The sequence below is a fragment of the Mycolicibacterium komossense genome (assembly GCF_025822605.1).
Lineage (GTDB): Bacteria > Actinomycetota > Actinomycetes > Mycobacteriales > Mycobacteriaceae > Mycobacterium > Mycobacterium komossense.
Genome location: NZ_JACKTY010000020.1, coordinates 338,220 through 424,215, shown reverse-complemented (window position 1 = coordinate 424,215; position 85,996 = coordinate 338,220). Strand labels below are relative to the sequence as shown.

At 65.0% G+C, this 85,996-nt stretch carries 79 protein-coding genes and 7 pseudogenes (1 of these 86 running past the window's edge); 55 read left to right on the top strand and 31 right to left on the bottom strand.

What is annotated here, in order from left to right:
• Positions 1 to 164: 164 nt before the first annotated feature.
• Together istA and istB are read left to right on the top strand one after the other, a co-directional pair.
• On the top strand, positions 165 to 1,682 hold the full coding sequence (gene istA, locus H7J73_RS09670; protein ID WP_264067089.1) for an IS21 family transposase: 1,518 nt from the start codon (positions 165 to 167) through the stop codon (positions 1,680 to 1,682).
• Entirely contained in the window at positions 1,679 to 2,491 is an 813-nt protein-coding gene (gene istB / locus H7J73_RS09665; protein WP_264067088.1) for an IS21-like element helper ATPase IstB, read from the top strand. The genes istA and istB overlap by 4 nt, the downstream gene beginning before the upstream one ends.
• 165 nt (positions 2,492 to 2,656) lie before the next feature.
• Here the strand turns inward: istB and H7J73_RS09660 are convergent.
• Positions 2,657 to 2,842, bottom strand: a pseudogene (locus tag H7J73_RS09660) (integrase core domain-containing protein); the annotation flags it as partial.
• A 45-nt stretch (positions 2,843 to 2,887) separates the two neighbouring features.
• Between H7J73_RS09660 and H7J73_RS09655 the strand changes: the two are divergent.
• The 3 genes and pseudogenes from H7J73_RS09655 to H7J73_RS33975 all read left to right on the top strand — a co-directional run.
• On the top strand, positions 2,888 to 3,235 hold the full coding sequence (locus tag H7J73_RS09655; protein WP_264067087.1) for a hypothetical protein: 348 nt from the start codon (positions 2,888 to 2,890) through the stop codon (positions 3,233 to 3,235).
• A 184-nt stretch (positions 3,236 to 3,419) separates the two neighbouring features.
• A pseudogene (locus H7J73_RS33845) lies at positions 3,420 to 3,941 on the top strand (transposase); the annotation flags it as partial.
• Between the two features lie 196 nt (positions 3,942 to 4,137).
• Positions 4,138 to 4,531: pseudogene (locus tag H7J73_RS33975) on the top strand (transposase); the annotation flags it as partial.
• 196 nt (positions 4,532 to 4,727) lie between these two features.
• Here H7J73_RS33975 and H7J73_RS09640 read toward each other — a convergent pair.
• The 4 genes from H7J73_RS09640 to H7J73_RS09625 are packed head-to-tail and all read right to left on the bottom strand — an operon-like array spanning position 4,728 to position 6,904.
• Entirely contained in the window at positions 4,728 to 4,955 is a 228-nt protein-coding gene (locus H7J73_RS09640; protein WP_264067085.1) for a DUF4926 domain-containing protein, read from the bottom strand.
• Between the two features lie 13 nt (positions 4,956 to 4,968).
• On the bottom strand, positions 4,969 to 6,315 hold the full coding sequence (locus H7J73_RS09635; protein ID WP_264067084.1) for a DUF6883 domain-containing protein: 1,347 nt from the start codon (positions 6,313 to 6,315) through the stop codon (positions 4,969 to 4,971).
• Positions 6,312 to 6,599 carry a WXG100 family type VII secretion target gene (locus H7J73_RS09630; RefSeq protein WP_264067083.1) on the bottom strand — a complete coding sequence of 96 codons (288 nt, stop codon included), beginning with the start codon at positions 6,597 to 6,599 and terminating at the stop codon, positions 6,312 to 6,314. Before H7J73_RS09630 ends, H7J73_RS09635 begins: the two co-directional genes overlap by 4 nt.
• Entirely contained in the window at positions 6,596 to 6,904 is a 309-nt protein-coding gene (locus tag H7J73_RS09625) for a WXG100 family type VII secretion target (RefSeq protein WP_264067082.1), read from the bottom strand. The genes H7J73_RS09630 and H7J73_RS09625 overlap by 4 nt, the downstream gene beginning before the upstream one ends.
• A 205-nt stretch (positions 6,905 to 7,109) precedes the next feature.
• Here H7J73_RS09625 and H7J73_RS09620 point away from each other — a divergent pair, with 205 nt between their 5' ends.
• From H7J73_RS09620 to H7J73_RS09580, 10 genes and pseudogenes are all read left to right on the top strand, one after another.
• Positions 7,110 to 7,238: a hypothetical protein gene (locus H7J73_RS09620; RefSeq protein WP_264067081.1), complete on the top strand. Its 129-nt coding sequence runs from the start codon at positions 7,110 to 7,112 to the stop codon at positions 7,236 to 7,238.
• A gap of 149 nt (positions 7,239 to 7,387) precedes the next feature.
• Positions 7,388 to 8,017 (top strand): TetR/AcrR family transcriptional regulator, encoded by a 630-nt coding sequence (locus H7J73_RS09615; protein ID WP_264067127.1) that lies wholly within the window; start codon positions 7,388 to 7,390, stop codon positions 8,015 to 8,017.
• Between the two features lie 231 nt (positions 8,018 to 8,248).
• Complete coding sequence (locus H7J73_RS09610) at positions 8,249 to 9,451, top strand: FAD-dependent monooxygenase (RefSeq protein WP_264067080.1); 1,203 nt, start codon at positions 8,249 to 8,251, stop codon at positions 9,449 to 9,451.
• A 748-nt stretch (positions 9,452 to 10,199) separates the two neighbouring features.
• On the top strand, positions 10,200 to 10,559 hold the full coding sequence (locus H7J73_RS09605; RefSeq protein ID WP_264067079.1) for a DUF3887 domain-containing protein: 360 nt from the start codon (positions 10,200 to 10,202) through the stop codon (positions 10,557 to 10,559).
• Positions 10,560 to 10,644: 85 nt separating this feature from the next.
• The gene (locus tag H7J73_RS09600) at positions 10,645 to 10,782 is read left to right on the top strand and encodes a hypothetical protein (RefSeq protein WP_264067078.1); all 138 of its coding nucleotides are present in this window, start codon (positions 10,645 to 10,647) and stop codon (positions 10,780 to 10,782) included.
• A gap of 13 nt (positions 10,783 to 10,795) precedes the next feature.
• A pseudogene (locus H7J73_RS09595) lies at positions 10,796 to 11,512 on the top strand (serine hydrolase).
• Positions 11,491 to 11,643: a hypothetical protein gene (locus tag H7J73_RS09590; RefSeq protein WP_264067077.1), complete on the top strand. Its 153-nt coding sequence runs from the start codon at positions 11,491 to 11,493 to the stop codon at positions 11,641 to 11,643. The pseudogene H7J73_RS09595 and the gene H7J73_RS09590 overlap by 22 nt, the downstream one beginning before the upstream one ends.
• Before the next feature lie 235 nt (positions 11,644 to 11,878).
• Positions 11,879 to 12,001, top strand: a complete 123-nt coding sequence (locus tag H7J73_RS09585; RefSeq protein ID WP_264067076.1) for a hypothetical protein — start codon at positions 11,879 to 11,881, stop codon at positions 11,999 to 12,001.
• Between the two features lie 120 nt (positions 12,002 to 12,121).
• Entirely contained in the window at positions 12,122 to 12,772 is a 651-nt protein-coding gene (locus H7J73_RS33835; RefSeq protein ID WP_353961992.1) for a maleylpyruvate isomerase family mycothiol-dependent enzyme, read from the top strand.
• Positions 12,773 to 13,010: 238 nt separating this feature from the next.
• A complete protein-coding gene (locus H7J73_RS09580; RefSeq protein WP_264067126.1) occupies positions 13,011 to 13,739 on the top strand; it encodes a lysophospholipid acyltransferase family protein in 729 nt (242 codons plus the stop codon).
• A 96-nt stretch (positions 13,740 to 13,835) separates the two neighbouring features.
• Here H7J73_RS09580 and H7J73_RS09575 read toward each other — a convergent pair whose 3' ends face one another.
• Positions 13,836 to 14,978 (bottom strand): PucR family transcriptional regulator, encoded by a 1,143-nt coding sequence (locus H7J73_RS09575; RefSeq protein ID WP_264067075.1) that lies wholly within the window; start codon positions 14,976 to 14,978, stop codon positions 13,836 to 13,838.
• Between the two features lie 305 nt (positions 14,979 to 15,283).
• Between H7J73_RS09575 and H7J73_RS09570 the strand changes: the two genes are divergently transcribed.
• Complete coding sequence (locus H7J73_RS09570) at positions 15,284 to 17,824, top strand: hypothetical protein (protein ID WP_264067074.1); 2,541 nt, start codon at positions 15,284 to 15,286, stop codon at positions 17,822 to 17,824.
• Positions 17,825 to 18,005: 181 nt separating this feature from the next.
• On the opposite strand, the pseudogene H7J73_RS09565 reads toward H7J73_RS09570, so the two are convergent.
• Positions 18,006 to 18,387 (bottom strand): annotated as a pseudogene (locus H7J73_RS09565) (amidohydrolase); the annotation flags it as partial.
• Between H7J73_RS09565 and H7J73_RS33970 the strand changes: the two are divergent.
• The 4 genes from H7J73_RS33970 (at position 18,362) to H7J73_RS09550 (ending at position 21,667) form a co-directional block, all read left to right on the top strand.
• A complete protein-coding gene (locus H7J73_RS33970) occupies positions 18,362 to 18,673 on the top strand; it encodes a hypothetical protein (protein WP_435405455.1) in 312 nt (103 codons plus the stop codon). The pseudogene H7J73_RS09565 and the gene H7J73_RS33970 sit on opposite strands and share 26 nt — an antisense overlap.
• Positions 18,674 to 18,846: 173 nt before the next feature.
• Positions 18,847 to 20,136, top strand: coding sequence for a sensor histidine kinase (locus H7J73_RS09560; RefSeq protein WP_264067073.1), 1,290 nt, complete (start codon positions 18,847 to 18,849; stop codon positions 20,134 to 20,136).
• Positions 20,124 to 20,768 carry a response regulator transcription factor gene (locus tag H7J73_RS09555; RefSeq protein ID WP_264067072.1) on the top strand — a complete coding sequence of 215 codons (645 nt, stop codon included), beginning with the start codon at positions 20,124 to 20,126 and terminating at the stop codon, positions 20,766 to 20,768. The genes H7J73_RS09560 and H7J73_RS09555 overlap by 13 nt, the downstream gene beginning before the upstream one ends.
• A 20-nt stretch (positions 20,769 to 20,788) precedes the next feature.
• Positions 20,789 to 21,667: a DUF4097 family beta strand repeat-containing protein gene (locus tag H7J73_RS09550; protein WP_264067071.1), complete on the top strand. Its 879-nt coding sequence runs from the start codon at positions 20,789 to 20,791 to the stop codon at positions 21,665 to 21,667.
• A 117-nt stretch (positions 21,668 to 21,784) separates the two neighbouring features.
• Here H7J73_RS09550 and H7J73_RS09545 read toward each other — a convergent pair whose 3' ends face one another.
• Positions 21,785 to 22,210, bottom strand: coding sequence for a MarR family winged helix-turn-helix transcriptional regulator (locus H7J73_RS09545; RefSeq protein ID WP_264067070.1), 426 nt, complete (start codon positions 22,208 to 22,210; stop codon positions 21,785 to 21,787).
• 81 nt (positions 22,211 to 22,291) lie between these two features.
• Here H7J73_RS09545 and H7J73_RS09540 point away from each other — a divergent pair, with 81 nt between their 5' ends.
• A complete protein-coding gene (locus H7J73_RS09540; protein WP_264067069.1) occupies positions 22,292 to 23,104 on the top strand; it encodes an SDR family NAD(P)-dependent oxidoreductase in 813 nt (270 codons plus the stop codon).
• Positions 23,105 to 23,279: 175 nt separating this feature from the next.
• Positions 23,280 to 23,969 carry a DUF3291 domain-containing protein gene (locus H7J73_RS33830; protein ID WP_353961991.1) on the top strand — a complete coding sequence of 230 codons (690 nt, stop codon included), beginning with the start codon at positions 23,280 to 23,282 and terminating at the stop codon, positions 23,967 to 23,969.
• A gap of 131 nt (positions 23,970 to 24,100) precedes the next feature.
• Here H7J73_RS33830 and H7J73_RS09535 read toward each other — a convergent pair whose 3' ends face one another.
• Entirely contained in the window at positions 24,101 to 24,616 is a 516-nt protein-coding gene (locus H7J73_RS09535) for a nuclear transport factor 2 family protein (protein ID WP_264067068.1), read from the bottom strand.
• A gap of 64 nt (positions 24,617 to 24,680) precedes the next feature.
• A complete protein-coding gene (locus tag H7J73_RS09530) occupies positions 24,681 to 25,592 on the bottom strand; it encodes an alpha/beta fold hydrolase (protein WP_264067067.1) in 912 nt (303 codons plus the stop codon).
• A 91-nt stretch (positions 25,593 to 25,683) separates the two neighbouring features.
• Between H7J73_RS09530 and H7J73_RS09525 the strand changes: the two genes are divergently transcribed.
• On the top strand, positions 25,684 to 26,415 hold the full coding sequence (locus H7J73_RS09525; protein WP_264067125.1) for a hypothetical protein: 732 nt from the start codon (positions 25,684 to 25,686) through the stop codon (positions 26,413 to 26,415).
• Complete coding sequence (locus H7J73_RS09520) at positions 26,412 to 27,041, top strand: winged helix-turn-helix transcriptional regulator (RefSeq protein ID WP_264067066.1); 630 nt, start codon at positions 26,412 to 26,414, stop codon at positions 27,039 to 27,041. Before H7J73_RS09525 ends, H7J73_RS09520 begins: the two co-directional genes overlap by 4 nt.
• Positions 27,042 to 27,123: 82 nt before the next feature.
• Here H7J73_RS09520 and H7J73_RS09515 read toward each other — a convergent pair whose 3' ends face one another.
• Positions 27,124 to 30,348, bottom strand: coding sequence for an arabinosyltransferase domain-containing protein (locus H7J73_RS09515; RefSeq protein ID WP_264067065.1), 3,225 nt, complete (start codon positions 30,346 to 30,348; stop codon positions 27,124 to 27,126).
• Positions 30,349 to 30,388: 40 nt separating this feature from the next.
• Between H7J73_RS09515 and H7J73_RS09510 the strand changes: the two genes are divergently transcribed.
• Entirely contained in the window at positions 30,389 to 31,063 is a 675-nt protein-coding gene (locus tag H7J73_RS09510; RefSeq protein ID WP_264067064.1) for a TetR family transcriptional regulator, read from the top strand.
• Positions 31,064 to 31,092: 29 nt separating this feature from the next.
• Here the strand turns inward: H7J73_RS09510 and H7J73_RS09505 are convergent, their stop codons facing one another.
• Positions 31,093 to 32,532 carry a PE-PPE domain-containing protein gene (locus H7J73_RS09505; protein WP_264067063.1) on the bottom strand — a complete coding sequence of 480 codons (1,440 nt, stop codon included), beginning with the start codon at positions 32,530 to 32,532 and terminating at the stop codon, positions 31,093 to 31,095.
• A gap of 125 nt (positions 32,533 to 32,657) precedes the next feature.
• Positions 32,658 to 32,909, bottom strand: a complete 252-nt coding sequence (locus H7J73_RS09500) for a hypothetical protein (RefSeq protein WP_264067062.1) — start codon at positions 32,907 to 32,909, stop codon at positions 32,658 to 32,660.
• 144 nt (positions 32,910 to 33,053) lie between these two features.
• Between H7J73_RS09500 and H7J73_RS09495 the strand changes: the two genes are divergently transcribed.
• Positions 33,054 to 35,471: an AAA family ATPase gene (locus H7J73_RS09495; RefSeq protein WP_264067061.1), complete on the top strand. Its 2,418-nt coding sequence runs from the start codon at positions 33,054 to 33,056 to the stop codon at positions 35,469 to 35,471.
• An 8-nt stretch (positions 35,472 to 35,479) separates the two neighbouring features.
• On the opposite strand, the gene H7J73_RS09490 is transcribed toward H7J73_RS09495, so the two are convergent.
• Positions 35,480 to 37,141: a peptide chain release factor 3 gene (locus H7J73_RS09490; RefSeq protein WP_264067060.1), complete on the bottom strand. Its 1,662-nt coding sequence runs from the start codon at positions 37,139 to 37,141 to the stop codon at positions 35,480 to 35,482.
• 92 nt (positions 37,142 to 37,233) lie between these two features.
• Between H7J73_RS09490 and H7J73_RS09485 the strand changes: the two genes are divergently transcribed.
• Positions 37,234 to 38,514, top strand: coding sequence for an alpha/beta hydrolase family protein (locus H7J73_RS09485; RefSeq protein ID WP_264067059.1), 1,281 nt, complete (start codon positions 37,234 to 37,236; stop codon positions 38,512 to 38,514).
• An 81-nt stretch (positions 38,515 to 38,595) separates the two neighbouring features.
• Here H7J73_RS09485 and H7J73_RS09480 read toward each other — a convergent pair whose 3' ends face one another.
• The 6 genes from H7J73_RS09480 to H7J73_RS09455 form a co-directional block, all read right to left on the bottom strand.
• Entirely contained in the window at positions 38,596 to 39,435 is an 840-nt protein-coding gene (locus tag H7J73_RS09480; RefSeq protein ID WP_276031105.1) for a glycoside hydrolase family 16 protein, read from the bottom strand.
• A gap of 116 nt (positions 39,436 to 39,551) precedes the next feature.
• Positions 39,552 to 39,884, bottom strand: a complete 333-nt coding sequence (locus tag H7J73_RS09475; protein WP_264067058.1) for a hypothetical protein — start codon at positions 39,882 to 39,884, stop codon at positions 39,552 to 39,554.
• Positions 39,885 to 39,993: 109 nt separating this feature from the next.
• Complete coding sequence (locus H7J73_RS09470) at positions 39,994 to 40,314, bottom strand: putative quinol monooxygenase (protein ID WP_264067057.1); 321 nt, start codon at positions 40,312 to 40,314, stop codon at positions 39,994 to 39,996.
• Positions 40,315 to 40,327: 13 nt separating this feature from the next.
• Positions 40,328 to 41,353, bottom strand: coding sequence for an NAD(P)-dependent alcohol dehydrogenase (locus H7J73_RS09465; protein ID WP_264067122.1), 1,026 nt, complete (start codon positions 41,351 to 41,353; stop codon positions 40,328 to 40,330).
• A gap of 28 nt (positions 41,354 to 41,381) precedes the next feature.
• Positions 41,382 to 42,098, bottom strand: coding sequence for an iron-sulfur cluster assembly protein (locus H7J73_RS09460; RefSeq protein WP_264067121.1), 717 nt, complete (start codon positions 42,096 to 42,098; stop codon positions 41,382 to 41,384).
• A 31-nt stretch (positions 42,099 to 42,129) separates the two neighbouring features.
• Positions 42,130 to 43,191 carry an amidohydrolase family protein gene (locus tag H7J73_RS09455; RefSeq protein WP_264067056.1) on the bottom strand — a complete coding sequence of 354 codons (1,062 nt, stop codon included), beginning with the start codon at positions 43,189 to 43,191 and terminating at the stop codon, positions 42,130 to 42,132.
• Between the two features lie 164 nt (positions 43,192 to 43,355).
• On the opposite strand from H7J73_RS09455, the gene H7J73_RS09450 reads away from it, so the two are divergent.
• Positions 43,356 to 44,855 carry an AAA-type ATPase lid domain-containing protein gene (locus H7J73_RS09450; protein WP_264067055.1) on the top strand — a complete coding sequence of 500 codons (1,500 nt, stop codon included), beginning with the start codon at positions 43,356 to 43,358 and terminating at the stop codon, positions 44,853 to 44,855.
• A 7-nt stretch (positions 44,856 to 44,862) separates the two neighbouring features.
• On the opposite strand, the gene H7J73_RS09445 is transcribed toward H7J73_RS09450, so the two are convergent.
• The 6 genes and pseudogenes from H7J73_RS09445 to H7J73_RS09420 form a co-directional block, all read right to left on the bottom strand.
• On the bottom strand, positions 44,863 to 45,660 hold the full coding sequence (locus H7J73_RS09445) for an N-acyl homoserine lactonase family protein (protein WP_264067054.1): 798 nt from the start codon (positions 45,658 to 45,660) through the stop codon (positions 44,863 to 44,865).
• A gap of 132 nt (positions 45,661 to 45,792) precedes the next feature.
• Positions 45,793 to 46,638, bottom strand: coding sequence for a sulfurtransferase (locus tag H7J73_RS09440; RefSeq protein ID WP_264067053.1), 846 nt, complete (start codon positions 46,636 to 46,638; stop codon positions 45,793 to 45,795).
• Entirely contained in the window at positions 46,638 to 47,459 is an 822-nt protein-coding gene (locus tag H7J73_RS09435) for an acyl-CoA thioesterase domain-containing protein (protein ID WP_264067052.1), read from the bottom strand. Before H7J73_RS09435 ends, H7J73_RS09440 begins: the two co-directional genes overlap by 1 nt.
• Positions 47,460 to 47,474: 15 nt before the next feature.
• The gene (locus tag H7J73_RS09430) at positions 47,475 to 47,816 is read right to left on the bottom strand and encodes a GNAT family N-acetyltransferase (protein ID WP_264067051.1); all 342 of its coding nucleotides are present in this window, start codon (positions 47,814 to 47,816) and stop codon (positions 47,475 to 47,477) included.
• 28 nt (positions 47,817 to 47,844) lie between these two features.
• Positions 47,845 to 48,825 (bottom strand): annotated as a pseudogene (locus H7J73_RS09425) (pirin family protein); the annotation flags it as partial.
• A 7-nt stretch (positions 48,826 to 48,832) separates the two neighbouring features.
• Complete coding sequence (locus tag H7J73_RS09420; RefSeq protein ID WP_264067050.1) at positions 48,833 to 49,276, bottom strand: EVE domain-containing protein; 444 nt, start codon at positions 49,274 to 49,276, stop codon at positions 48,833 to 48,835.
• Positions 49,277 to 49,366: 90 nt separating this feature from the next.
• Here H7J73_RS09420 and H7J73_RS09415 point away from each other — a divergent pair, with 90 nt between their 5' ends.
• The gene (locus H7J73_RS09415; RefSeq protein ID WP_264067049.1) at positions 49,367 to 50,437 is read left to right on the top strand and encodes a phosphotransferase family protein; all 1,071 of its coding nucleotides are present in this window, start codon (positions 49,367 to 49,369) and stop codon (positions 50,435 to 50,437) included.
• Between the two features lie 37 nt (positions 50,438 to 50,474).
• Here the strand turns inward: H7J73_RS09415 and H7J73_RS09410 are convergent, their stop codons facing one another.
• Positions 50,475 to 50,891, bottom strand: coding sequence for a WhiB family transcriptional regulator (locus H7J73_RS09410; RefSeq protein ID WP_264067120.1), 417 nt, complete (start codon positions 50,889 to 50,891; stop codon positions 50,475 to 50,477).
• A gap of 149 nt (positions 50,892 to 51,040) precedes the next feature.
• Here H7J73_RS09410 and H7J73_RS09405 point away from each other — a divergent pair, with 149 nt between their 5' ends.
• The 7 genes and pseudogenes from H7J73_RS09405 to H7J73_RS33680 form a co-directional block, all read left to right on the top strand.
• Entirely contained in the window at positions 51,041 to 51,808 is a 768-nt protein-coding gene (locus H7J73_RS09405) for a helix-turn-helix domain-containing protein (protein WP_264067119.1), read from the top strand.
• Positions 51,809 to 51,818: 10 nt separating this feature from the next.
• Complete coding sequence (locus H7J73_RS09400) at positions 51,819 to 52,661, top strand: C40 family peptidase (RefSeq protein ID WP_264067048.1); 843 nt, start codon at positions 51,819 to 51,821, stop codon at positions 52,659 to 52,661.
• A 55-nt stretch (positions 52,662 to 52,716) separates the two neighbouring features.
• Entirely contained in the window at positions 52,717 to 53,091 is a 375-nt protein-coding gene (locus H7J73_RS09395) for a DUF4226 domain-containing protein (RefSeq protein ID WP_264067047.1), read from the top strand.
• A 64-nt stretch (positions 53,092 to 53,155) separates the two neighbouring features.
• Positions 53,156 to 54,676, top strand: coding sequence for a DUF4226 domain-containing protein (locus tag H7J73_RS09390; protein WP_264067046.1), 1,521 nt, complete (start codon positions 53,156 to 53,158; stop codon positions 54,674 to 54,676).
• A gap of 9 nt (positions 54,677 to 54,685) precedes the next feature.
• The gene (locus tag H7J73_RS09385; protein ID WP_264067045.1) at positions 54,686 to 54,994 is read left to right on the top strand and encodes an ESX-1 secretion-associated protein; all 309 of its coding nucleotides are present in this window, start codon (positions 54,686 to 54,688) and stop codon (positions 54,992 to 54,994) included.
• A gap of 17 nt (positions 54,995 to 55,011) precedes the next feature.
• A complete protein-coding gene (locus H7J73_RS09380; RefSeq protein WP_264067044.1) occupies positions 55,012 to 55,326 on the top strand; it encodes a DUF2694 family protein in 315 nt (104 codons plus the stop codon).
• 131 nt (positions 55,327 to 55,457) lie between these two features.
• Positions 55,458 to 55,820 (top strand): annotated as a pseudogene (locus H7J73_RS33680) (PIN domain-containing protein); the annotation flags it as partial.
• On the opposite strand, the gene H7J73_RS09370 reads toward H7J73_RS33680, so the two are convergent.
• Complete coding sequence (locus tag H7J73_RS09370; RefSeq protein ID WP_264067043.1) at positions 55,818 to 55,958, bottom strand: hypothetical protein; 141 nt, start codon at positions 55,956 to 55,958, stop codon at positions 55,818 to 55,820. The pseudogene H7J73_RS33680 and the gene H7J73_RS09370 overlap by 3 nt on opposite strands.
• A 37-nt stretch (positions 55,959 to 55,995) precedes the next feature.
• Positions 55,996 to 56,139 carry a hypothetical protein gene (locus H7J73_RS09365; protein ID WP_264067042.1) on the bottom strand — a complete coding sequence of 48 codons (144 nt, stop codon included), beginning with the start codon at positions 56,137 to 56,139 and terminating at the stop codon, positions 55,996 to 55,998.
• Between the two features lie 145 nt (positions 56,140 to 56,284).
• Here H7J73_RS09365 and H7J73_RS09360 point away from each other — a divergent pair, with 145 nt between their 5' ends.
• From H7J73_RS09360 to eccA, 14 genes are all read left to right on the top strand, one after another.
• Positions 56,285 to 57,676, top strand: a complete 1,392-nt coding sequence (locus tag H7J73_RS09360; protein ID WP_276031040.1) for a DUF5631 domain-containing protein — start codon at positions 56,285 to 56,287, stop codon at positions 57,674 to 57,676.
• 90 nt (positions 57,677 to 57,766) lie between these two features.
• Positions 57,767 to 58,087 (top strand): DUF2710 family protein, encoded by a 321-nt coding sequence (locus H7J73_RS09355; RefSeq protein ID WP_264067118.1) that lies wholly within the window; start codon positions 57,767 to 57,769, stop codon positions 58,085 to 58,087.
• A gap of 244 nt (positions 58,088 to 58,331) precedes the next feature.
• Complete coding sequence (gene eccB / locus H7J73_RS09350; protein ID WP_264067040.1) at positions 58,332 to 59,828, top strand: type VII secretion protein EccB; 1,497 nt, start codon at positions 58,332 to 58,334, stop codon at positions 59,826 to 59,828.
• Between the two features lies 1 nt (position 59,829).
• Complete coding sequence (gene eccCa / locus H7J73_RS09345; RefSeq protein ID WP_435405454.1) at positions 59,830 to 63,909, top strand: type VII secretion protein EccCa; 4,080 nt, start codon at positions 59,830 to 59,832, stop codon at positions 63,907 to 63,909.
• Between the two features lie 116 nt (positions 63,910 to 64,025).
• Positions 64,026 to 64,322, top strand: a complete 297-nt coding sequence (locus H7J73_RS09340; protein WP_264067039.1) for a PE domain-containing protein — start codon at positions 64,026 to 64,028, stop codon at positions 64,320 to 64,322.
• A 24-nt stretch (positions 64,323 to 64,346) separates the two neighbouring features.
• Positions 64,347 to 65,579: a PPE domain-containing protein gene (locus H7J73_RS09335; RefSeq protein WP_264067038.1), complete on the top strand. Its 1,233-nt coding sequence runs from the start codon at positions 64,347 to 64,349 to the stop codon at positions 65,577 to 65,579.
• A 153-nt stretch (positions 65,580 to 65,732) separates the two neighbouring features.
• Positions 65,733 to 66,038: a WXG100 family type VII secretion target gene (locus H7J73_RS09330; protein ID WP_264067037.1), complete on the top strand. Its 306-nt coding sequence runs from the start codon at positions 65,733 to 65,735 to the stop codon at positions 66,036 to 66,038.
• Positions 66,039 to 66,089: 51 nt separating this feature from the next.
• Positions 66,090 to 66,377, top strand: a complete 288-nt coding sequence (locus H7J73_RS09325) for a WXG100 family type VII secretion target (RefSeq protein WP_264067036.1) — start codon at positions 66,090 to 66,092, stop codon at positions 66,375 to 66,377.
• Between the two features lie 87 nt (positions 66,378 to 66,464).
• Positions 66,465 to 67,304, top strand: coding sequence for an ESX secretion-associated protein EspG (locus tag H7J73_RS09320; protein WP_264067035.1), 840 nt, complete (start codon positions 66,465 to 66,467; stop codon positions 67,302 to 67,304).
• A 24-nt stretch (positions 67,305 to 67,328) separates the two neighbouring features.
• On the top strand, positions 67,329 to 68,357 hold the full coding sequence (locus H7J73_RS09315) for a MinD/ParA family ATP-binding protein (protein ID WP_264067034.1): 1,029 nt from the start codon (positions 67,329 to 67,331) through the stop codon (positions 68,355 to 68,357).
• Complete coding sequence (eccD, locus tag H7J73_RS09310; RefSeq protein WP_264067032.1) at positions 68,357 to 69,850, top strand: type VII secretion integral membrane protein EccD; 1,494 nt, start codon at positions 68,357 to 68,359, stop codon at positions 69,848 to 69,850. Before H7J73_RS09315 ends, eccD begins: the two co-directional genes overlap by 1 nt.
• Positions 69,847 to 71,505 (top strand): type VII secretion-associated serine protease mycosin, encoded by a 1,659-nt coding sequence (gene mycP, locus H7J73_RS09305; protein WP_264067031.1) that lies wholly within the window; start codon positions 69,847 to 69,849, stop codon positions 71,503 to 71,505. The genes eccD and mycP overlap by 4 nt, the downstream gene beginning before the upstream one ends.
• Entirely contained in the window at positions 71,502 to 73,040 is a 1,539-nt protein-coding gene (eccE, locus tag H7J73_RS09300) for a type VII secretion protein EccE (protein WP_264067030.1), read from the top strand. The genes mycP and eccE overlap by 4 nt, the downstream gene beginning before the upstream one ends.
• A gap of 25 nt (positions 73,041 to 73,065) precedes the next feature.
• A complete protein-coding gene (gene eccA / locus H7J73_RS09295) occupies positions 73,066 to 74,922 on the top strand; it encodes a type VII secretion AAA-ATPase EccA (protein ID WP_435405453.1) in 1,857 nt (618 codons plus the stop codon).
• A gap of 15 nt (positions 74,923 to 74,937) precedes the next feature.
• Here the strand turns inward: eccA and H7J73_RS09290 are convergent, their stop codons facing one another.
• Positions 74,938 to 76,137 carry a MinD/ParA family ATP-binding protein gene (locus tag H7J73_RS09290; RefSeq protein WP_264067029.1) on the bottom strand — a complete coding sequence of 400 codons (1,200 nt, stop codon included), beginning with the start codon at positions 76,135 to 76,137 and terminating at the stop codon, positions 74,938 to 74,940.
• Between the two features lie 146 nt (positions 76,138 to 76,283).
• On the opposite strand from H7J73_RS09290, the gene H7J73_RS09285 reads away from it, so the two are divergent.
• The 3 genes from H7J73_RS09285 (at position 76,284) to H7J73_RS09275 (ending at position 83,318) form a co-directional block, all read left to right on the top strand.
• Complete coding sequence (locus H7J73_RS09285; RefSeq protein WP_264067028.1) at positions 76,284 to 76,628, top strand: WhiB family transcriptional regulator; 345 nt, start codon at positions 76,284 to 76,286, stop codon at positions 76,626 to 76,628.
• Between the two features lie 647 nt (positions 76,629 to 77,275).
• Positions 77,276 to 81,859, top strand: coding sequence for a glutamate synthase large subunit (gltB, locus tag H7J73_RS09280; protein ID WP_264067027.1), 4,584 nt, complete (start codon positions 77,276 to 77,278; stop codon positions 81,857 to 81,859).
• Entirely contained in the window at positions 81,852 to 83,318 is a 1,467-nt protein-coding gene (locus H7J73_RS09275) for a glutamate synthase subunit beta (protein WP_264067026.1), read from the top strand. The genes gltB and H7J73_RS09275 overlap by 8 nt, the downstream gene beginning before the upstream one ends.
• 593 nt (positions 83,319 to 83,911) lie before the next feature.
• Here H7J73_RS09275 and H7J73_RS09270 read toward each other — a convergent pair.
• A complete protein-coding gene (locus H7J73_RS09270; RefSeq protein WP_264067025.1) occupies positions 83,912 to 84,769 on the bottom strand; it encodes an LLM class F420-dependent oxidoreductase in 858 nt (285 codons plus the stop codon).
• A gap of 132 nt (positions 84,770 to 84,901) precedes the next feature.
• Between H7J73_RS09270 and H7J73_RS09265 the strand changes: the two genes are divergently transcribed.
• Both H7J73_RS09265 and H7J73_RS09260 read left to right on the top strand, forming a co-directional pair.
• Entirely contained in the window at positions 84,902 to 85,912 is a 1,011-nt protein-coding gene (locus tag H7J73_RS09265) for a PHP domain-containing protein (protein WP_264067024.1), read from the top strand.
• Positions 85,891 to 85,996, top strand: the start of a protein-coding gene (locus tag H7J73_RS09260) for a hypothetical protein (protein WP_264067023.1). 341 nt of this gene lie beyond the right edge of the window; 106 of the gene's 447 nt are visible here — the first part of the coding sequence; the start codon lies at positions 85,891 to 85,893; the stop codon falls past the right edge of the window. Before H7J73_RS09265 ends, H7J73_RS09260 begins: the two co-directional genes overlap by 22 nt.

Genomic DNA, 85,996 nt, shown 5'->3' with positions numbered 1-85,996 from the left:
TGTCCGTGGCCATGAAAAGGTATCCACTGGTGGCCAAGTCGAGGTATCCAGTTTTGGCCAGATAAAAGTATCCACCCCGTGTTCGTCGTGTCGATCAGGAACTGCGGGCCCCGATGGTGACGGTGAAGGCGCCAACCAATCGCCATCACCATCGGGGAGTTCCATTGAAATCTGCGAAGGACCGCATGGACATCATTTCCGCCTACTACGAGCTCGGGTCCTACCGGGCCGCCGCCGCGGCGTGCGGCACCACCCACCCGACCGTCAAGAAGATCGTGGACAAGTTCGAAGCCGACCAGGCCGGGGTCGCGCCGCCACCTCGAGCAGAACGTGCTCACAATTACGACGCGGTCGTCGATCTGGTCGCCGAACGCGTCGAGAAGTCGCAGGCCCGGATCTCGGCCAAACGGCTGTTGCCGATCGCCCGCGCCGCGGGGTACGAGGGTTCCGGACGCAACTTCCGCCGTCTAGTCGCTGATGCGAAAGCGTTGTGGCGCAGTGAGAATCATTCCGGGCGCCGCCCAGCGGTGTGGTCACCGGGTGAGTACCTGGTCATCGACTGGGCCCAGGCCGCGCCGGGGCTGTTCCTGTTCTGCGCGGTGCTGGCGTTCTCGCGGTGGCGATTCGTCCGCTTCGCGACCGATCAACGCGCGTCCACGACGCTGGCGATGATCGCCGAAGCCTTGGGCGCGGTCGGTGGTGTTCCTGTTCGGGTACTGGCCGACCGGATGGCCTGCCTCAAGGGCGGGGTGGTCGCCAACGTGGTGGTCCCGACCCCGGACTACGTCCGGTTGGCGGGGCACTACGGTTTCGCACCGGACTTCTGCCACGCGAACGATCCCCGATCCAAGGGCATCGTGGAGAACCTGTGCGGCTACGCCCAGCGCGATCTGGCCGTGCCGCTGCTGACCCAGGCCGCCGTCGATGGCACCGCGGTCGACCTGCGGTCGGCCAACGCCGCTGCGGTGGTGTGGTGCGCCGAAGTCAACGCCGTGACCCATACCGAGATCCAAGCGATTCCCGACAATCGACTCATCATCGAACATGAACTGCTGCAACCACTCCCATCACTACGACTGCAGATCGGGGCGCCGTCGGTGCTGCGCAAGGTCGACCGGCTCTCCTGCGTCCGTTACGGGTCGGCACGCTACTCGGTACCAACCCGGCTCATCGGCACCACCGTGACCGTCGTCGTGGATCACGGTGCGCTCTGTCTGATCGAACCGGCCACCGGGGTGATGGTGGCCGAACACGAACTCGCCGCGCCGGGCAGCGCCTCGATCCTCGACGCGCACTACGACGGACCACGACCGGCACCGAACCGCGGACCACGCCCCAAAACCAGCGTGGAGAAGCAGTTCTGCGACCTCGGCGCCGACGCGCAGGCGTTCCTGGTCGGCGCAGCCGCAATCGGCAACACCCGGCTCGGATCGGAGTTGGAGATCCTGCTCGCCCTGGGCGCCGCCCACGGCGAGCAGGCATTGGTGGCCGCGCTGCACCGGGCGGTGGCGTTCCGACGGTTCCGCGCCGCTGACGTCCGTTCCATCCTGGCCGCCGGCACCGGGACGCCACAACCCCGCCCAGCCGGGGACGCGTTGATCCTGGACCTGCCGGTCGCCCCGACCCGCTCCCTGGACGCCTACAAGATCACCCCCGCCAAAGACGGTGAGGCAACGCCATGACCAAGACGTCGCCGGTGACCGCCATCGAACCTGTTGCCCCACAATCGGTCCCACCACTGGCCGCTGATCTGGATGCCGGGTTGCGCCGGTTGAAGTTGGCCGCCGTTCGGCGCACCGCACCCGAAGTACTGATCACCGCCAAGACCCAACGCTGGACCCCCGAGGAAGTACTGCGCACACTGGTCGAGACCGAGCTAGCCGCCCGCGATGCCTCCAACGTCGTCAACCGGCTCAAGGCCGCGGCGTTCCCCGTGCCCAAGACGTTGGAGTCCTTCGACGTGCCCGCCTCCACGATCCAGCCGAAGGTATTCGACTACCTGTCGACTCTGGAATGGATACGGACACAACAGAACCTGGCAATCATCGGACCCGCCGGCACCGGCAAGAGCCACACCCTCATCGCGCTGGGAACCGCAGCCATCCACGCCGGACACAAGGTGCGCTACTTCACCGCCGCCGACCTAGTGGAAACGCTCTACCGCGGCCTGGCCGACAACACCGTCGGCAAGATCATCGAATCCCTACTGCGGGTCGACCTGATCATCCTCGACGAGCTCGGCTTCGCCCCGCTCGACGACACCGGCACCCAGCTGCTCTTCCGGCTCGTCGCCAGCGCCTACGAACGCCGATCCCTGGCCATCGGATCACACTGGCCATTCGAACAATGGGGCCGGTTCCTGCCCGAGCAGACCACCGCCGTCAGCATCCTCGACCGCCTGCTGCACCACGCCACCGTCGTCATCACCGACGGCGACTCCTACCGCATGAAAGACGCCCAACACCGGAAGGACAAACCCACACCGACCTAAGAATCACCGCACGGGGTGGATACATTTATCCGGCCACCAACGGATACTTCAACTTGGCCATTGACACCAACACCGGAAGGACAAACCCACACCGACCTAAGAATCACCGCACGGGGTGGATACATTTATCCGGCCACCAACGGATACTTCAACTTGGCCATTGACATGGCGGCGTTCGACGTTGTAGAAGTTATCGATGTAATCGGCCATGGCGGCGGCTAATTCGATGGTGGTGGCCCACTTGCGGGTGTTGAGTAGCTCAACCTGCATCCGGGCCCAGAACGACTCCATGGCGGAGTTGTCGAAGCAGTCGCCCACCGTGCCGAATGAGCCGAGCAGGCCCCATCGCCGCATGTTCTCCCCAAAGCGCCAGGCATGACAGGAGACAATGAGCACATGGCAATAGGTCAGCCGACAAAGCGTTTGCTCCCGTCGATCGGGCTCATCGCAGCGGGCTTGATAACTGGCCTCGGTCTATACCTGTGCGTGATGTTCGCCATGGCGGCAGCGGGGTTCTACACGCTGTCGTTCGGAACCGGCAGTTTCGTGGCACTGCTCATCTGCCTCCTGATTGCCGGCGCTGCTGCGATCACAGCGAGACGAGATGCGGCTGACGAAGATACGGCCGACTTCCACCGGAAGATTCGGACTTTCGTGTTCGCGATGACCGCGCTGCAGGTGGTCCTGTGCATCTTCTTCGTCGCGTTCATGCCGAAGACGGTGCTGTTCCTGCCTCACAGCTGAGATCGCAAACCTGTGCGGCCGTTCCGTTGCGTATCCAAGCTCCGCCAGTGGACATTTGGACTGAGAATTGGACATGAGACTTGAGGAGCTGACCGGACCCCGTGAATTGGTCCACGTGATGTGTACCCGTGTTGTTGGTCCACGGTTGTGAGAGTCGAGGGCACAGTGATCATTAGGAGGTCACATGCCCCGTCAGTACTCGTCATCGGTGCTCCGGCAAATAGTTTCCCGGCTGCGGGCAGGTGAACCGGTGGCCGCCGTGGCGGTCGAAACCGGGATCTGTGAAGCGACCCTGTTCCGCTGGAAACGCCAAGCACTCATTGACGCCGGAATCATCGAAGGCACCCCAAGCGTGGAAGCCGACGAACTCGCGGCCGCCCACAAGCGCATCGCCCAACTCGAGGCCGAGCTGGTCCTGACCCGGGATGCGTGCGAGCTGTTCGACGAGCAGGCGGTGGTGCCCCCAAAACGCCGACGCGCGATCACTGAAGGGCTGATCGCGCGAGGACACTCGGCCCGGTCTGCCTGTCGGATAACGGGATTGGCGCGAACATTGCTGCAATACCACCGGCGATGTCCTGTTCCGGACCGCGAGGTGCGTCGACTGATCGTCGCCGACACGATCACTGAGATCTATCAGCGATCGCGCGGTACCTACGGTCGCAAGCGGGTCCGCGCTGCACTGCTGGCCGACTACGAGAGGAACGTCAACCACAAGCTGGTCAACTCGATCATGTCCGAGCACGGCCTCTACGGGCTGCCGCGCCCCGGGCGGCGAAAACCCAACCTGATCGATGTCTACACTCCCGTTGACCTGGTCAACCGGCGGTTCACTGCCACCAGGCCCAACGAACTATGGTGCACCGACATCACCGAACACCCCGCGCGTGATGGCAAAGGTCTACTGTTGCGCGATCCTGGACTGCTTCTCGCGGATGATCGTGGCCCGCACCTTCTCCACCACTCCCGACACTGTCCTGGTCAACAATGCCGTCAACATGGCTGGGGACAACCGAACGCGAAGTGGCCCAACGATTCTGCATGCCGACCACGGTAGTCAGGGCGGATTCAATCGGTTGTCGCAACACCGGCTTGTTGGAGCAAGAGCACCTGGCCCTCGAAGGCATACTGCCGTCAATCGGCACCGTCGGGGATAGTTTCGATAATGCTCTGGCCGAATCGGTGAACAGTAGCTACAAGACTGAACTCATCGACCATCAACCGCTCTATCCCGGCGCTACCGAGCTGTCCCTGGCAACGGCCGAATGGGTCGCTTTCTACAACCGTCAGCGACCCGGCGCTACCGAGCTGTCCCTGGCAACGGCCGAATGGGTCGCTTTCTACAACCGTCAGCGACCCAATGGCTATTGCCAGGACCTGACACCAGACCGGGCCGAAGCGCTCTACTACCATCGCCTCCAGCACCCTCAAACCGAGGAGGCACTCAAGTAACAGAGCCCCCGGACACACCGGGGCGGATCAAGTGGTTGGACTAGGTCTTTCCGCCACGGTTGACCACCTGCAGATCCTCTGCACGCACGGTGACGACCGCCAGGGTCTCGCCGTCGGGATCCGTGAACTCGACTTCATATGAAGCAGGCGCGTCCTGCGGCGGGTACTGCGTATAGTCCATCACGACGGCGCCCTCGGCTCCGGCGGGCAAGCCGTGCTCCGGCAGGGGTCGCAGCAGTCGGACGATATCGAGTTCTTCGGGTTTCATTGCGCAAACGCTTTCATCTCTTGGTGGGGATAGCGGTAACCAGTCGCACGACGCCGTCATTGTTGCGGATCCACGCAAACGTCACTTCGATGGTCTTGCCATTGGCTCCCATTATCGGGATCACCTGGTTGTACTTCTGGCCGAATTCGGTGACTCCCATTGGCACCGCCTTAGTCGAGTCGAACACGATCTGCGACTCAAGGGCGGCGGAGTTCTCCCTGGTGAAGCCAAGTGCCTGCTCGAACCACTTCGCCTTCGGGCCACCAACTGCGTGGTCCGGGTTGAGCAGGTAGGTTTCCAGCTTCCGCTTAATGCTCTCTCGCGAGAGGTTGGCGACTTCGGACGCCGACAGCCCCGCACCCGCGCCCCCGATTTCGGCCTTGAAAATCGTCGGCCGCGCCGACAGAAGGCCGCGTAGTTCGGTCACCGATCGGCCGGCGGCGCCCGCGGCACTCACCGCGGGCAACCCGGCAAGTTCTGCCGCGGCCCGGAACTCCCTGATGATGCGGGCGATCCGCGAGCCAGTCACCGTGAGTCGTGCCACGTCGACGACCTTCGAGACGGCTTCGCTCGCACCGGCTGTGAACGGTATGAGAACGGCGGCAAGGATTTCGGTGACAGCGATAGTCGCGCCGAGTTCGAGCATCTCGCTGAGGATCTTCGAGTGCGCATCATCGATGGTTTGCGCATAACTCGAGCATGCCTCGGCCGCGGCATCGTAACCGTCGGCGACGGCCTTGATTTGGTCCCGTTCCAGGATCATGTTTTTGATCAGGTTGGGAAACTCGGGCGACTGCTGGTCCATCAGCGGAGCGATCGCCCCCATTGAACTGGTTCCGCCGTTGACAAGGGTTGCCGCCGAGCGTAATTCGCGAGCTGCGGCATTCCAGGCGTCCTGGGCCGCCCGCAGCTGATCCTGATGCCCGTTGGGCCACAATTCGCCCTCGACGTACGCCGAAATCGTGTGCCACCACTCAGGCACGTCGCCGTGCCCACCTTCAGCAGACGGGACGCTCGGCTTTGCGAACGGGGGTGCGCCCATCGGTGGCATGGAAAGCACGGTCTCGTTGTTGATGGCCGACTCCCCATCGGCATTAATATGATTGATTCCCGTCGCGTACAACAGATCCGAGCACTGGCCCGCACCCTGCACGACCCCTTGCGACGCCTCCATCAAGTTGGTCACCAACGGGTCGTACTTGCTCGCCCAGGCCTGCGCGCCGTTATCGGTGCCTGCCATACCGGCCTTACCGCCTAGGGCGGTCGCAAGGGTGTTCACCGCCGATCCGGCCGCCGAACGAACGCCCATGTAGACGTGCGCCGCTTCCAGGACGACATCGGAATCGACGGCCTGCGTCACGGCCACATCTTGCTGTTGTGTTCAGCAACGCCGATGTAGTCGCGGTGGGCCCTGGCCGCGCTCTCCCGCAGGAAGTCGGCGCTCTCACGCATCTCCTGCGAAAGCCCCATCCATGTCTGGTGATACTCCTGCTGGCTTTCGGCGCCGACGCCAAGCCAGGTGCCGTGCAGCTCCGCGATCTGCCGATCCACCGCGGCGGCAGTCTCCTCAGCACGGGCATTGAACCGCTGCAGCCGTTCGGTGAAGGCCAGCAACTGCTCGAGGTTGACGGAATAGCGGTTCATCCCCTCGTTCCGTTCTGCCCCAGCGAGCCGAGTGCCGACGCCGCCTGATTCTCGTGCTCGACCAGCATCGACACCGACTGAACAAGCAGATCTGCGTGCTGCTCCAGGATGGCTGTAACAGCCTTGGCATCTTGGTGCCACTCGTCCCACGCCGGCTCGTAGGCCGATCCGGCCTTACCGATCCAATTCGGCGACAGGTCACTCCAGGTGCGGGCGATATCAGCGAGCTCTGCGCCCAGGTCGTCCGCCTGACCTGAAAGGAACTTTGCGGTGGTCGCCATCGCCTCGAGCTGTGCCTGCAGCACTCCGGACACATTCGCCTCTCAGGATCGCTTGCACATCGTCGGGGGTAGTCAAGGTGAGCAGCCGCGCTCGTGCAACTCACCCAGCGGTGAAGACGGCAGGACTGCGGGCACCGTGACAGACGTCGAGGGCCCCCCGGCGCCCCGGTGGCTGCACGTCTGCAAGGCCTTGTCAATCTCCACGCCCTATCGCCGGCGGTGTTCACTGATGGCGCGATTCAAGAAGATGATGATCGCCCGCGCCGCACCCGCGGCCGCCGATCACGAGGCCGGTGATGCCGCCGCGGCGGGCGCCTCGGCGAAGGCTGTTTTTTGCGGTGGCTCGGGCGGCGGTTAAGGAGTTACCGGCGCTGCCGCCGTCGGAGAGTGACCGGTTGGCTCGACTGCTCATAAACCCACCGTTTCCCAATGACTTGACATGCCAACTCCCTGAGGCGCGATAAAATGCGACGAACTGGTCGCGTCCTTTGGGAGTGATTGCAAGCCATGACCGCTCGCCGAGCACCGCAGATCTCCGCACGGAAACAACCCAGGCAGACCCGTTCAACTGAACTCGTCGCAACGATCCTCGAAGCCGCTGCTCAGGTTCTGGCCAACGAGGGAGCGCAGCGCTTCACCACAGCACGAGTTGCCGAATGGGCCGGGGTCAGCGTCGGATCGCTCTACCAGTACTTCCCGAACAAGGCGGCACTCCTGTTCAAGCTGCAGGCCGACGAGTGGGTGCAGACAGGGGAAATGCTGCGGGGCATCCTGATCGAGGACGGCCGCAAGATGCCAACCACACGGCTGCGCGCTCTCGTTCACGCCTTTGTTCGTTCAGAGTGTGACGAGTCCGCACTGCGGAAAGCACTCAGCGATGCCGCGCCGCTTTATCGCGACGCGCCCGAAATGCAGGAGGCCCGAGCTGCGGCGGTCGGCATCTTTCAGGCGTTCATGCAGGAGTTGTTGCCTAACGTGCGCACGCAAACTCGCGTGCTAGCCGGCGACCTGATCGCCACCACACTCACTGCCGGGGCGAAGGAGTTCTCCGAACGGCCCCACACCCCCGCGGAGATCACCGCCTACGCAGAGGCAATGGCGGACATGTTCTGTGCCTACATCACTGAACTGGCCTAACGAAGACCACCGTAAAACCTGACGAACGTCGGCCGTCTCACCGCGGGCCCGAACGGTTGCGTCCCGCCGACCAGGGTAATTCCATCCGTTCCAGCACACCGGCCGCATTCCCCAAACGCGAATACCGAATGCGAATGAATCGTCGTATTCTTGCGGTACGCACGAACTTGGTAAAGCCCAGGTTGACTACCGATGTGCCCGCCGAATGCAAGAGCACGGTCGAGGAGACTCATGAATGCTGAAAAGAAAGTCTTGATCTGCGGCGGCGGTATCGCCGGACCGGCATGTGCGTACTGGCTGCAGAAGTACGGCTACATCGTCGTCATCGCCGAGAAGGCGGCGAGTTTGAGGGACGGCGGTCAGAACGTTGACGTCAAAGGAGCGGGTCAACGTGTCATCGAAGAAATGGGACTCGCTGAGATTATCGAGGCGAAGAACACCATGGAGGAAGGCCACAAGTACCTCGGCGCGGATGGTCGTGTGATCGGGGTCTTCCCGAAGGGTGCGCTCGGGACTCTCACCCGCGATTTCGAGATCCTCCGCGGTGATTTGGCTCAGATTTTCTATGACGCCACCCATGACCGGTGCGAGTACCGATTCAACACCGCTGTGGCGCATCTTGAAGACAAAGAGGACTGCGTCTCAGTGACTTTCGATGACGGTGCCGTTGAAGAATTCGAATTTGTGGTGTGCGCCGAGGGCATCGGATCCTCGACCAGGCAGATGGTCATGGCCGAACACGTTCGTTTTCGCTACCTCGGCGCTTACATGGCCTACTTCAACATCCCGAAACATCCTGGCGATGATCACTGGGCTCGTGTGGTCCACGCACTGGGCGGGACGTTCCTGGCGCTGAGACCGGGTACCGACACAGAGACGACGGCGTTGGTCACCTTCCTCGCCGACGATGTTGGTGTCACCCCCAATGACCCCACCTCTCGAAAAGAACTGTTAGAGAAGGCACTTACAGGGCGGGGGGCCATCGCCGATCGAGTGCGCGCAGATCTCGACGCTGTTGGTGACTTGTACTTTGGACCGATGAGTCAGGTCGAGGCATCACGTTGGTCGAGGGGTCGGGTCGTGCTCCTGGGTGACGCCGCGTACTGCCCCACGCCCTTCACTGGCTCCGGTACCGGGTTGGCCCTCGTCGGCGCTTACATACTCGCCGGTGAGGTCAAGGATCGGCGCAATCTAGCTGAAGCGTTTGCCGCCTACGAGAGAATCGTCCGCCCCTACGTAGAGACCGCGCAGAAGCAGTTGAACCCCAGAATAATCCGCTTCTTGCACGTCAAGACTCGACTGGGAGTAGCAATCATGCACACCATCTTCAGAGTCCTCGCGCTCGACGCTACGCAGCGGCTGGCCAAGCTCGCCGCTACGAAGCGTGACAAAAAGAAGCCTGCCGATGATTTCCTCCTGCCCGTCTACACATAGATTCCGAGACCGCCCACCCAACCACTCATCACGCGGTCGTCAACTGAGACAAGATCCGATCGATCTCGAATCTTTAGTAATGGGACAGCGAGGCCATCGTGCTGCCTGTTGCGGATCTTGGATCGCTCTGGGCGCGATGATGCGGGGTGTGCCAAGTTGATTCCGCCGGCGATGGGTGCCGGGGTCGTCGTTTCGGACGCCTAACCGTCGGTGCCCGCGGGAACGTCAGCCGTGCTGTGGCCGTGGCTGTCTGACGCCGAGGCTGTTGTGCAGGCTTTCGATGACCCAGAGATCCAACGTTGACATGTGCGGCGCTTCGATTCCGTGGATGAGGCACGCAAGTGGATCACTGGCTGGACGGCCGGCTGGGCAGACGAGTCGGTCCCCCACATATGAATGGGGAAGCGGCCGGGTGGTGGCGTGCGTCAAGTTCCTATTGACAAACTTGGCTTTGTCAACTCACTATTGACATGTGTCGGGCTCACTCACCGTGATTGGTCAGCAGCTTCATCGCCAGCTCGGCCAGATCCTCGCTGCCCCGGTTCTGAATAGCGAGAACCAACCGCTCGAGTTGGTGCGCGCAGCGCGTGACATTCAGGACGGAGCTGAGGTCTTGATGGCTGCTGCTGTGCAGCAGGCACGAGAGGCGGGCCGGACATGGCAGGAGATCGGCGAAGTGCTCGGTGTCTCGCGTCAGGCCGCTTTCCAGCGATACGGCAAGCCTATTGATCCTCGGACAGGAGAAGTCATGAATACCAGCCCACTTCCTGGTGCGGCCGAGTTGGCCAGGGCGGTCATCGATGATCATGCTCATAGCCGGTGGGCTGATGTCAGCGCGCGGTTCGATGACACGATGCGCGCCGGGCTCACCGAAGAGGGGCTTGCCGAGGCGTGGGCTTACTTTGTGGGGCTGGCCGGGGCATACGAGGGCCACGGAGACACCGACACCGTGCGTGCTGGCGACTTCACCATCACCAATACACCATTGGTCTTCGAGGCCGGTGATTTCGTCGCTCGCATCACCTTCCGTGACGATCGGACGATTGCCGGCTTGTACATCCTCAATCCCGATGTGGCCGACGGCGCGGGTGGGCCGGCCGCCTCGTGAATTGTTAACCGCCTAAACCAGTCTGGGTGAAGCGGCACCGCAAGTGCGGATCATGTGCCGGCGTCATCGAATGGTGTTGACTGGTGTGGATGAGCAAGCTGGCGAATGGCTCACCGCGGGACGCAAGCCGTTTCGGCTCTTCCCGGTTCCCAATCCCCTACTGCAGGTGCTGGAGTCACTACGTCAGCCGTTGTCGCGGGTGTGCTGTCGAGCCCAGGAGTGATCGTCGCGCACATATGATGCGATACCCAGCAAGGACTTTCGAGTGGGGGAAGAGACGCCAGTTGAGGATCGTCGCCAAAGCGGCTGCAGCGCTAATCGCCGTCATCGTCTTTTTCTCTACGCTGGCCACCACGACTGCCGTCGGACAGTCTGATGCTCTCACCGCTTCCGTTGACCGTGCGTTTCGACCGCTGTTGGCCCAGTACGACATACCGGGTATGGCGGTAGCGGTGACGGTCAACGGCCAGCGGCACTACTTCAATTATGGGGCTGCCTCCAAACAAAGCGCCGCCCCCGTGACACCGGACACCATCTTCGAGCACGGTTCGATCAGTAAGACGTTCACCGCAACGCCGGCGTCCTACGCTCAAGCGCTGGGCCGAATCTCGTTGAACGATCATCCCGGCGCCTACATGCCCTAACTGGTGGGCAGCGCCATCGACAAGGCCACCTTGCTCAACTTGGCCACCTACACGGCAGGCGGTCTGCCCCTGCAATTTCCGCCCGATGTCACTGACGACGCCCAGATGCAAACATACTTTCAGCAATGGACACCTGCTGCGGCCCCCGGACAACAACGGGAATACTCCAATCCCAGCATCGTCCTACTCGGCCACCTCACCGCTCTTGCACCGAACAGCGACTTCAGCGGCCTGATCCAAAGCCGAATCTTCCAGCTCCTGGGACTATGTATCCGCAATATTTGGCAATGCAGTACCTCACCGATCTGAACATGCTGGTCAACGTCGGAGGCCGCGAGCGCACACTCGACGACTTCGCGCGGTTGTGCGGGGCGGCGAGCTTCCGCCTCGACAGCGTCACACCGCTACTTCCACCCCCCCCGCTGCCTTCTCGCTTCTAGAAGTGTCTCCGAACACTGACGAATAGATGGTCTAGGGGAACGGACGACGTCGCAGGGGAAGGTGGCGGCCGGTGAGAGTACTTGTTGCCAAGCGGCCACCACCACCGCGCCAGGAACGCAATGTCTGGTCAGCAATGAACGGCGAGATCGTCGTCGCCCGTTTGTATGCCAGCACAGCGGCGACGCTCACATACACCAAGGCATCGTCTCGCATGGGTACTCAACCGAGGTCGAGGTGGCCGCCGACCTCATCGACGGCATGAGCATGACCGCCGAGCGTTACCCCGCGGAAACCCTGCTGCACGTGACCACCGGGCTGCGCAATGTCGATACGAGGCCGTATAGGCACCGATGGTGAGCCAAATAATGATCCACTCCCGTTTCCATAGGCGAACGACATCAAACTTAAGGTAAATAAGAGAAATGTAAGGTAACGGTAAGGGTAGATTCGGTCGGGCACGCAACAGGGAGGTGCGTCGTGACGGTTGCAGCGGACGTGGAGGCCGAAAAAGCAATGCTGGCTGACACTTTGGAGGCTGTCGGCCCTCACGCTTCGGCGGGATGCGGCGATTGGACATCATTCGACCTTGCAGCGCACATTGCCGCCGCCGACCGGGCGGCTGGAACGATCGCATTCTGCATCCGAGTGCTAGCCGCGAGAGGCGTCCAATTCCACCCAAAACCCCAGGTAATCGCGCATGCGATCAATAGGGAACGTCGTGAGGGGTATCCCGCGCTCCTCGCTCGACTGCGCCAGCGCTCTCCGCGCTTGCTACTAGCTCCGGCGGTAGCAGCCTCAACGCTGTTTGAGGTGTGGACGCACCACGACGACCTCGCCACCGCTAACAACCTCGTCCACGGCGCCCCAGACCACCTCGCTTTTGCGATCCCGCCGCTGATGCGATATCACGCCACACATCTGCCCTCTGCTCGGTTTGTCGTCCGCACGACCAACGGGCACCAGTGGACGTTCGGCCCTGACGTTAGTGACCTCGGCGTCGTCGTATTATCCGGTCCCACAGCCGATCTCATACGTTGGCTGGCCGGCCGAGGCTCTCTAACGGCACTTAACGTAGAAGCTGCACCAGCCGTAGTCGATCAGCTGCACGCCTTCGCCGGCACCATCTAATTTCGCCCCACGAAGTACCATTGGAATCAAGAGATTCGAGACAGGATCTGATCGCCAACTGCGCCAGCTGATACAACCAGCAGCGCCCTCATGCACGGCTTGGGACGCGTTACGCCCGTCGAAGCAGAAGCCCACTATTACGATCAATTGGACGCCAGCCAACCGGCCGGCTCACAGAACCTGAGGGTGCACGAAAGTGCATGAAACCGAGATGGTTCATGCTGGGGATTGGGGATCTATGTGGTTCTGGCTGTTCAAGTACATTCTCATGGGCCCGCTGTTGGCGCTGCTCGGTCGCCCGAAAATCGAAGGGCTAGAAAACGTTCCGCGTTCAGGGCCCGCCATTCTGGCTAGTAACCACTTGGCGGTCGCGGACAGCTTCTATTTGTCGCTGGCGGTGCGCCGTCGCATCGCATATCTCGCGAAGGCGGAATATTTCACCGGCACCGGACTGAAGGGACGGTTCCTTCGGTGGTTCTACACCGTCACCGGCAACGTGCCGATCGACCGCACAGATGCTGATACTGCCCAGGCAGCGTTGAACACCGCCGAGCGATTACTCGGTGAAGGCAGGTTGATCGGCATATACCCAGAGGGCACCCGCTCGCCCGACGGCCGACTTCACAAAGGTAAGACCGGTCTGGGCCGGTTGGCCGTGCGCACCGGAGCGTCGGTGATACCGGTAGCGATGATCGGCACAGACATCGTCAATCCGCCCGGCAGTAAGATGTGGCGATTCGGCAAGGTCACTGTGCGGTTCGGCAAGGCGATCGACTTCGCTCGTTATGAGGGTCTCGCCGGCACCCCCTTCATCGACCGGGCCGTCACAGACGAAGTGATGTACGAACTGATGGGGCTGTCCGGTCAGGAGTACATCGATATTTACGCAGCTACCGTCAAGGCCGGCGGCAAGAGCGCCGGCTCGACGGGTGAAACCACGCGAATCCCCCCGACCTCGGCTGCCTAGCTGTGACGGCGCCTCGCTGCGGCCGCTTCCGTGGACGAGCACGGCTCCGTAAACCCGACGTGCGCGCTCAACACCTGGCGAGGTGGCATCACCCACTCACCGGTGCTGGCTCGCAGGCTGCCCCCTGGAGTCTCGCCACTGCAGCGCCTCCAATGCCAGTGCAACGTGCACAGTGGCCCCTTCCAGTGGTCGTGGCAGCAGCGCCTGGGCTTGAACAAGCCTGCGCATCAAAGTGTTTCGATGGGTGAACAGGCGTGCAGCCGCTTGCGAGGCGTTGCACTGCTCGTGGATGTACGCAAGCACAGTCAGCTGAAGCTCGGGGTCGGCGAATTCGAAATCGCCGAGCGTGTGTCTGATGAAACGGTTCGCCTGTTCGGGGTCGGCGGTAAGCAGTGTGACGATTTGAACGTCGGCGAAGCTCGCGATCTGTTGGGTCGATCCAGCCTTCGTCATCACCCGCTGGGTTTCGATCGCATCCAGATGGCTGCGCCGGAAGCCTTCGATTCCCGCGGCTGTCGAACCGACGGCGATCCGCACACCAGGCAGTTGGCCGAGCCCAGTGGTGACGCCGGAGAAGTCTGGATTGGTGGCGCCCGGTAGCCACAGCCAGCGGGTGTCGGCACTGGCCAGCACCGACAGTGCGCGACTCCCGTGGACGGTGTGTATCAGCAACTCAGCGGCCTGGTCGAGGTCGGCGAGGTTGGTGGTCGATTCGTTGCCCCAGATGATGGCTGCGGTGTGCCCCTGATCCAGCTGGTACCCGAGTCGGCTCTCGGCATGGTCGCGAGCTAGTGGAGCGCCATCGAGAATGAGCATGACCGTTGCCCGACGTTCGGGGTGGGCTCCGCTGGTGAGATTGTCACGCTCGATCCGCATTTGGCGGTGCACCGCCGAGATCGTCTCACCCAAGAACTTGGTGATCGATTTTTCGGACACGTCGAACAGCTCTCGCATGTCCTCGGGGTCCGATGTCAGCTGATATACGACCTTCATCCAGGACTGTAATGAAATGCTCTGCGCGAGCCGGTAGGTTTCCACGACTGCGGCTTCACTGATGCCGCGTCGAACGAGGTACCGCGCGATCGCCAGGGTTTCTGTATCGGTGTTGGCCGCAACTGGTTCACCGGGATGACTGATGTTCGCGGCCGCCCAGTGCAGCTGGTTCGATCGATTGCTACGGGTGATCGCCTCCGCGGCGATCGGATCGTCGGCCAAGGGATTCCCGGACACACTCGCCATGAGGGTTGAGGTCAGCGACAGCCTGCTCACCTCGTCGTACCAGGCTGGGCGAGTGTTGATTACGGTCTTGGCGGCCCTGCGCATCAGCTCCCGCACACGCTGAGAGGGCGGGTCCCAACTACTGGCAGGCAGAGAATATTCAGACGAGTGCACCATGCACCATGTTAACCGATGGAAGTGTGCAGGGTGCCTATTGACGTGTACGAAGATTACCAACAAGCTAGGAACGCTCACCGGCCGTTCCGTGCAACGCGTTCCTATCCGAGCACCGCAATAAACGTCAGCATTCATCAGAGGAGGACCGCGTGTCATATGTTGGATTCATCGGGCAACAGTTCAGCGCAGCTAGTCAGGAATGCCCATCCGCTGAGCGCCGTCTGAATCGAGCACAAACACGGCGACGTCGTAAAGCTGGCGGAATCGCGACGGCGGCAATGACCGGTGCCATGTCGATGGTGTTGACCGTCGCGCATTCGACCCCTGATGAAGCAGTCGTGTCACGTTCCGTCTTGCTTGCGTCGAATAGCTACCAGTCAACTACAGATCAAATTATCGCTACGCAACAACAAATTGTAGCCAACAATAGTGGCTACACATTTATCACCCCATCCGACCTCGCATCACTGCCCACCTATACGCAGTCCCTCGCGTCGAGCGGGCTCGCCGCCGCATTTAGTCAGTTGTCCTTGACCAATCCTTACGATCCGAATATGGCTTACCAGGCCTTTCCCTGGAATGCTCCGTCGGCCGAGCCGCTACAATTTCTCAACGACCCAAATGCGGACAACAAGTACATCGTTGCAGCAATCGACTCCCGGACCTACACCATCACCATTCACCCAGAACCCGGAACGAAAGATGTAACCTTCGTGCCGATGTCAGGGACCGGATTGAATGGAAATTTTCTTTCTACCGGATTTAGTTACGATTTATCACAATTCACACCCAATGCCGACGGCTCGTACACCATCACGATGAGCCCCACCCAACAGCCGGGTAACTGGGTGAATAGCACAGGCGCCCAAACGCTGCTCCTACGCGATACCGTGAGCAACTGGGGCCTACTGCACGACAACATCACTTTCCAGCAACAGGGCGTGCCGTCGACGTTCACCCTCCCGGTGCTATCGAAGGGCCAGATCTCATCGATACTGAACGACATCGCCGCTAATCTGTCTGGCTCGAATTCCAGTGTCACCAATCTTGGAATCCAAAAGATGTTCGCGTCGATACCGGCTAATACGTTCAAGCCGATCGGGCCGACGACCTCCGCTGTCGGAGGACCGATCTTGCCGGGCCAGTTATCGAGCCTGGGGCATTACAGTCTTCAACCCGATCAAGCGCTCATCGTCAAGGTGCCCGATGTCGCGGCCGGATATACCGGTGCGCAGCTCTCCAATGCCTGGCAACTAGACCTCCCGTACGCGACCGCGACCGGCAGCATCAATAACAGCGAGGTCTTCAAGTCAAGTGACGGCTACACGTATTACGTGATCAGCGCACAGAATCCAGGTGTTGCGAACTGGCTTAACACTTCCGGCACGACGGACGGATCGATCTCGCTCCGGTTCCAGGAACTCACGGGCTCCGTGTCGAATACTGAGGTAACCGCTCAAGTCGTGTCCATCGCCGATGTCCGCCAGAACCTGCCCGCTGATACCCCCACGGTCACCCCGGCGGAATACGCGGCCAACCTCAAAAAGCGCCTATTCGAATACAACTACTTTCACGACCAGAACAACACTCCAGTGGGTTGGGTGACGGCGAATCTGGAAAACGATCAAATAAAGGCCGCCATCGGAGCCAGCACCTACAACCAGATCTTCGGCAGCCAAAACTCGGTGCCCTCGGTCCTGGACCGCTTACTGAACCCTGCGCTCACGCCTGACTATCTGCCCCTTGTCGGCGCCATTTTGGCCGACCCCAGCCGCAGCCTGTCAGCGATTATCCGAAACTTGCCTCTTGCCGCCCAAGACATCATGGCACCGGCAGTCTTGGCAGTCTTACGCCTGGGCATGCTGGTCGGCAACACCACTGCGGCGGTACTCCACGAAGTCATAACCGGCCAACTAGTCGGGGCGTTGCAGGCAGTGGGCGACGGCTTTCAAGGGCTCGGCACGCTCGTCAACCAAACATTTGTCGACCCGGCCACGAGCATCACCGCCGGATTCCTCAACGCACGCGACGACCTGGCGGTGGCGGTAGCGAATTCGAAGAGCTATTCCCCAGTTTCACTCGGGACCGTCCAGATCGCGATGGGGCAGATCGGTCAACTCAATCAATCGGCGGCAAACATGCTGATCGGTGGACTGGCGGGCGTACTGCAGCTGCTCAGCCCGGCCAACATTGCAAGTGCTGCGGCAACTCCCGCGTCGGCTGCTACGCCGCCAGCCACCACGGCTACGTCTGCAGTCGTGCCGGCAGCGAAGACGACCACGACAGCAGCCCCGGCCATCACCGCAACTGAGGTAACTGCCGAGGCGCCGGCGACGACCGGAGCGACCACGGCTCCCGCAACGCCGGTGACCGCGGCCGGAGCAACGCCTGCTGGCGTGAAGACAGAAACAGCGCCGGCAGCGTCAAACCTCGCCCCGACGGCGACCCCGGCAGCAGATACCGGGTCCACTGGCTCCTCGTCGACAACCGGTCAACATTCCACCGAGAGCAAGGGCGCAGCCTCCACAGGCGGCGGTACATCGACGAACGGCGCCAACTCCTCGTCGACAACCGGCCAACATTCCACCGGGACCAAGAGCGCAGCCTCCAGTGGGGGCGGCACGTCGACGCATGGCGCCAGCTCCACGTCGGCAAGCGGCCAGCATTCCACCGCGGCCAAGAAGCAGTAAGGGGTCGTACCCGGCCTGTGCCCGCACGATGAGGGCACAGGCGGGGTACACGCAAATGCTGAGAACATTGGGCATGCCGGCGTCTGATCCAGGTCACATCGCGAAAGCGCCTATGCAAGCAGCGATCCGGCGTTCTGGCCGTTGCAACGGTAACCCCAGTACGTCAGCGCCTTGGCTCGAGCTACAGCCAGGCCAGCGCCGCCACCACCAGCGCCTCGGTACCGGTGTCGAGCGTCGGCTGAATCACCGGGCCGAACGTCGGCGAGTGGTTCACCGGAATGTCCTGGCTGATCCGTCCGGCCTCGGCGGCTTTGGGGAAGGTGTCCGCGTCGATACCGCCGAAACCCCAGTAGGTCGACGGCGCCCCCGAGCGCTTTCGGGATATCGCCGACGGTGAGCACCACGGTCTCGGTGGGCGCGACCTCACGCGAGACGATGGTCTGCAAGCGGATGACGATCATCGCGGCGAGCACCACCGGGTCGATGCAGGCATACGGCATCGACCCGTGGCCGCCGCGCCCGTAGACCGTGACGCGGATGCTGTCCGCAGCGGCGAGCATCGGCACGCATCAGTACCGAGGGGCCCTCGCCGTTACGCAGGATGCCGACGACGCCGGTGCCGCCGATAGTGTCGTGCACCTGATAGCCGAACTCATTGAGTCTGTCGGACACCAGTTTTGCGGTGCGGCGTTCCTGATTCGACAGCTCAGGGTGCTGGTGTCGATCGCGGTACAGATCTTCCTGCCACTTCCGAACGTCTGGCAATCAGGCCAATACATCACCAGCGCGGGTCATATCGCAGCCTCTCCGTTGAAGTCTCTGACCACGTCCGCAACGCTCCTTAGCTGATCGATATCCGAGCTGGTGGGAATGGCATCGTCATCCCGATTCGCAGACAAGTGATTCTGGCACGTCCAGATATCCGGACATTCGGGGTTCACAAAGCGGGTGGGGGTTTACCCCCACAAGACTCGCGGGAAAACGCCGTGTCCTGCAGTACCGATGGTCCCTAGGTTGGAGGCATGGTTGCAATAGCTTCAGCCCCCGCATCGCCGACACGGCCGTCTACCCAGTACCTGGGCGTGGTACCGACCGCGTCGATGATCATCGGCGCAGCAGTGGGCATGGTTTGGTTCTGGATTCCGCTCGCACTGCTGATCATCGCCGTCAGCTCGATCCCGTCGGTGATCGGTTTCGTGGTGGCCGCGGTGTTGTTCGTCTACTCCGGCCGCGGTACGGACCGCATCGAACGGAGCCGCAGCGAGGCGGTGTTCGGTTTCGGCATCACAGCACCTGCCCGAAAGCTATCCCAGTACAACGGTTTTCAGTGCTGGGCCCACCAATTATGGCTGGACGTCAGTAGCTCGGAGTTCTGGAAGGCGCTGGCGCACAGCTACCTGCGCATGATGTTCGACATCTTCGCGGTCGGATTGGCATTTGTGCTGGTGGTCCTTGCACTGCTGGGCCCTGCTACCGCCACCGCGATAAGCAACAGCGACGCCGCGGCCGGACTTTCGTTCATCTCACCCGCGCTGGCCTGGTTCATCGCCGTCTTCGCGCTGCTCGCCGCGGCCGCCATCCTGGTTTTCGGCCCCAAGGTGGACGCGGCCATCGACCGCTGGCTGTTGCTGGCCTCCCCCACCGAGGCCCTGCAGCGCGAGGTCAGCGTATTGACCCAGGCCCGCCAAGGCGCCGTGTCCTCGGCGCAGACCGAACGGCAACGCATCGAACGCGACCTGCACGACAGCGTGCAGCCCCGCCTGGTATCGCTGGCCATGACCATCGGACTGGCCAACACCAAGCTGGACTCCGACCTGCCCGAGGCGCGCAAGCTCATCGCCGAGGCTCACGGTGACGCCAAAGCGGCACTGCTGGAGCTGCGCAACGTGGTGCGCGGTATCGCGCCGACCATCCTGGCCGACCGCGGCCTGGATGCCGCACTGTCGTCGGTAGTACAGCGCGCCGAGACATCCGGAGTGCCGGTGACATTGGAGGTGCAGCTGCCCAAGCGCCTGCCCGACGAGGTGGAATCATGCGCGTACTTCGTGGTCGCCGAATCACTGACCAATGTCGCCAAGCACGCCAACGCAACTCGTGCCGTGGTCACGGTGCGCTACCACGAGACCGCCGGTGAGTTGCGGATCTCGGTGTTCGACGACGGAGTCGGTGGTGCTCATAGCGGCGCCCGCGACGACGCGACCGGACTGCGCGGACTCGGTGAGCGGGTGCGCGCCGCGCGGGGCGCGTTCGCGGTGTCCAGTCCGCAGACCGGAACCACGACAGTGACGGCGGTGCTGCCATGCGCATTGTGATCGCCGAGGATTCGGCCCTGCTGCGCGCGGGCATCGAGCGCATCCTGATCGATGCCGACCACGACGTGGTAGCGGGGGTGGCTGACGCCACCGCCCTGCTGCACGCAGTCAATCAGCACAAGCCCGACCTGGTCATAGTGGACGTGCGTATGCCGCCCACGTTCACCGACGAAGGTATCCGCGCCGCGGCCCTGCTGCGCAGTCAGAACCCCGAGTCGCCGGTGCTGGTGCTGTCGCATTATGTCGAGGAGCGGTATGCGGCCGACCTGATCACCTCCGACACCAGAGGTTTCGGCTACCTGCTCAAGGACCGGGTGGCCGACGTGCCGGCCTTCCTGGACGCCGTTGCCACCGTGGGCGCCGGCGGCACAGTGCTCGATCCCGAGGTGGTGTCGCAAATCCTGGTACGCACCCACCGGCGGTCCACTTTGACCGTCCTGACCGAGCGCGAACACACCGTGCTGCGGCTAATGGCAGAGGGCAAGACGAACTCGGCCATCGCCACCACCCTGCACATCTCGGTGGGTTCAGCCGAGAAGCACATCGCGTCCATCTTCACCAAGCTCAACCTCGTCCCAGACGAAAGCGAGAACCGCCGCGTCCTGGCTGTGCTGCGCTATCTCGAATCCTGAAGAACTGAAAGGACTTTTCCGTGACTTCCGCCTTCGTCACCAATCCGACCGACACGTCCGCCCCACGATCGCTGACCCCAAGCGGACGCAAAGCCATCCGCACCCTGCTGGTGGTCGCCGCCGTTGCGGTGACGCTGTCCGCCGTCGTCGGCGTAGGCGGAGTCGCCTGGGGTATCGCCTCATTACGGGTCGCAGCCGACACCCAGACACTGCCCGCAAGCATGGAGTCACTGACCATCGACACGGGCCAGGCGCCCACTGCGATTCGAATCACCAGTGACCGCAACCTACGCGAGCCCAAGGTCCGAATGCGTCTGCTCAACGCGTCGAGCACCGACGCCGGGGCGCTGACCGTCGCCCGCAACGGCAACACTATTGGTCTGACAATCGCCGGCACGCCGTCGCAACTGATGAATTTCGGACCTCCCGGTGAAATCACCGTGACCTTGCCGCCTGATGTCGCCCGCCGGCTTTCCGTCACCACCAGACAACGGACCGGGCTGTTGTTCAGCCAATCGGAGCTGAGTCAGTTGACCGTCCACAACACCGATGGCGTCGTGGTGCTCGACGGTGACGCCCGCCGTATCGAGATCGACACGCAGAGCGGCGAAATCCGCACCCGCGATGCGATCTCGGTAACCGAAGCATTCACCGCCGACACCGACGACGGCCATATCGCCGTGGACTTCCGGGACGCCGCGCCACGAACCGTACAGGTGACCGGACGCGACGCGGACATCGAAATCGCCCTACCCCCAGTCGGACCCTACCTGGTGCGCGCGCAGGCCGGCAACGAACTGAAAGTCTTTGTGCCGCAGACCGATGACGCGTCCCGCGCCGCAGCAGAGGTCACCGCTCAGGCCCAGGACGGCAGCGTGACCATCACCACCCGACGTTAGGCGCCGGGTCAGCGTGTCCGATGATCAGCGGATCGGGCTGATTGGGCTCCCTGTCCACGACCGGGGCACCCCGTCCTCCGTCGCGTGAAGATCCCAGGTGCGCACGGTCCGGCTGGGTCAGTCGGGCGGGGTCGGCACGGCTCGGTGCAGCAGGGTAAGCAGTTGCCGCAATTCGTCGTCGCCGAGCACCCCCAGCGGAGTGTTCTCCGTCGCCGCGCGCACGAGGTCCTTCCGAGCTCGCCGACCCTTGTCGGTCAAGAGGAGGACGCGCGAGCGGCGGTCGGCGGGATCGACGGACCGCTCGACAAAACCCCGCGCGGCAAGCTGATTGGTGATGAACGACAGATTGGGGGCGTTGCAGTAGATGCGTTCGGCCATCACCTTCATCGACGGCGGCGGAGCGTCGGGGTCCAGCGCCCACAGCGCCTGAAAGGTCGCGGTCGTGAGGCCGTGCTCGGCCAGTGCCTCGCTGAGTAGGTGATTGGTGCGCATCCAGATGAGGTGGATTGCCGCGACCACCGCCGGGAGTTCGGATGCGACCATTCCGTCAGCCTATCGATCTCTCGAGAGTCGAAGTATCTGTTACGGTCGATACTTCAAGTCTCGAATCAAATGGAGGACCGGATGGCATCCGACTACCGCGGCGTCACCGCACTCGTCACGGGCGCATCCAAGGGTCTGGGCAAGGCGCTCGCGCTGGAGCTGGCGCGGCGCGGAGCCCGACTGATCCTGGTGTCCCGATCGGCGGCCCAGTTGGGAGAGGTCGCGACGGAGATTCGTCAGCGGTACGGCAACCAGGACACCGAGGTGATCGTCGGTGACCTGATCGCTCCAGGGGGTCCGCAACGGATCCTCGAAGAGCTCCACGACCGCGGGCTGACCGTCGACCTGTTGGTCAACAACGCCGGGGCCGGTGGGGCGGGTGCGTTCCTGCGCCGACCACTCGATGGCCAACTCCGCAGTGTCGAACTCAACGTCAACGGTCTGCTTTCGCTCACCCACGCGATCGGTGGCGAACTGGTCGCCCGCGGCTCCGGCGGCATCATCAACGTCTCGTCGGTCGCGGCGTTTCAGCCGATGCCCTTCCAGGCGACCTACGCGGCGAGCAAGGCGTTCGTGTTGTCCTTCAGCGAATCGTTGGCCGAGGAGTTGCGGGGCAGCGGCGTGCGCGTCATGGCCAGCCACCCCGGCCCGATCGACACCGGCTTCTTCGACGGCACCACAGCCAGCATGCAAGCCAATGCCGATGCACCACAGCGGATTGCGGCGCGAACGCTGGACGACTTCGCCAAGGGCCGGGCGGCGTCCTACCCCGGCGGTCGCCAGTACCGGGCCGTCACGTGGCTTGGGCGTCTGCTGCCGCGCGTCGCCGCGGCGCGGTTCACCGGCACCGTCAACCGGCGACAGCACTTCGACGAAGTGGTCGACGTCGTATAGCCGGCCGCCGTCGCGCGATCGGGGGGTCGGGCGAGTATCCCGGGCAGTTCACAGTCAACCGCGTCGGAGGTTAGGCAGAAGAAGGGATCAATACACGACTACGTGCCCGTGTAACTGGCCAAGGCATTCCGCGCTGCGCAACTCGACGAGAACTTCCAAGCGTGGCTGGAGATGCATGAGGCCATCATGGGCATCGAATTCCCCATCTATGAAATACCCGAACTCCGCATCCAACGCCTCACGCGCTTTGCCGGTCGAGTTCCCCTGCCGAGGTGAATGGTCTCATCCGCCAGTTTGTGATCGAACACCGTTAGTCGGCGCGATCTCCGCAAGGAGTGCTCGGGTCACGATCCCGAATCTCCGGAGAAGGGACACTCTTCGATACTCCACTATTGACATGTCAGTACTGGCCTGTGATGGTGGAATGACCACAACCGGGGAGACCGAACCGACTATGCCGACCCTTCCATGGACTGCACCGAAAAGGTCCAGACCGCCCGCGGGCGAGTTGACCGTGATGGCCTCTCGATTCCAGTTGCGGCAACGGCGCGACGTAACACCGTTTCTCTTGGCAGCGGTGAGGATTCGTCGGCAGATGCTGCGATCGCCGGGCGTTGTCGGCGTCTCGTTGATAGCAAAACCACTCGCAAAGACGTTCTACACACTGTCCGCTTGGGAGGATCGTGACTCACTCAATTCGGCAGTGGCGCAGCAGCCCCACCTCAGGGTGATGGAGCGCTTCCGCTCGCGTACCGAGGGATCGCTGTTTGTATTTTGGTCAGTCCCCGCATCCCAATCCCGACCCGATTGGGATGACGCGCATCGTCGACTGGAAGACGAAGCAAGCAAAGCACCCCACTACTGAGCCAAGATGTGATCGACCTCGTTTCTCTACACCAGGGGCCGGTGTGGTTATGAGGTCGGAGGATCGAACATCTCGTTTGCATCGAAACACACTGCGTCGCCTCAATTCCATCCCACGAGCTTCCCTCGTGGCTAGATGAGTCTGGGTACGAGGACGTCCGCCGTCCGCAGGGCGAGCCCCAGCGGCGTGGCGAGGGCGGCTACCAGAGCGCCCTTCGCACGTCCACGCCGCCGAGCGGTGACCCGCGGTGGCAGCGTCGCGAAAAGTGTTGCCAACGCAGGCAACGGCCGAGCGAAGATCGTGAATTCGACGATCTTGCCGTGATCGTTGACGCGGACCAGATTCATGGCCTCGAGTTTCAGGCCGCGCACGTGCCCGCTGAAGGTGAATACTCCGGTATCGCCGCGCGTCAACGGTTCAGTAGTGGATAGGCCTTCGATGACCGCGAAGATGTCGCGGTGCAGTGCGGTGACTTCCTCGCGGCCCTCGAAGCGGATGCGCGAGGTCAATGGGGTGTGAAAGATGACGTCGGATGCCACAATCCCGGCCAGTGCTTCTCCGTCGGCGTTCTCCGCAGCGGTACGCAGGGCGGTGATCGCCGACAACAAACCCGGTGCGGCTGGTTCGTCGGAACTGGAGAAGGACATCGGAACTCCTGGTGTGAGACGGGTTTCCGCGGGTAAGTGCACGTGATCGATGCTCGGTGGGAGGCTATGGCGCTGCGGTGTCCTGGGTTCCCTGTTGGGTCCACCACGTGGCGATGGCGTCGCTGAATTCCGTCGGCGCATCCGATTGCAGAAAATGGCCGACGCCATGCAGGACCGTCGTGGCGTGGTCGGGGAACGTCGCTTCCAGTCGGGTGCGGTACTTGTCGGTGAAAATGGGATCCGCGTCTGCCCACAAGATCAGTGTGGGCAAGCTGTGCAGTGGACTGAGGCCCTCGGCGAGATCGGTGAAGAACTCGCGTGCGCCGACGAGTTCGCCTGGGAGTACCGCGCAGGGGTGGCGGCTCTGCGGCGTGGGCATCACTTGGCGGTAGTGGGCCATTTCGGCTGCGGTGAGCTTTCGGCGTTTATGCGCCGAGGGGATGAAGAAGTTGACCAGTAGGTTGAACTGTTTGTTCAATGCGCGTCCGATGGGTCCCCCCATACCGCGGGAAAACACTTCACTGCTCAGGTCGCCGTTCAACGGCCACGCCCACGTGTTCGTCAGCACGAGGCGATCGAACAGGCGCGGCCGTCGCAGGCCTGCGTAGAGGCCTAGCGGACCGCCCCAGTTGTGGCCGACCAGTGTCACGTGTGAGAGGTCAAGGTGGTCGACGAACGACACGAGCAGCTCGGCGTGGTCTCTGGCCAGGTACTGATATCCGGGGGCGGCGGTGGACAGGCCGAACCCGGGGAAGTCCACCGCGATGCAACGGAATCGGTCCTTGAGGATGGCGATCACATCGCGATAGACGAACGACCACACCGGATTACCGTGCAACAACAGCAGTGTCGGCCCCGACCCCTCGTCGATGTAGTGCACGACGTTGCCGTCCACTTCTACGAAGTGACTCTCGAAAGGGAACAATTCGTCGTCCACCCAGGCCGGACGTTGCCCTACAGGTTGCACAGTGTTCATATCGGATCCCTCCGGCGAAGCGGTACTTTATATTTACAAGTAGACGGGAAATTATCAAGGGATTGTGTCCGAGCGATGGGAGCGCGGCTCTATGGGCGGATTGCTCGACGACGTCATCGCTGCCCACGGCGGCGCCCAGCGCTGGCAATCCGTTTCGTCGATCACCGCGCGCGGACGCTTAGGCGGTCTGCTGCCCAGACGGTTTCCCGGCAACAAACTGGCGACCTTCGCCGTCGAGGTCCGCCTCGACGAGCCGCATACCGTCCTTCAAGGCTTCCCACGGAAGGGAGAGCGCGCGGTGTTCGACCGCGGAGAGGTCCGGATCGAAAATCACGCTGGTGCGCCACTCGACACCCGAACCGACCCGCGTGCGACGTTCTTCGGGCTGCGCGGGTTGCGCCGCAACCTACGGTGGGACCCACTCGATGTCGCCTATTTCGCGGGATACGCCTTCTGGAACTATCTGACTGCGCCGCTGTTGCTCACCCGTAACGACGTCACCGTCACCGAAGGTGAGCCTTGGCGGGAATCAGGCCAGCACTGGCGACGACTTCTCGCAACATTCCCCGCACGGATCGATACCCACTGCCGGCAGCAGACCTTTTACATCGACGCCGCCGGCTTGATCCGACGCCACGACTTCCTCGCCGAACCCGTAGGCGGATGGGCCACCGCCGCGCTCTACTGCAGCCGGCACCGCAACGTCGACGGCCTCATTTTCCCTACCCAACGGCGGGTGCTACCCCGCGGTCCCGGCGCGCGAGTCCTGCCTCGGCCCACCCTGTTGGCGCTCGACTTCGACGAGATTGAGATCAACCGATGAGTACGCGTTCCTATGGCCAGTACTGCGGCTTGGCGCGGGCACTCGACGTCGTCGGCAACCGCTGGAATCTGCTCATCGTGCGCGAGCTACTCGTGGGGCCAGCCCGCTACGGACAGCTTCAGGCCGGGCTGCCCGGGATCGCCACCAACCTGCTGGCCGAGCGTCTGCGCGAGCTAGAGGACGCCGCCGTGATCGAGCGCCAACTCGACGCCGACAGCAACGGTGTCGCCTACGCACTCACCCCATGGGGCCACGAACTCCGTGGGGCCGTCGCCGCACTGGTCAACTGGAGCAAACCGCTCATGATCTCCGGTCCGCAAGACGACAGCTTTCAACCGCATTGGCTGGTGGTCGCGCTCGAATCACTGCTGCAGCACAAGCGAAGCCACACTCCGTCGACCATCGGTATCGAGGTCGACGCCGTCACCTTCGCGGTGAGTATCGACCAGACGGGTCCCCACGTCACGCGCGTTGACGCTAACGGGCTCCCAGAGAACATGTTTCACGCAGAACCCATGGTGGTGCTGGGCTTGGCGGCAGGCCTGCTGACCATTGATCAAGCGATCGCCGCTGGCGACCTTCGCGGCGACAAGCATGATCTCGCCGCCGTATTCGGCCCTGCCTGACCACGCTTCACCGCCCCCACCGTAGCCGCGCAGCCGGCTACGGCATCTGAGCAGCAGCTGGCGAGTGCCAGGGCAAGTGGAGCTAGGGGGCGATCCGGATCGGCCCGGGATTCCAGAGTCCGCTGCGCACAGCTCTATCGAGGGTGATGTCGGCTGCTGAGGCGTTGCCGATGGTGTCGAATTTACGCAGAGATCCCCAATCACGGCCCCAGTCGTGGGAGAGGTAAGTGGGTATGACGTGTGCGCGCAGCAGCAGATCGGTGATGCCGAGCAGGCCGCCGTTTCGGCCCTCTTGCCAGGTGTCGGGGTTCTGTAGTTTGGCGGGGTAGTCGGGCGAGATCCGGTAGTTGGGCACTTCGGTGACACCGTTGGCGTGCAGCATCGGGTGTTGGCAGGGGAACACCAGGCCAACCATCCAGTCCATCAGCACCGGCTGGGTGGATCCCAGATACTCTTGCAGGGAACGTAATTCGGGAACTCGAGGTGGTGTGACAGCTACCCACGCGCCAGGATCGAGCGAGCGGTCGTCGGCCACGATCCGCACGTAGTCGGCGTCGGCAGGGATTTGCGTGCGCGGGAAACGCAGTGTGCGCCAGGCAGGTTGGGGTCCGATGTCGTAGGGGGTGAGCCTGCCGGCGGGTCGCGGGGTCCCGTCGGGTCCGAGCGCGCCGTATTCGAGGGCGACGGTCTGGGCGTCGGTCCGGCCGGATACGACGCTGTCGCCGGTGATGGTGCCTGCGGCGGTGACCACTACCAGCGGGCGGCCCGGATCTGCCGGTGTAAGTCGGTACCAGGCCGACGTCATGGTGCTGGGTTGTTGGGGGCCGCCGGTGAAGCTGCCTGCTACCGGCACCCGTTGCGGGTCCAACCCGAAGGGCAGCGGGACGCTGGACCCGTTGATACCAGGGCTGTCCAGAGCTGTAGGTGCGTCCCAGTCGGTGCCGGGTTGGGAGTTGCTCTGCCAGATCGCTTCGGCCAGAATGTGTTCGGGTACTCCGTTCGGAGTGAACCCAATGGGGCTGTCACCGCCGAGCGGTCCCAGCGGTCCGTAGTCACCGGGCAGCGGGGTGAGGAAGCCGGCGTTCGGGTCGGGTTCAACGAGCACGTCGTCGGCCAGGCCGCAGCCGCCGGCGAGTTCACGCAGGTTGGCCCAGCCATTGGAATAGGTCGGGTATTCGCGGACCGCGCCGATCAGCAGCGACGCGACGCACACGACGACCAACACTGCCGCGGCGACCGGGACCGGTGCTGCGGTCAGTACCCGGACCAGCCGAGGTTCGGGCCGACCGGTTGCGCTGATATGCCGCCATCCCGCATAAGCCAGTGACACCAGACACAGTGCGAAGAAGACACCGCTGAGGGTGATCGGGCCAAGCCGGGGGGTGCCGTCGTTGAAGTACACGCCGTAACTCGAGACGTACCACCAGCCATTGGTGGAGGAGAAACACAGTGCAAGAACGAACAATACGATCGCGGCGAAGACGATTCGATTTCGCGCGGACCGCAGTACCGCCCGGCTCATCAGGACGGTGGCCAGCGCGGCCATCGCCGCGCCGACCGCGGCGAACAGTCCGAAATGGTGGATCCACTTGGTGGGGGCGAAGGTCAAAAAGAACACTGTGCCCAAGATCGTGCCCATCAGCCGCCACGCCGGACCGATGGCGACGCCGGGGATTCGCTTGCGCCGCAACAGCAGTAGCAGTGCCGGGAACAGGGATGCGAGGGTGATCAAGATGCCGAACCGGCGGGCGAGTGCCCCGTCGGTGGTGGGCAGAATCAGGTAGTAGTACCGCAGGTTTTCGGTGTACCAGGGTTGGCTGGGACCGATCGCGGTACGCACCCGGGTGGCTTCCAGGACCGCGGCGAGAGTCTGGTCGGCGAAAACGACTGTCAGCACCACGAATCCCGCGGCCAGCAGTGGCGCCACCAACGGCCAAGTGCCCACCTGCCGGTGCCGGGCCACGACGATCCGCAGGAGTGGTCGCCCGCCGGCCAGGAGCGCGGCGACCGCGATCAACCCGGTGGGCTGGATGCCGAGGGTGAAGGCGGCCGTCACGATCGCCAGTGCGATCGGCGTGACGCGCCGAGAAACAATGGCGCGCTCGATCAGTACGTAGGTGATCAGCGCGCCAGTGGCGATCTGCCCCTCGGGTCGCAATCCGTTGTTGAACGGCATCCACGCCGCCGTCAAGACCAGCGCAGCCGCCCACACCGCTGCCGTGTTACCGGCCACCGCTGGCCCAAGGCGCGGCAGCACCTCGCGGGACAGTAGCGCCCAGCACACCAGGACACACACCAGATCCGGCAGCCGGATCCACAGACTGATATCGCTGACGTCGGTCATCAGGGCCAGCAAGTTGTAGTACCAGCCGAACGGGTCTTCCGGGCTGCCGAACCACCTGAAGTAGTTCGACATGTAGCCCGCGTGGCCGGCGACCCGTGCCATTTGCAGCTGGTAGCCGTCATCGGAGGAGCCCGCACCGACGATGTACCAGATCACCGACAGCCCGATCACCGTGGTGTCGACGGTGGTGAATCGGCGCCACCGGACCGGGATCAGCCGGTGCGCGCGGCGGCCATCGAGGCGGTCCAGTCGCCACAGCGCCAGCAGTGCGATCACGGTCGCGGTGATCCCGCCCAGCATTGCCGCCAGTTTCAGCGGGGTGGGGGAAGTGGTGTAGCGGGTATCGATGACCGCCGACAATGACAGCCCCGGCGGCGCAGGCCCGGTCAGGTCGGTGAACACTCCGACGATCTGCGGACGCAGATTCGGGTCGGCATAGCCCGAGCGCAGGGCGCCCCCATCCGGCGCCGTGAGACCGACCGCGGTGGCGAACGTGCCGGCCTGCGATGAGGAGATGTCGATGCGCTCACAACGCGGGTCGGCGACGCGGCCGCGGGGGATGCTGGCGACGACTACGTTGCGCACGATGACGTCTACTCGCTGGGCGCCGACCGTCACGAACAGCCCGTCGAGCATCGCGTCCTTACCCCCGGTGGGCGCAGTGCCCAGGACCGTGGCTCCCGCCGGCGGCAGACTTCGTAACACCGCGCAAGGGACGGTGGCCGTCAACGACACCGGAGTCAGAGTGATCAGCGGTGCCGTCACGTTGCCCAGGCGCCCGCTCTGCGGCCACTCCAGCGTCGCGGTCGTCTGCACCACCGGTAGTACCGGTGTCAGCGCGGACAGCACGAAGCCGGCCAGTCCGGCGACGATGGCCACCCACCGCGCGAGCCGGACGTCCCCGCGGGGCCGGACCGCTGCGTGCCCGTGCGCGGCAGCTCGTCGAATTGTTCTGTCCCCCATCGCATAACATGTAACTGAAACGACTGTTACAGTCAAGGGTGTGGCTCGTCCATTCGACTACGCCAAGCGCGATGAACTGGTCAAACAGGCCACCGACGTGTTGGCTCGCACCGGGGTGATCGATACCTCGTTGCGGGCATTGGCCGCAGAAATGGGCACCAGTGCGCGAATGTTGATCTACTACTTCGGGAGCAAAGAGCAGCTGATCCTGGCCGTCATGACCGGCTTGCAGCAGCAGAACGTGCCCGAACCCGAGCTGTGCACCACCGCGGAGGAATTGCGGCAGTGGTGCCTGGACGATTGGCACCTGATCACCCGTGGCGACCAGCGTTCCCGGTTGCGGATCCTCGAGCAGGTGTTCGGCGCCGCCTGCGGACAAGACAGCCCCTATGCCCGCTACACCGCTGACACGCTCGCTCAGCTGACCCGCAACGCGCAGCTGCGAATGGAAGCCATCGGGATGCCTGCACCGATTGCCGAAACTCGCGCACGACTGGCGCTGGCCGCCATCCAAGGTCTGGTCATCGATTTCTTCACCACCACCGATCCCGACCGCGTCGATGACACCCATCGGCGGATGGTCGACGACCTCATCCTCGCCCCGTTCGAACCTGAAGCACCGCGTCGACAACGCCGACCCCCAGCCACCTCGTCGACCAGGCTGCGAGTGGGCGACAACGCAGGCCGACCGGCTCGGCTCGCCAAGCGCACGTGATCTTCGCCGAGTTCGGCGCCGAGAACGCTCTACTTCTGCGCTGAGTGCTTCGACGCCGCGCCGGACGCCTTGGCGGTGTGACCCGCCCCGGACGTGGCGGCCTTCCCGGTGCTGGCCGCCGATGCCGCGGCCGCTGTGATGGTCCGGGTTCCGGAGCCCGTCGTCGACACCGTGCGCGCCGTGGCGGAAGCAGTGAGCGGCCGCGAGGCCGCGGTGCTGGGCGTCAGATTCGACGGCGCCGTGACGGTCAGGATCGGCGGGATCAGCGGTACCGGATTCGACGGGGTGGGCGATTGGGCGCCGCCCAGGTCGGCCAATGCGGTCTGCACACCCTGCACCGTCGCGGTGGCCAGGTCGCCGGCCAGCTTCACCGGATTGATCGGCGGGATCAGCTGGAACGGGGTGGGGACGCCAGGGTTGGCGTTGGGGTCGTAACCGGTGTCGATGAGCACGCGCAGCGCCGGTGAAATCAGGTCGACGACAGGCGTCACCAAGGCGCTGGTGCCGGTCGCCTGGCCGAGTGCGATGAGGGGATCGAGGATCGGCAGCGTCCGGGTCGGGATGGTGATGTAGAGGGTGTCCCCGACCTGCACGCGGTTGGCCGGATTCGCTTGTGCTGCAAGCAATTCCTCGTAGGTGTAGCCGTCGGGCAGCGCAGTGCTCGACGGATTGGTGGCGGCGCCGTCGGGTGTCAGGTACGACGGATGCACATAGGCGAACCCGGCCAGTGCGTTGAGGTCGGCCAGCAGATTGATCGGGTACTCCGGGAAATCCGCGACGCCGTCGTACTGGAAGGCGATATCGGTGGTCTGGATGCCTGTGTTGGTCTGGCTGGGCAGGCCGAAGGTAGCGTCGAGGATCGGCACCGTCCCCAGGGCGGCCAACCGCTCGAAGATGCCGCCGTTGGGTCGTTCCGGGTTACCGATGAACACGAAGGAGTAGTGGGTCTTCTCGGCCTCGGTGAGGCTCGCCGCCAGCACGCTCTTCTCGATGCTCGAGACCGATGCACCTTGGGAGTAGCCGAAGATCGTGATGTCGCCGGCCGACGGATCCGGCGCCAGCGCAGCCAACTCCTTCTGCAGGTTGGTCACGCCGCTGGCCACCGAGACGTTCCACTTGGCGCCGGACAGTCCACCCCAGCCGGGGATCGGGAACGGCCAGAACTGGGCGATGTACGGGATCCCGACGGGGCTGCACGAATTGGCCGGGCACGGCGCGGTGTGCCCAGTGGTGCCCGGCACGATGTAGTACCTCACCGCGTTGGTTTCCAGATTGGCGATGGAGCCAGGATCGGGCTCGCCGGTGCCCGGCACGATCAGCGCTGTCGCGGACAGGGTCACCGCGGAGGTGATCGTGGCCGCGAGGCTGGTGGCGGCGACCGCGAGCAAAGCGAGGACAGCGACCACCAGCGATCGCACCGTGGCGTGTCCGCGCCGGAGTCCGGTGAGGCGTACTTCGGCGTGTTGCATGTGTTGCCTTACGTAATCCGGCCCGCCCATGGGGATCCCAGCGCGAGTCTCCTCTACCGGGGATCGGCCCCTGCCGCAGTGATTGTAGGCACTGCGCCGAGGAGTTTGCTCGGGCAAGCAAAAGATTACGGCGTGTGCCGCCGGCGGAACGTCATCCTCCGCAACATCCCGTCGCCCAATCCGATGGCGTGCGTCAGGACCGCCGAGATATGAGCGGCGATCAGCGGAACCAGCAGGTAGACCAGCACGGAGTGGGTATCGCGCAGGACGCCGAACACCGTCAGGTTGACCGGTGCGATGGCTCGCTCATCCGATGGGCCGGCCGCGGCGGGGACGGATTCGCGGTAGAGGAGCTGCACCCACGGCTCGATCGACATGAATACAATCTGAGTGAAATCAACGCGGCCCACGAGGCCGTCGAAACCGGCACCGCCGCAGGGAAAGTCGTCATGGCAATGAGCTGACCAGCGAATAAGGTCAGAGTCTGAGACGATCCCTACGGAGGAAGAGGGGGTGAGAAGGTGCCCGGGCGCGAGATCGTGCTGACCGAAGAGTTCAGCAGGGCGCTGGCACTCCTGCGCGAACGACGCCACCTCTTCGTCACGGGTAAGGCCGGCACCGGTAAGTCGACGTTGATCCGGCAGTTCATGGCGGACTCGGAGCGCAAGGCGGTGGTCGTCGCACCGACCGGCGTCGCGGCACTCAACGTCAACGGCTACACGATCCACCGGTTGTTCGGCTTCACCGCCTGGATGACGGTGGAGGATGTTCGCTCCGGCCGATACCGCCCGACCCGGTTCGCCGAGACCCTGGCCTCTCTGGACACGCTCATCATCGACGAGGCGTCGATGGTTCGGGCCGACCTGTTCGACAAACTGGCCGCCGCGCTCAGCCGATTCGGCCCTGAGCCCGGGACGCCGTTCGGCGGCGTGCAGATCGTGCTCGTGGGGGACCTCTACCAACTGCCGCCGGTGATGCAGGAAGCCGAGGCCGAGTTCTTCGCCACCCGCTACGCGACCCCCTACTTCTTCTCCGCCGACAGCTTCCGCCGCGAGGACTTCCCGACTGTCGCGCTGACCACCGTGTTCCGCCAGTCGGGCGACGACGGGATGACCTCGATCCTCAACGAGATCCGCGAAGGCATCCTGCTGGGGCACGCGCAGAGGCAACTCAACGCCCGCACCGATCCGTTCTTCGTGCCCCGCGACGACGAGTTCTGGCTGACCCTGGCACCGACTAATCGGTTGGTGACGGCGCGCAACCGCGAAAACCTCGATCAGCTGCCCGGTGCTGAGGTCCACCACCGCGCCACGCTGACGGGCGACCTGAGCCTGTTCGATCCGCCGGTCGACGACGAACTCCGGTTCAAGGTCGGTGCGCAGATCATGATGGTCAACAACGACGAATCCGACCGCTGGGTGAACGGTACGATGGGGCGGATCAGGGATGTCATCGACGGCGAAAAGCTGCTTGTGACAGTGGAATTCAATGACGGCTCGGTGGCCGACGTCGTTCCACAGACCTGGGAGGCGACGCGGCCGGTCATTGCTGGCGGGGCACTGCGCCACCAGGTCGTCGGCTCGTTCACCCAGTTGCCGTTCAAGTTGGCGTGGGCGATCACGATCCACAAGAGCCAGGGCCAGACCCTGGACCGGGTGGTCGTCGACCTGACCGGCGGGACCTTCTCCTCCGGCCAACTCTACGTCGCGCTCAGCAGGTGCACGTCGATGCGTGGGCTGGTCCTCAAGCGGCCGGTCCTGCCCAAGGACCTCAAGTCCGATCGGCGAATTGCGCGCTTCCTGAATTCGTCTGTGCGACATGGAAACAAGCGTCGCTACTGCGCTGTCGAGGTGCTCACCGTCGGCGACGAGGGCAGGATGTCACGGCCGCGCCCGGTCGAACTCGCGGTGGCGTTTGACGACGGAACCGCGGTCAGCACCGTGATCAATCCGCAGTGCGATCTCGCCGACGCGCGTCAGGCCTTCGGCATTTCCGCCTCGGATGTCCTGCTGGCGCCCACGCTGGCCGAGGCATGGAGTGTGATCGCTCCGATGCTGGTGGGCTGCACGCCGGTGGGTTTCCAGATCGACACCACGATGGGCATCATCGACTTCGAACTCAAGCGGCTCGGGCATGTCGTGGTGATGCCGTTGGGCGTCGAGGTGCCCTCTGCGGGGTTGACCCCCGAACAGCATCGGGCCCGGTCGGGCCGCACCGCCCTCGAGCGGGCGCGTGTGGCGTTGGACGCGCTCACCGCATCCGGGTACACGGATGCGGGTTCGACGGAGTTCGCGCAACCTCGGCTGGCGCCGCCGCTTTCGGGCCATCTGGTCAGTCGTGATCACCGGGCGCGCACCCCGACGTCGCTGCAGCTACCCGCGGTCTCCGCACTTCTGCAGGTGAGCCAGCACATCGGTGGGACTCTGCTGGGCAGCGTCGACGTCGAGCAGGTGAGGGCTCAGGCCGGGGCGATCGTCGAGACATCATGGCTGGCGGCGGCCCGGCATTCGGTCGCCGAGCAGCTCAAGGCTGTCGCGAAGCGCGCCCGGCTGACCGACGAGTCGATCCGGCGATTGGAATCGGCGTCGGCCCTGCTCGGTATCGAAATCATCGACAGCTCAGTCGAATCGGAGTGGGCGGGCCCGGACATCTCCGCTGTGCTGAACCCGGGGGCGCGGGTCACCTTCACCGGCACGGCGCAGGATTCTGCTGGCCGACCGGTATCCAAGGACGAGCTTGCGACGATCGCCAAGGCCCGAGGGCTGGTGCCGGTCAAGACGGTGTCGAAGTGGCAGTGTGAGGCGCTGATAGCCGCCGAGGTCGGCACGCAGTCGATCAAGGCGCGCAAGGCCCAGGAGATGGGCAAACCCGTGTTCTCCGCCGACGAATTCCTCGCGTGGGCGCGGGCGCTGCGCTCAGTCGCGCAGCCGACAGTCTGACTACGCTGTCAGGCGTCGCCCGCGGCCACCAGCGACCACAGGTTCACGTCCGGGTTGTCGCGCTGGAAGCCTTCCAGACGCCACTTGGTGGAGAACAGCGCCAGCAGGACGCCGTCGGTGCGGGTGAACACCTCGACCGACGGCTGATTCTTGAGCACCTCGGCGCCGGCGGCGTCCACGCCACGGGCCACGGTGTACGGCAGGAACTCCAGGGCGATCGGTGCGCTGAGTTCGGTCGCCATCCGGTGGGTGGCAACCTCGAACTGCATCGGCCCGACGGCGGCGAAGATGGGTGCCTGCTCACCGCGGCGGTCTGACCGCAGTACCTGTACGACGCCTTCCTGCTCCATCTGCTCGATGCCCTTGCGGAACTGCTTGTGCTTGCTGGGATCGGTGCCGCGCACAACGGCGAAATGCTCGGGGGAGAAGCTCGGGATCGGTGGATAGTGCACGGGGATATCGCGATACAGGGTATCGCCGGGGCGCAGCGCATTGGCATTGGCCAGTCCGATGACGTCGCCGGGCCACGCGGTGTCCAGCGTCGAGCGCTGCTGGCCGAACACCGACTGGGCGTATTTGGTGACGAACGGTTTTCCGGTGGTGGCGTGGGTGAGCACCTCGCCCCGCTCGAACGTGCCGGAACACACCCGGGCGTAGGCGATCCGGTCGCGGTGCGCGGAGTCCATCCCGGCTTGAACCTTGAAGACGAACGCGCTGAACGGTGACTCGGTGGGGCGCCGCTGACCGTCGACGTCGATTTGCCCGTTGGGTGACGGTGCCAGCTGGACCAGGACGTCGAGCAGCTGATTGACGCCGAAGTTCAGGGCGGCGGAGGTGAACAGGACCGGCGTCGTCGCGTTGCCGAGGAATGTGTCGCGGTCGAAGTCGGAGCCGTCGGCGGACAACAGTTCGGACTCTTCGACCGCGGTTTCCCAATCGACCCCCGCCGAGGCGAGGGCGGCGCCTGGCTCGAGGTGCTCCTCGGGGGCGGCGGTGGCACCGCCCGCGGTGCGGGTGAACCGGATGAAGTTGCCGGTGCGCCGATCGAGAACGCCCTTGAAATCTCCCGCGATACCGACCGGCCAGGTCAGTGGGGTGGGACGCAGGCCGATCCTGGCCTGAATCTCGTCCATCAACTCCAGCGGGTCCCGGCCAGGCCGGTCCCATTTGTTGATCACCGTGATGATCGGGATGCGGCGCAGCCGGCACACCTCGAAGAGCTTCAGGGTCTGCGGCTCGAGGCCCTTGGCGGCGTCGATGAGCATCACCGCGCAGTCCACGGCCGTCAGCACGCGGTAGGTGTCCTCCGAGAAGTCGGCGTGTCCCGGGGTGTCCAGCAGGTTGATGACGCAGTCCTGGCCGGTGGGCGAGGTGTACGGGAACTGCATCGCGGTCGAGGTGATCGAGATACCGCGGGCCTTCTCCATCTCCATCCAGTCCGACACAGTCGAACGGCGGCCCGCCTTGCCGTGGATGGCACCGGCCTCGGTGATGACCTTGGCGTGCAGCACCAGCGCCTCGGTGAGCGTCGACTTACCGGCGTCGGGATGGCTGATGACGGCGAACGTCCTGCGACGTCGCGCTTCGGCAGAGATGCGGTCTTCAGAGGGCCCAGTGGGACCCGTCGACCCAGCGGTTGCGGTCGCGAGACCTGCGGAATTTTCGGTCATTACCCCGTCAATGGTATTGGGCGTCGAGCGGAATCCGTAATCGTCCGCGCCGCGACCACCCTGCTAGCCGGTAGTGCAATTGGGTGCGGGCATTGACGACATCGGTCCCCGAACGCGAAAAGCTCAACGAGTCAAACACTTCCGACCACACCGGGGACGAGATCATGGAGTTCATTTTCAAGGACGAGGCATTCAAGTTCGAGACGCTGCGCGCAGCCGGGTTCGCCGGGGATGCCGGGGCCGATATCGGCGAGGTGATCGTCACGACCGCGCAAATCCCCGAGGGTGACGAGGAAGCGTGGACCGCGGCCTGGCGGGCGATCGCCGTGCGCACCGCTCAGCGCGGCGAGAGCTCGCTGGCGGTCGGCGACCCCGTCAGCGCCAGGGAGGCGTTCTTCCGCGCCTCGAGCTACTACCGGTCGGCGGAGTTCTACTGCCGCACGGATCCGGCGAATGATCCTGCGGTGCGCGACCTTTCGCGGCTTTCGAAGGACTATATGGTCAGAGCGGGCACGCTGCTCGACGGCCCGTTCCGCGAAGTCACCATCCCTTATGCCGACGGCGAGATACCGGCCTATCTGTTCCTCGTCGACGACAGCGGCCAGCCGCGCCCCACCGTCATCTACACCAACGGTTTCGACTCCACCCGCGAAGAGGGCTACTTCGTCATCGGGGCGGCGGCACTGCGCCGGGGCTACAACTTCCTGGCGTACGACGGCCCCGGCCAGGGCGCGATGATCCGCGAAGACAAGGTGCCCTACCGGCCGGACTGGGAGAACGTGCTCGGTCCGGTGGTCGACTACGCGTTGACGGTGCCCGAGATCGACAACGACAAAATCGTGCATTTCGGTTACAGCCTCGGCGGCTACCTGGTGGCGCGCTACGCCGCCCACGACCACCGGTCGGCGGCGATCGTCTGCAACGACGGGATGACGACGTTCTATGCGTCCTACCCGCCGATCCCGGCCGACGTGCTGACCCTGATCGAGCAGGAACGCGACGACGAGGCCAACCCGCTGTTGGAGACGATGGCCAAGGACGACACCAATGCCCGCTGGGGGCTGCAGAACGGGGTGTGGGTCAACGGGGTGTCCACCTTCGCCGAATATGTCCGTAGCACCGCTGCCTACACCCTGACCGACGAGGACATCCACCAGATCCAGACACCGGTGCTGCTGCTCGAGGGTGAGGACGACGCCGTCTTCGCCGGTCAGGCCGCCCACGTCGACGCTGAGCTGCAGGCGGCGAACAAGACCGCGCACCAGCACGTGGTGATGCGCAGCGCGGACGGCGCGGGCGCGCACTGCCACGAAGGCGCGATGTACCAACTGCACCAGACCATCTTCAACTTCCTGGCTGAGACCCTGCGCTGACGACGCTGCCAGGAAGGCTGCCAGGAAATACGAAAGCCGCCCCGGTTGTGCACCGGGGCGGCTTTCGGGTGGGTGGGTGAATTACCAGACCCGGACCCAGTCGACGAGCATGTCGGCGGGATAGTTTCCGCCGGCCGGATCGCCGCCACCGGAACCGCCGACCGCGAGGTTCAGCACCGGGGACAGCGTGTAATCGGGCAGGTTGAAGGGCCAGTCGTCGAGCGAGTTGGCCGGCACCGTGAAGTACGGCTCCATCCCGGGCGCGAAATCGCGCCAGAAGTACATGCCGTTCTGGTCCCAGGTCATCCGCCAGACGTGCCAGGCGTTGTCGATCGGAAACGGGAAGGTCGCGAACGACGTGCCATCCAGGCGCGCGTGCACGGTGGTGCCCGACGGCCAGTTCTGATTGCCGTACCACTCGGCCATGTCGACCTCGCCGCCGACGTTGGGATCGTTGTTGAGCAGCCACCAGGCCGGCCAGCAGCCGTTGGTCAGGCAGTCGAATTTGATCCGGGCTTCGAAGGTGTGCCCGATACCGCCCCAGAAGGTGCTCTGCAGCTTTCCGCCGAAGTACTTGTTGCCCTCTTTGGTGGCCCGGATGACCAGGTTGGAGTTGCCGTCGATGAATACGTTGCGACGGTCGTTGCGGTACTGACCCATGTTCTCGGGCCGGTCCCAGAACACGGGGTTCTTGATCTTCTCGCGTTCGGTGAAGATGACCCACTTCGACGCATCGGGGGCCGAACCGGCCGGGCCGTCGAATTCATCGTGGAACAGATACGCCGGGCCGGGTGCGGCGGCCGGTCCACCGGGCGCCGGTGCGGGTGCGGGACCGGGACCTGCGCCGGCCTCGCCCGGGTCGGCCCGGGCCAACGGTGCGGGAAGCACGGCGCCCGCCGCGGCGATACCCGCCATCACCATCCAGCTGCGTCGATCAATGTCTGGCACAAGTGCACGTTATATCGGCAACCTTGGGCGAGGTGCAATTCGACTGGTGAGTGTCGAGCCGGCGACCGTGCGATGAACACGCGCGCCCGTCAGCCGCCGTCCCCGTCGCGGCCCGAGTCGCCGTCCTGACCGTGGTGCCGGTGGTGCTCGCCGTCGCCGTTCTGGTGGTCCGCCTGCCAGCTGTGCTCACCGCCGCCGTGTCCGTGGTGCCCGCCGCCCTCGGAACCCAGTGCGAAACCGGTCGCGAAGATCGCCCCGGCGACGAAGACGGCGGCGGCTGCGGCGATGACAGCCGCCGCGACCTGAGACAGCCGAGACTTCGGCCGCAACCGCTCCCATCGAGACGGTGTCGGATGGGCAGCGGCTGCGGGCTCGATCGGCTCGGTCACGTGGCCGGGGACTTGATCTGGTTGATCTGTCATGTGGGTGAACCCTTCACAGAGGAGTTGCGGTGCAATGGCATATGCACCAGCCTCGTTCTGCTCCGTGTGACAGAGATGAGAATCAGTGATGACCTCGCTAGGAGGGTGATTACACCCTGATCTCACCCATCTCTCCCCAGCCGTCGGCGTCGATCGACTGGCTGATGATCAGCGGGGTTGAGGCCAGCACGTCGGGCGCTTCGGCGACAAACGCCTTGAAGTGCGCGCTGTTGACATGCTCGCCTCCGGCCTCGCCATCGCGGAACCCCTCCACCAGAACGTATTCCGAGGGATTCTCCAGGCTGCGCGACCACTCGAAGAACAGGTTGCCCGGTTCCGCGCGGGTGGCCTTGGTGAAGTCGGCGACGATGTCGGGGAAGTCTTCGACGAGTTCCGGCTTCGGCGTCCATTTCACGACGATGAATATCACGGTTGATCGCTCCTTAAGGGATGAGGATGGCGCGCCCGCGGACGTTGCCGTTGTCGAGATCGGTGATGGCCGTTTGGAAATCGTCGAGTGTGTACTTCTGCGTGTGCAGGTTGACCGAGCCGCGAGCGGCCAGTGCCATCAGATCGCACAGGTCGTTGTATGAGCCGACGAGATTGCCGATGAAGTTGATCTCGCTGGAGACGATGTCGATGGTCGGCACGTTGATGTTCTCGCCGTAACCCACGACGTAGTAGTCGCCGGCCCCGCGCAACATGGCGACCCCCTCGCTGGTGGCACCGCCTTCGCCGACGAAGTCGACGATAGCCTCGGCGCCGTTGCCGCCGGTCAGCTCGCGGACCTGGTCCACCTGGGTCCCGTCGGCGATGACGCCACGGTCAGCGCCGATGGCCTCGGCCAGTTTGAGCGCCTCGGGATTGCGGTCGACGACGATGAGTTCCGCCGGGGTGAGTGCCTTGAGGACCTGAATCCCGATGTGGCCCAGGCCGCCGGCACCGATGATCACGCACTTATCGCGCGGGGTGAGCCGCTTGGCTGCCTTCGCCGCCGCGTGATAGGCCGTCAGGCCGGCGTCGGCCAGCGCGGCGATATCGGCTGGTTCCAGCGAGTCGTCGATCTTCACCACGCTGCGTGCCGAGGTCTTCAGATATTCGGCGTAGCCGCCGTTGGTATCGATGCCGGGGAATTGGTTTGCCTCGCAATGCACGTCATCGCCGGAGCGGCAGGCGCGGCACAATCCGCAGGTGATCAAGGGGTGGACGATCACCTTGTCACCCTCGGCGACGTTGGTGACCGCCGAGCCGACGGCCTCCACCCAGCCGGCGTTCTCGTGACCGATCGTGTACGGCAACTGGACCTGTGACTTGTCGGCCCACTGGCCTTCGAGGATGTGCAGGTCGGTGCGGCACACGCCGGCGCCGCCGATCTTGACGACGACGTCGAACGGTCCTGTCGGCATCGGCTTTTGGACCTCGGCCATTTCCAGATTCTGGTGATAGCCGACAACTTGGACGGCTCGCATGGTGCTCATGACGGGTGGTTCCTCTCGACTAGTGGGTGAGGGCGGACAGCGGTATGAAGGCGGACGGCTCCCTGACCGTCTCGCTTCCGCCGTCGGTGTAGCGGGTGCGCAACAGCCCGCGGCAGAAATGCGCGTTGCCGTCGATGGAGATACGGGTGGATCTGGCGCGGCGCAGCATCAGTGGGACAGACTCGGGGGTGTACCCGTTGCCCTGGTGGTCGACCATCACCAGATCGACTGGCGTCGTGGATAACCCGATACTCACCCGGCGGCGCAGGAGCGACTCCGTGGTGGCGTTGCCGGGCAGATCGGCGATCGTGACCGTACCGAGTTCGGTGACCGGTCGCGCCGGGTCGGCGCGCAACAGTGCGGTCAGGCAACGCTCCATCGCCGCGGTGTGCGCCTTGCGTTGGAAGGTCACCCGCAGCTCGTCCAGATCGGTCTCGGCTTCGTGGGCGAACGTACCGCGGTAGCCGGCATCGGCTGCCAAACCTCTGTTGATGATGTCCGAGTCGTGATGGTCATCGAGCTCGACGGTGACCGTGCGCGTCCAATCCAATCCCGCCAGAACATCTTTGGCGTCCGACGCCATCAGGTAGGCGAAGTTTGGCGCGCAGAACGACGTCGGCAGGCGGAGGTGCACCTCGACATCGCCGTCAGGCATGACGTCCACCGTGTGCACGAAACCGAGATCGGTGATCGGCTCGTCGAGCTCGGGGTCGATCACCACGCCGAGCGCTCGCATGATCGCGTCCCGCAGAAACTGACGATCCACGTCAGGCCCCCACGAGGTGATCGGCCGTCTCGTCGGCGCCGCGCGGCCCGACGGCGGGCTCATCCGCTGCGTCGGCTTCGGAAGCGAGCCGCAGCTCGGCCGGCACCGGGATGTCGTACATCTTGGCCGCGTTGAGCCCGAGGATCTTCTTCTTCTGATCGGTCGTGATAGGGGCGTATTCGGCCAGCTCGGTGGGGATCTGGAAGTCGACGAACGCCTCCACCAGCCAGCGCGGCGTCCAGATCGCGTAGTCCGACGAGAACTGGATGCGGTCCTCGCCGATCCAGTACAACAACTCGCCCATGATCTGCCCGAAGTACTTGGGCCGGGTGTGGATGAACGGCATCGCGACCGCCAGGCCGGCGTGCACATTCGGTTCCTGTGTCGCGATCCAGCAGAAGTCCTCCAGCCGTGGCAGCCCGCAATGCTCGACGATGAAGTTCAGGTCGGTGAAGTCCGAGGCGACGTGATCGATATCGGCTACGTCGAACGCGTCGCGATCCAGCGGACGAATGGTCGGTCCCTTGTGGACGTGGATGTTGCGTACGCCAAGCTCTCGGCAGACCTCGAAATACCGGTAGGCCCATGGGTCGTCGAGCCGCCAGCCGCGGGACTCGCCGTGCCACTCGGCGGTGTAGAGCTTCACGCCCTTGAGGCCGTACTTCGCAACATCCTCGCGGAGCTGGTCGAGGCCGGCCTCGCCGTTGCGAGGATCGAAGTTGTGGTTGTAGGTCAGCTTGTCGGGGTTCTTGCCGGCGAGTTCGAATGCCTCGTCGGTCTGACCGAAGCCCTTGTAGTAGAACTCGCCCAGCGCCGCGGGCTGGAAGATCGCGTGGTCCACATACCCGTCTTCGAAGAGGTCTTTCATCAGCCGCGCACCACCCTGGTACAGGTAGTCCTCGTAGCTCCAGACTTCCGATTCCGGCGACAGGTTCCGGTGGTAGTCGTAGAAGCAGTCGATGAACTGCTTGCCGTGGATGTTGCGCTGGTTCTCCGGCCGGGCGTCCCACAGCGCAACGTGGGCGTCGACGATGAAGTAGCTGGTGCCGTCCTTGCGATACATGCGGTTTCTCCTGGGTGGTTTCGTCGGGAATTTGATGTGAGAGCTGTCACATCAACTGACCGGAGCCTAGGTGCGGCGGGCGGCGGAGCGGAGCCTCTCTGCGTCTCAATCTGAGACTCTGACCGGTCGATTGACGGGGGTCGCTCTGCGATGCTGGTTGTAACGTGGATCACAGTGCATCAGACGAGCCGTCCGGATTGCCGGACCGGGTGACGCTGCACCAGCTGCAGCACGGCGAGGCCCCAGTGCCCCGCCGATTGTTGGCGTCCTGGCAACGCAGCGAGGAGTACGGCGTCCCGCAGGACACCGTCGAACCGGTTTTCACCGGCACCGATGACCTCGGGTCGTTCTTCTTCGAATGCGGCAACGAGGTACTGGTCGAGCTGCATCGCACATTGGCCAACGAGCCGGTCAGCATGATGCTCACCGATTCCGACGGAGTGGTGCTCAGCCGGCTGAGCGGCGATCACAGCCTGTTGCAGGCCCTCGACGACGTGCACCTGGCGCCGGGCTTCGCATACTCCGAGCGGGAGGTCGGCACCAACGGTCTCGGGCTCGCGCTCGCTGACCGGGCGCCGACGCTGGTTCGCGCCGATCAGCATTACGCGCTCAATCTGTGCACGTTCACCTGCGCGGCGGTACCGGTCCTCGACCCCACCAGCGGGCGGCTTGAGGGCAGTGTCAACTTGACCACCTGGTCGCGGTCCTCCAGCGAGCTGTTGCTGGCGCTGGCGCGGTCGGCGGCCAGCAACACCATGGCGCTGATGCTGGCCAGATCGACGGGACGCCGACCCCGGCAGACCCCACGCGGCCAGGTGTTCCGCGTCGAAGTGCCGCGCCTGGAACCTGGGTCGGGGACCGTGCACGAGTTGTCGGATTCCTGGAACGCCGGGGTCGCCCAGGCCGAGCGGGCGATGGCGTCGGGCCACATCGTCGCCGCCATCGGTGAGCCGGGCGCGGGCCGCTCGACGCTGCTCGCCCAGGCCGCCCGCCACACCTATCCGCGCGACCGGATCCTGTCGGCGAGTGCCCCGGCTCCGACGGACGTCCAGACCTGGCTGGGACTATGGACACCCGAGCTGGGTAAGGACCACACCGCGGTCATCGTCCGTGACGTCGACATGCTCCCTACGTGGGTGGCCGAGCAGCTGCGGGACCTGGTGATGCGCTCCGGCGGAACAACCGCAGTGCCCTTCGCGGTGACCGCCGAACGGTTCGAGGACATTCCGACTGCGTTGGCCGGTCTGGTCGATACCGTCATTCCGGTTGCGCCACTGCGTGATCGGCCCGACGATGTGCTTCCGTTGGCAGCGCATATCGCCCGCCGCGCCCGCGGCCGCGACGTGGTGATCAGCCCGCCCGCGTCCCGGGCGCTGCAGAACTACGGTTGGCCCGGCAACGTCGACCAGCTTTCGCGGGTGGTGTCACATTCCGCGAGCCGCACCGACGTCATCGACGTGGCCGGCCTGCCGCCCGAGGTACTGGCCGGCTCCTCGCGGCATCTGTCCCGCATCGAAACCTTCGAGCGCGGCGAGATCGTCCGGGTGCTGTCCTCGTACGGGGCGCCGACGATGGCCGACGCGGCTCGCGAACTCGGGATGAGCCGGGCCACCCTCTACCGCAAGATCAGTCAGTACGGCATCCACCTTCCGCGCGAGGGCTGACGCGGCGTCAGCGGTGCCCGCCCTCGGGATGCCAGATGGCTTTCCAGACGATCGGGTCGTGGCCGGGGATCAGCCGGGCGTCGCGGCTCTCGGCCAGGCTGATGAGATGCTCGACGGATTCCTGCGCCAGCGGCGCCTCGAGGTCCTCGGCGCAGCTGCCGCATCGCTTGTGCTCGTGCAGGTTCTCCGCCAGATCCGCGGCGTCGGCCGTGAATATCCAGTTCCCCGTGGCGGGTAGGTGCACACCGTAGGACTGATGGCCGGGAGTGTGGCCCGGGGTGGGGATCGCGTCGACGCCGGGGGCCAACTCGGTGGCGCCGTCGAGCAAAACCCACGTGACGTCCTCGACGTCGAGGTAGTCGTCGCGATAGAAGGCGATCTCGCCTTCGGTGCCGGCGGCGGCACGTGCGCGACCGTACTCGAGTTCGTCGCGTTGAATCGCGACCGGAACCCCGGCCGCCGCGAGCAGCGGGATGCCCCCGGTGTGATCCAGGTGCAGATGACTGACAGCGGCCAGGGCGATATCGGCGAGCGTGAAACCCAGTTCGGCCAGCGCGACCTCCAGGGGTTCGCCCGCCGCTGCGCTCGGGTGCCGGTCGGCGCCGTAGCAGGCGGTCAGAAATTCTGGATCATCCAACGCGCGCCGCCCGATTCCGGTGTCCAGCAGGACCATTCCATCGGGTGTCTCCACCAGCGCCCCATAGATGGGAGTAGTGATGGTGTGCTCGCCGCCGCCGGGAACCGACAGCGATTTCGGCACGTACTCGACGCCGAAGTTCAGGGTGTACATCCGCAAGGCCGGCATCGGCACACGGTAGTCGAGTCGACGATGCGCTGCGAGGTACGAGCAGGGTTGAGGAGCGAGACAGTCCGGAGTAGTCGAGTCGACGATGCGCTGCGAGGTACGAGCAGGGTTGAGGAGGGAGACAGTCCGGATTCAGCTCGGGTTGGGCCCCGTCGCGACCGGACGTCCGGGTGCGCTCGACCACTCCGACCACGAGCCCGGGTACAGCGCCGCGTCGTAACCGGCGATCGCCAGGGCGGCGATCTCATGGGTGGCGGTGACGCCCGACCCGCAGTACACGGCGACCGGATGCGAGTCCGCGCCGAGTGCGGCGAACCGCTCACGCAGATCCGCCGCGGGCAGGAAGGTGCCCTCAGCGGTCAGATTGTCGGCGGTAGGCGCAGACACCGCGCCGGGAATGTGCCCGGCGCGCTGATCGAGCGGCTCTTCGTCGCCGCGGTAGCGGGCGGCGGCGCGGGCGTCGAGCAGTAGGTGATCCGGCGACGACGCCCGTTGCGCGGCGCCATCGGCGTCGACGGCAGGCAGCCCCGTCAGGTTGTCGACCGTGATGGTGCCCGGATCCGGTGTCGCGGCGACGATTTCGGCAGGCAGACCGCCTCGTCGCCATTCGCCCCAGCCGCCGTCGAGCAGCCGGACGTCCTCGACTCCGGCCGCGCGCAGCAGCCACCACGCCCTGGCCGCGGCCTGGCTGTTCCAATCGTCGTAAACCACCACCGGATCGCCGGGATTCAGTCCCCAGCGCCGGGCGCTGCGCTGTAGCGCGGCAGCGCTCGGCAGGGGGTGACGGCCCCGCCCGGTGACCGAGTGGTCGGAGAGTTCGGTGTCGAGGTCGACGTACACCGCGCCGGGGATATGCCCGACCAGGTACGCCTTCTGGCCGTCGGGTTCGGCGACGGTCCACCGCACGTCCAGGATACGTGGCGGTGTGCCGGACGAAAGTTGTTGTGCGAGTTCGGCTACCGAAATCAGTACGTTCATCAATGCCCCAGGCTCGGTGGTGTGAAAGCGCCCGCGGGTTGGCCGAGGGCGACTGCGACGCCGGTGCCGATGGGGCCCTGTGCGTCGAAGAGGGTTGCGGTACCGGTGGCCACGCCGGCCGAGGCGAACTGCGCGGTGGCTGCGAGCCCGATGTATTCGCCGACCGGCAGCCGGCTCAGCGTCATCGTGTAGTCGGCGTTGATGAATCGCAAACCGGCTGTGCCCCAGTGGGTCATCGAACTGGTCACCTCACCGGCCATGGCCGCCCTGGTGAACGGCGTGAGCGGTTCCCCCTCGATCAACGATCGGATATCGCGAACCCAGGCGAACTTCTGGGCATGCGACTGTTCCCACTGGTCGGCGCCGACGCCGGGTAACGGCTGGTCGAGATCAGGCCCGTAGGACCACAGCAGCATTGGCAGGTCCGCGCGGACGACCGCCGGCATCGGGGGTATCGGCGGCATTGCCAGCGGGGGTGACCACACCTGGCCGTCGGGATCGTCGCCGCGGCGCAGAAAGAGACCGCTGGCCCGGGATACGACGCTGTCATGCTGCAGGATCACGGTGTCGACGAGGGTGATTCGGCGGCCTTCGCGCTCGATCTTCGTCCGCACGCGCACCGGCGCCATCGGGATGGGCCGCAGCAGATCGACCGTGAGGCGGGCGGGTTGAAGGTCCGGATCGGTCACGGCAGTCTCCAGGGAGCGGGCCAGAAGTCCACCGACGATATGGCCGCCGAGGGTGTGTCCCCAGGGCCCTTGGGCGATGGGGTTGGGGACGAAGTCCGCACCGTCCGCCGTGAAGAAGGCTCGACTGCTCATCACGGTCACGATAGGTCAGCGGTGCCGCTGGGCCATCAGCCACTCGTCGAGTTGTGGAGTGATCGGGTCGACGATGTCGTCGAAGTCGTGATGCTTGGCCACGTAGGCGGCAACCATGGGGCAGACCGCGACGACGTGCATACCGTCGGCTCGCGTTGCCGCGAGCGCCGTCTCGACCAGAATGCCGGCCAGCCCGCGGCCCTCGAATTGCGGCTTTACCTCGGTGTGCAGAAAGATCCGCTGGCCGTCTCGCTCGACGAACGAGGTCAGACCGGCGGGGACTCCGTCGACGGTGATCGTGAACATCCGCGCATGCTGCGTGACGGTGGTCGCCGCGCCGGTTTTGTCTGTGGTCACGGGGCATCCTGTACGTCGGAGGTGGTTTTGGTGGGCGGCGCGGCCGCAGCCGCGTGATGGGTAGCGCAGGGGGCGGCAGGCGGGACGGAACTCCTTGTCTCCCAGGATGATAGCCGCTCACTTCGCCGAACCTGGGATCGTGGGATTGCCATTCTTCGCGGTAGGCGGCGATATCGTCGTGGCTGCGCCCAACGAAGTTCCACCACATCACCAGCTCCTCGGTGAAGGGCGCGCCACCGAGCAGCAGCACTCGGGCAGACCGGTCGCCGGTATTGCGCAACTCCAGCAAGGACGAGCCGACAGGCCGGTAGGCGAGTTCGGCGCCGTCCACAGCCGTATCGTCCATCGCGACCGTGCCCTTGTCGACAAGTACCCCGTGCTCGAACGTCGGATCGACATCGAGCAGCAGGCGGGCACCGGCACCCAGATCGATCTGCGCGCCGAGCAGCGGGGTGAAGGTTTGCACCGGCGAGCTGACACCGTCGAGCGCGCCGAGGAACACCCGGATGACGGCGCCACTCCGCGACGCCGGCGTCGGTACGTGGTGGTCGAACCGACGGTCGGTATCGCGGTCGGTATCGGGTAGTGCCACCCAGAGCTGCACTCCATGCAGCACGGATGTCGCCGCCGTCGACACTTCTGAATGGCAGATGCCTGCGCCGGCCGTCATCAGGTTGAGCTCGCCAGGGCGAACCATCGCGTGTACCCCGGCCGAGTCCCGGTGTTCGACTTCACCGCTGAACAACCAGCTCACCGTCTGCAGTCCGGTATGCGGATGCGGCGGTACATCCATGCCGGCGCTGCTGCGAAGGTCGTGCGGGCCGTAATGATCGGCGAAACACCAAGCCCCGATCAGCGACCGTTGGTGCTGCGGCAATGTCCGCCGGACCAGTAGAGCGCGTGGGCCGCCGAGGGGTACCTCGCGTGGACTGAGGATCTCGATCCCGCCGTCGGTCCCGACCGCAGGCGGGTGGTCAACCTCGGCAGGCTCCCGTTCGAGGTTGCTCATCACTCGATCATGCGGCCGAGACGGCGCCTCCCGCCACCGACCGGGTCATGGCCGCCGCGATCACCTCGAAATCGTGGTCGTTGACCTGGAACAATCCGAAGCGGAAGCGGAAGCCCCACCGTTTCTTATCCTCGATGAAGCCGAGGTGGTCGATCAGGGGCTTGATCGGCGTCTCGGCGCAGTCGAGAAACTCGACGTTGCGTCGGTACGGACGGAAGTCGGCCGATATCTCCACCTGGTAGACCTCGTCCCCGACGAGTCGCCCGATTGCGGTGAACGCTTGCAGCGGGTCACCGTCGGGATAGTCGGTCTTCGGCGAGTAGAAGGCGATCCGGTCGCCGGAGCCCATCCGGCGTAACCGGTCCGGCTTGCCGTGATCGGCCTGCGTGAATCCACCTTCGACGGCGCGGCGCACGTGCTCGCGGCTTACGGTGTTAATCCAGTTCGTCATGTCGCCACGGTAGGAGCGGGCACTGACAGAAAACCCGGCCACCGCCATCGAATTAGAACATGTTCTAATTTTGCGAGGAGGTGCGCCGAGATGACCACCACAGCTGCGATTCCCGCCAGCCCGGCGGAGGTGACCAGCACCTGGCTGTCCGCAGTCCTGGGTGCCGACATCACCGAAGTGACCGTGACCCCGGTCGGCACCGGTCAGACCGGCGCGACCTACCGGGTGACAGCGACCTACGCCGACCCGCAGGCGGCCCTCCCCGAGACGATGATCGTCAAGTTGCCCTCGCAGGAGGAGGAGGTGCGTCAGCGGGTGGCGCTCGCCTACCGCGCCGAATACACGTTCTACACCGAGGTCGCCGACACGCTGACGGTGCCGCTGCCCAACTGGCTGCATTGCGAAATCGACCGCAACGGAGCCGATTTCGTACTCTTGATGGAGGATCTGGCACCGGCGGTGCAGGGCGATCAGATCGCCGGCTGCAGTCTGGTCGAGGCGCGCCTGGCGGTGCAAGCACTGGCCGGGTTGCATGGCCCGCGCTGGTGCGATCCCGGCTGGTTGTCCTTCACCGGCGCGACCATGCCGCGGGCAGACGCCGATTTCGCCAGGGGGATGGGCGATCTCGCGAAGATGGCCGCCGACACCACGATCGGCAGGTTGGGTGACCGGATGTCCGAGGCCGACCGCACCATGCTCGCCGAGGCGGCGGCCTTGGTCGATCCGTGGTTGCTGTTGTTCCCGGACCGCTTCAGCCTGTTGCACGGTGACTACCGCGTGGACAATCTGCTCTTCGATCCGGAGCGCACCCGCGTCACCGTCGTCGACTGGCAGACGCTCACCGTGGGGCTGCCCGCCCGCGATCTGGCGTACTTCGTGGCTACCAGTCTGACGCCGGAACTGCGCGCCGCCAAAGAGCAGGAGTTGGTCGACGCCTATTACGACGCCCTGATTGTCGAGGGCGTGACCGACTATGACCGTGAAACCTGTTGGCAGGACTACATCCTGGGCATGATGCAGGTGCCGTTGCTGACGACATTCGGGTTCGCCTTCGCCGCTGCCACCGACCGCGGCGACGATATGGTGCTCGCCATGCTGGAACGCGGTTGCCGCGCGATCCGCGAGCTGCGCACGCTGGAACTGATCCGCGAACAGGAGTAACTCACGTCTTGCTGGTTTCGGTGAGAGCCGAGTGGCCCTAGGCGGCGCTATACCGCGCAACCGGAGCAATCGGAAGGTGGAACACCGTCGCCACCACTGGCAGCACATCGGATTGCCGGGTCTCCAAGAGCGCCGAATTCTCCGGCAGCTGACGCGGATTGAGCTCTCCGGCTGCGATCTGTCCCAGAACCTCATGGGCCCGCGCGAGTTCGTGGCGCTTGCGGTACTGGCCACCGGGCAGCTTCACACCGGCCCAGACCCCGTACTCGACGCCGGCATCGACGGCATGCGCGGCGCACTTACGTTGTTGCGCCAGCGGGCAGCGGCGCAGGCAGATGGTGCGAGCCTCGACCGACGCCGTTTCGTAGGCACGGGCTTTGGCGGCCCCATCGGTGTCGTCGTCATCGGAGTAACCGAACCAGAGTTCCGGATTGGCTGCGCAAGGCTGGTTCATCGTCTGCCCCTGTCTCATGGAGTGATCAAAGCGTTGACGAAAGCGTATATGCAGTCGAGTGTGTTGGCAACATAAACGACTACAAAAACGTATATATAAAGGGTGATGGGGCTGGCTGTGTACGATCCCTGCATGTCCGGAGCACCATGGTGAGCCGAGAGGCGGCTGGCGCAGCCATCCGGGCACTGCGGGAATCCCGCGACTGGTCGCTCGCCGATCTGGCCGGCGCCACCGGCGTCAGCATCATGGGCTTGAGCTATCTGGAACGCGGCACCCGCAAACCACACAAAGGCACAGTTCAGAAGGTTGAAAACGGGCTCGGCCTGCCGCCGGGCACCTACTCACGGCTGGTGGTCGCGGCAGATCCGGATGCCGAGATCAGCCAACTGCTGGCTGAGAACGCGGCTCCTGAGACACCGCGACAACCGCCGACAACGGTGGTCGTCGACCGCAATTCCGACACCACTGTCTTCGAGGGTTACGCCGAAGCTCAGCTGGAAGCGCTCAACTCGGTGATCGCCCGTTTGCCGCCGTCCACATCAAACGAATACGAGACGTATATTCTCTCCGTGATCACCCAGTGCGTGAAGGCCGAGATGTTGGCGGCCAACTCGTGGCGGGTGGCCGTCAACGCCGGCGCCGACCCGAGCGGGCCACTGCTGGGCCACGTCAAGGCCCTCGAATCGACCAGGGCGAGCCTGCTTGCCCGACTGCCGGACAGTATCGGCGCCCGTTTCGATCAGGCCTGTACCCGGTCGTCATTACCCGAGGCGGTGATAGCGGCGCTCGTCGGCATCACCACTGACGAGATGTGGGACATCCGCAATCGCGGTTACGTGCCGGCGGGCGCGCTGCCACGGGTGCGTGCTTTTGTCGACGCGGCCGGCGCTGATTCCGATCAAGGCAGCCAACGGTAGGAGAACCCGTATGGGGGAGCTGGACATTCTGAGCCGCGCGCACCGGCTTTTCGACGGCGCGCACCAGGTTCTCAATGGGCAGAGTACGGCTGCTCGCCTGGATGCGGGCAGCGATTACTATCAGACCTCCCCACTGGTCGGGCCGAATACCGGTGGGGGACATGACCGTTACGAACTGGCTGTGCAGCGTGGCCGAGAGGCGCTGCGTAGTACCTCGCGCACCGACGCGGTGTTCGCCGCTGTGCTTACCCGCGCTCAGCAGGACCATGCCCTGGCTCGCGCCCTGACCAGACAGGTGCTGGAGGCGGCGCAGGCGGATGACCAGGCACCTGCCGAATCCCCGATGGCCCAACGCGAGGCGATGCGGCGTCGCGCGGCTAGGTTGCGCGCTCAGCACGAGCACGTTTCGGCGGCTCGCCGGCAGGCCCGGCGGCGGCTGTTGCTGCTGCGTGCGCTGCGGTACCGGGTGTTGCGCCACCGTGGACGACTCGGTGCGCTGCGGCTGCCGCCGACGAGCAGCCGGGCCGGTATTGCCGTTCGGGCCGCACTGTCCAAGCTGGGCAGACCCTATGTCTGGGGTGCGACCGGGCCCAACCAGTTCGATTGTTCCGGTCTGGTCCAGTGGGCCTATCGGCAGGCCGGAGTGTCGTTGGACCGGACCACCTACGATCAGATCAACGACGGTGTCGCCGTCGCGCGATCGCAGATTCGGCCTGGTGATCTGGTGTTTCCGCACACCGGGCACGTTCAGATGGCTATCGGCAACGGCATGGTGGTGGAAGCACCGCATGCCGGAGCGACCGTGCGAATCAGTCCGCTCGGAGCCGCTGTCGCCATCCGTCGGCCGCTCTAGGACATCGCAGCGCCAGTGAATTGTTGGCGCAGATCAGCCGCGGTACCTTGTGGGCATGGTGGACCAGGCCGGACACTCGGCGACCGCTATCGCGGCGGCGTCGACCGCACTGTCCACGCGTCACGCCGGCCTGACCGAAGCCGATCGTGCGCTCGCCGAGGCAGTTGCCGCCGCGCACGCCGCCACCGTCGAGGGCCTGCGCCGTCTCGACACGATCGAGGCGGATATCGAGTCGGCTGTCGCGCAGCAGGACATGCTGGCGTTGGACACCCCCGCGGGCGCGCATCAGTTTCATCGGTTCCTGCTCGCCAAGCATCGCGAGATCATCGAAATCGTCTCACAGACCGCCGCCAATGCTGAATCGAAAACTGCTGTGCTGCAGAGCTTGTCCGGAAATTACCCGTCGGCGCCGGCGGCCTCCACAGGCTGATCGCAGGTGAATTGTCTGCGGTTGGGCGCCTCGGTACAGTCCGCCTCATGCAGGGTCGACAGCGGTGACCGACATCGTCGAGGTGCGTGACGCCATCGCGCACATCACCGCCCGCACCGGAGACCCGGACGCCTGGCGGCAGGGTCTCAGCGCGGCCGATGTCTCGGTGCTGCTACCGGCGACGGTGATCGATACGGGCGCGTTGACGGGGCTGCTCGCCACCATTCGCGCCAAGCACCCCGCGTTGTTCGATCCGGCGACCGGCGACCCGATCACCCCGCCGAAGCCACCGGTCGTGCCCGGTCCGGCGCCCAGCGGGGAGCGCGGACAGCAGGGCGAGGCGGCCGATGCCATCAAGAAAGCCGAAAATGGTCTGGCGAAACAGAATTCGACGGTAGCCCAAGTCGACCTGCACGTCGTCACGGCGATTCTGAACGCCCATGTCACCACCGCGCACGGCGGTGCCGAGTTGCAGGCCCTGCAGCGGGACGTGGAGGAGGCGGTTCGCGCTCGCACCGATCTCGACACCCCCGCCGGCGCGCGAGATTTTCAGCGGTACCTGATAGACAAACTGCGCGAGATCGGTGCCGTTGTCGAGACCGCACACCTCGATGACACGTCGAAAGCAGCGTTGGCCGGCGCCTGGACAGCTCTGTATGAGTCGGCGAAATCCGGCGTCACCCCCACCGCTGCCCCGACGGTCACCGCCACGGCCCGGCCGGCCTCCGCGTCGGATTCGGTCTTGCCGGCTTACGGGGCGGATACCGCTGTCGCGGCTGGAGATCCGGCTCTCGATCAGTTGCTTGGCGATGACCTGGGGCCGGACGTGGGCTGGCCGGGTACGGCGGGAACCGCTCCGCCGGCGCCCGCTCCGCCGGCTGCCCTGCCCATGATGTCCGGTCTGCCCCAGCTCGGGGGCGGCTCACCCGCTCCCGGCGGTGGCATCGGGGGCGGGCTGCCTGGTGCGCTCGCCGGCCCTCGGATGGACGAGACCCCCGCCGAGTCGTGGCCGACCCGTCCTTCGGGCGGTACCTCGCTCGAGGACCTCCTGCGGGAGGAGGGCCTGCTGGACGATCCGGAAACGTCCACCCCAGAAGCGTCTGATGTCGACGACGAGGTAGGAAGCGAAGGCGGGCCATCGCCGGATCAGCCGGCCCCAGCGGGGCCCACCGAGGTGCACTTGCCCAACGGCGACACCGTCACCGTGGCGAACCCGCAGATCGCCAAGGTGATCGAGGCGGCGGTCGGGGGCACGCCGATCGGTGACGCCTTCCGTCAGCAAGGGATCATCGTTCCGCCCCCGGGGACCGCGGTCGCCCACCCCCTCGATCCGGGCCGCGTCGGTTCCGGCGATATCGGCATGTTCAGCGATCGGCAGGCGCTCGCGCTGGACCGCAGTCGTGCGCTCTTCAACGGGCAGATTCAGCCGGTAGCCAGCGTCAGCGGGCCAAGCTTCCTAGGCTGGCTGCATCCGCCCGGTCCTGGCCCCACCACGCCGTCGGCGTCCTCACCGACCGCAGCACCCGAGAGCCCCAGCTCACCACAGCAGACCCGGCCGGCGACCTCGGCCGGGCGGACAGGATAGGAGACAGCGATGGCCGACATCATCCGCGTCGAACCGGACAGCCTGCGCAATGCCGCGGTTCACCACAGTGACGCCGCGGACTTCCTGCGGACCGTGCCCGCGACTCATGACGCCATCCAGGAGAGCCTCGATTCCCTCGGACCGATCTTCGGAGAGCTTCGCGAGGCGGGCCGGGAACTGCTCGAACAGCGTCGACGCTGCTACGAACAGCAAGCGATCGATCACGCGACGATGGCTGACAACCTCAAACGGTCCGCGGACTACTGGGAAGACCACGAGGCGCAGACCGCCGCCGCGCTGCGCAACGTGCACGACTGACGGGCCATGATCTACCGATGACGGATTCGCTTTCGCCGGCAGAACTCAATCCGGAGTTCGACGCCGTCCACCCCAGCGGTCACATCCTGTTCCGCAGCTGCCGCGGGGGCTACCTGCACAGTGTCGTGCTGACCGAGGCGGCGATGTCGGCCGACGCGGGGTCACTGGCAGAGGCGATCAAACTGACTGCCGACGTGTCGTATCTGAAGGCACTGATGCAGGTGCGGGGCGAGATTCTCGCTGCGGGACACACCCCGTCCGCGGAAGTGCCGACCAAATCGGACTTCGATGATGCGGTGGCGGCACTGCGGGACCACGAGTTGGCGCCGTGAGCACTGCATCGATATATACCTTTTTCCGACCTTGTACATACCTCGATGGAGGTCGGCTCCGATGACAAAGCGCTTGATCGACCCGGCCGACGACCTCCTGGCGGCTGCGTAAAAGGAGCTGAACTCCTCCGGTGTCACCGACACCGTTCGACGCGCGTTGGAGCAGGCCGCCGCGTGTTGTCGGCCCGCAGGCGGCAAGTTGCGTGGCTTCAGGAAGGCGGCCTGGCGTCGATGGCCGACGCCCACGAACGGGACGATGTGTGGCGCTGATCGAGGCCGGTCTGGTGGCGACCACTGCCCAACTCGATGCCGAAGCGCTCTACAGTGCACGCAATCCGACTGACTACGAACAACTCTGGTCCGACCGCCGCGTGGCCTACGAGTATCTGCCGACCAACGACGAGCACTGGCAGTCCGCCCTCAGCGTCCAGCGATCGCTGGCTCGGGGTGGCCGCCATCGGACGGTAGGCATGGCCGACCTTCTGATCGGCTCAGTAGCCGTCGACCATGACCTCACTCTCATCCACTACGACGGGGACTTCGATATCGCGGCCGAAGTCCTTTCCATCCGGCATCGCTGGGTTGCGGAGCGCGGCAACCTCGAGTGCATCCTGATCTGTTCGGCTAGCCAAAGTGCAAGGCGAACAGCGGATCTGTCGGCCCCGAAACTCAGTGCAACCAGTTCTGCACGGTGTCCTCGGGCGGTACGATATCGGCCGGCGGAGCTACTGGATTGGCGCCGAACAGCTCCCGCGCCTTCGCCAGCAGTCCGCGCACCTCGTCCAGCTGCTGCTGTAGCAGCGAATCTTCCATGCCCGCGACGCTACTCACAGCCTGGTCGGTGCACAATTCACCTCACTGGCCACAGGTGTGACGAAGAAATTCCGTGCTGAAGGGGTACTGGGGAGCCCGGTACGCTAACCCGGTGGCGATCTTTCGGAAATCAGCGCGTCAGCGCATGAAGAGGGCCACGGAGCAGGCCCTCTCGGTTCCGACATTTCGGACGCCCAAGGATTGCACGCCGTTGGTCCTCGGCGGCCTGTGGCCGGCGGAACTTGCGCGGGTGACTCCCGAAACCGCCACTATCGCAGAGTATCTCGACCGAGATCTGCGACGGATCGCGACCTCCGCCAATGAGAAGCTGCGCGCCATCAGCGAAGCGGGCCTCCCACCGGACGTCCAGGAGGCCGAGGAAGCCAGGGTCATCAACGTGGCGAGGGCCTTCGCGGTGCTGCGAGCCGAATCGACAATTCGCCAACTCCGCAGGGAACCGCTGGGATTCTCGCCGGAATACCTCAGTTTGGGAACAGCCGCCGAGACGCCGGCGCCGGTCGTCCCACCCGTCGAGGAACCCATCCGAGCGGAACCGACCCGCGTGTTCCCCCGGCCCGAGCCGACGCCACGTCACGCCGCCTGGCCCAGGGAAGAGCTGTCCCGCAACCGCGCCGTCGAGGAAATCGACGCACCAGAGCGCGAGGACGTCTCCGAGGAGGAGTTCCCCCAGGAGGACGTCCCGGTGCCTGTCGAACTCGACGAGGCAGCCGTCGTGCGAGCAGTCGTCAGAGAAGCAGAAGCAGAAGCAGAAGCAGAAGCCGAAGCCGAACAAGAGCCCGAGGTCATCACCCGGGATGCGCCCCGCCCGGTCAGCAGGCCCGAGCCGGTTCTGATCGAGTCAGTCAGCGAAGTCGTCGTACCGCAGCCTCCGCGCGAGTCCGACGAGCATCGGCTGCGTCGGCTCGTGTTGTATGTCGCCAGGCAGGAACCGGGACTCAAGTGGGCGGTCGGGCAGCGTGAGGACGGTACGACACTGCTCGTGACCGACCTCGCCCACGGCTGGATCCCGCCGGGCATCGAACTGCCTGCGGGCGTGAGCCTGCTGGAGCCGGACCGTCGGCGGGGGAGCGCGGCGGCCCTGCTCGGCCCGACTGTGTTGTCGGCGACGTACACCCCGGGCGACTCGTTCGGCGACGCGTCGCAGTTCGGGGCCACGATGGCCTCCACTGTCGCACGCCGGACCGAGCCCGTCGACGACCTCGGCTGGCAGCTGACCGAGCTGACCCACTGGCGCGACGGTCTGCCCCGGATGGTTCACACGATGGCGAAGGCGGGGGCGGCCGGGACCGGTGTGGTCGAGGCGGAACTCGACGTCCTGCGGGTGCATCTGGACACCATCCGCTATCAACTGCTGGCTCGTTACCCCGATGTCGAACCCGCGGTGCTGCTCAACTGCCTGCTACTGGCGGCGACGGAAGCGATTGCCAGTGGTGACCAGACTTCGGCCAACTACCACTTCGCGTGGTTCACGGCGCTGAGTGCGCCACCGCCCAGCAGCTGGGGCCCGCAGAGCTGACGCATATGTTGCTGGCAGTGCACTGTCAGGGTTTTTGCAACGCTGCGACCGGATGAATTGACGCTGCTCGAACAGGGTCGACATACTGGGGTGGTGTCGGGGCGGGCCGTTGATGGTGGGCGCAGTGATAAAGCCCTTGTTGATGAGATCCTGCGCGAATTACGCGCCGCCGCCGATAAATGGGAGGCGTTGGTCGCCGAGGCGGAACGAATTACCTACAGCGTTGATCTCGGGGATATTCACGCCACTGCTAATTCGGACGGAAAACTCGTCGAATTGACACTGAATCCGCGCGTGATGACCGACTACAGCCACGGTGAGCTGGCAGAGCGCCTCAACGCCGCGTTCGGCGCCCTCAGGCAGGAAGCCGAGACCGACAATGCGGAGCGCTACGGGGGACGGCTGCATTGATGGCAACTGAGCTGGGCTTTGTCAGAGCAGGGTCGGACCGCTACGGCTGTGGCCCAAGTGACGATAGTGATCGCGGCTGCCAGTCAGCCGAGGCCAGCTCGGAATTTCCGTCACCGGGTGCCACTGCCGCCCGTTATCGTGGAGCCACGGATGATTCCGGTGCACTTGACGCCCCACGGCCATGGGCAACAAGACAGGTTGCACTTTGTCTGGCCCGAAGTTGTCCGCCGAAAGGATATCGAGCGTGCCGCTGAATCTGTCGAACCGTGACCAGAATTCCGGTCATTTGTTCTACAACAGGCGGCTCAAGGCTGCGATCACCCGGTTCTCCGTACGGATGAAACACGATGACCGCAAGCAGCAGGCCGCCGTCGTCCTGTCGATCGTGTTCATGCTCATCGGCGTCGGTTGGATGGCGTTGCTACATGTGATGAAGCCTGCAGGACTTGTCGGTGACTCGAACATCATCGGCAATCGGGAAACCGGCGCGGTCTACGCCAAGATGAACGGTCGCCTCTACCCGGCGCTGAATCTCACCTCGGCTCGTCTGGCGACCGGTAGTGCCGGCACCCCCACCTGGGTCAATGCCGCCGAGATCGCCAAGTACCCGACCGGTCCGATGATCGGCATCCCCGGCGTGCCAGACGATCTGACGATGAACGGCGGCGGATCGTCGGCCTGGGCGGTATGCGATACCGCGCCTGCCAACGGCACGATCGCACCCCCGATGGTCACCTCGATCGCCGGGCCACTCTCGGCTTTCGGTCGGGCATCCGCAATGGACCCCAGCCAGGCGGTGTTGGCCACCCATGGTGACGGGACCTATGTGATTTGGGGCGGGAAGCGCTCGCAGATCGACCCCGTCGATCGGTCGCTGACCTTCAACCTCGGCCTCGATCCGGGCGTCACGCACCCAATCGCGATTTCCAACGCACTGTTCGACGCGATGCCCGCCACCGAACCCATTGTGGTGCCGGATATTCCAGGCCTGGGTACACCCTCGCAGTTCCTGCCCGGTTCCGTCGTCGGCACCGTTTTGGAGTCGCGGGATTCCGCTGGGACGGTCAGCGGCTTCTACGTCCTGCTGCCCGGCGGGGTACAGAAGATCACCGCGTTCGTCGCGGATCTGCTGCGAACTTCGGTTTCCCAGTCCTCCAGTGCCCCGCAGTTGGTCTCACCGGATAAGCTCGTCGACATCCCGGACCTCGATGCTCTCAACGTCGGGTTCTATCCCGCAGGCAAGCTGAATTTCATTGATACGACCGCAAATCCGGTCACCTGCGTGGGTTGGGAGAAGCAGTCCACCGATCGGCAGGCCAGTATCGCGGTGCTCAACGGCAAGGGTCTGCCGGTTTCGCCGGCGATGGACTCGCATCTGGTGCAGCTGGTCCGCGACGACCGCGACCCGGACTCCGTGGAAGCGGACCAGACGTTGGTCCTGCCAGGTGCGGCGAACTTTGTGGCAACCACCAGTGGCGTGGCGACATCGGACACCAGGGAAAGCCTCTACTGGGTGTCACCGCAGGGTGTCCGATACGGAATCGACTGGGACGACAAGACATTGAAGGCGCTCGGGCTCGATCCAGCCAGGGCCGTGCAGGCGCCGTGGCCCATCGTCCGCACGTTCGCGGCCGGCCCGGCCGTCAGCCGGACCGCGGCGCTACTGGCGCGGGACACCCTGCCCGGCGGCGGAACGGCCGCCCTGATTCCGGACGCTGCTCAACAGAACGCGGGAGGTTAACGTGTCGAAGCGAGGTTTCGTACGCGGGCAACGCAAAGCCCCGCCCTCGGTGCCGCCGGCCAGGGTTGCGGTGGCCGCCCCGTTGGCACTGCCGGAGCGTGAGCCGCGAAACATCTTGCTGATGATCGCGATTCCGGCGCTGCTGGTGGGCATCATCGGCACGTTGGTGGTGATGTACACCTCGGGTATCCGGTCACTGCAGTCCGGCTTCTTCCCGATGATCGGCCTGGTCGGTTTCGGCGCGATGATGTTCAGCGGGCGAATGGGTCGTGGCCGCAAGATCAGTTGGGGCGAGCAAGAGAAGCAGCGCCGGGTCTACCTCCGGCAGCTCGACGAGGACCGCGACGAAGTGCAGCGGGCTGCCCAGGATCAGCGCCGCAGCCAGCTTTTCGTGCACGGCGACCCGCAGAGCCTCGACAATGTCATCGGTGGTCCGCGCATGTGGGAACGGCGTCCCACCGATCAGGATTTCCTCGATGTCCGGCTCGGGATCGGCATCCAGCAGGCCAGCGATTCGGCGGTAAGCCTGCAGTGGCCCGAGGTTCCGGTAGGCGAAGAGCTGGAGCCCGTCACCGGCCGCGCCCTCCGCGATTTCATCCTGGAGCAGAGCAAGATTCGCGGTATCGGCAAGGTGCTCAACCTGCGCTCGAAGCCTGGATTCAGTTTCACCGGCGACGATATGGGCGAGCTGCACGCGTTCATCAGGGCGGTACTCTGCTCGCTGGCGGTGTACCACAGCCCCGGCGACGTCAAGCTGATGGTGGTCACCCGCCATCCCGAGAAGTGGTCGTGGCTGGTGTGGTTGCCCCACAACCAGCATGACGAGATGTTCGACGCGTGCGGCCTGCGGCGCCTGGTGTTCACCTCGCCCACCGAACTCGAAGACGCCCTAGATGCCGAGCTGCACCGCAAGGGTCGCGGCCCGTGGGCGCCCCCGACCGGCAGCAGCCCGCTGTCCATGCCGTCACCGGCGGAGGCGATGACCAGTTCGGCGCTGGGCCCGCACTGGGTGATCGTCGACGACAACGTCGGGACTCCCGAGCAGTGGGAAGGCGTCACCGGCCAGAAGGGGATGGCCGGAATCACGGTGTTGCGGTTGGCTACCCGTCACGGTTCGGGTGTCGGTTTCACCGACGAGGACGAGCGCTTCGAACTTCGGGAGGGCAGGCTACGGCATCGCGGAGCCTTTTACGGGGTGGCCGACATGCTCGCCGAGAGCACCGCGGATCGCTATGCCAGGGCCATCGCCCGGTGGTCGCCGATGAGTGCCGACGAGTTGTCGGGAATGGACAGCCAGGGCGGGGAGCTGTTGCGGGCGTTGGGTATCAGCGACCCACGTCAGCTCGATGTCGACAAATTGTGGGCGGACAGCCGCGGTCGCGGCGACGCGAAGTGGGCGATGGTGCCCGTCGGGGTGAAGCCGGGCGGCGAACTGCAGTACATCGTCTTGCGCGCCAAGGATTTCGGTGGCTTCGGCTTCCACTCCGTCGTGATCGGAACTTCCGGCTCGGGCAAATCCGAGTACTTCCTGTCGCTGTGCAACGGGATCGCCCTGACGCATTCGCCGGAGACATTCATCGTGATCTTCGTCGATATGAAGTTCGAGTCGGCGGCTCAGGACCTGGAGGGACTGCCGCACGTCGCGGGTTCACTGTCAAACCTGGGCAAGGATGACCGCCACCTCGCCGAGCGCATGCGCAAAGCCGTCGACGGCGAAATCGCCAGGCGTTACCGACTGTTCAAGGACGCCGGTGCCCGGGACGCTAACGAGTACGAGGAGATGCGGCTCGCCGGTCGCGACCTGGAGCCGGTCCCCATCTTGTTGGTCATCATCGACGAGTATCTCGAGCTGTTCCACCATCACCCCGAATGGATCGACCTCGTCATCCACATCGGTCAGGAAGGTCGTGGCTGTAACGTCTTCTTCACCCTCGGCGGCCAGCGACTTGACCTCTCGTCACTGAGTAAGGCCAAGAGCAACTTGGCCTTCCGGGTGGCGCTGCGCGCGGAGACCGCCGAAGATTCTCGCGACGTGATCAGCAGCGATGCCGCGCTGCACCTGCCGTCGAAAGAGGCCGGTTATGCGTTGCTCAAAGTGGGCCCGCGCGATCTGGAACCGTTCCGCTGCTTCTATGTCTCGGCCCCGTTCGTCCTGCCGAAGAAGGCCGTCAACGTCGACAAGACTGTCGACGTCAGCTTCACCCAGCCCCGATCGCTGACGTGGGAATACCAGCCGCTCACCGATGAGGACAACGCGGCGCTGGCGTCCGCCGACGAGCCTGATGAGCCCGACGAGTTCCTTTACCACGCAGACGGTTTCAAGAAGAAGAAGCTGCTCGACGTGATCAGGGAGTCGCTGCTCGCCACTCAGATCAAGGCGCCGCACCAGATCTGGCTGCCGCCGCTGGAAGTCAGTGAGAAGGCTGATGACCTGGTATTGCGCTGGCGGGGCAAGCCGTGGCACGTCGACTACGGACAGAACCCCGGCCTGATCTTCCCGATCGCCATCGAGGACATCCCGGAGGACCATGCGCAGCGGGTCCACGTCATCGACGTCGAGATGGACAACATCATGGTGGTGGCCACCGCGCAGCGCGGGAAGTCGACCACGTTGATGACCCTGATGACGTCAGCGGCGCTGATGTACCGGCCCGACCGGGTGACCTTCTTCTGCATCGGGGCCTCGCTGTTTCCCATCGAGGAGCTCCCGCATGTCGCCGGTGTCGTGAGTCTGTCGGATACCGAAGGAGTTTCGCGGACGATCTCGACACTCGAGGGAATCATCCGGGCGAGGGAGGCCGCCTTCAAGCATTATCAGATCGACATCTCGGATTTCCGGGAGCGGCGATTCGGCCCGGCCGGGGGCGCGGGCACCGATCCGAACGACAAGTTCGGCGATGTTTTCCTGGTGATCGACAACTTCGGTGACCTCTACGACAAGGACTACGGCCTCGGGGACCGGGCCATCTCGGTGGCCAGGCAGGGCCTGTCCTATGGAGTGCACGTGATGACCAGTTCCAACGCCTGGCTGGTCGGGCAGAAGCAGGCCCTGCTGAATGTGTCGAACGCCCGCATCCAACTTCGGTTGAGCAACCCGGATGAAACACAGATGGGCACGGGTATCGACCATCGCCGGGCGGCCCGCCACACGTTGGATCGGCCGGGGTTCGGCGTGAGCAGGCAGGGCCACGAGTTGCTGATGGGGGTACCGGAGATCTCCGGCCCCCAGGGCGAACGCATCACCGTTCGCCAGGTGGGCGCCGTGATCGCGGCGAACACGGGTCTGGAGCGGGTCGAAACGCTGGCCCGGCTGCCCGAGCACATCGCTTTGCGCGAGGTCGTCGAGGCATTCGCCACGACCCCTGCGGCTGCCGACCCGTTGAACCTGCCCTTCGCCATCGGAGAGAGCGGCCTGGCCCCGGTGGCCCTGCCGCTGCGCAGTACCCCCAATCTGTCCGTGATCGGACGCCAGGGCTGCGGCAAGACCACGACTCTGGCAGCGGTGGGTCAGGCGATCATGAGCCGGTATACCCCGGAGCAGGCGCAGATCACCGTCATCGATCCGAAGACCGCGCTGATCGGGCGCATGCAGGGCCCGCATGTGCGCGCCTACGCCTATACCGTCGACGATATCGACCAGGCCATCGCTGAGCTCACGCAACTGCTGCAGCAGCGCCTGCCACCGTCGGGGCTGAGCCAGGAGGAGCTGCTCAAACGCGCCGCCTGGGAGGGGCCGCATCACTTCGTGCTCATCGACGATGAGCAGGAGTTGCGTCCCAACGGTGTGCTGGGTAAGCAGGCCGCCACCGCGCCGCTGTGGGCCCTGATCGAACGCAGCCGCGAAGTGGGGCTGCACGTGATCATGTCCCGCCTGCCCGGAAACTGGGCCGGCGTTTCGGTGATGAACCCGTTCCTACAGAAGATGACGAGTTCGCGTTCACCGACATTGTTCATGGACAACGATCCGGCCGCCGTCAAAGTATTCGGCAGAACGAGCGCTCAGCAACTAGCGCCCGGGCGTGGATTATTGGTCACCAGCGATGGCGCGATCGAGGGAGTGCTCGTGGGGTCACCAGAGTGACTGATGGGACAGCATTCGCTGGATCGTGCGCAATTGATGTCGACAGCATGATTCAGCACACATAGAATCAGATCATTACCGCAGGAAACTTCTGCGCTCAACGGGAGGAATCAACTATGGAGGTTGTGCCAAGCGCCGTCGATCTGTCCTCGACGACCGAGGTGACTATCAGCGCTGAGATGGGCGCGAGCGCGTCCGCGGCGTCCGCAGCCTTGCTCGGCGTCACGCCGATGGGCCTGGACGCGGATTCGGCCGAATTCGCCGCCGCCCTGTCCGCCGCCGGCGGCCAGTACCTGGGGATGACGGCCGAACACGTCGGTTCGCGGCTCGGGCTCGCGGCTGACCAGTCGATTTCATCGCTGACCTACCAAGCGACGGATGCGATCAACGCCGTCAGTGGTCTCTCCTTCTAAGGCACCGATTGGGAGGGATCTCAGATGCCCGATCCGCTCTGGCCGATCAGCACGCCGGAGGCCAACCACACCAGGTTGATCTCCGGTACCGGCCCGGCAACCACGCTGGCCAATATGGCCGCTTGGCTGACTCAATTGACCACCCACGAGCTGTCGTTCGGCGCGTCCACGATGAACACTGTCGCCACGGGCGCGAGTTTCATCGGGCTCGGCGGAACGGCCTCGGCTGCTGCCAGCACCGAACTCAACGGCGCGTTACAGCTGCTCACCGGGTGGGTGGTGGAGAAGCCGCCGCTCGCCGAAGCAGCTGTTACGGCCTATGAGTCCGCTTGCTCGACGATGATTCCGGCTCCGGTGTGTGAAGCCAACCGGATGGAGGAGTACTCGGACAATCTGATCAACCCGGCGGTGTGGGGTGCCCTGACGCCCCGGATCGCCGAGTTGAACGTGGAGTATTTCGGTGAGCATTGGCCGCACAACGCCAGCGCCGGTGCCGCGTACGGGGCGGTGCTGTCGGGGTTGACCGCGCTGCTGGCGGTGCCCCCGCCGGTCGCTCCGATGTCCAACCCCGCCGCTGCGGCGGCCGGTTCGGCTGCTTCCGTCGCTCAGGCCACGGCGCAGGCGACCGGTACGCAGGCGATGCAGGCGGGTTCGAAGGCCGCGGAAACCACTGGCCAGGGAGCCACGAGTGCCGGCGGTGGCGCCAGTAGCCAGATGAGTTCCATGGTCGGCCAGATGGGCCAGATGCTTCAGCCGATGACTCAGCTCTTCCAGATGCCGATGCAAATGGGCCAACAGGTGATGCAGGCGGCTCCACAGGCTCTGCAACAACTGACGGGCATGTTCGGCCAGGGCATGAAGGGCACCGATGTCGCCACTGAAGCGGCCAACTTCAAGGCGGCTCCGGGTGCGGGCGGAGTAGGGATCAGTCCTGCGTCGCTCGGCGGTGGTGGTGGCGGCGCTGGTGGGCTGGGCGGTCTGGGTGGCGGGGCAACCCAGGGAATGACCAGCTACACACGCCCGACCAGCAGCTTCGGCGAAGGCCCCGGCCGCGCATCGGGGTTGCGGACCGGCCTGCTCGAGACCACCGAAATGCGTGCGCCGACAACGGGTACCGGCATGGGCGGCGGTGGGGGCATGCCGATGTCGCCGGCCAGCATGCTCAACCGCGGCGGCGAGGGTGGTCAGAAGGCTGACGAGGTCGCCCGCGCACGGGTGGTCGTCGACCGCGCCCGCGATGCCCGTCAAGATGTCTGACAATAATTGAATATTGCTCGCATCCAGCTAATGCTGGGCATGTACTCAGGTCTGTGTCAGGTGTTTGCTAAAAGGTGAAGTGACACAACTCGCGCAGCGCTTACACTCAAATTGAAGCCCCTGCTCGGGGATGAACAAGCAAGGGAGAAGCAAATGGCAGATCTACTCGTAACACCGGACCAGATGCGAACGGTCTCCAACAGCATTCACAGTGCGCTCGAACAGGCGATTGCCGTTGCGACGCAGTACGTCAACACCCATCAGGATCAGATGGGCGCCACCTGGAGCGGCCAGGGCGCGACCTCCTCGATGACTACCGCAGCCAAGGTCCAGGAGGACATCAACAAGATCGTCACCGGCGGCCAGCACCTCGCGGACGGTTTGAACAACGCTGCCGCCCTCATGGAGGCACATGAGGAAGAGCAGGCACACACGTTCAACGGATTCGCCCCCCACTAACCACAGCTAGCCCGCTCGGCCCCGCACACTCGACTACTCAAGGAGAACCACATGTCCATCCTTTACAACCACGGTGAGGTCGACGGCCTCTCCAACACTGTCGGTCAGTCCGCGCAGACCCTGCACGGACTGCATGACGAGGTCAAGAACCAGACGGACGCCATTGCCGAATTCTTCACCGGCACGGCGGCCTCGGCCTTCCGCGAGAACCAGTTGTTGATGCTCAGCGGATTTCAGGACCTCATCCAGGTCATGGCCAGCCACGGGCAGGCGATCGGCAGTGCCAATATGTCGTCGATCAGTACCGATCAGCAGATGGCGCAGGGCTTCGGCGGGTAAGACCACTTCTAGGCCGGGGCGCACGTGCCGCGTGCGCCCCGTTCTCTGCTCTGGGTACTGGGTCTGAATTCGGTTCGGGGGTTCCACGTGTTGACAACGACGCTCGACGGTCTATGGGCGCTTCAGGTCCTGACTGGTATCGAGGTGCTGGCACCCGAGTTGGGTTTGCGGCCAGTACTTCCCAGTGTCGAGTCCAAACAGTCGGCGCTGGATCACCCGGTCGCGGCCGAACTGCTGGAAGCAGGCGTGATCGATGAGCACGGTGATGTCGACCCCGCGGTAGTGGAGTGGCTGACCGTGCTGTCCCGCCGCGACGTGGCGCTGTACATGCAGGCGCGAACCCCCGCCGGGGGCGCTGTTCCGGCGATGGTGACGCTGGCCCGTTTTGCGCAATGGTGGGTCACTCTGGAGCGCACCGACTATCTGGTGCGACTCAGCGGCGCCGGAACGGCCAGCGCAGAAAGTGCGGCGAGCCAGGTGATCACCTCTCAGGTGGATCGTCTGTGCGGCACCAGCAAGCCGGCGCCGTTGAAGCCCGTCACGATTCCGGTCGACAAACTCCTCGAGAGCGTCAGGGACAAAGACAGCCTGCGTAAGTTCCTGATGAGCAGCGTCCAACTGGACCCCGACCAGATGCAACTGCTGATGCTGGCCGCCGACCCGGAGCAATCGGCTCAGGCGTCCATCGTGGCGTTGCAGACCGGCGTCAACACCGGTGGCCCGGCCAGGGTGCACCTGGAAAAGTCCGTGGTGACGATCATCGACACCCCAGAGGGCCGGCTGGTCGCCGAACATGTTCCACAACAGGGCAAAGCATGGATGATCATGTCGCCGGGCTCGCCCAGCAATATCGCGACCGCCGTCAACCAGATGGTGCGTCGATTACCTGCGCAGCAGGACTGGTTTTCCCACCGAAAGGTTGTGTAGGGCGCGAATGTTAGCATCAAAATTGTGACAAATCCATGGAATGAACCGGCGAATTCTCCTGAACGCCAGGAATCGCTGCGGCGCGAATCTCCCGGTGGACGTCATCAACACCAGGATTCTGTTTCGGGGACACTGCGAATTTCCGATATGGTCGCGCCCCGCAAAATTCCGCCCGGTTCGGGTTGGCGCAAATTCATCTATAACGCGACATTTCACGCCATCAATCTCGGCGAGTCGCCGGGTGAGCGGCATTACCGCGAACTGCGTGACCGTATCCGCAGGCACATTCGCAAGCAGTACGTCATCGCCGTGGTCTCCGGTAAGGGCGGTGTCGGCAAGACGACCATGACGGCGTCCATCGGCGCGGTGTTCCGCGAGTGCCGTCCCGAGAACGTGGTGGCCATCGACGCCGCACCGGGCTTTGGCACTCTGGCCGGCCGAATCGACGAAGCGCCGCCCGGCGACTATTCGGCGGTCCTCAACGACACCGATGTCCAGGGCTATGCCGATATCCGAGAACATTTGGGGCAGAACGTCCTTGGGCTCGACGTCCTGGCGGGCAATCGCGCTTCCGATCAACCGCGACCGCTGGTCCCCTCGATGTTCACCGGCGTGTTGTCCCGGTTGCGCCGGACTCACAACATCATTGTGGTGGACACCTCCGACGACCTCGAGCACCCGGTCATGAAGGCCGTCTTCGACGCCGCCGACACTTTGGTCTTCGTGTCCGGGCTGACCGCCGATACCTCGCTTCCGGTCACCCGCTCGATCGATCTGTTGCGGGCGATGGGTTACCACGAACTGGTCTCCCGCAGCATGGTGGTCCTCAATGACAGCCGCGATTCGCGCGATAAGGAAGCTCGCGCCTATTTGACCGAACGTTTCGGGCAGTCGGGTGCGACGGTCGAATTCATGCCTTACGACCCGCATCTGGCGAAGGGTGGCATCATCGACACGCAACACGAATTGCACAAGAAGACGCGCCTGCGGTTATTCGAGATCACCGCAGCACTCGCCGATAAATACACTCCGGATGCCGATAGGCCACAGTAATGGCAAAGGTTTCATTCCCGGCTCGGTGCGCTGTTGCAGTGGTCTGCGGTGAACATTTGGTGTCCCAGGTTTATCCGGCCTCGGTGCCGATCGAGGTATTCATCGACGACATCGTCGAGCTGCTCAACGAAGAGCTGCGGCGGCGCGGCCTGACCGGGCTGGAAGCCAGCGTCGGCTACGAGCTGCAGCGAGCCAACGGCGTCCGCCTTGATGTGACCAGGACGCTCGACGAACTGGGTGTCGAAGACGGCGCCACCCTGGTCCTGAGCCCCGCCGTCGACGGCGATTCCTTCGAACCGCAGTACGAGTCCTTGTCGACGGGCCTGGCCAGGATCGGCAAGAAGCTCTTCGCGCCCGTCACCCCGGAGACTGCCGCGCACACCGCGCTGGCCATTCTCGCGCTGGCGGTGTTCTCGGTGCTCGGGCTCGCGCTGCGGACCCGAATGGCCGCTGATTCACTGGCTCCGACCCTGGCCACCGGCGTCGTCGGCCTGCTCGCCGCCGGTGGCGCCGTCGCCATCTGGCGGGCGTGGCCGCAACGCACCGATCTGCTGAGCGGATTCGGATGGTTGGCCATTCCGACGCTTGCCGTCAGTGCCGCTGCGGCCGCACCGGGAGCGCTTGGTGCGGCGCATCTGTTCATCGCCGCACTCGGCGTCACGGTGCTGACCTGCGGTCTCGCGTCGGTCACTGGGCGGCATATCACCGTCGCCGCCACCGTCGTGACGTTATGTGGGCTCGGCGGCCTCGTCGCCCTGACCCGGATGTGGCAGCCGATCCCGCCTCAGTGGTTGGGAATGTGCACGCTGGTGGCGCTGCTGCTGCTGCTGACACTGGCGCCGACCTTCGCGCTCTGGGCGTCGCGGATCCGGCCGCCCTATTTCGGGTCGATCACCGGCCGGGATGTGTTCCGCCGGAGTGACGGCCTGCCGGTGGACGCTGTCGCCCCCGTCGACGACGAAGCCGGTGAGGACGAGCAGAGCGAGCCGAATCCCGACACCACACCGCGCGGGGAGGAGATCGCCAGCGCCGCCAGGCGGGCCAACAGCGTCCTGACCGGGATCTGTATCGGTGCGGCGGTGACACTGCCGGTGGCGATCTGGGCGACGCTGATGCCCGGCCTGGCCAAGAGCAATGCCGCGGCGGTGCTGGCGGGTCTGTTCGTGCTGATCTTCATCAGCCGCGGACGCACGTTCGCCGACAAGCGCCAGGCTGTCGCGCTGGTCTGTGGCGCCGCCGTGGCGGTCAGCGCCGCGGTGATCAAATATGTGCTGCACGAACCGAGCGACTCGGGTGCCGCGCTGCTGTGGGGCACGCTGGTGCTCGCCGTGTTCACCGGCGCCGGGTTGGTGGCTGCGTTGCTGGTGCCCGTCACCCGCTTCACCCCGCTGGTGCGCATGCTCGCCGAATGGCTCGAACTGGCCGCGATCGTCGCCGCTTTCCCGCTGGCGGCCTGGATCGGGGGGCTTTACACATGGGTGCGGATGCGATGACCCCAATGGGTCGGGCCCGCCAGGTCGGATCAGCGGTGGCAGTGCTGCTGTTGGTCGGGCTGAGCACCAATCTCCCGCTTACACAGGCGATTCCACCGCCGACTGTGGATCCGGCAATGGTCCCGCCGGACGGTCCGCCCGGTCCGGACCAACCCATGCGGCAGAGCAATATCTGCGCGCAGACGATCACGGTGGCCGACCCCAACGTCTCGGTGACCGCGCCCGGCTTCACCATGCTGAACATCAGCAAGGCATGGGAGTACTCGACGGGTAACGGCGTACCGGTCGCGGTGATCGACACCGGCGTCAACCCCAATCCGCGACTGCCGGTGGTGCCCGGCGGTGACTACATCATGGGCGGTGACGGCCTGATGGATTGCGACGCCCATGGCACGATCGTGGCGTCGCTGATCGGTGCCGCGCCGCTCGGCACGCCCAGGCCAACGCCGATGCCGTCGAATCCGGCATTTCCGCCCCCGGCCGGGCCGCCGCCCGCCATCGCGGCCCCGCCACCGCCCGGTGGTGCCCCGGCCCCGCCAGCGCCTCCGCCGCCTCCTGTTCCGGTGACCGTAACCGAGATCAAGCCTGCTCCGCCGGCGCCCCCTCCACCGCCACCCCCTCCGCCGGATGCGCCGTCGAGCGGGCCGGGTGATCCGATGCCGGGCGGCCCCGATGACCCCGAGGTTCCGCCACCGCCGCCGGGTGCTCCGGATGGTGTGGCCGGGGTGGCCCCGGATGCCGTATTGATCTCGATCCGCCAGTCGTCGAGAGCCTACGAATTCGTCAACCCGCAGCCCGGCGACAACGAGGCCCGCCGCAAGGCCGGCACCGTCGCGTCACTGGCGCAGGCCATCGTGCACGCCGCGAACATGGGCGCCAAGGTGATCAACATCAGTGTGACGTCGTGTGTTTCGGCCGCCGATCCGCTTGATCAGCGGGCACTCGGTGCGGCCGTCTGGTACGCGGCGACGGTCAAAGATGCCGTCGTCGTCGCGGCGGCCGGGAACGAGGGGGAGGACAACTGCGCGCAGAATCCCCTGTTCGATCCGCTGAACACGTCCGACCCCCGCGACTGGCACCAGGTCAAAACGGTGTCGTCGCCGTCGTGGTACTCCGATTACGTCTTGTCGGTCGGCGCGGTGGACAACGCCGGTGCACCGCTGGCCAAGAGCCTGGCCGGTCCGTGGGTCGCCGCAGCGGCACCGGGAGTGGGCATCATGGGGCTCTCCCCGCAGACCGCCGGTCCGGTGAATGCCTATCCGCCGGCGCGTCCAGGTGACGCCAACACACCCTTCTGGGGGACCAGCTTCTCGGCCGCCTACGTCAGCGGCGTCGCGGCGCTGGTGCGGGCGAAATTTCCTGATCTGTCCGCACACCAGGTGATCAACCGGATCCTGCAGACCGCGCACAACCCACCCCGTGGAGTGGACAACCAGGTCGGCTACGGGGTCGTCGATCCCGTTGCCGCGCTGACCTTCAACGTCCCGCCCGGTTCGCGGCTGGCACCGGACTCGCAGAGCAGGGTGATCGTCCCGCCGCCGCCGATGGCTCCACCGGATCACCGGGCACGCGATGTCGCCCTCGGGTTCGCCGGCGCGGTGGCAGCGTTGGTCCTGATCTCCGCGCTGGTCGCCAGGGCACGGCGGGCACGATGACAGCGACCGTCCGGCTCACCATCGTGATCGGCATCCTGCTGGCCGGCCTCGTCGGCTGGATGTTCGGCGGAATCTACGGCGCCGCAGGAGGATTGGTCCTCGGCCTGGCGCTCGGCGCGGTCCGCTGGTGGCAGCAGCCGCTCTGGTCGTGGGCGGGGCTGTATCTGCGGCGGAAACGTCCGATCGTCTGGAGCGAACCGGTCACGGTGGCCAACGACCGCGCCGGAGGTGGGGTGCGCTACCAGGACGGCGTCGCGGTGGTCGCGGTGCAAGTCCTCGGAAAAGCCCATGCGCCGACATTGTTCACCGGTTCGATGGCGACCCGTACCGACAACACCATCGATATCGCCGAGTTGACGCACCTGCTGCACCAGAGCCTCGGCTTGACAGTCGAGTCGCTGAGCATCGTCTCCGCCGGCAGTCGGCGTCGCAACACCGGCGACTACCCACGTGTCTACGACACCCTGATCGGTACGCCGCCGTATGCCGGTCAGCGCGAGACCTGGCTGATCGCCCGGGTTCCGACCTTCGCGAACGCTGACGCGCTGCAGTGGCGGCTGACGGCCGGCACCGCAGCGCTGGCTGCCGCGCAACGCATCAGTGCGGCATTGCGCAGCAACGGGATTCGGGCCAAGGTCGGTACCGCCACCGATATCGTCGAGATGGAGCGCCGCCACGGAAAGTCGGCGCTCGACCCAGGGCGCCAACGCTGGCGCTCGGTCCGCAGCGATACCGGGTGGCTGACCACTTACCGGTACCGCCCGCAGGACATCACCGCCGAAGGTCTGGCCCAGGCCTGGTCGTGGCGGGCCGACGGCATCATGCAGAACATCACCTTGTTCCCGAACGGCACAGCCACCGCGACGGTGACGATCCGGACGTCTCAGCCGCCGACGGCGCCGCCGAGTGTGTCTTTGCGGACACTGCCGGGAGAGCAGGCAGCGGCGGTAGCTGCCGGCTTGTGCGGCCCGACCGTCAGGCTGCGCGGCTTGCGCCCGACGCCCGCACCGCGGTCGCTGGTGCTTCCGGTGGGAGCGTCCGGTGTGCTGATCGGCAAGGTTGGTGCCGGTGACCGCCTGATGCTCCCGCTCGGCGACCCGGGCGAGTTCAGCCGGGTGCACATCGCCGCCGAGGACGCGCTGGCCAAGCGCTTCGTCATCCGGACGGCCGGCGCCGGCGAGCGCATCACCGTCCACTCTCGAAACCCTCAGCGCTGGAGCAGCGTTCGCATGCCGGATATCGCCGTCACCGATCGTCCGCGGCCCGCCGCCGGCACCACCGTCAGCGTCATCGACGGGTCGATGTCGCCCGCGCCGCGGCCCAATACGGTGATCTCCGTCGGCCGGCCGGGTGAGCCCTACCGGGGATCGGCCGATGTGGTGATCACCCAGACCGGGCCGGCGACTGTCGAGGTGACTGCGGCGGGCCGGCGACATATCGTCGAGGTCGAACTGTTCCGTGCCGAGAACCGCTACATCTCTGCGGAGCCGACCAGCCTGATGGCTGATCGCGAATACGCTGACGAGCGGCAATGACCCAAGAGACGGTGAAGACAAGAAGTTGACGACCAGTAGCAGCCAAACCGCAGCAGCACGGCGACAGTTCGACCAGGGCATGGCGCTCCTGGACAGCGATCCGTCGGCTGCGCTGGAGCGCTTCCGCGACGCGACCGAGACCGACCCCGCGATGGCCGATGCGTGGTTGGGGCGAATAGCCGCGGGTGACGAGGCGCTGACGTCGCTGCAACAGCTGTATACCTACGGGGTCCGGCTGCACCGTGAGACCAACCGGCTCGGGAGCACCCTGTCGGCGCATATCAAGGCCGGCCCATATCTGGCGATCACGGTCACCGAATCCTCGCACGCCGGGATGGCGCTGGCGTCGGCGCTCATCGATGGCGGCGAGTACGAGAAAGCTCAAGCCCTGCTGAAGGATTCGGCTCTCCTGGATACCTGGGAGAACCATCAGTGGCAGCAGTACCTTGAGTCGTACCTGATGTACGCGACACAGCGCTGGCCGGATGTCATCGCCGTGGCCGCGAAAATTCTTCCTCCCCAGGCGATCATCATGTCTGCGGTGACCGCGGCCACGAACGCCCTGGCCGCGCATGCCGCCGCGCATCTCGGGCAGGCCAGGGTCGCGTTGGACTGGGCGGACCGCATCGAACTGCGCTCGGCGCGCGGTGGGCCCAGCGAGTCACGTCGCCGCGACCTGACCGATGTGATGATCGCTGCCATCGACCCCGTCGACTTCCCGCTGATCGCCGCCGATATCGCCTACGTGCGCGGGATGGCCCACCGCCAGCTCGGCGAGGAGGACAAGGCGCAGATCTCGTTGTCCAAGGCGACGATCAACGGCGCCCTGATCCCAGCTGCCCAGCAGGCGCTCAACGACCCGACACTGCAGCTGGTCATCACCGATGAAGAAACCATCGACAGCCGCACGAACCGCTGGGATGTCACCACCGAACGGTCGTCGGAGGATCGTCAGCAGGAGGAGAACGAGGGCCGGCGCACCGAGCTGCTGGCCGAGGGCCGTGATCTGCTCAACCATCAGGTCGGGCTGTCGGAAGTCAAGCGGGCCGTGGCCGAGCTGGAGGACCAGATCGAGGTCCGCGCACTGAGATTGACCCACGGCCTGCCGGTCACGAACCAGACGAATCACATGTTGTTGGTGGGTCCTCCCGGCACCGGTAAGACCACCACCGCCGAGGCGTTGGGCAAGATCTATGCGGGCCTGGGAATCGTCCGGCATCCGGAGATCATCGAGGTCAAGCGCGCCGACTTCTGCGGTGAGCACATCGGTTCGTCGGGTCCGAAGACGAACGAACTGATCGCGCGGTCGCTGGGGCGCATCCTGTTCATGGATGAGTTCTACTCGCTGGTCGAGCGGCACCACGACGGCCGGCCGGACATGATCGGCATGGAGGCGGTCAATCAGCTGCTCGTCGCACTGGAAGTGCACCGCTTCGACTTCTGTTTCATCGGCGCCGGGTACGAGAAGGAAGTCGACGAATTTCTCACGGTCAACCCGGGTCTGGCTGGCCGATTCAACCGCAAACTGCGGTTCGAGTCGTACAGCCCTGACGAGCTGGTGGCGATCGCCATTCGCTATGGCGGCCCGCGTGCGACGGTTATCGAGCCGGCTGCGCAGGAGGCGATGAATGCGGCCTGCCGCGTGCTACGGACCTACACAGCGCCCAACGGTGAGCACGGTATCGACGTCATGCAGAACGGCCGGTTCGCCCGCAACGTCGTGGAACGCGCTGAACGACTGCGTGATTCACGCGTTGCGGCCCAGAATCGGACAGACCGCGGTTCGGTCACCGTGAGCGATCTGGAGACCGTCCGCACCCAGGACGTGATGGCCGCCATCATCGACGCGTGCGCGGAAAAGCATGTACCGCTGCAGCTCTGAGGCGAACGAGGCAGTTCAGCGGCGGTCGCGCACCGCGTCGGGGGCCGAGGCGAAGTGTTGGGCGATGGCGGCGGCGATCTCCAGGAAACGCCGGCGCGTGCGACGGTCCATCTCCCGGGAGACGTCGATCACGCCGCCTGGGCGCAGGTGCGGGTCGAACGGAACCTCCACCACCACCTGACCGCGGGCGGTGAACTGCTGAGCCAGAAGCGAGCGGGTCTTCTTATCGGCATGGCCGTCGGAGTCGTTGAGTACGACCACAGTTCGGCGCAGCAGATCGTTCTTGTCATGGTTGGCCAGCCATTCCATGGTCTGTGCGGCAGCCGAGGCGCCGTCGGCCCACGGCGACGACACGACGATCAAGGCGTCGACATCGCGTAGCGCCTCCTGGGTGACGGGGGCGTCCATCGTCGATCCGCAGTCCACGATCGAGATGGTGAAATGCCGGTCCAGGCGCATGATCGCCTCGCGATAAACGGCCGGGTCGAGCACCCGGCGCCGGCTGGTCGCCGGCTCCCCGGCGAGTACGTAGAGCCCGGATGCGTTGTTGCCCACCCTGGTGCGCAGATCGGCGAACGTCTGCAGGTTCTTGTCGGCAGCCAGCTCCCAGTAGGAGCCATGGGTGTTGGGATCGATACGGCTGCCGAGGCGTCCGAAGGCGGTGTCGGCGTCGACGGCCACCACCCGGTCGGCCGGCCGCAGTTCCGCGAAGACCGACCCGACGCTGGCGGCGACGGAGGTCTTACCGACCCCGCCCTTACCCAGCACGCCGACCTTGTAATACCCCCGGAGCGCGGATTGCACGACGGCCTCCATCTGGGCGTCGCGCCGCTCGTCGCGGGAGGGTCCCAGGTTGACCAGGCCGAAAGTGGCCGCGTAGACGGCCTTGCGCCACCCGCTGGCCGGCCGGGGCCGGCGCCCGGTGGGCAGAGACCGGCCGGGGTAATCCGCGTCGGGCCACGGCTGCTGCGGCGGCGCCGTCGTGCCGGGGGGTGGTGGCGGCGGGGCGCCATGGGGCGCCTGCGGCGGCGGAGGACCACCGTAGGGCGCGGCGGGTGGCTGCTGCGGGAACGGGGGCCTACCGCCCTGGTAGCCGGGCTGCGGCGGCCAGGGGCCAGGGCGCTGCGGCGGCGGCCCCTGCGGTGGCGGGCCGGGTGGCGGCCCGGGCCGGCTTGGGGGTTGTCGATCACGCAGGAAGTCGTCGCGGTCGCTCACTGCTGGCCTCCTTGGGGTGACTTGCGGCTGGTGGGGATCGCGGGTTGCCTGGGTGCTATGGCTAACCGGACGAGCATGTATCCAGTATCGGCCACCCCGGGCCGGACCCGGCCGGCCGTACCTCGGACGCTGCGAAGGGTCGGCATATGACCAGTGCCTTCACTGGCGGCGATCAGCACGACACCGTCGGACCGTGCACCCAGGACCCTGACCGCTGGCTCACCGCCACCGACGAGGCGACCAAGGCGATCTGCCGCGGTTGCCCACGGCGCTGGAGATGTGCCCGTGATGCGGTCGAGATGCCGGCGGCCGAAGGAATGTGGGCCGGGATCGCCATTCCCGGGTCTGCGCGCGGACGGTCGTTCGCGCTCAGACAGCTGCGCTCGCTGGCCGAACGAGGCGGATATCCACCGCGCGCATCGAGCCGGTGCACCTCGCCGGCCATCATCGAAGACGACGTGTCCGCGAAGGTCGTCCAGCCCCAAAAGTGAACTGCGATAGTGGACTACGCGTGTGATGGCACAGACCTAGAGTCTCGTTGATCGCCGGGTCGGTGGACCCAGTCGAGGAGCGGACCAGCACCCTGCGCTCTCATCCTAGCCGTACGGGCGTTATCTAAGAATCCACCTAACTTTGCGCAAACGTCTTCCGATGCGCGCGTCGGCAGAGTGCATGCACTGAACAGTGCAGATTGCACATTCCGGGAGAATATCGACGCGCCCAGCTAACTGTCTAAGCAAACGGTGTGGCAGTAGGGCTCGCGGCGGCACTGGGGGAGCGGCGAGCTCGAGCGATCAAATCGGTTCTGGCGCAGCATAATTCGAGGAATCCGGCAGTTGAGGGACGGGTGAGCCGGCACTGGGCCGCAAACGCGACTTAGGCTGGACTAAGTTGGCATGTCAGGCGGTGTTTGACATATCGTTTTGTCACTTGTCGTGACCCGGTAAAAAGGGCCGCCGTTCAACGCTGCACGGATGCCACGGGCCCCACGATGGACAGAGCCAGAAATAGATCCAGGGGCGCAACCCGCTTCCTCAGGGTCGCGGCCTCCGGAAACAGTCGGAAACTGGTCGCAGGGCCCAACAGAGGGCCAGGCCAGTCGCAGCGAATAGTCTTCACGAAGGGTCAGGTGTTCCTGGTGGGAAGAGCGCCCAGCGGGTTGTACAACCCCGCGTACGAGCATGATGCGTGTGGCGTCGCCATGGTCGTGGATATGCACGGCCGCCGCAGCCGCGACATCGTCGACAAGGCGATCACCGCGCTGTTGAACCTGGAGCACCGTGGTGCCCAGGGCGCGGAACCGAACACCGGCGACGGCGCAGGGATTCTGCTACAGGTTCCCGACGAGTTCCTGCGCGCAGTGGTCGACTTCGAATTGCCGGAACTCGGGAGTTACGCGACGGGAATCGCATTCCTGCCCCAGTCGGCCAAAGATTCGAAGCTGGCCTGCGAGGCGGTTGAGAAGATCGTCGAGGCCGAGGGGCTTCAGGTACTCGGCTGGCGCGACGTGCCAACCGACGATTCGTCGCTGGGCGCGCTGGCCCGTGACGCGATGCCCACCTTCCGGCAGCTCTTCATCGCCGGCACGTCGGGCATCGAGCTGGAACGTCGCGCCTACGTGATCCGGAAGCGCTCCGAGCACGAGCTCGGTAGCAAAGGTCCGGGACAGGACGGTCCCGGACGCGAAACCGTCTATTTCCCAAGTCTTTCCGGTCAAACCTTCGTCTACAAGGGCATGCTGACCACCCCGCAGCTGCGGGCGTTCTACCTGGATCTGCAGGATGAGCGGCTGACCAGTGCGCTGGGCATCGTGCATTCGCGGTTCTCGACGAACACGTTCCCGTCGTGGCCGCTGGCGCACCCGTTCCGCCGCGTCGCCCACAACGGCGAGATCAACACGGTCACCGGTAACGAGAACTGGATGCGGGCTCGCGAAGCGCTGATCCACACCGACGTCTTCGGCTATCACAACGACCTGAACAAGATCTTCCCGGTCTGTACCCCGGGGGCCTCGGACACGGCCCGGTTCGACGAGGTCCTGGAGCTGCTGCACCTGTCCGGTCGCAACATCGCCCACGCCGTGCTGATGATGATCCCCGAGGCGTGGGAGCGTAACGAGTCGATGGACCCCGCGCGGCGGGCGTTCTACCAGTACCACGCTTCGTTGATGGAGCCGTGGGACGGACCCGCCTCGGTGTGCTTCACCGACGGCACCCTGGTGGGCGCAGTGCTGGACCGCAACGGACTTCGGCCATCCCGGATCTGGGTGACCGACGACGGTCTGGTGGTGATGGCGTCGGAGTCGGGTGTGCTCGACCTCGACCCGGCCAAGGTGGTGCGCCGGTTGCGGTTGCAGCCCGGCCGGATGTTCCTGGTGGACACCGCCCAGGGCCGCATCGTCTCCGACGAAGAGGTCAAGGCCGAGTTGGCCGCCGAGCATCCCTATCAGGAATGGCTCGACGCCGGCCTGTTCCACCTCGACGATCTACCGCAGGGTGACTACGTGCGGATGCCGCACCATCGAGTTGTCTTGCGCCAGCAGACATTCGGCTACACCTACGAGGAGCTGAGCATGCTTCTCGCGCCGATGGCCAAGACCGGTGCCGAGGCGCTGGGCTCGATGGGTACCGACACCCCGATCGCGGTGCTCTCGCAGCGGCCGCGGATGCTGTTCGACTATTTCCAGCAGCTGTTCGCCCAGGTCACGAACCCGCCGCTGGATGCCATCCGCGAAGAGGTGGTGACGAGCCTCCAAGGCGTCATCGGTCCCGAGGGCGACCTGCTGAACCCCGACGAGAACTCGTGTCGCCAGATCGTGCTGCCGCACCCGATTCTGCGCAATGCCGAGCTGTCCAAGCTGATCAACGTCGACCCCGACCACGAGATCCGCGGCCGCAAGCACGGCTTGCGGGCGGCGGTCGTGAGCTGCCTGTTCCCGGTGGCCGACGGCGGACCCGGGCTGCGCCGTGCACTCGAGGATGTCCGCAAGAAGGTGTCGCAAGCCATCCGCAACGGGGCGCGCATCATCGTGCTGTCGGATCGCGAGTCCAACGAGTGGTTGGCACCGATTCCGTCGCTGCTGGCCGTCGCGGCGGTGCACCACCACCTGGTGCGCGAGCGGACCCGCACCCAGGTCGGTCTCGTCGTCGAAAGCGGCGATGCCCGCGAGGTGCACCACATGGCCGCGCTCTGCGGTTTCGGCGCGGCGGCGATCAACCCGTACATGGCCTTCGAGTCGATCGAGGACATGGTCGACCGCGGACTGATCACCGGGATGAGCAGTGACCAGGCCAAAGCGAACTTCGTCAAGGCTGCCGGCAAGGGTGTGCTGAAAGTGATGTCCAAGATGGGCATCTCGACGCTGGCGTCCTACACCGGCGCGCAGCTCTTCCAGGCCGTCGGCATCTCACAGCGCGTGCTCGACGAGTACTTCACCGGTCTGCACTGCGCCACCGGTGGCATCGACCTCGACGATATCGCCGCCGATGTCGCCACCCGGCACAACCTGGCTTATCTGGAACGTCCCGATGAGCGGGCGCACCGCGAGCTCGAGGTGGGCGGCGAATACCAGTGGCGTCGCGAGGGTGAATACCACCTGTTCAACCCCGACACCGTCTTCAAGCTGCAGCATTCCACGCGCACCGGGCAGTACTCGGTGTTCAAGGAGTACACCAAGCTGGTCGACGACCAGAGCGAGCGGATGGCGTCGCTTCGCGGGTTGTTGAAGTTCAAAGATGGTGTGCGCGCACCGATTCCGATCGACGAGGTCGAACCCGCCAGCGAGATCGTCAAGCGATTCTCCACCGGAGCCATGAGCTACGGCTCGATCTCCGCCGAAGCCCACGAGACGCTCGCCATCGCGATGAACCGCCTTGGCGGACGATCGAATTCAGGTGAGGGCGGCGAGGACGTGGCCCGCTTCGAACCGGACGAGAACGGCGACTGGCGGCGCAGTGCCATCAAGCAGGTGGCATCGGCGCGCTTCGGTGTCACCAGCCACTACCTGACCAACTGCACCGATATTCAGATCAAGATGGCCCAGGGCGCCAAACCCGGTGAGGGCGGCCAGCTTCCGGGCCACAAGGTCTATCCGTGGGTTGCCGAGGTTCGGCACTCCACGCCCGGTGTCGGCCTGATCTCGCCGCCGCCGCACCACGACATCTACTCGATCGAGGATCTGGCCCAGCTGATCCACGACCTGAAGAACGCCAACCCCGCGGCCCGGGTGCACGTCAAGCTTGTCAGCGAAAACGGGGTGGGCACGGTCGCGGCAGGTGTGTCGAAGGCGCACGCCGACGTGGTGCTCATCTCGGGCCACGACGGCGGTACCGGCGCGACGCCGCTGACGTCTCAGAAGCACGCCGGCGCGCCCTGGGAGCTGGGTCTGGCCGAGACGCAACAGACGTTGCTGCTCAACGGTCTTCGCGATCGCATCGTCGTCCAGGTGGACGGCCAGCTCAAGACCGGTCGCGACGTGATGGTCGCGGCGCTGCTCGGTGCCGAGGAGTTCGGCTTCGCCACCGCCCCGCTGGTGGTCTCGGGTTGCATCATGATGCGGGTCTGCCACCTCGATACCTGCCCGGTGGGTGTCGCGACGCAGAACCCGCTCCTGCGGCAGCGGTTCAACGGCAAGCCTGAGTTCGTCGAGAACTTCTTCATGTTTATCGCAGAGGAGGTGCGGGAACTGATGGCGCAGTTGGGTTTCCGCACTATCAACGAGGCAGTCGGCCAGGTCGGTGCGCTGGACACCGCCAAGGCGGCCGCACACTGGAAGGCGCATAAGCTCGATCTGTCGCCCATCCTGCACGAGCCGGAATCGGCCTTCATGAATCAGGACCTGTACTGCAGTTCGCGCCAAGATCACGGTCTGGACAAGGCGCTCGATCAGCAGCTGATCGCGCAGAGCCGGGAAGCCATCGACTCCGGCACCCCGGTCCGATTCTCGACGACGATCGCTAACGTCAATCGTACGGTCGGCACGATGCTCGGCCACGAGGTCACCAAAGCCTATGGCGGACAGGGCCTCCCGGACGGCACAATCGACATCACCTTCGAGGGCTCGGCCGGTAACAGCTTTGGCGCCTTTGTCCCGAAGGGCATCACCCTGCGGGTCTACGGTGACGCCAACGACTACGTCGGCAAGGGACTGTCCGGCGGCCGGTTGGTGGTTCGCCCGGCGGACGGCGTGCCCGATGATTACGTCGCCGAGGAGAACATCATCGGTGGCAACGTGATCCTGTTCGGCGCCACCAGCGGCGAAGCGTTCCTGCGCGGCGTCGTCGGTGAGCGCTTCGCGGTCCGTAACTCCGGGGCGCACGCGGTCGTCGAAGGTGTCGGCGACCACGGCTGCGAGTACATGACCGGCGGCAAGGTCGTCATCCTCGGCCAGACCGGGCGCAACTTTGCCGCCGGGATGTCCGGTGGCGTGGCCTACGTGTACGACCCGGACGGGGTGTTACCGGACAATCTGAACGGAGACATGGTTGATCTGGATGTGTTGGACGACGCGGATGCCGAATGGCTGCACGGCATGATCGCCGCGCACGTCGATGCGACAGACTCGGCTGTGGGACAGCGGATCCTGGCCGACTGGTCCGGGGAATTGCCGAGATTCGGGAAGGTCATGCCCAGGGATTACAAGAAGGTGCTGGTGGCCATCGCCTCCGCTGAGGCCGAGGGTACTGACGTGGGCGAAGCGATCATGGCGGCCGCTCGTGGGTGATCCAAGCGGCTTCCTCAAGCACACCCACCGTGAGACGCCCGCTCGCCGGCCGGTTCCGTTGCGGCTGCGGGACTGGAAAGAGGTCTACGAAGACTTCGACCACGACGTTCTGCAGGTGCAGGCGTCGCGCTGTATGGATTGCGGTATCCCGTTCTGCCACAACGGCTGTCCACTCGGGAACCTGATTCCCGAGTGGAACGACCTGGTCTTCAAGGGACGCTGGCGCGATTCGATCGAGCGGTTGCACGCCACCAACAACTTCCCGGAGTTCACCGGCCGGCTCTGCCCGGCGCCGTGTGAGGCGTCGTGTGTGCTGGGGATCAATCAGGATCCGGTCACCATCAAGCAGGTCGAGGTCGAGATCATCGACAACGCCTTCGCCGAGGGTTGGGTCAAGCCCCTGCCGCCGGATGAACTGACCGGCATGAAGGTCGCCGTGGTCGGGTCAGGTCCGGCCGGACTGGCTGCCGCACAACAGCTCACCAGGGCGGGCCACACGGTCACGGTCTTCGAACGCGCCGACCGGATCGGCGGGTTGCTCCGTTACGGCATCCCCGAGTTCAAGATGGAAAAGCGGCATATCGACCGTCGTCTGGAGCAGATGGAGGCCGAAGGCACCCGGTTCCGCACCGGTGTGAACGTCGGTGTGGATATCACCGCCGAGCAGCTGCAGGACGAGTTCGACGCCATCGTGCTCAGCGGCGGGGCGACCGCCGCTCGTGACCTGCCGGTGCCGGGACGCGAGCTGGACGGTATCCACCAGGCCATGGAATATCTACCCTGGGCCAACCGGGTCCAGAACGGTGACCCCGTGGTCGATGAGGATGGCGAGCCGCCGATCACCGCCAAGGGCAAGAAGGTGGTCATCATCGGCGGTGGCGACACCGGCGCGGACTGCCTGGGCACCGCGCATCGTCAAGGGGCAGCCTCGATCCACCAGTTCGAGATCATGCCCCGACCGCCGGAATCGCGGGCGGACTCCACTCCCTGGCCGACGTACCCGCTGATGTTCCGGGTGGCGTCGGCCCACGAAGAGGGCGGCGAGCGGGTGTTCTCGGTGAACACCGAGGAGTTCGTCGGCGCCGACGGACGCGTGGCCGAGCTCAAGGTGCACGAGGTCGAGATGAAGGCCGGCAAGTTCGAACGGGTCGAGGGCAGCGATTTCCAGCTGGAGGCCGACCTGGTGCTGCTGGCGATGGGCTTTGTTGGGCCAGAACGGGCAGGCCTCCTGACCGATCTCGGTGTCGAGCTGACCGACCGCGGCAACGTGGCGCGCGGCGATGATTTTCAGACCTCGGTTCCCGGGGTGTTCGTCGCCGGTGACATGGGTCGGGGTCAGTCGCTGATCGTCTGGGCGATCGCTGAGGGCCGGGCCGCCGCGGCAGGCGTGGACCGGTTCCTGATGGGTGAGACGGCCTTGCCTGCGCCCATCAAACCGACGGCCGCACCGCAGCGCTGACAATGCTCCTTCGGCGCCGTGTAGTTAGCGGATGCCGAAGGAGCACCGTCATTTCGCCGATCGCGGGCGAGCCCGGGAGGTCCCTCTCGGACCCGCCAGTGCAGGTGTGAGACTGATTCGGTAAGTCCCTCTATCCACATCAGTCACACCAGAACCAGCAGATGTTTACGCGGGGAGCCTCGGAAGGTTTGCCAAAGCTGCGCTATCTGATGTGTGAGAGCGGCCACTAAGGTAGGGTGTTGCCTCGGTCCAGCAATTTTCGACCGCAGGAGTGATCGCTGTGCACATGAACCCGATAGCCCGCCACCGGGTGGCGCGAATCGCCTGGTCACTGTTCCGGCATCCCGTTCGGAGCCGTGAGTTTCCGGCCAAGTTGGAGCGGCTGGTAACCGCCGACGAGCTTATGCGCTACGGCGGCTGACGGCTCGGAACGCCTCGACGCCGCTGACAGCGGCGTTTCTTTGCCTGACGTTATCGAATTGTGACCTACCCTGGTGCGAGCCAATCTTGCTCCACCAGACCCGGCCGTCCACCCGCCGGATCATCGGCCGCTGGAAAAATCCTGTTAGCCAGCCGAGGCCGCGACGCTGCGGTTACGAAGCGGCCGTCTGCAGCCCCGAATCGCGAATGGCCTCGGCGAGCGGCTCCAGCACCGCAGGGTCGTAGGGCGGCGGCAGATAGATGATCGCCAAGTCCAATCCCTCAGTGCCGAGCGCGCCGGCTTCGGCCACCACCTTGGCGTAATCGCGGTCTTCGCCGAGACGGACATGGGCAGAAAGCCTGATCTCCTTCGGATCGCGCCCGATGTCCGCGCAGCGGGCGTGCAGGACATCGCGCTTGTGGGCGAACTCCTCCGGCGTGCCGCCGACGAAGTTCCAGTGGTCGGCGTACTTGGCGGTGATGGGCAGGGTGCGCTTCTCACCGCTGCCACCGATGCAGATCGGCGGGTGTGGCTGCTGCGGGCCCTTCGGCTCGTTGCGCGCATCCTTGAGTTGGTAGTACGTGCCGTCGAAGGTCGTCGACTCCTTGGTGAGAAGGCTGGTCAGCACCTCGCAGGCCTCCTCGAAGCGGTCGAACCGCTCTTTGACGGTGCCCAGTTCGATTCCGTAGGCGCCCGACTCCTCTTCGTTCCAGCCGGCACCGATGCCGAGTTCGAGGCGGCCGTGGGAGATGACGTCGAGCGCCGCAGCCATATTGGCCAGCACGGCGGGGTGACGGTAGTGGATGCCGGTGACCAGGACACCGACGCGCAGACGCGCGGTGGCCTGCGCCAGTGCGGTCAGCGTGATCCACCCTTCCAGGCACGGGCCGGTGGAATCGGAGAAGATCGGATAGAAGTGGTCGAACGTCCAGCCGGACTCGAATACATCGATGTCATCGGCGGTCTGCCAGATCGGCAGCATCGCGTCCCAGGTGGTGTTCTGCGGTGAGGTCTTGAAGGCGAATTGCACTCTGTCGAGCCTAGACCCGGATCCTGAAAAGGGCGCCGCTGAGTTTGGGTGGCGTCGGTAATCGGCCCGGCATCCAGGGGCCGATTTGCGGGGTGGCGGAGGTGCCTCGGGGGCAGGGGGCAGACTGTTTTCATGGATCCGGTGGTCGCGTTGCGACAGATCGCCTATTACAAGGACCGCGCCCGCGAGGACTCGCGCCGGGTGATGGCGTACCGCAACGCGGCCGATACCGTCGAAAGTCTGGTTGACGCGCAGCGCGAACAACACGGCAAGGCCAACAGCTGGCAGTCGCTGTCCGGCGTCGGACCGAAGACCGCCAAGGTGATCGCCCAGGCGTGGGCCGGTGGTGAACCCGACGCCCTCGTCGAATTACGCTCGGCGGCAAAAGATCTCGGCGGGGGAGAGATCCGCGCGGCGCTCAGGGGTGATCTGCATCTGCACTCCAACTGGTCGGACGGCTCCGCGCCGATCTCGGAGATGATGGCCACGGCGCAGGCATTGGGCCACGAGTACTGCGCGCTGACCGACCACTCGCCGCGGCTGACGGTGGCCCATGGGCTGTCGCCGGAACGCCTGCGTGAGCAACTCGACGTCATCGACGAACTACGCGAGACATTCACGCCCATGCGCATTCTCACCGGCATCGAGGTCGACATCCTCGACGACGGCAGCCTCGATCAAGAAGACGAACTGCTGGAGCGCCTCGACGTCGTCGTCGCCAGCGTGCACTCGAAGCTGGCGATGGACAGCGCCGCCATGACGCGCCGGATGGTGGCTGCGGTATCGGGCGGGCAGGCCGATGTGCTGGGCCACTGCACCGGCCGGCTCGTCGAGGGCAACCGGGGGGTGCGCAACGAATCAAAGTTCGACGCGGAGAAGGTGTTCACCGCGTGCCGCGATCACGGCACCGCCGTCGAGATCAACTGTCGACCAGAACGCCGCGACCCACCGACGCGGCTGCTGACGATGGCGTTGGACATCGGCTGCAACTTCTCCATCGACACCGATGCCCATGCGCCGGGCCAGTTGGACTTTCTGGGCTACGGCGCCCAACGCGCCCTGGACAACGGCGTTCCCGTCGAGCGGATCGTGAACACCTGGCCGCTGGGGAAACTCCTGGAGTGGACGGCGGCCCGGCCGTGAACGTCCTTGGCATCGACACGCGCGTTACCCTTTTCGCAGGCGGTCTGATCTTTCTGCTCGCGTTGATACTCGGCATCTGGAAGT

Coding starts and splice junctions, on each gene's coding strand:
- H7J73_RS09530 (WP_264067067.1), bottom strand. CDS start 25,592: ATGAACACTGTGCAACCTGTAGGGCAACGTCCGGCCTGGGTGGACGAC.
- H7J73_RS09465 (WP_264067122.1), bottom strand. CDS start 41,353: ATGCGAGCCGTCCAAGTTGTCGGCTATCACCAGAATCTGGAAATGGCC.
- H7J73_RS09630 (WP_264067083.1), bottom strand. CDS start 6,599: ATGAACCGCTATTCCGTCAACCTCGAGCAGTTGCTGGCCTTCACCGAA.
- H7J73_RS09445 (WP_264067054.1), bottom strand. CDS start 45,660: ATGCCGGCCTTGCGGATGTACACCCTGAACTTCGGCGTCGAGTACGTG.
- H7J73_RS09285 (WP_264067028.1), top strand. CDS start 76,284: ATGACCAGTGCCTTCACTGGCGGCGATCAGCACGACACCGTCGGACCG.
- H7J73_RS09545 (WP_264067070.1), bottom strand. CDS start 22,210: ATGGTCGCATCCGAACTCCCGGCGGTGGTCGCGGCAATCCACCTCATC.
- H7J73_RS09400 (WP_264067048.1), top strand. CDS start 51,819: ATGGGGGAGCTGGACATTCTGAGCCGCGCGCACCGGCTTTTCGACGGC.
- H7J73_RS09365 (WP_264067042.1), bottom strand. CDS start 56,139: ATGGAAGATTCGCTGCTACAGCAGCAGCTGGACGAGGTGCGCGGACTG.
- H7J73_RS09540 (WP_264067069.1), top strand. CDS start 22,292: ATGGCATCCGACTACCGCGGCGTCACCGCACTCGTCACGGGCGCATCC.
- H7J73_RS33970 (WP_435405455.1), top strand. CDS start 18,362: ATGCTGTCCGCAGCGGCGAGCATCGGCACGCATCAGTACCGAGGGGCC.
- H7J73_RS09615 (WP_264067127.1), top strand. CDS start 7,388: ATGACCGCTCGCCGAGCACCGCAGATCTCCGCACGGAAACAACCCAGG.
- H7J73_RS09340 (WP_264067039.1), top strand. CDS start 64,026: ATGGAGGTTGTGCCAAGCGCCGTCGATCTGTCCTCGACGACCGAGGTG.
- eccE (WP_264067030.1), top strand. CDS start 71,502: ATGACAGCGACCGTCCGGCTCACCATCGTGATCGGCATCCTGCTGGCC.
- H7J73_RS09535 (WP_264067068.1), bottom strand. CDS start 24,616: ATGTCCTTCTCCAGTTCCGACGAACCAGCCGCACCGGGTTTGTTGTCG.
- istB (WP_264067088.1), top strand. CDS start 1,679: ATGACCAAGACGTCGCCGGTGACCGCCATCGAACCTGTTGCCCCACAA.
- H7J73_RS09525 (WP_264067125.1), top strand. CDS start 25,684: ATGGGCGGATTGCTCGACGACGTCATCGCTGCCCACGGCGGCGCCCAG.
- H7J73_RS09560 (WP_264067073.1), top strand. CDS start 18,847: ATGGTTGCAATAGCTTCAGCCCCCGCATCGCCGACACGGCCGTCTACC.
- H7J73_RS09265 (WP_264067024.1), top strand. CDS start 84,902: ATGGATCCGGTGGTCGCGTTGCGACAGATCGCCTATTACAAGGACCGC.
- H7J73_RS09395 (WP_264067047.1), top strand. CDS start 52,717: ATGGTGGACCAGGCCGGACACTCGGCGACCGCTATCGCGGCGGCGTCG.
- H7J73_RS09580 (WP_264067126.1), top strand. CDS start 13,011: ATGTGGTTCTGGCTGTTCAAGTACATTCTCATGGGCCCGCTGTTGGCG.
- H7J73_RS09575 (WP_264067075.1), bottom strand. CDS start 14,978: ATGGCGAGTGTGTCCGGGAATCCCTTGGCCGACGATCCGATCGCCGCG.
- H7J73_RS09380 (WP_264067044.1), top strand. CDS start 55,012: ATGACGGATTCGCTTTCGCCGGCAGAACTCAATCCGGAGTTCGACGCC.
- H7J73_RS09410 (WP_264067120.1), bottom strand. CDS start 50,891: ATGAACCAGCCTTGCGCAGCCAATCCGGAACTCTGGTTCGGTTACTCC.
- H7J73_RS09505 (WP_264067063.1), bottom strand. CDS start 32,532: ATGCAACACGCCGAAGTACGCCTCACCGGACTCCGGCGCGGACACGCC.
- H7J73_RS09415 (WP_264067049.1), top strand. CDS start 49,367: ATGACCACCACAGCTGCGATTCCCGCCAGCCCGGCGGAGGTGACCAGC.
- H7J73_RS33830 (WP_353961991.1), top strand. CDS start 23,280: ATGAGGCCATCATGGGCATCGAATTCCCCATCTATGAAATACCCGAAC.
- H7J73_RS09435 (WP_264067052.1), bottom strand. CDS start 47,459: ATGAGCAGTCGAGCCTTCTTCACGGCGGACGGTGCGGACTTCGTCCCC.
- H7J73_RS09460 (WP_264067121.1), bottom strand. CDS start 42,098: ATGCGAGCGCTCGGCGTGGTGATCGACCCCGAGCTCGACGAGCCGATC.
- H7J73_RS09590 (WP_264067077.1), top strand. CDS start 11,491: ATGCAGTACCTCACCGATCTGAACATGCTGGTCAACGTCGGAGGCCGC.
- H7J73_RS09475 (WP_264067058.1), bottom strand. CDS start 39,884: ATGACAGATCAACCAGATCAAGTCCCCGGCCACGTGACCGAGCCGATC.
- H7J73_RS09500 (WP_264067062.1), bottom strand. CDS start 32,909: ATGTCGATCGAGCCGTGGGTGCAGCTCCTCTACCGCGAATCCGTCCCC.
- H7J73_RS09335 (WP_264067038.1), top strand. CDS start 64,347: ATGCCCGATCCGCTCTGGCCGATCAGCACGCCGGAGGCCAACCACACC.
- eccD (WP_264067032.1), top strand. CDS start 68,357: ATGGCAAAGGTTTCATTCCCGGCTCGGTGCGCTGTTGCAGTGGTCTGC.
- H7J73_RS09440 (WP_264067053.1), bottom strand. CDS start 46,638: ATGAACGTACTGATTTCGGTAGCCGAACTCGCACAACAACTTTCGTCC.
- H7J73_RS09385 (WP_264067045.1), top strand. CDS start 54,686: ATGGCCGACATCATCCGCGTCGAACCGGACAGCCTGCGCAATGCCGCG.
- H7J73_RS09620 (WP_264067081.1), top strand. CDS start 7,110: ATGGCGCGATTCAAGAAGATGATGATCGCCCGCGCCGCACCCGCGGCC.
- H7J73_RS09655 (WP_264067087.1), top strand. CDS start 2,888: ATGGCAATAGGTCAGCCGACAAAGCGTTTGCTCCCGTCGATCGGGCTC.
- H7J73_RS09610 (WP_264067080.1), top strand. CDS start 8,249: ATGAATGCTGAAAAGAAAGTCTTGATCTGCGGCGGCGGTATCGCCGGA.
- H7J73_RS09605 (WP_264067079.1), top strand. CDS start 10,200: ATGAATACCAGCCCACTTCCTGGTGCGGCCGAGTTGGCCAGGGCGGTC.
- H7J73_RS09455 (WP_264067056.1), bottom strand. CDS start 43,191: ATGTATCGCAAGGACGGCACCAGCTACTTCATCGTCGACGCCCACGTT.
- H7J73_RS09330 (WP_264067037.1), top strand. CDS start 65,733: ATGGCAGATCTACTCGTAACACCGGACCAGATGCGAACGGTCTCCAAC.
- H7J73_RS09640 (WP_264067085.1), bottom strand. CDS start 4,955: ATGAAACCCGAAGAACTCGATATCGTCCGACTGCTGCGACCCCTGCCG.
- H7J73_RS09480 (WP_276031105.1), bottom strand. CDS start 39,435: ATGGTGATGGCGGGTATCGCCGCGGCGGGCGCCGTGCTTCCCGCACCG.
- H7J73_RS09490 (WP_264067060.1), bottom strand. CDS start 37,141: ATGACCGAAAATTCCGCAGGTCTCGCGACCGCAACCGCTGGGTCGACG.
- mycP (WP_264067031.1), top strand. CDS start 69,847: ATGACCCCAATGGGTCGGGCCCGCCAGGTCGGATCAGCGGTGGCAGTG.
- H7J73_RS09555 (WP_264067072.1), top strand. CDS start 20,124: ATGCGCATTGTGATCGCCGAGGATTCGGCCCTGCTGCGCGCGGGCATC.
- H7J73_RS09360 (WP_276031040.1), top strand. CDS start 56,285: ATGAAGAGGGCCACGGAGCAGGCCCTCTCGGTTCCGACATTTCGGACG.
- H7J73_RS09325 (WP_264067036.1), top strand. CDS start 66,090: ATGTCCATCCTTTACAACCACGGTGAGGTCGACGGCCTCTCCAACACT.
- H7J73_RS09515 (WP_264067065.1), bottom strand. CDS start 30,348: ATGGGGGACAGAACAATTCGACGAGCTGCCGCGCACGGGCACGCAGCG.
- H7J73_RS09520 (WP_264067066.1), top strand. CDS start 26,412: ATGAGTACGCGTTCCTATGGCCAGTACTGCGGCTTGGCGCGGGCACTC.
- H7J73_RS09420 (WP_264067050.1), bottom strand. CDS start 49,276: ATGACGAACTGGATTAACACCGTAAGCCGCGAGCACGTGCGCCGCGCC.